72 protein-coding genes, 2 tRNA genes and 5 pseudogenes are annotated in these 108,557 nt (G+C 74.0%); 34 read left to right on the top strand and 45 right to left on the bottom strand.

All coding sequences use genetic code 11. The features are described 5' to 3' along the window. The 4 genes from AB0O19_RS31055 to AB0O19_RS31040 all read left to right on the top strand — a co-directional run. A partial coding sequence (locus AB0O19_RS31055; protein ID WP_363624334.1) for a hypothetical protein occupies window positions 1-214 on the top strand: 214 nt, incomplete at its 5' end. Window positions 215-588: 374 nt separating this feature from the next. Further along, window positions 589-1,101 (top strand): 2Fe-2S iron-sulfur cluster-binding protein, encoded by a 513-nt coding sequence (locus AB0O19_RS31050; protein ID WP_363588800.1) that lies wholly within the window; start codon window positions 589-591, stop codon window positions 1,099-1,101. Further along, a complete protein-coding gene (locus tag AB0O19_RS31045) occupies window positions 1,098-2,096 on the top strand; it encodes a xanthine dehydrogenase family protein subunit M (RefSeq protein WP_363624332.1) in 999 nt (332 codons plus the stop codon). The genes AB0O19_RS31050 and AB0O19_RS31045 overlap by 4 nt, the downstream gene beginning before the upstream one ends. Beyond that, window positions 2,093-4,231, top strand: a complete 2,139-nt coding sequence (locus AB0O19_RS31040) for a xanthine dehydrogenase family protein molybdopterin-binding subunit (RefSeq protein ID WP_363624330.1) — start codon at window positions 2,093-2,095, stop codon at window positions 4,229-4,231. Before AB0O19_RS31045 ends, AB0O19_RS31040 begins: the two co-directional genes overlap by 4 nt. 123 nt (window positions 4,232-4,354) lie before the next feature. Here the strand turns inward: AB0O19_RS31040 and AB0O19_RS31035 are convergent. The 11 genes and pseudogenes from AB0O19_RS31035 to AB0O19_RS30985 all read right to left on the bottom strand — a co-directional run bounded on the left by AB0O19_RS31035 (window position 4,355) and on the right by AB0O19_RS30985 (window position 13,797). After that, a tRNA-Met gene (locus AB0O19_RS31035) sits at window positions 4,355-4,431 on the bottom strand. A gap of 240 nt (window positions 4,432-4,671) precedes the next feature. Continuing rightward, window positions 4,672-5,823, bottom strand: coding sequence for a methyltransferase domain-containing protein (locus tag AB0O19_RS31030; protein ID WP_363624328.1), 1,152 nt, complete (start codon window positions 5,821-5,823; stop codon window positions 4,672-4,674). Beyond that, entirely contained in the window at window positions 5,820-5,957 is a 138-nt protein-coding gene (locus AB0O19_RS31025; protein ID WP_363588808.1) for a hypothetical protein, read from the bottom strand. The genes AB0O19_RS31030 and AB0O19_RS31025 overlap by 4 nt, the downstream gene beginning before the upstream one ends. Before the next feature lie 118 nt (window positions 5,958-6,075). After that, window positions 6,076-7,185, bottom strand: coding sequence for a thiopeptide-type bacteriocin biosynthesis protein (locus AB0O19_RS31020; RefSeq protein ID WP_363624327.1), 1,110 nt, complete (start codon window positions 7,183-7,185; stop codon window positions 6,076-6,078). Window positions 7,186-7,211: 26 nt separating this feature from the next. Further along, window positions 7,212-8,384, bottom strand: a complete 1,173-nt coding sequence (locus AB0O19_RS31015) for a lanthionine synthetase C family protein (RefSeq protein ID WP_363624325.1) — start codon at window positions 8,382-8,384, stop codon at window positions 7,212-7,214. After that, window positions 8,381-8,575, bottom strand: a pseudogene (locus AB0O19_RS31010) (hypothetical protein); the annotation flags it as partial. The gene AB0O19_RS31015 and the pseudogene AB0O19_RS31010, both read right to left, overlap by 4 nt. Window positions 8,576-8,590: 15 nt before the next feature. Further along, window positions 8,591-11,440 (bottom strand): lantibiotic dehydratase, encoded by a 2,850-nt coding sequence (locus AB0O19_RS31005; RefSeq protein WP_363624323.1) that lies wholly within the window; start codon window positions 11,438-11,440, stop codon window positions 8,591-8,593. A gap of 85 nt (window positions 11,441-11,525) precedes the next feature. Then, on the bottom strand, window positions 11,526-11,678 hold the full coding sequence (locus tag AB0O19_RS31000) for an FxLD family lanthipeptide (RefSeq protein ID WP_363624321.1): 153 nt from the start codon (window positions 11,676-11,678) through the stop codon (window positions 11,526-11,528). 65 nt (window positions 11,679-11,743) lie between these two features. Then, on the bottom strand, window positions 11,744-12,979 hold the full coding sequence (fxlM, locus tag AB0O19_RS30995; protein ID WP_363624319.1) for a methyltransferase, FxLD system: 1,236 nt from the start codon (window positions 12,977-12,979) through the stop codon (window positions 11,744-11,746). Between the two features lie 216 nt (window positions 12,980-13,195). Continuing rightward, window positions 13,196-13,321 carry a hypothetical protein gene (locus AB0O19_RS30990; RefSeq protein WP_363624317.1) on the bottom strand — a complete coding sequence of 42 codons (126 nt, stop codon included), beginning with the start codon at window positions 13,319-13,321 and terminating at the stop codon, window positions 13,196-13,198. Window positions 13,322-13,341: 20 nt separating this feature from the next. Further along, on the bottom strand, window positions 13,342-13,797 hold the full coding sequence (locus tag AB0O19_RS30985) for an ATP-binding protein (protein ID WP_363624315.1): 456 nt from the start codon (window positions 13,795-13,797) through the stop codon (window positions 13,342-13,344). A gap of 242 nt (window positions 13,798-14,039) precedes the next feature. On the opposite strand from AB0O19_RS30985, the gene AB0O19_RS30980 reads away from it, so the two are divergent. Then, entirely contained in the window at window positions 14,040-15,383 is a 1,344-nt protein-coding gene (locus tag AB0O19_RS30980; protein WP_363624313.1) for a hypothetical protein, read from the top strand. Here the strand turns inward: AB0O19_RS30980 and AB0O19_RS30975 are convergent. From AB0O19_RS30975 to AB0O19_RS30960, 4 genes are all read right to left on the bottom strand, one after another. Further along, complete coding sequence (locus AB0O19_RS30975) at window positions 15,380-16,408, bottom strand: NAD-dependent epimerase/dehydratase family protein (RefSeq protein WP_363624311.1); 1,029 nt, start codon at window positions 16,406-16,408, stop codon at window positions 15,380-15,382. The two genes, AB0O19_RS30980 and AB0O19_RS30975, sit on opposite strands and share 4 nt — an antisense overlap. A 58-nt stretch (window positions 16,409-16,466) precedes the next feature. Then, window positions 16,467-16,904: a hypothetical protein gene (locus AB0O19_RS30970; protein ID WP_363624309.1), complete on the bottom strand. Its 438-nt coding sequence runs from the start codon at window positions 16,902-16,904 to the stop codon at window positions 16,467-16,469. 181 nt (window positions 16,905-17,085) lie between these two features. Then, a complete protein-coding gene (locus tag AB0O19_RS30965; protein WP_363624307.1) occupies window positions 17,086-25,554 on the bottom strand; it encodes a type I polyketide synthase in 8,469 nt (2,822 codons plus the stop codon). Between the two features lie 655 nt (window positions 25,555-26,209). Then, window positions 26,210-26,587 carry a helix-turn-helix domain-containing protein gene (locus tag AB0O19_RS30960; RefSeq protein ID WP_363624305.1) on the bottom strand — a complete coding sequence of 126 codons (378 nt, stop codon included), beginning with the start codon at window positions 26,585-26,587 and terminating at the stop codon, window positions 26,210-26,212. A gap of 140 nt (window positions 26,588-26,727) precedes the next feature. Between AB0O19_RS30960 and AB0O19_RS30955 the strand changes: the two genes are divergently transcribed. After that, window positions 26,728-27,711: an NADP-dependent oxidoreductase gene (locus AB0O19_RS30955; RefSeq protein WP_363624303.1), complete on the top strand. Its 984-nt coding sequence runs from the start codon at window positions 26,728-26,730 to the stop codon at window positions 27,709-27,711. Window positions 27,712-27,800: 89 nt separating this feature from the next. Here the strand turns inward: AB0O19_RS30955 and AB0O19_RS30950 are convergent, their stop codons facing one another. Then, complete coding sequence (locus AB0O19_RS30950; RefSeq protein WP_363624301.1) at window positions 27,801-28,892, bottom strand: polyprenyl synthetase family protein; 1,092 nt, start codon at window positions 28,890-28,892, stop codon at window positions 27,801-27,803. A gap of 121 nt (window positions 28,893-29,013) precedes the next feature. Between AB0O19_RS30950 and AB0O19_RS30945 the strand changes: the two genes are divergently transcribed. Further along, window positions 29,014-29,346: a cupin domain-containing protein gene (locus AB0O19_RS30945; RefSeq protein ID WP_363624299.1), complete on the top strand. Its 333-nt coding sequence runs from the start codon at window positions 29,014-29,016 to the stop codon at window positions 29,344-29,346. A 123-nt stretch (window positions 29,347-29,469) separates the two neighbouring features. Here AB0O19_RS30945 and AB0O19_RS30940 read toward each other — a convergent pair whose 3' ends face one another. Then, a complete protein-coding gene (locus tag AB0O19_RS30940; protein WP_363624297.1) occupies window positions 29,470-29,811 on the bottom strand; it encodes a hypothetical protein in 342 nt (113 codons plus the stop codon). A 311-nt stretch (window positions 29,812-30,122) separates the two neighbouring features. On the opposite strand from AB0O19_RS30940, the gene AB0O19_RS30935 reads away from it, so the two are divergent. Together AB0O19_RS30935 and AB0O19_RS30930 are read left to right on the top strand one after the other, a co-directional pair. Further along, window positions 30,123-31,193 carry a serine hydrolase domain-containing protein gene (locus AB0O19_RS30935; RefSeq protein ID WP_363624338.1) on the top strand — a complete coding sequence of 357 codons (1,071 nt, stop codon included), beginning with the start codon at window positions 30,123-30,125 and terminating at the stop codon, window positions 31,191-31,193. 179 nt (window positions 31,194-31,372) lie between these two features. After that, complete coding sequence (locus AB0O19_RS30930) at window positions 31,373-32,485, top strand: serine hydrolase domain-containing protein (RefSeq protein ID WP_363624336.1); 1,113 nt, start codon at window positions 31,373-31,375, stop codon at window positions 32,483-32,485. Window positions 32,486-32,653: 168 nt separating this feature from the next. On the opposite strand, the gene AB0O19_RS30925 is transcribed toward AB0O19_RS30930, so the two are convergent. Continuing rightward, window positions 32,654-33,355, bottom strand: coding sequence for a response regulator transcription factor (locus tag AB0O19_RS30925; RefSeq protein ID WP_363624295.1), 702 nt, complete (start codon window positions 33,353-33,355; stop codon window positions 32,654-32,656). Further along, on the bottom strand, window positions 33,352-34,596 hold the full coding sequence (locus AB0O19_RS30920; protein WP_363624293.1) for a histidine kinase: 1,245 nt from the start codon (window positions 34,594-34,596) through the stop codon (window positions 33,352-33,354). The genes AB0O19_RS30925 and AB0O19_RS30920 overlap by 4 nt, the downstream gene beginning before the upstream one ends. 303 nt (window positions 34,597-34,899) lie before the next feature. Between AB0O19_RS30920 and AB0O19_RS30915 the strand changes: the two genes are divergently transcribed. Together AB0O19_RS30915 and AB0O19_RS30910 are read left to right on the top strand one after the other, a co-directional pair. After that, window positions 34,900-37,329, top strand: coding sequence for an MMPL family transporter (locus tag AB0O19_RS30915; RefSeq protein ID WP_363624291.1), 2,430 nt, complete (start codon window positions 34,900-34,902; stop codon window positions 37,327-37,329). Between the two features lie 34 nt (window positions 37,330-37,363). Further along, a tRNA-Met gene (locus AB0O19_RS30910) sits at window positions 37,364-37,437 on the top strand. 81 nt (window positions 37,438-37,518) lie between these two features. Here the strand turns inward: AB0O19_RS30910 and AB0O19_RS30905 are convergent. Further along, on the bottom strand, window positions 37,519-38,151 hold the full coding sequence (locus AB0O19_RS30905; RefSeq protein WP_363624289.1) for a cyclase: 633 nt from the start codon (window positions 38,149-38,151) through the stop codon (window positions 37,519-37,521). 120 nt (window positions 38,152-38,271) lie between these two features. Continuing rightward, window positions 38,272-38,460 (bottom strand): hypothetical protein, encoded by a 189-nt coding sequence (locus AB0O19_RS30900; RefSeq protein ID WP_363624288.1) that lies wholly within the window; start codon window positions 38,458-38,460, stop codon window positions 38,272-38,274. A 55-nt stretch (window positions 38,461-38,515) separates the two neighbouring features. Here AB0O19_RS30900 and AB0O19_RS30895 point away from each other — a divergent pair, with 55 nt between their 5' ends. Then, entirely contained in the window at window positions 38,516-39,694 is a 1,179-nt protein-coding gene (locus tag AB0O19_RS30895) for an agmatine deiminase family protein (protein WP_363624286.1), read from the top strand. A gap of 213 nt (window positions 39,695-39,907) precedes the next feature. On the opposite strand, the gene AB0O19_RS30890 is transcribed toward AB0O19_RS30895, so the two are convergent. Together AB0O19_RS30890 and AB0O19_RS30885 are read right to left on the bottom strand one after the other, a co-directional pair. After that, a complete protein-coding gene (locus tag AB0O19_RS30890; protein ID WP_363624284.1) occupies window positions 39,908-40,642 on the bottom strand; it encodes an alpha/beta hydrolase in 735 nt (244 codons plus the stop codon). Window positions 40,643-40,893: 251 nt separating this feature from the next. Continuing rightward, a complete protein-coding gene (locus AB0O19_RS30885) occupies window positions 40,894-41,490 on the bottom strand; it encodes a TetR/AcrR family transcriptional regulator (RefSeq protein WP_363624282.1) in 597 nt (198 codons plus the stop codon). A 204-nt stretch (window positions 41,491-41,694) separates the two neighbouring features. On the opposite strand from AB0O19_RS30885, the gene AB0O19_RS30880 reads away from it, so the two are divergent. From AB0O19_RS30880 to AB0O19_RS30850, 7 genes are all read left to right on the top strand, one after another. Further along, complete coding sequence (locus AB0O19_RS30880) at window positions 41,695-41,937, top strand: agmatine deiminase family protein (protein WP_363624280.1); 243 nt, start codon at window positions 41,695-41,697, stop codon at window positions 41,935-41,937. Window positions 41,938-42,024: 87 nt separating this feature from the next. Then, on the top strand, window positions 42,025-43,023 hold the full coding sequence (locus AB0O19_RS30875) for an agmatine deiminase family protein (protein WP_363624278.1): 999 nt from the start codon (window positions 42,025-42,027) through the stop codon (window positions 43,021-43,023). A 145-nt stretch (window positions 43,024-43,168) separates the two neighbouring features. Continuing rightward, a complete protein-coding gene (locus AB0O19_RS30870; protein ID WP_363624276.1) occupies window positions 43,169-44,827 on the top strand; it encodes an ABC transporter substrate-binding protein in 1,659 nt (552 codons plus the stop codon). A gap of 73 nt (window positions 44,828-44,900) precedes the next feature. After that, entirely contained in the window at window positions 44,901-45,860 is a 960-nt protein-coding gene (locus AB0O19_RS30865) for an ABC transporter permease (RefSeq protein ID WP_363624274.1), read from the top strand. Further along, window positions 45,857-46,711: an ABC transporter permease gene (locus AB0O19_RS30860; RefSeq protein WP_363624272.1), complete on the top strand. Its 855-nt coding sequence runs from the start codon at window positions 45,857-45,859 to the stop codon at window positions 46,709-46,711. The genes AB0O19_RS30865 and AB0O19_RS30860 overlap by 4 nt, the downstream gene beginning before the upstream one ends. Further along, window positions 46,708-47,682, top strand: coding sequence for an ABC transporter ATP-binding protein (locus AB0O19_RS30855; RefSeq protein WP_363585513.1), 975 nt, complete (start codon window positions 46,708-46,710; stop codon window positions 47,680-47,682). Before AB0O19_RS30860 ends, AB0O19_RS30855 begins: the two co-directional genes overlap by 4 nt. Before the next feature lie 79 nt (window positions 47,683-47,761). Continuing rightward, window positions 47,762-48,559: an ABC transporter ATP-binding protein gene (locus tag AB0O19_RS30850; RefSeq protein ID WP_363624270.1), complete on the top strand. Its 798-nt coding sequence runs from the start codon at window positions 47,762-47,764 to the stop codon at window positions 48,557-48,559. A gap of 108 nt (window positions 48,560-48,667) precedes the next feature. On the opposite strand, the gene AB0O19_RS30845 is transcribed toward AB0O19_RS30850, so the two are convergent. After that, window positions 48,668-49,339, bottom strand: a complete 672-nt coding sequence (locus AB0O19_RS30845; protein ID WP_363624268.1) for a TetR/AcrR family transcriptional regulator — start codon at window positions 49,337-49,339, stop codon at window positions 48,668-48,670. Between the two features lie 145 nt (window positions 49,340-49,484). On the opposite strand from AB0O19_RS30845, the gene AB0O19_RS30840 reads away from it, so the two are divergent. Next, complete coding sequence (locus tag AB0O19_RS30840) at window positions 49,485-50,675, top strand: agmatine deiminase family protein (RefSeq protein ID WP_363624266.1); 1,191 nt, start codon at window positions 49,485-49,487, stop codon at window positions 50,673-50,675. 405 nt (window positions 50,676-51,080) lie between these two features. On the opposite strand, the gene AB0O19_RS30835 is transcribed toward AB0O19_RS30840, so the two are convergent. The 5 genes from AB0O19_RS30835 to AB0O19_RS30815 form a co-directional block, all read right to left on the bottom strand. Further along, window positions 51,081-51,425 (bottom strand): tRNA-binding protein, encoded by a 345-nt coding sequence (locus tag AB0O19_RS30835; protein WP_363624264.1) that lies wholly within the window; start codon window positions 51,423-51,425, stop codon window positions 51,081-51,083. Next, the gene (locus AB0O19_RS30830; protein WP_363585508.1) at window positions 51,425-52,327 is read right to left on the bottom strand and encodes a 2OG-Fe dioxygenase family protein; all 903 of its coding nucleotides are present in this window, start codon (window positions 52,325-52,327) and stop codon (window positions 51,425-51,427) included. The genes AB0O19_RS30835 and AB0O19_RS30830 overlap by 1 nt, the downstream gene beginning before the upstream one ends. A 381-nt stretch (window positions 52,328-52,708) precedes the next feature. Next, complete coding sequence (locus tag AB0O19_RS30825; protein WP_363624262.1) at window positions 52,709-53,872, bottom strand: alpha-hydroxy-acid oxidizing protein; 1,164 nt, start codon at window positions 53,870-53,872, stop codon at window positions 52,709-52,711. A gap of 383 nt (window positions 53,873-54,255) precedes the next feature. Continuing rightward, the gene (locus AB0O19_RS30820) at window positions 54,256-57,414 is read right to left on the bottom strand and encodes a BTAD domain-containing putative transcriptional regulator (protein WP_363624260.1); all 3,159 of its coding nucleotides are present in this window, start codon (window positions 57,412-57,414) and stop codon (window positions 54,256-54,258) included. 9 nt (window positions 57,415-57,423) lie between these two features. Next, a complete protein-coding gene (locus AB0O19_RS30815; RefSeq protein ID WP_363624258.1) occupies window positions 57,424-58,392 on the bottom strand; it encodes a DUF4184 family protein in 969 nt (322 codons plus the stop codon). 414 nt (window positions 58,393-58,806) lie between these two features. Here AB0O19_RS30815 and AB0O19_RS30810 point away from each other — a divergent pair. Continuing rightward, window positions 58,807-58,986, top strand: a pseudogene (locus AB0O19_RS30810) (hypothetical protein); the annotation flags it as partial. 134 nt (window positions 58,987-59,120) lie between these two features. Here AB0O19_RS30810 and AB0O19_RS30805 read toward each other — a convergent pair. From AB0O19_RS30805 to AB0O19_RS30795, 3 genes are all read right to left on the bottom strand, one after another. Then, window positions 59,121-59,921, bottom strand: coding sequence for a maleylpyruvate isomerase family mycothiol-dependent enzyme (locus AB0O19_RS30805; RefSeq protein ID WP_363624256.1), 801 nt, complete (start codon window positions 59,919-59,921; stop codon window positions 59,121-59,123). Between the two features lie 476 nt (window positions 59,922-60,397). Continuing rightward, window positions 60,398-61,300, bottom strand: coding sequence for a hypothetical protein (locus AB0O19_RS30800; protein WP_363624254.1), 903 nt, complete (start codon window positions 61,298-61,300; stop codon window positions 60,398-60,400). Continuing rightward, window positions 61,297-61,638 (bottom strand): PadR family transcriptional regulator, encoded by a 342-nt coding sequence (locus AB0O19_RS30795; protein ID WP_363624252.1) that lies wholly within the window; start codon window positions 61,636-61,638, stop codon window positions 61,297-61,299. Before AB0O19_RS30795 ends, AB0O19_RS30800 begins: the two co-directional genes overlap by 4 nt. 198 nt (window positions 61,639-61,836) lie before the next feature. Here AB0O19_RS30795 and AB0O19_RS30790 point away from each other — a divergent pair, with 198 nt between their 5' ends. Continuing rightward, window positions 61,837-62,988 carry a serine hydrolase domain-containing protein gene (locus tag AB0O19_RS30790; RefSeq protein WP_363624250.1) on the top strand — a complete coding sequence of 384 codons (1,152 nt, stop codon included), beginning with the start codon at window positions 61,837-61,839 and terminating at the stop codon, window positions 62,986-62,988. 172 nt (window positions 62,989-63,160) lie between these two features. Here the strand turns inward: AB0O19_RS30790 and AB0O19_RS30785 are convergent, their stop codons facing one another. Continuing rightward, complete coding sequence (locus AB0O19_RS30785; protein ID WP_363624248.1) at window positions 63,161-63,442, bottom strand: peptide deformylase; 282 nt, start codon at window positions 63,440-63,442, stop codon at window positions 63,161-63,163. On the opposite strand from AB0O19_RS30785, the gene AB0O19_RS30780 reads away from it, so the two are divergent. Further along, window positions 63,441-63,800: a hypothetical protein gene (locus AB0O19_RS30780; RefSeq protein WP_363624246.1), complete on the top strand. Its 360-nt coding sequence runs from the start codon at window positions 63,441-63,443 to the stop codon at window positions 63,798-63,800. The two genes, AB0O19_RS30785 and AB0O19_RS30780, sit on opposite strands and share 2 nt — an antisense overlap. Here AB0O19_RS30780 and AB0O19_RS30775 read toward each other — a convergent pair. Continuing rightward, complete coding sequence (locus AB0O19_RS30775; protein ID WP_363624244.1) at window positions 63,737-64,348, bottom strand: TetR/AcrR family transcriptional regulator; 612 nt, start codon at window positions 64,346-64,348, stop codon at window positions 63,737-63,739. The genes AB0O19_RS30780 and AB0O19_RS30775 overlap by 64 nt on opposite strands. Before the next feature lie 167 nt (window positions 64,349-64,515). Between AB0O19_RS30775 and AB0O19_RS30770 the strand changes: the two genes are divergently transcribed. Further along, window positions 64,516-65,475 carry a chlorophyllase gene (locus tag AB0O19_RS30770; protein ID WP_363624242.1) on the top strand — a complete coding sequence of 320 codons (960 nt, stop codon included), beginning with the start codon at window positions 64,516-64,518 and terminating at the stop codon, window positions 65,473-65,475. Between the two features lie 181 nt (window positions 65,476-65,656). Here AB0O19_RS30770 and AB0O19_RS30765 read toward each other — a convergent pair whose 3' ends face one another. The 4 genes and pseudogenes from AB0O19_RS30765 to AB0O19_RS30750 all read right to left on the bottom strand — a co-directional run bounded on the left by AB0O19_RS30765 (window position 65,657) and on the right by AB0O19_RS30750 (window position 69,154). Continuing rightward, on the bottom strand, window positions 65,657-65,860 hold the full coding sequence (locus tag AB0O19_RS30765; protein WP_363624240.1) for a hypothetical protein: 204 nt from the start codon (window positions 65,858-65,860) through the stop codon (window positions 65,657-65,659). Between the two features lie 339 nt (window positions 65,861-66,199). Further along, a pseudogene (locus tag AB0O19_RS30760) lies at window positions 66,200-67,459 on the bottom strand (IS3 family transposase). A gap of 92 nt (window positions 67,460-67,551) precedes the next feature. Next, window positions 67,552-68,097 (bottom strand): SMI1/KNR4 family protein, encoded by a 546-nt coding sequence (locus AB0O19_RS30755; RefSeq protein ID WP_363624238.1) that lies wholly within the window; start codon window positions 68,095-68,097, stop codon window positions 67,552-67,554. Between the two features lie 34 nt (window positions 68,098-68,131). Beyond that, a complete protein-coding gene (locus AB0O19_RS30750; RefSeq protein WP_363624236.1) occupies window positions 68,132-69,154 on the bottom strand; it encodes a DNA/RNA non-specific endonuclease in 1,023 nt (340 codons plus the stop codon). A gap of 145 nt (window positions 69,155-69,299) precedes the next feature. Here AB0O19_RS30750 and AB0O19_RS30745 point away from each other — a divergent pair. Further along, a pseudogene (locus tag AB0O19_RS30745) lies at window positions 69,300-69,827 on the top strand (chlorophyllase); the annotation flags it as partial. Between the two features lie 86 nt (window positions 69,828-69,913). On the opposite strand, the gene AB0O19_RS30740 reads toward AB0O19_RS30745, so the two are convergent. From AB0O19_RS30740 to AB0O19_RS30715, 6 genes and pseudogenes are all read right to left on the bottom strand, one after another. Further along, on the bottom strand, window positions 69,914-70,330 hold the full coding sequence (locus AB0O19_RS30740) for a hypothetical protein (RefSeq protein ID WP_363624235.1): 417 nt from the start codon (window positions 70,328-70,330) through the stop codon (window positions 69,914-69,916). Then, window positions 70,321-70,623 (bottom strand): hypothetical protein, encoded by a 303-nt coding sequence (locus AB0O19_RS30735; protein WP_363624233.1) that lies wholly within the window; start codon window positions 70,621-70,623, stop codon window positions 70,321-70,323. The genes AB0O19_RS30740 and AB0O19_RS30735 overlap by 10 nt, the downstream gene beginning before the upstream one ends. Window positions 70,624-70,823: 200 nt before the next feature. Beyond that, window positions 70,824-71,024, bottom strand: a complete 201-nt coding sequence (locus AB0O19_RS30730) for an MbtH family protein (RefSeq protein ID WP_363624231.1) — start codon at window positions 71,022-71,024, stop codon at window positions 70,824-70,826. 49 nt (window positions 71,025-71,073) lie between these two features. Continuing rightward, window positions 71,074-71,943: pseudogene (gene ddaH / locus AB0O19_RS30725) on the bottom strand (dimethylargininase); the annotation flags it as partial. 43 nt (window positions 71,944-71,986) lie between these two features. Continuing rightward, the gene (locus AB0O19_RS30720; RefSeq protein WP_363624229.1) at window positions 71,987-72,811 is read right to left on the bottom strand and encodes an ABC transporter permease; all 825 of its coding nucleotides are present in this window, start codon (window positions 72,809-72,811) and stop codon (window positions 71,987-71,989) included. Window positions 72,812-72,894: 83 nt separating this feature from the next. Then, window positions 72,895-73,806: an ABC transporter ATP-binding protein gene (locus AB0O19_RS30715; protein ID WP_363624227.1), complete on the bottom strand. Its 912-nt coding sequence runs from the start codon at window positions 73,804-73,806 to the stop codon at window positions 72,895-72,897. Between the two features lie 458 nt (window positions 73,807-74,264). Between AB0O19_RS30715 and AB0O19_RS30710 the strand changes: the two genes are divergently transcribed. Both AB0O19_RS30710 and AB0O19_RS30705 read left to right on the top strand, forming a co-directional pair. Next, the gene (locus AB0O19_RS30710; protein WP_363624225.1) at window positions 74,265-74,741 is read left to right on the top strand and encodes a GNAT family N-acetyltransferase; all 477 of its coding nucleotides are present in this window, start codon (window positions 74,265-74,267) and stop codon (window positions 74,739-74,741) included. 408 nt (window positions 74,742-75,149) lie between these two features. Beyond that, window positions 75,150-82,442 carry an amino acid adenylation domain-containing protein gene (locus AB0O19_RS30705; RefSeq protein WP_363624223.1) on the top strand — a complete coding sequence of 2,431 codons (7,293 nt, stop codon included), beginning with the start codon at window positions 75,150-75,152 and terminating at the stop codon, window positions 82,440-82,442. Window positions 82,443-82,516: 74 nt separating this feature from the next. Here AB0O19_RS30705 and AB0O19_RS30700 read toward each other — a convergent pair whose 3' ends face one another. Continuing rightward, a complete protein-coding gene (locus tag AB0O19_RS30700) occupies window positions 82,517-83,350 on the bottom strand; it encodes an alpha/beta fold hydrolase (RefSeq protein ID WP_079136538.1) in 834 nt (277 codons plus the stop codon). A gap of 311 nt (window positions 83,351-83,661) precedes the next feature. On the opposite strand from AB0O19_RS30700, the gene asnB reads away from it, so the two are divergent. The 7 genes from asnB to AB0O19_RS30665 all read left to right on the top strand — a co-directional run. Then, window positions 83,662-85,545: an asparagine synthase (glutamine-hydrolyzing) gene (asnB, locus tag AB0O19_RS30695; protein WP_363624221.1), complete on the top strand. Its 1,884-nt coding sequence runs from the start codon at window positions 83,662-83,664 to the stop codon at window positions 85,543-85,545. After that, complete coding sequence (locus AB0O19_RS30690) at window positions 85,542-86,285, top strand: aspartate/glutamate racemase family protein (RefSeq protein ID WP_363624219.1); 744 nt, start codon at window positions 85,542-85,544, stop codon at window positions 86,283-86,285. The genes asnB and AB0O19_RS30690 overlap by 4 nt, the downstream gene beginning before the upstream one ends. Beyond that, a complete protein-coding gene (locus tag AB0O19_RS30685) occupies window positions 86,282-88,069 on the top strand; it encodes a non-ribosomal peptide synthetase (protein ID WP_363624217.1) in 1,788 nt (595 codons plus the stop codon). The genes AB0O19_RS30690 and AB0O19_RS30685 overlap by 4 nt, the downstream gene beginning before the upstream one ends. Beyond that, window positions 88,066-94,557: an amino acid adenylation domain-containing protein gene (locus AB0O19_RS30680; protein ID WP_363624215.1), complete on the top strand. Its 6,492-nt coding sequence runs from the start codon at window positions 88,066-88,068 to the stop codon at window positions 94,555-94,557. Before AB0O19_RS30685 ends, AB0O19_RS30680 begins: the two co-directional genes overlap by 4 nt. 1 nt (window position 94,558) lies before the next feature. Continuing rightward, on the top strand, window positions 94,559-95,296 hold the full coding sequence (locus AB0O19_RS30675) for an aspartyl/asparaginyl beta-hydroxylase domain-containing protein (RefSeq protein ID WP_331744769.1): 738 nt from the start codon (window positions 94,559-94,561) through the stop codon (window positions 95,294-95,296). Window positions 95,297-95,400: 104 nt separating this feature from the next. After that, window positions 95,401-99,873, top strand: coding sequence for an SDR family NAD(P)-dependent oxidoreductase (locus tag AB0O19_RS30670; RefSeq protein WP_363624214.1), 4,473 nt, complete (start codon window positions 95,401-95,403; stop codon window positions 99,871-99,873). Next, window positions 99,870-108,557: amino acid adenylation domain-containing protein (locus AB0O19_RS30665; protein ID WP_363624212.1), on the top strand; the 8,688-nt coding region annotated here is incomplete at its 3' end. The genes AB0O19_RS30670 and AB0O19_RS30665, both read left to right, overlap by 4 nt.

The raw sequence follows: 108,557 nt of genomic DNA, 5'->3' as shown, positions 1-108,557 counted from the left end.
AACCCCAGAAGATTCTGAGGCCGGGGATGTCAACATATCTGGCGTTGACTTTTGGCACGCTGTTGAGTTCTCAAGGAACGGACACTTCCTTCAGGTCGCCTTCCAGCGAGCCCTCCGGGCGCTTCGTTCTTTCGTGTTCCCAGCTTACCAGATGTTTTCCGCTCCGTTTCCGGTGCTTCGTTCATCCAACTCGCTGGTGTCTTCTGCGGCTTGACGCCCCGTCCGACGTTTCAAACTCTAGCCGATCTCCACTCCGAAAAGCGAATCGGCCGCAATCCAATAAAACGAACACGCCGAATAGGAACCAAGCCGCGACAAGGCGCGACCCAGCCCGAACCAGGACATGGCATTTCAAGAGGATTGGCCGCCCCGGGACCGTCCGCGCCGATGCGTGTCCGGTGCTCCCTGCCGAGCGACTAGGGAACACTACCCCTGGTCGGCGCCCAAGACAAGTAAGGGCCGCGCGGCCACCGCACGGGACCGAACCGGTGGTTCCAGGCCCCCCGGATGCGGGCTCCGCCCCGGCGGTGGAAGGCATCACGGTGCCGGCCGGCGCGGTCGGCTGCCGATCGACCCCCCGAGGAAGCCATGGATGTGGCCAGTACCGTCACGCTCTCCGTCAACGGTGACCAGCACACCGTTGAGGTGGATCACCGCCGCACGCTGCTCGACCTGCTGCGCGAGCGGTTGGCGCTGACGGGGGCGAAGAAGGGATGCGACCACGGACAGTGCGGGGCGTGCACGGTGCTGCTGGACGGGCGGCGGGTGAACAGCTGCCTGGTGCTCGCGGTCGCCCAGGACGGGGCCGCCGTCACCACGGTCGAGGGCCTGGCCGGCGGCGACCGGCCGCACCCCCTCCAGCAGGCGTTCATCGAGTACGACGCGTTCCAGTGCGGCTTCTGCACGCCCGGGCAGCTCTGCTCGGCGGTCGGGATGCTCGCGGAGGCGGCGAAGGGCTGGCCGAGCGCCGTGACGGACCCCGACCCGCAGGCGCCGTCGCCGCTGGACGAGGCGGAGATCCGCGAACGCCTCAGCGGCAACCTCTGCCGGTGCGGCGCCTACCCCGGCATCGTCCGCGCCGTCCGGGAGGTCGCCCCGTGAAGCCCTTCGGCTACCACCGGCCCGCCGACGTCGCCTCGGCCGTGGCGCTGGCCGCGCAGGTCCCAGGAGCCAGGTTCCTCGCCGGCGGCACCAACCTGGTCGACCTGCTCAAGCTCGGTGTGGAGGCACCGGAGCTGCTGGTGGACGTGAGCCGGCTGCCACTCGGCCTGGTGGAACCGGTCTCCGGCGGCGGTCTGCGGATCGGCGCGACGGTGCCCAACAGCGAGCTGGCCGCGCACCCGCTGGTCCGGCTGCACTATCCCGCGCTGTCCCAGGCCCTGCTGTCGGGGGCGTCCGGGCAACTGCGCAACCTCGCCACCACCGCCGGCAACCTGCTCCAACGCACCCGCTGCCCGTACTTCCAGGACGTCACCAAGCCGTGCAACAAGCGCGTCGCCGGCTCCGGCTGCCCCGCGCGCGAGGGCGTGCACCGGGATCTGGCCGTGCTGGGGGCCTCCGCGGACTGCGTGGCCACCCACCCGTCCGACCTCGCGGTGGCACTGACGGCGCTGGACGCCGAGGTGCGGATGACCGGTCCGACCGGGTCCCGCTGCTGCCCGCTCACCGAGTTCTACCGGCTGCCCGGGGACACCCCCGCCCGCGAGACCGGGCTGCGCCCCGGCGAGCTGATCACCGCGGTCGACCTGCCACCGCCGTGGTCGGGCACCCGCTCGGCCTACCGCAAGGTGCGCGAGCGGGCCTCGTTCGCCTTCGCCACCGTCTCGGTCGCCGCCGTACTCGTGGCGCGCGAGGGGAGGGTGGCACGGGTCGCACTGGCACTCGGCGCCGTGGCGGCGAAGCCCTGGCGGGCGACGGTCGCCGAGCGGGCGATGCTCGGGCAGCCCGCCACCGAGGAGGTCTTCAGGGCCGCGCTGGACGCCGAACTGGCGGCCGCCCGGCCGCTGCGGGACAACGCGTTCAAGGTGCCGCTGGCACGCGAGGTCGCCGTACGGGTCCTCGCCGACCTCACACCGCAGCAGGAGGACCTCGGATGACGGCTCACCAGGACCGCCAGGAACACCAGGAACACCAGGGTCGCCAGGAGCAGCAGGAGCACGGGGGCACCTCGCTCACCCGGGTGGAGGGGCCCGACAAGGTCACCGGCCGCGCCCGGTACGCGACCGACCACCACCCGGCCGGCACCGCCTACGCCTGGCTCGTCACCGCCTCGCTCGCGCGCGGCGTGGTGGACGCCGTCGAGGACGCCGACGCCCTCGCCGACCCGGCCGTCCTCGCGGTGATCACCCACCGCAACGCCGAGCGGCTGGCCCCGACCGACGACCCGACGCTGGCCGTGCTCCAGTCCGCGCGGATCGCCCATCACGGGCAGCCGGTCGCGCTGGTGGTCGCCGAGACCCCGGAGGCCGCCCGGGCCGGCGCCCGCGCGCTGCGGATCAGCTGCACCCGGGAGCCCCACGACGTCCTGCTGACCGCCGACCACCCGGGCCTCTACACCCCCGAGGAGGCCAACGGCGGTTACCCCGCGGAGCGCGCCAGAGGCGACTTCGACAACGCGTACCGGACGGCCCCGCACCAGGTGGACGCCACCTACCACCTGCCGCCGCTGCACAACCACCCCATGGAGCCGCACGCCGCGACGGCCGCCTGGGACGGCGGCCGGCTCACCGTCCACGACGCCAGCCAGGGCTCCGGCAACAGCCAGGAGAACCTGGCGAAGCTCTTCGGCCTGCGCGCCGAGGACGTCCTGGTGGTCAGTGAGCACGTCGGCGGCGGCTTCGGTTCCAAGGGCACCACCCGGGCGCCCACGGTGCTGGCCGCGCTGGCCTCCCGTGCGGTCGGACGGCCGGTCCAGCTCTGCCTGGCCCGCGCCCAGCTCGCCGACCTGGTCGGGCACCGCTCCCCCACCGTCCAACGGGTCCGGATCGGCGCCGACACCACCGGCCGGATCTCGGCGCTCGCCCACGAGGTGGCCACCCGCAGCTCCACGCTGCGCGAATTCGTCGAGCAGGCCGCCGTCCCCGCCCGGATGATGTACGCCGCACCGCACAGCCGCACCGTCCACCGGGTCGCCCGGCTCGACGTGCCCACCCCCTCCTGGATGCGGGCGCCCGGTGAGTGCCCCGGCATGTTCGCGCTCGAGTCCGCCATGGACGAACTGGCCCTGGCCTGCGACCTCGACCCCGTCGAGCTGCGGATCCGCAACGAACCCGCGTTCGAGCCGGACAGCGGGAAGCCGTTCAGCAGCCGCCGCCTGGTCGAGTGTCTGCGCGAGGGCGCCCGGCGCTTCGGCTGGGCCGACCGCGACCCCCGCCCCGGTGTCCGGCGGGACGGCCGGCTGCTGCTCGGCACGGGTGTGGCGGCCTCGACCTACCCCGTGCTGGTCGGTCCCGCGACCGCGGAGGCGCACGCCCGCCCCGACGGAAGCTTCCTGCTGCGGGTCAATGCCACCGACATCGGCACCGGGGCGCGCACCGCGCTGGTGCGGATCGCCGCCGACGCCCTGCGGGTCGCACCCGGGCGCGTCGAGCTGCGGATCGGCCGCAGCGACCTGCCGAAGGCGCCGCTGGCGGGCGGCTCCTCCGGCACCGCCTCCTGGGGATGGGCCGTGCACCGGGCCTGCGAGGAACTGCGCACGGCACTGGCCGAGCACGGCGGGCGGCCACCCTCCGACGGGCTGACCCGACACGCCGACACCGCCGAGGAGGTGGAGAGCACCGGCCAGGAGTACGCGCGGCACGCCTTCGGCGCGCAGTTCGCCGAGGTCCAGGTCGACCAGGACACCGCCGAGGTACGGGTGCGCCGCCTGCTCGGGGTGTTCGCGGCCGGACGCGTCATCAACCCGCTGGCCGCGCGGAGCCAGCTGACCGGCGCGATGATCATGGGGCTGTCGATGGCCCTGCTGGAGCACAGCACCACCGATCCGTCCTTCGGCGGGCACGTCGAGCGCGACCTGGCCGCCTACCACGTCGCCGCACACGCCGACGTCACCGCCGTCGACGCGCACTGGATCGACGACCCCGACCCCCACCTCAACCCGATGGGCTCCAAGGGGATCGGCGAACTCGGCATCGTGGGCACGGCGGCGGCGATCAGCAACGCCGTGCACCACGCCACCGGCATCCGGGTCCGCGAACTACCCATCCGCCCCGAGTCCCTGATCGGCCGCTGACCCGACGCCGCCCGGACACCACCGCCCCCGGCCCGACTTCGCCGTTGGTGGGCGGCCGAGTCGGCGATGCGAAGAACGCCGAAGGGGCGGACGCGCAGTGCGCGTCCGCCCCTTCGGCGTTCGTGGTAGCGGGGACAGGATTTGAACCTGCGACCTCTGGGTTATGAGCCCAGCGAGCTACCGAGCTGCTCCACCCCGCGTCGGTAGTACCGACCGTACGGCACCAGACGGCGATCACCTAATCGGTTTCCCGGCAGCCACTTCCGCAGGGCCGCCCTCGCTGGCCAATCCTTCGCGGGGCCCGGCGGAGGCCGCCAGCGAGACCGACCCCGTTCCGAACTGCTGACCCGGCCCGGAGCCGATCCCCGCTCTGTGCGAGCGGGGGCGCGGGGAGACAAGCGGTGCCAATCGCTTGGAACCCCACGCCCCCAGCTACCGCTCTACTTGCGGTGCCCCGGGAGGGGATTGCCGGGCTCGTCCAACCAAGCGGCCTGTCCGGCAGGTGACACCGTGAGCCCGTACCGCTCGTAGCCGGGGCGTCCGGCGGCCGTCCACCGGGTGTAGGAGGCCTCCGTCTCGTCCCACAGTTGCCGGGGCCCGGACTGGCGGACCTCGAACCGGGATTCCCCGGGCACGGAGTCGACCGTTGCCCAGGACGTGACGGCCGTGTCGAACAGCCACCACGTCCAGCCGCCGTCACCGAACTCGTTCCGCCGGTAGTACACGTCCGGCAGGGCGAGGGCGCAGGCGAATTGCGCGAGCCAGTCGCCCCCGATGGCTTCGGGGTCGAGGCTCGTCCAGGACTGCCCGGAGTCGCCCGGCCATTCACCCGGCAGGTAGTCGTCCACCGGAGTGCCCTGGTAGCGCTGCTGCCGCAGCATCATGAACGCCGCCGATCGGGTGAACGGACCGCTCGCCGTCCCGTCGCCGCCCACTGTGAGCCGCACGATCGCCCCGCCGCCCAGCAGCGGCGAGACGGGGCTGACGATCACCCCGCCCGGCCGGGTCTGAGCTACCCAGGCGGGCGGGATGTCCCGCAGTGACACGGTGGAGATGATCCGGTCGTACGGGGCGCGTGCGCCCCACCCGAGCGCGCCGTCCCCGCACACGACTTCGGGGGTGTAGCCGGTCCGGCGAAGTGCGGTGCGGGCTTGCGCGGTGACCTGCGCGTCCACCTCGACGGTGGACACCGTTTCGGCGCCCAGGCGATGCGCCAACAAGGCCGCGTTGTAGCCGGTGCCCGTCCCGATTTCGAGCACCCGATGCCCGGGGACCGCGTCCAGGTCGGACAGCATCTCGGCCACCATGGTGGGCATGGATGCCGACGACGTGGGAGTACGGTGGTCGCCGTCCCCGGCACCGTCGTCCCACTGCGTGACGATCGGCAGGTCGCTGTAGGCGAGCCGCATCCACCGCTCGGGTTCCTTGGTCCGGCTGCACTCGGTGTCGCCGCCATCCTCGTCCGCCCAGATGGTGTCGGGGAGGAACTCGTGTCGCGGCACGGCCGCCACGGCCGGAGCCCATTCGGCGGGCAGGGAACCGGCGTCGGTGAGCGCCGCCACCAGTGCGGCCCGCTGCTGTTCGGGGGTCAACTCTTCTTGTGCTTCGGTGCCGGGGTCGGCTGCTGGCCGTCCTTCGAGGGGTTCGGGCCGATGGCCGGCGAGCCGGGCTTGGCGTGCCCGCCGCCCCTACCGTCGTTCGGCCCACCCTTGTTCTCGTCTCCCATGGTCAGCGTCCCTTCTCGGTTCGGCTTGTAGGGATGGTGCTGTTCCCGCTGCACCCGAGGGCGCAGCGGGAACCTGCCGTGCGGCAGAGGTAGTACCCCGCCCCGGGCGGGATGGACCTCAATCAACAGCCCGGGACGGGAGTTCGATAGCCGATCCCCCTGCCCTGCGCACAGTGTTCATCGGCTCACTTGTGCTGGGAACGGCTGCTCGGCTGGTCCACGGGTGGGGTCGGGCGGGATGTGCGCGGGGGGCACCGAGGATGTGGCTGCGGGCCCCACGGGCGAGGAGCGCTTGGTCTGCCGTGGGTATCCCGGCGCGGTTCCAGTGGAAGACGACCATGTGCGCGAGGACGGCGCGCAGCCCGCGGGTGAGTCCTCCGTGGTGTGCGGCGCCGGCGAGGTCGCTGCCCGCGTGGGCGAAGGCGTGGATGCGGTCCGCTGCCGTGTCGAGGAACTGGCCGGGTCCGGTCATGGCGATCGTGTCGGCGGCCAGCAGCACGCCGATCTTGTCGGCGATCGCGGGCGCTGATTCGGTGCCCGGTTCGGCCGCGCCCGGGCGCATCGCTGCGACCCGCGCCCAGACGTCACCTTGTTCGGTCCACTCCTGGCCGGCGGCGCGCAGCATCGCGCTGCACATCAGGATGGACAGTTCGCGGCGCCCGATCGACGGGGCGGCCTGCTGGCCGTGGTGGGTGCGGAGGGCTTCGAGCAGGATGGCGCGGCTGTCGGTGTGGAAGAGGGCGTGGGCGGCATCGACGCCCAGGGGGCCGCCGAGGGCGGCGGTCTCGGGTTCGTAGATGCCGTGCGACCAGGCGGCGATCGCCCCTTCGTCCCGGAGCCGGTCGAGGAGCAAGGCCAGACTGATCCGTAGCGTCGCCGGGTTGTTGTCCGGTCCGGAGTGAAGTCGCAGTCGCCAGTAGGGGTGTTTGCGGACGTACCACCACATGGTGACGCTGCCCCGGGCCTCGGCACGGCGCAGGGCAGGGGCGAGGCGAAGGGCGATCTGCGTCTCGGCACCGGGCCAGTCGGTGGGCTGGATGTTGACGTGGACCCAGGTGTCGGGCGGGGCCGCGATGGCGCTGCGCCCGGCGCAGCGGTAGGTCTCGGCCGCCACGGCGAGGTCGGCGGCGGGGATGCCGGCGCCGGTGGCCGCTTCGGCAACGCTGGTACCGGTGAGGACGGCCAGGATCGACCGTTCCAGCTGGGGGTGTGCGGTGGGGTGAACCATGGGGCGGCTTCTCAGGGCGGGGGCGATCAGGACAGGAGGAGGCAGGCGTCCCAGCCAGTGGCGGGGGTGCCGCCGCGGTCGGTGGCGTGCAGTGCGAGGCGGACTCCGGCGGTGCCGTCGAGCAACCCGGGTTCGCGGGCGGGGGCCCGGGCGTGGAGGAGGACGCGCAGGGCGGGCAAGTGGGCGGTGAACTGGCCCGGGCTGGTGGCGTCCTGGGCGACGCGGTGGACGGTGTGCAGGAGGCCGGCAGCTCCGTGGCACAGTCCGGCGTCGCTGATCCGGGCGAGCTGGGCGGGGTCGGTGATGCATCGCAGCAGGGCGTGCTCGGCGGCGCGCTTGCGGTGGGCGTCGCCGAGGGCGATGGCGGCGAGTTGCTGGGCGCGGGCCTGGCCGGGGACGCCGTAGCACCAGCTGGGCCGGGGCGGGCCAGCCTGGATGATCGCGCCGAGGCGGTGTTCGTCGGCGGTGACCCATTGCGGCCACCAGGGCCCGGACGGGCCGCTCTGCCGCAGGTTGTCGAGCCACTGGAGGATGCGCAGGATGGCGTCAGTGTGGCCCTCGACGAGGGCTCCGGCGCGTTTGGCGAGGGCGAGGAGGGCGAGGGGTCCGGTGATGCCGTGGGCGAGACCGAGGTTGCCGTGGCCGTGGGGGAAGGCGGCGGAGGTGCGTCCCGCCGGGTCGTAGCGGACCCACCAGCCGGGAAGGTCGGTGCCGGGCAGCGGTTCGGTGAGGCGGACGAGGTAGGCGAGGACGTCGTGCAGGGTGTCGCCGCGCGGGTCGCGCTTGAGCAGGTGGGCGCCGAGGCCGGTCAGTCCGTACAGCAGGTCGTACTCGGCGGCGCGGGTGAACTCTCCGGCGTCGATGCGGGCGTGAGCCTGTTCCAGGCGGCAGTGCACGAGCTTGTCGACCGTCGCGTCCAGGGTGCGCAGCGTCTTCGCGTAGCGCTCGCTGCCGTCGGCGGCGGTGTGGAGGGTGAAGGCGAGGGCGGGTGCGCCGATGAACAGGCCGGCGTCGTCGGAGCCGATGAGGGCTTGGCGGCAGATGCCGGTCAGCCAGTCGTGGACGGTGTTCCAGCGGGTGTGGTCGAGGGCGGCGCGTTCGGCGTGGAGCAGGGTGATGCCGACGGCGCCGGAGGCGAGGGACTGGGCGGCGTGTGCGCCGGTGGGGTCGCACGGCGCGGCGGCGGTGGCGGGGGTCATCGGGGGCGGTGTCCTCGGTGTCGGTGGGTGAGGGCGAGCGCGGTGGCGCGGGCGAGACGCTGGCAGGCATGTTCGCTGTCCTGGTCGATCCCGGCGGCACGGATGTGGTGCATGTGCAGGAGCGAGGCGAGGACGGAGTCCGGGTCGGGGCCGGGGCGGGCACGCAGGCTCTCCTGGTAGGCGCGCAGGGCGGCGCGGCGACGGGCCTAGGCATGGGTGATATCGGTTCCGGTCTCGGCACGCAGCCCGGCCCAGGTGTCGGCCGGGTCGGCGAGGCGCAGCGTCTGCGCGAGAACGGCCCGGTCGAGGGCCGGCGCGCCGGTGGTGCGGGTGATGCGCTCGGCCAGCCGGGCCGCCCCGGTCACGGCGTCGCCGGTGAACGCGGCGGCGATGTCGAGGAGGCTGACGGCTGTCAGGGCCTGCCGGTCCAGGCGGCCCGGTCCGGTGTGGCGCTGCTGGGCGAGGGCGGCGGCCGAATCGGCGACGAAGACGGATTCGGCCAGCTCCAGCAGGGGGCCTCTGCCGTAGCGCCCGGTCTCCGGCTGGTAGGTGTCCCACTGAAGGCGCCCGGTGGCCAGGCCTGCGGCGCGCAGGCCGCGGGTCCAGGCCGCGAGCTGCCGGGCGAGGTCTTCGAACGGGCCGCTTCGGCGGATGCGCAGGCGCAAGTGCGGGTCCGGGTCGCGGTAGGGGACGAACCAGCAGTCCGGTTGCCCAAGCGCGGCGAGGAGTTCGGGCAGGCGGGTCAGGATCGCGCCGCGCCGGGCCGGTTGGGCGTAGACCTTCGCGAATGCCCATCGTGTCTGCGGGTCGGCCGGGTGCTCGCCGGGCGACGCCGCGCCGCAGGCCGCCAGGTCGGCCACCGGTGGTCGGTGAGTTTCCTGGAGGGAGACGAGCGGCAGGATGATCTCCACGGCGCGGCCGTTCGCCCATCCGAGGTCCGACGGGCCGGGGGCCTGCCGCAGGACCGCCGTGCCGCTGCGGCTCAGGTGGGCGCGCAGCAGCTGCCGTTGTGGGCGCTGGTCGAGGTCGAGCCGCAGGCGTTGGTCACCGTCGCCGAGGTCGACGTGCGCGGGGATCCGCAGGCGGTGCCGCACCGCGTCGAAGGCCCGCTCCCACTCCGCCGGGCTCTGGCCTCGGGCGGGCAGGCCGCCGACGTTGAGCCGCCACCGGGCCGGGGCCAGGGTGACGCGTCCGTGCCGGACCGCGGGCAGCAAGGGCAGGGCCTCGGCGAGAGGCCCCCAGGCGAACGGGGCGAGGACGGCGGTGCGGGCGTGGGACAGCTCGGTGAGGAACCGGGCGAGCGGGTGGGTGAAGTTCACCGCCTCCACGGCGTTGAACACCGACGGCTCGATCACCTGGCCGCTGGTGCGGGAGAGCAGGCGCATCCGCCGGGCGTCGGCGGTGACCAGCAGGTCCCGCAGCGGCAGCGTCCCGGGCTCGTGCTCGGCGACGGCGATCACGTCGTCCAGGACCCGCGGTGCGCGGGCGACGTTCTCGGTGCCGGTCCACAGCGGCGGGCAGGAGACCTGGGCTCGGCGGGCGCCTGCGCTCAGGGTGGGGGCGCCGCGCAGCCCGGCCGCGAGGCGGCGCAAGTCGGCGTGGGGCAGGTGGAGGAACCGGCCGATGGTCGTCCCGGCGCCCTGCGACAGGCCGGTGACCACGAGCTGGAAGGCGCGGTCGTTGAGGTGCTGCCGGCTGGCGGCGTGGATCTGGACGCACAGGTCGAGGTGGGGCGGCAGGTCGTCGGCTCGTTCCGTGCCCAGGCCGGGAAGCAGTTCGGCGAGGTCGACGGTGTTCACCGCGTCGAGGGCGGCGAGCTGCGCGGCCTCCACCAGCGTCCTGTCGCGGGCCGTGATCGGCGCGGGTGGCAGTTCGAGGGAGCTGGTGCGGTACCCGGCCGGGAAGCCCAGCCCGGTATCGGGGTTCACCAGGTCCAGCAGCGGCACGAGAGCGCCGATGCCGTACCGCTCCAGGAACCGAAGGTGGTAATCCCGCCAGGTCGGGGAGCCGGTCGGGTGGGGGCTCGCCCGGGCGAGTAGGCGGGCGGCGGTCTCTGCTTCGCGGGCCACCGTGTGCGGGATGATCAGGTCGGCGCCGAGCTGGAGGTCGACAGCGAGAGCGGGCCGGTCGGCTCCGCCGGTCAGCCTCCGCAGGCGCACGCGCTCCTCGCGCTGCCCGCGGCTGGGGGCCAGGTTGTGCACGACGATCCGGCGGTCGACCTCGCCGAGCAGCTGGACGAGCCCGCCAACCGTGGGAATCGACTCGGCCCCGGCTTCGGTGAGCCGGTCCAAGACGTGGTCCAGCGGGTCGCGTGCGGTCATCGGGGGCCGCAGGGCAGTGGTCAGGACGCCGTGGTGGACGAGCTGCGCGAGCATCCGGTGAGCCTGGTCGGGGCTGGCGCCGGGGTGGGCGTCGAGTACGCGCTTGGCTAGGTGGTCGAGACGGATCGGTTGGTGGGCGGCGTCGACCGCGGTTCGGACGGGGCCGGTGCGACGCAGGGCGACCTCGGCGGGTGCCCCGGCGGGCTGCCGGCGGTCGGGGCGGCGGAGCGGCACCACCAGGTGGTCTCCGCGCACCGTGCAGGTCTGCTCGGTGGTCACCGGCAGGCGCAGCAGCAGCTCCGGGTCGTGCTCGAGCCGATCCAGCACATCGGCGAGCCACCGGGCGTCCGGCCGGGCGATCGCGTGGTGGTCAGAATCCCAGGTACCTTCCAGCTCGGGGCCGATCCGGACCGGGGCGACGCCGGCGAACAGGCCGAAGGGCGTGGCTCGGTGGCGTTGGCGCAGCAGGTAGCGGACCAGGCTCTCGCCGATCTTCCGGACGGCACGCGGGGAGCGCACGCGGCCGTCGATGGCGTCGTCCACCCGTGCGGCGTAGGCGGGGTTGGCCAGTTGGACGGCTTCGGCGAGCTGCGGATCGGCCCAGGCGTCGGCAAGCCAGGATCGCCACGCCTCCACCGAGAGCGGGCCGTCCTCCAGGTCGGGCCACGGCCCGATCCTGGGGGTGTCGCTGTGTGCGGCGGCGCGTAATAGCGCCACGTCCAGGGCCTGGTACATACGCGTCTCCAGTTCGGGTCCGGTGGGGTCGAGCCCGTACCCGGGCCGGGACCGTGCGGGGCCCCGGCCCGGGTACGGGTGTGGGTCAGGCGATGCAGCCGCTGTTGGAACAGGCGGACTGGCAGGTCTTGCCGCAGCCGTCGTCGGTGCTGCTCATCAGCTCACCGATGACCGGGCCCTGCGCGACGATGGTGATGTCCAGCTCGAAGCCGGTGTCCGTGTCCGTGTCCATTTCCATGTGCGTCCTCCTTGGGGATCTGATGGATGGGTTCGGTGGTGCGTCACCTGGCGGCCGGGCGGCAGCTATGCCTTCTCGGGCCAGGAGATCGTGATGCGGGTGTGGGTCTTGTCGACCACGCGGCCCGCGGACAGCCGACCGTCGGGCGCTCCGGCCGGGTGGACCTCGAAGTGGGCCCCGGGTCCGCCCCGGTGCTCCCGGTCCCAGGTACGGATCTCGTCGACGAGGTGGGCGGCGGCAGCGGCGGCAGCCGGGCCGTGTCCGTAGGCGCCGAGCTCGAAGCGGGTCCGGGTCTCGTCGGCGGGCCGGACGGTGCGGTAGGCGAAGGTGCCGCCGACCGCGAGCGTGGCCACGCCCAGCGGGGACGCAGACGCGACGATGCCCTTGTCTCGCGCAGCCGGTGTCGCGGTGAGCCTGGTGTGGCCGTCCAACGCGGTGGCCAGCCACAGGTCCAGATCGTCGATCGGCTCCTCGCCGCCGACCGTCACCCCCGACCACAGCTCCTGTCGGGGCGAGGCCAGCGCCGCGCGCAGGGCGTCGACGTCCACCTGGTCGCCGTCGTCCAGCCGCAGCCCGACCTCCTCGCCCGGCACGTCGTGCAGCAGCACCAAGCGCTCGCGGTTCTCCTCCGCGCCCTGCATCGGCACGAACCCGCACAACTCGTACCCGGTGCTCACCAGGTGGCCGCCGTCGCGGACCAGGACGATCGAACGCATCAGGCCGCGCACACGCAGCGGCACGACGATCCGCCCGCCCGGGGCGAGCTGCTCCAGCCACGCCGGCGGCACGTCCGGCGCCCCCACGGTGACCACGATCAGGTCGAACGGGCCGTGCTCCGGGACACCGAACGCGCCGTCGGCGGTGACGACCCGCACATGCGCGTACCCGGCGTCATCGAGCATCCGGCGGGCCCGGCCGGTGACCTCCGGGTCGATGTCCATGGTGGTGACCGCGCCATCGGGGGCGACGAGTTCGGCGAGATAGGCGGCGAACATCCCGCCGGAGCCGATCTCCAGGACGTTCTCACCGGGCCGCGGATCGGCCTGTTCCAGCATGAACGCCTGGACGTCTGCGGCCGAGACCGAGCTGATCGCGAGCCCGTCCCGGTCCCGCTTGGTCACCACGGGCCGCTCCGGGTCGTAGGCGTCGACGGGCTGCGCCTCGGGGGCGAAGTGCTCGCGCGGCACGCGGGCCATGACCTCGGCGACGCGCTCGGTGCGGATCGTCCCGTCCTCGCGCAACGTCTTGACCATGGCGGCGCGCAGGGTCTCCGGGGTGCCGGAGGCGGGTTCGGTGTTCACGACGGTCTCTCCTTGGGGTTGGTACGCGTCGGCTTCGACGAGCCGGCTGTTGTCCGCGGGTGGCGAGGAGTCTTCTCAGCTAGATGACGGGCAGTACGGGCCCCATCTGGGCTGCCAGGTAGGCGAGTTCGAGGGCACGCATGTGGTGGATGACATCTTCGAGCTCGTAGCTGGGCGGCTGCCGACGCAGGCCGGTGCCCGTCGGCCCCTTCGGTTCTACGGCGGCGGGTTGCGCTCGACACGGGGGACGGACGGGGCCGTGGTGATGGAGCCGTAGCGCCCGCAGGTGGTTGCGGCCGGGAAGTAGGCGGCGTGGTGGTGCTGCCAGCCGACAGTGCTCATGGCCCGTCTGATCGCGGTTTTCACGGAGTGTGCCTCGGCGTATCGTCAGCGGCAAGAAGGACCCTTGCCCACACGTTCTTGGTCGTGGCGGTCGTTACCACGCCCATGTCGTCCGCTAGTTCGCGGACGAGGATCAGTCCCCGGCCACACTCGCCGCGGGCGACCGGAGTTTCCGGCAGCGGCAGGTCCGGGCGGTAGTCCAGAATCTCGATCCGGCAGTCGCCGTCGACTTCCTGGAGTTCCAGGCCGACGCGGCGGCGGGGGCCGCCGGCGTGCCGGACGACGTTTGTCACCAGCTCCGAGGCGATGAGGACCAGCTCGGATGCCCGGTCGTTGTCCCATCCCCACCCTCTGAGCACTGAGCGCACCATTCGGCGTGCCGTGGAGGCCGCGGCCGGCACTGCCGTCAGCGTGGTTTCCCAGTGGTGGAGAGATCGCGGCTGTTTGACGGCCACCATGTGCATCGCTCCCGTCATCAGGAGCGTCTTGACGCCCCGTTACAGTTCGCTTACGGGGATCAACCATGGACTGAGGTGCGGAGACAGAACCACCTCCGAAGCAGGGACACTTGGTCCTCGTTCGGGTGAGGTCAGGGACAAACTGCGGACAGTTCGTGGACACTTCCGCATCACCTGTGTGACCACCGTCCCGGTGGTGGTAGGCAAGGGGATGAAGTAGTTCGCAGCTGGGGCTGCGGCCCCGAAGGGACCGCGACGCGATGAACACTGTGTTCGATGCCTTAGTCACCGAGGCCCGCATGGATTTCCGCAGCTTCCTGGCCGAGTACGGACGGGTCGCGGCGCTCCTCTACGAGCGGACCGGGGATATCGCCTTCAGAAACGTCGTTCTGACGGACAAGAGCTTCACTCGGTGGCGTGCCGGACAAGTCGCCCGGCCTCACCACCCGGCACCCGCAGTCCTCGAGCGGATGTACGGCAAACCCGTCGACGAGCTCTTCGCGCCCTGCACCGACGAGCAGGCACAGGTATTGCGCGCAGTACCCACTCCAGTGCTCGATGAGAGAGAACTCGCAATGACCGCACGAGATGCCCGCGCCCACGCCGCTGACGCGGCCTCACAGTTGCTTCCCGACCTCAGCCTCGACCAACTCGAGGACGACCTAGTACGCCTGGTCCGAGCAAACACCACCACCCCTCCCCACGAGATCTTCATGGCGGCCAAGGAACTGCTCGGCCTTGCCACCGTGATGCTCGACCGTACGCAGCTGTTGTCCCAACGAGGCCGCTTCTTCGTCGTCGCCGGCCAGGCATCGGCGCTCCTGGGTGCCTGCGCGTTCGATCTCGGCTCGATGTCGACCGCAGTTGAACTGATGCGCGCCTCCGCCCTGTACGGCCAGGTGGCGGAGCACGGGCCGCTCCAGGCGTACGCCCATGGCTACCTCGCCCTGTTGTACTACTGGGGCGGCAACCCCGCCCAGGCGGTTCGCCAGATCGAGCGTGCCCATTCGTTCCGAGGGGTCGGTGCCACGGGCCAGGCGAGGCTGGCGGCGATCGCTGCCCGCTCCTATGCGCACCTTGGCCGGGCCGAGGAGGCCCACGCAGCAATAGATCGGAGCTTGGCCGATCGCGGCCCCGCCGTGGACGATCTTCACGATGGGATCGCAGGTGAGTTCGATTTCAGCGTGGAACGCGTCGCCATGAGCAACAGCGCGACCCTGCTTCTCTTGCGGGACGGGGTCGGTGCGGAGGCCTCCGCCCGGCGGTCACTCGAACTGATCGCTTCCCAGTCCTCGGCCTCCACACCGCTCGCGGTTGCCCCGCAAGCCGGCGCGGACCTGGCGACGGCCCTGCTGATGCGGCGTGACCTGGATGGCGCCGCTGAGGCCATGCGTCCCGTACTGAGTCTGCCGAGGGAGTGGCGCGGGGCTGGCCTTGTAGGCCGGGTGAGCGCAGTCCGGGCGGAGCTGGCCTCGCCGAGCTTCCGCGACGCCCTGGTCGCGCGGGACCTCGCCGAGCAGATCGACGACTTTACGCTGGTCGCCGTACCGCGCACCCTCGGGCCCGGCGCGGTGCGGCTCGCCATCGACGGAGGGATCAGCTAGCGGGCACTCTCCAGAATGGCGCGCTCCCTGTCCGGGGCAATACCATGCTCGTCCCACCGCTGATGCGGAACGGGCATGTTGCCCTGGAGGATCCAAGACCACGTGTCCGCGACGGTTTCCGCCAGCGGCCGGCGGGGGAAGCCGGCCGCGATCGCCGACGACGAGTCGATGGCCCACACGCCTGGGTGTGTCCGCCAGAGCGGGATCTCTGTCCACTGGCGCAGACCGCTGCGGAGCAGTACCTCATCGGTGACCCACACCAGCTCGCCTGAGCTGCCGGTCACGTCCATGCATGCTTGGAGGAAGCCGCCCATCGTCTCACAGCCCACCGGTGCGGTGACGTTGTGAACCTGATGCCCGACACGCTGGGACTGATCGAGCGCAAAGGCCGCCACATCCCGCACATCAACTGGCTGGATCGACTTCGCCGGATCGCCCGGCGCGAGGATGCGGCCTCCTCGCTCGGCCCTGCGTAGCCACCACGGCAGCCTGCCAACATACTCGCCGGGCCCGAGGATGACGCCCGGCCTGAGCAGACTCGTACGGGTGAGGCCAAATGCTTCGGTCACTGCCCGCTCGGCGCCGGCCTTCTGCCGTCCGTAGTACGTGTCTGGGCCTGTCCACCCCTCTGGTAGCTGCCCGTACTCCGGTCCGGCGTCCGCCGGGGCATCCAGCACCGGCGAGTCCACGGTCAGAGGCTCGGTGGGCCAGCCCTCGTAGACGGACACCGTGGAGACGTAGACGTATCGGCTGACGACCGGCTCCAGGGCCCGGGTGCCACCCAGCACGACGCGGGGCGACAGCTCGGAGGCGGAGGTGTCGATCACGGCGTCCCACGGTCCGTGCTCGGCCAATCGCGCCATGTCCTCCGACCGCTTCCGGTCGCCGTGCACCGCGACCGCTCCGGGCACCGGGATACCGGACAGACCGCGCGTGAACGTGGTCACCTCCCAACCTCGTTCCAGCGCGCCACTCACGACCGCCCGGCCCAGGAACCAGCCACCGCCCAGTACGAGAATCCTCATGCGGGCGATCCTGCCAGCCCGCCGCCTTCGCGCACAGCCGCCCGCAGAATAGGGACCCCTATCGGTCGCGGAGCAGGTCGAGGTACCGGTCAACGTCCTGCTGCTCCAAGTCGTCCTGGATGGAGCGCACCACGGCCAGAACACGGGCCTCCACCGTCTCGGGTTCGACTCCTCCGAATCCGCTACCGTCGTGCAGCTCGATCCACAGCTGCTCTCCGGGGAACCTGCTCAGTGCCTTGCCAGTGACACGGCCTCCCGCCGCACTCGGCGGCACCGCACTGCCGTCCTTGAAGTCCACCTCGTCCAAGTACTCCAGGGCGTCAAGGATGTTCTTCAGCAGCTCGTCTTCTGCCACCGGGTCCTGGCCGCGCTCGCTCCGGAGCCGGCCCTCCCATCGCTCAAGTTGGTGGGTCGCCCAGACGAGCATGTGTTCCTCGGCCCACTGCTCGCGGAAGTTGGCTTCGAGCTCCTCCGTTGTCGGACTCCAGTCCTCCATAGACCGCAGCCGGAAGCTGGAAACCGGAAGCCCGCCTCTACGGACGGGGGCGGGCTCCTGACTGCGACCGGGGCTAGTCCCAATGCCACTGACTTTGCCGGGGTTGGGAGACCGGCCACCAACTTCAGCTGGCGCGCGTGGCATTGGAGAAGGGACGGCGCGAGGACGGCCCTGACTGCCTCTACTGGGTGGTGGGCGCCGACGGGGCGCCGGGGTGGGCGAGGGAGTCGATCCAGGCGCGGATCGCGGCCGCCGTGGTGGCGGCGTCCTCCCGCGCCAGGGAGAGGTGGTCGCCGGGCACCTCGACGCGCTCGTGCGGCAGCGGCCAGGTCGTGCGCCAGGAGTCGCCGTCCGCGCGCGCCGCCATCAGCGGGGTCGGCCGCGCGGCGCCGACGAGGAGGGTCGGGGTGTCCACGGGCTCCGGGCGCCAGTCCAGGAAGAGCCCGGTGTAGGCGCCCATGGCCGCGACGGCGGCGTCCTCGTCGCCGGTGGACCCGTCCGCGCCGAGGCACGGGGCCGGCGGGGCGGCCAGGGCGGTCAGCCAGTCCGTGGAGTGGTTGCCCTGGTGGACGAGATACGTGTCGATCAGCACCTGTCCCAGGGGAGCGGATCCCCCGAGTTCGAGACGTCGGGTCACGGCGTGCGCGACGGCGCCCCCGGCGGAAGCACCGACCAGGACGACGGGCCGGTTGCCGGCGTGCCGCAGGACCGTCTCGGCGTGGAGGCGGGCGAGTGTCTCCCGGTCGGCCGGAACGGCGTGCCCCGCGCCGATGCCCGGGTGCGGGAACTCCAGGACCTCCAACTCGCCGTCGAAGCAGGCGTGCAGGGCCGCGAACCCGCCGCCCGGGAGGGCGGGGAACGGGCGGTGGTCGGGGAAGAAGGCCACGACCGGGGAACCGGCGCGGCCCCGGGCCCGGCGCAGCGGCGGCACGGCGTGCTCCGCGGCGTCGTCGGCGCCGAACGTCGCGGCGGCCGAGGACGCCGCGACCACCAGGTGCATCGCGGCCGCCGGTCGGCCCTGCTCGCAGAGAGCGCGGTACAGCGCCGCGAGCGTCTGCGCGGGGCGGCCGGTGGGCGGTGCGGGCCGGCTGCCGGGCCGCTCACGCGGTGTGCCGTCGGGCAGGTCCTTGAGCAGGCCATCGGGCAGGTCGTCGAGCAGGTCGTCGAGCAGGTCGAGTACGTGACGGGCGAGGTCCTCGATCGCCGGGTGCTCGAACACGACGGCCGCGGGCAGCCGCAGGCGCAGGGCCGTGCTCAGCCGGCTGCGGAACTGGACGGCCGTCAGGGAGTCGAAGCCGAGCTCGGCCAGGGTCCTGCCGGCGGGGAGGTCCTGCGCGCCGGAGTAGCCGAGTACCGCGGCCACGTCGCCGCGCAGCAGTTCCGTGAGCGCGGCCCCGCGCTCCTCGGCGGGCAGCCCGGCCAGCAGCGTGCGCCACGCTCCGGGCTCCGAGCCCTCCCGGGCGCCCGGGGGAGGTTCGGTCGCGCCGCTCTGCGCCTCGGCGGCGGGCCGGCCGTGGCGCGCCAGGTCGCGCAGCGGGGGCGGTAGTTGCCCTGCGGCGGCGCGCAGCGCGGCCCGGTCCAGCAGGACCGGCGCGAGTACGGGGGCTCCCGTCCGCAGTGCCGCGTCGAACAGGGCCAGTCCTTGGGCGGGGGTGAACGCCCGGACCACGTCGTCGGGCCTCGGGTGCCCCACTCCCTCGGTCAACTGGGCTGCCATGCCCGCGTCGTGGCCCCACAAGCCCCACGCCAGCGAGACGGCGGGCAGACCGGCGGCGGCCCGGTGCTGGGCGAGCGCGTCCAGGAACGAGTTCGCCGCGGCGTAGTTGCCCTGGCCCGCCCGGCCCAGCACGCCCGAGACCGAGGAGAACAGGACGAAGGCCGACAGGCTCCGGTCGCGGGTCAACTCGTGCAGGTGCCAGGCCGCGTCCGCCTTCGGCCGCAGGACCGCCGCCAGCCGCTCGGGGGACAGCGCGGCCAGTGCTCCGTCGTCGAGGACCCCGGCGGCGTGCACGACGGCGGTCAGCGGGGGGTCGCACTGCTCGATCAGCTCGGCGAGCCGGGCCCGGTCGGCCACGTCACACGCGACGATCCTGATCTGCGCGCCCCGCTCCGACAGACTCGCGCGCAGGGCGTCGGCGCCCGGTGCGTGCGGGCCGCGCCGCCCGGTCAGCAGCAGGTGGCGGACCCCGTACGCGTCGACCAGGTGCCCGGCCAGGTCCGCGCCCAGCGCTCCGGTGCCGCCGGTGATCAGCACCGTGCCGTCCGGGTCGAAGGCGCCGGAGCGGCGGGGCGGGGCGCTCTCGGCCGGCCAGGGCTCGGGCAGGTGGGCCGCCGCCTGGGCGGCGACCAGCCGTGGCACCGTCGCCCGCCCGGCGCGCAGGGAGAGTTGGGGCTCGCCGCTGGCGGCCGCCGCGGGCAGCAGGCGCAGGGAGGCGGGATCCTCGTCCACGTCGATCAGGACCACGCACCCCGGCAGCTCCGACTGCGCGGTGCGCACCAGCCCCCAGACCGCGGCTCCCGCCAGGTCCGGCGTGCGTGCGGTGGCGTTCCGCGTCACCACCACGAGCCGCGAGCCTGCGGTGGCCGGATCGTCCTGCCAGTCCTGGAGGACCTTGAGCACCCGCATGGTCAGCAGGTGGACGTCGGCGAGCGGGTCGCGGTCCGTTTCCGATTCCGAGCCGACGGCGGTGACCGCCAGGTGGCGGGGCGGGGCCGTGGCGTCCGCGTCGGCCGTGGGCGAGGAGGGGCCGTTCGTGGGTGAGGACGGGCCGGCGGCGAGGGGGACGAAGGCCCCGAGGTTCAGCTGGTCCGGCCCGAGGACCGTCCAGCCCGCCGACTGCGGTGCCCGGCCGGGCAGTGCGACGGGGAACCAGTCGGGGCGCAGCAGAGCGCGCTGGGCGATGTCCTGCCCGAGATCGCGGTGCCCGACCGGAAGTTCCCTGGTGGAGAGGGAGTTGACGCGAGCCACCAAGCGGCCCGCCGGGTCGGTGAGCGTGATCGAGAACGCGCCGTCCTCCGAGGCGGCACCTGCCTCGCCGACCGGCGCGATCCGCACCCGGACCGTCGACGCCTCGGCGGCGTGCAGGCACACGCCGCTCCACTGGAACGGCACCCGGGCGCCGCCCGCGTCCGTGTCCGCGTCCGCATCCGGGCCGCTTCCCTGAGCGGACACGGCGAGCATCGAGGCGTGCGCGGCGGCGTCCAGGAGCACGGGGTGGATGCCGTACCGGCCTGCCTCGGCCGTCCACGGCTCGGGCAACCGGACCTCCGCGAACACCTCCGCACCCCGCCGCCACAGCGCGCGCACGCCGCGGAAGGCGGGCCCGTAGGCCAGACCGCGCTCCGCCGCGGCCTCGTAGGCGCCGGCGGGTTCGATCTCCGCGGCCCCGGGCGGCGGCCACTGCGTCAGGCCGTACCCCTCCGGTGCCGTCCCCGGCTCGGGCGTGCGGGTGAGCAGGCCGGTGGCGTGCGGCGTCCAGGCGGGCTCGGCGGGCTCGGCGGGCTCGGCGGGCTCCACCGGTCGCGCGTGGATCTCGACGGGCCGTCGGCCCGAGTCGTCCACCGCCCCCACCACGACCTGGACCCGCACCCCCGAGGCGGGCAGGGCCAGCGGCCGCAGCATCACGAGCTCCTCCAGCGTGCCGCAGCCGACCGCGTCGCCCGCGCGCACGGCCATCTCGACGAACGCCGCCCCCGGCACGAGCGGCGCCCCACCGACGACGTGGTCGGCGAGCCACGGCTGGGCACTCGCCGACAGCAGGCCGGAGAGCACCGTGTGCCCGGTGCCCGGCACCTCGAACGGCGGGCCGAGCAGCGGATGCTCGCCGGGGCCCGGGCGGGCCCCCGCCCCGGCCGGGCGCTGCGGGTCCAGCCAGTACCTCCGGCGCTGGAAGGCGTAGGTCGGCAGCTCCACGCGCCGCAGCCCGTGTCGCAGCCCGCGCCGCAGCCCGCGCTCCGCGAACACCGCGGGCCAGTCGACGGCGGCGCCGCGCACGTGGAGCCGGGCCACGGCCGCCAGCAGCGTGTCCGGCTCCCGCTCGCCGTCGCGGGCCGCGAAGGCGAACACCGGGCCGCCGCCGCTCTGCGGGGCCGGGCCGCCGTCCTGGACGGCCGGGCACTCCTGCGCGTACGCGGTGAGCACGGGCTGCGGGCCGAGTTCCAGGAAGCCCCCGACACCGTTGGCGCCCAGCCACTCCACGGCCTCGGCGAACCGGACGGGAAGCCGCGCGTGCCGCACCCAGTAGTCCGCGGAGCCCAGTTCTCCGGGCGCCGCCCGAGATCCCGTCACGGTGGAGAGCACCGGGATCCGCGGCGGCCGGAACTCCAGCGTCTCGGCGACGCGGCGGAACTCGTCGAGCACCGGGTCCACGAGCGGCGAGTGGAAACCGTGGCCGACCTTGAGCCGCGTGCTGCGGCGGCCGCGGGCCTCGAACCGCGCCGCGACGGCGAGGACCGCGTCCCGCGCGCCGGAGAGCACCACCGCACGCGGTCCGTTGACCGCGGCGATCGCCACGCGGTCGGCCACGTCCGCGAGTTCGGGCAGGACCTCGTGCTCCGCCGCGTCGAGGGCCACCATCGCCCCGCCCTCGGGCAGCGCCCGCATCAGCCGCCCGCGCGCCGCGACCAGGCGTACGGCGTCGGCGAGGTCCAGCACTCCGGCGACGTGCGCGGCCGCCAACTCGCCCACGGAGTGCCCGGCCAGGAAGTCGGCCCGCACGCCCCAGGACTCCACCAGCCGGAAGAGCGCCACCTCGTAGGCGAACAGGGCGGCCTGGGTGAAGTCCGTGCGGTCGAGCAGGGCGTCCGGCGAGTCCGGCTCGGCGCGGATCACCGTGCGCAGCGGCCGGTCGAGTTCGCCGTCCAGCGCGTGGCAGACCTCGTCGAAGGCCTCGGCGAACGCGGGGAACGCCTCCCGCAGCTCCTCGCCCATCCGCGTGCGCTGCGCGCCCTGCCCGGTGAACAGGAAGGCGGTACGGGTGCGCGGGTCGGCCAGGCGCGTCAACGCCCCGGCGCCGGGCGTGCCGTTGCCGGACGTGCCGTCGGCGGGCGTGCCGTCGGCGATCGCCCGGAGTCCGGCCAGCATGCGCTCGCGGTCCCCGGCCGGCACCATCGCCCGGTGCGTGAGCGCCGACCGCGACACCGCCAGCGAGAAGCCCACGTCCGCCGGCGAGAGGCCCGGCCGGGCCGCGACGTGGTCGGCCAGCCGTCGCGCCTGGGCCCGCAGGGCCGCCTCGTCGGCCCCGCCGACCAGCCACGGCACTGCCGCTGGCGACACCGGCCCCGGCGGCGGCGCGGGTTGCTGGCTCGGGGCGCGGTCGGCGGCGGCCGGCTCCTCGATGATCACGTGCGCGTTGGTGCCGCCGATCCCGAAGGCCGACACGCCGGCGCGGCGCGGCCGGCCGGCGGGCGCGGGCCACGGCCGGGCGGCGGTCAGCAGCTCGACCCGGCCCGCGGACCAGTCGACGTGCGGGGTGGGAGCTGCCACGTGCAGGGTCCTGGGCAACTCGCCGTGCCGCATGGCCTGGGCCATCTTGATGATCCCGGCGACTCCGGCGGCGGCCTGGGTGTGTCCGAGGTTGGACTTGACGCTGCCCAGCCACAGCGGGGGGTCCTCCGGCCCCCGGCCCCGGCCGTAGCCGGCGAGCAGCGCCCGCGCCTCGACGGGATCACCGAGCGCGGTGCCCGTCCCGTGCGCCTCCACGGCGTCCACCTCGTGCGCGCGCAGCCCGGCGTCCGCCAGCGCCAGCTGGATCAGGCGCTGCTGGGCGCGGCCGTTGGGCGCGGTCAGGCCGTTGGACGCGCCGTCGGAGTTGACGGCGCTGCCGCGCACCACGGCCAGCACCGGGTGTCCGTTGCGGCGCGCGTCGGACAGCCTCTCCAGCAGCAGCACCCCGGCGCCCTCGGCCCAGGCGGTGCCGTCCGCCGTCGCCGAGAACGACTTGCACCGGCCGTCGGGCGCGAGGGCGCGCTGGCGGCTGAACGCGACCAGCGGGTTGGGCGTCGCCATCACCGTGACGCCGCCGGCCAGCGCCAGCGAGCACGCGCCCGAGCGCAGCGCCTGGGCCGCCTGGTGCACGGCGACCAGCGAGGACGAGCACGCCGTGTCGACGGTGATCGCGGGCCCGCGCAGACCGAACACGTAGGAGAGCCGGCCGGAGGCCACGCTGCCGGCCGAGCCCAGGGCGAGGTGGGCCTCCAGTTCGTGCTCGGTGAAGCGGGAGGCGTAATCGCCGTACATCACGCCGAGGAAGACGCCCGTGTCGCTGTCCCGGACGGACGCCGGGTCGATCCCGGCCCGCTCCCACGCCTCCCAGGTGACTTCCAGCAGCAGCCGCTGCTGCGGGTCCATGGCGAGCGCCTCGCGCGGCGAGATGCCGAACAGGCCCGCGTCGAACTCCGCGGCGCTGTGCAGGAATCCGCCACTGCGCGTGTAGCAGGTGCCGATCCGGTCCGGGTCGGGGTCGTAGAGGGCGGCCAGGTCCCAGCCCCGGTCGGTCGGCAGGTCCGAGATCGCGTCCGTGCCCTGCGACACCAACTCCCAGAGCCCTTCGGGGGATTCCACGTCGCCGGGGTAGCGGCAGGCCATGGCGACGATCACCACCGGGTCCCGGTCGTACGGCTCCTCCGGCTCGGCGGTCCGCGGTGCGGTGGCGGGCGCGGGTACGGCGGGTACGGCGGGTACGGCGGCGATCAGTTCGGTGTGCAGGTGGCGGGCGACGGCGGCCGGGGTGGGGTGGTCGAAGACCAGCGTCGTCGGCAGGCTCAGCCCGGTCGACGCCGCGAGCCGGTCGATCAGCTCGATGGCGCCGAGCGAGGTCAGCCCGAGGTCCGCGAAGGAACTGTCCGCGAAGGAACTGTCCACGAACGAGCCGTCCACGAACGAGCGGTCCGCAAACGAGCCGTCCGCGTCGAGCCCGCTCTCCGGCGCGCGGCCTCGGACCCGGGCCGTCTCGGCGCACACCCTCGCGCACAGCGCGCGTTCCTGCTCCTCCCGGGGCAGCGACAGCAGCCCGCGGTCCAGGGAGCCGCCGGCCGGCGCCGGCGCCGCAACCGGGTCGCTGAGCACCGCATGGCGGACGATCTTGCCCGACGGCGTGCGCGGGACGGCCGCGATCTCGCGGACCTCGACGGGGACCTTGTGGTCCGCGAGCTGCGAGCGGCAGACGTCGAGCACCAGCCGCGGGTCCAGGCCCTCCGGGCCGGGCACCACGAAGGCGACCGGGACCTCGCCGAGGACGGCGTGCGGCAGGCCGAGGACCACGGCGTCCCGCACCCCGGGACAGCCCCGCAGGACGTGCTCGACCTCCGTGGGGTGGATGTTCTCGCCGCCCCGGATGATCAGTTCGCTGACCCGGCCGGTGAGGACGAGGTGGCCGTGTTCGGCGTGCCGGCCGAGGTCCCCGGTCCGGTACCAGCCCTCGCGCAGCGCGGCGGCCGTCGCTTCCGGCTGGTCGTGGTAGCCCGTCATGAGATTCGGACCGCTGACCCAGATCTCGCCCTCGCCGCCCGCGAGGACGTCGGCGCCGCTGTCCGGATCGACGACCCGGACCTCGACGCCGGGTACCGGCAGTCCGCAGGACCCGTCGATCCGGGGGCCCTTCGGGCGGGTCACCGCGATCGCGCCGCAGGTCTCGGTACTGCCGTAGACGTCGAGCAGCGGCGCGCCGAGCGTCTCCTCCACCGCCCCGCGCAGCTCGGGCGGACACGGCGCGCCCGCCGTGACGCAGAGCCGCAGCCCGGGCCGCGGCGCGGGGAGCGGGGTGTCCCTCGCCGACGCCATCAACCGGTGGTACGTCGTGGGGACGCCGGCCAGGAGGGTGAACGGCCCGCCGAGGACGGCGCTCGGGGTGCGCAGCGTGCGCCACAGGTCGCCGGGTGTCAGGACCTCGCCGGACGTCGGCAGTTCGCCGGCGATCGCGGTGCTCGCGCCGACGGCCGTGGTGCCCAGGATCGCGAGGGAGTGCCCGAAGCTGTGGAACAGCGGCAGCGGCCACAGCAGCCGGTCCTCGGGAGAGAGCCCGAAGACCGGCGCGTAGCAGGCCGCCACCGACCACAGTGCGCCGCGCTGCGTGGAGAGCACGCCCTTGGGGCGGTGGGTGGTCCCGGAGGTGTAGAGCAGCCAGGCCGGATCGTCGAGCCCCAGGTCGTCGGGAGCCGCGGGCCCGTCCCCGGTCGAGGCCGCAGCCTCGAAGAGGACGGTGCCGTCGGGGGCGTTCGAGGGGACCGGGCCCGCCCCGGTGAGCACGGTGTGCAGGCCGCGGTACGCGGCGCCGAGGCGGTGGAGCTGTGTGAGGTGCGCGGGGTCGGTGATGACGGCCGAGGCGCCGCTGTCCCGCAGGTAGTAGTCGAGTTCGTCGTCGGAGGACCGGGGATTGAGCAGGACACCGACCGCCCCCGCCCGCAGCACGGCGAGGCAACCCTCCACCAGCTCCACGCAGTTGCCCAGGCAGAGCGCCACCCGATCGCCGCGCCGGACCCCCGCCCGCGCGAGCGACCCGGCCAGCCGCCCGGTCCGCCGCTCCAACTCGGCGTAGCTGACACCACGTGAGAAGTCGTGGAACGCGACCCGGCTCCCCGACCGTTCGGCGTGCCTCTTCAGCAACTCCGGCAGCGGCCGCACCAGATCGTCATACCGCAGTTCACCACTCACGCCCCGGCTCCGACCTCTCGCCACTCGCGACCCGCTCCCCCGTCGATCTCCTCCGTACCCAGTAGCACGCGGACACAGACCGAGTCGTGTGGACTCGCCGCAGCTGCGCTCGCGGCCGCTGAGGAACTGAGGTGCTTCTGCGAAGCAGCGCCCCGGACGGGGAGGATCGACAGTGGCCGTCGGACGTCAATGAAATCGGACGCGGACGATGACGGCGTCCTCCGGCAGTTCGCGGAGGTACCGGTCCGCGAAGTCGAAGTAGGCGTTGGCGACGAGCTCCACCAGCATGTCCGCGCCGACGTAGCGGGCGCGCCGCTTGGCGGTCGCACGGTAGAACGTCTTGAGGACGGCACCCGCGGCGTCCGGCTTGGCGGGGCGCCAGAACCTGCCCGAGGGCGTGAACCAGCCCCGGATCGGCTTGTTCTGATCGACCGTCGTCAGCGCGACGCTTTCACGAGCCGATCAGGTGACGACAGAAACGATCATCGACATAACCCGAATGGGCTAACCCCCGCACGGTGGCGGGCTCTCACATCGGGTCCAATCGGACGCCGAAACTACCGCCGCCGAGGGCGCCGCGCGGGCGGAGGAGTGGCTGCCGGCCACCCGTCCCAGGTCCGCCGTCCACGCCCAGCCGGTCGTGGCCGCTGCCGGGCTACCCCGCGACCGGCTCGGGCCGGAAGGCCTGGTCGATGTTCTCCTCGACCCAGGAGCGGAGCGCGTTCAACGGCACCGCGGCGCTCTGGCCGAGGCGGGTGAGGGAGTATTCGACGTGCAGGGGGACGACGGGGTACACGGTGCGGTCGAGGATGCCGAAGTCCTCCAGGCGGCGCAGGGTCTGGGTCAGCACCTTGGGGCTGACGCCCTGGAGGCGGCGCTGGAGTTCGCCGAACCGCTGGGGACCGTCCTCGAGCGCGCCGATGGCGAGGGCGGCCCACTTGTTGGCGAGCAGGTCGAGCAGGATGCGGCAGGGGCACTGGGCGGCGTAGACGTCGTGCTGCGAGTGCTCGCCGCTGGGGCAGGTGGTCATCATGCTCACTCTCCTCACCAGGACACTTCCCGATGGGAAGTACTAGTCCTTGAAGGTAACCATACCTGCGGGGATAGCGTCGCCGGCATCGTGGAACGGCCGCTGAACGGCCTTCCACACTCTGATGCTTCGGGAGATGACGCATGTCCGCAGACACGATGCGCGCGGTGGTCCAGGACACGTTCGGCGGGCCGGAGGCGCTGCGGGTCGCCGAGGTGACGCGCCCGGTGCCGCTGCCGACGGAGGTGTTGGTGCGGGTGCACGCGGCCGGGATCAACCCGGTGGACTGGAAGACCCGCGGCGGCTCCGGCATGGCCGGCCTGCTGGGTGAGCCGCCGTTCACGCTCGGCTGGGACGTGTCCGGCGTGGTCGAGGAGGTCGGCTTCGGCGTGACCACGCTGAAGGCCGGTGACGAGGTGTACGGCATGCCGTGGTTCCCGCGCGCCGCGAACGCCTACGCCGAGTACGTGACCGCCCCGGCCCGGCAGTTCGCCCGCAAGCCGGCCACGCTCGACCACGTGCACGCCGCCGCCGTGCCACTGGCGGCACTGACCGCCTGGCAGGCCGTCGTCGACACGGCCCGGGTGCGGGCCGGCCAGCGGGTGCTGGTCACCGCAGCCGCCGGCGGGGTGGGCCACTTCGCGGTCCAGTTCGCCCGCCACCTGGGCGCCCACGTGGTCGCCACCGCCGGCGCCGCCCGGCACCCCTGGCTCAAGGAGCTCGGCGCCGACGAGGTGATCGACTACACCAGCACCCGCTTCGAGGACGCCACCGCCGGCATCGACGTCGTCATCGACCTGGTGGGCGACGACCACGACCTGACCGGCACCCGTTCCCTGAAGGTCCTGCGCCCCGGCGGCCTGCTGGTCGCCGTCCCGGCCGGCGTCTCCCCCGAGCTGGCCGCGGCCGCCGAGGCGGCCGGCGTGCGGGTCACCCCGTTCCTGGTCGAGCCGGACGGCGCCGCGCTGACGACGATCGCCGCGCTGATCGACGCCGGCGAGGTCGCCGTCGAGGTGGAGCGGGCCTTCCCGCTGGAGCAGGCCGGGGCCGCTCATGCCCGCGGCGAGGCGGGCCGCACCCGCGGCAAGCTCGTCCTCACCACCGGGGTCGGGCCCGGAGCCAACTGACCGCCGATCAGGAACGGACGGGATTCCCCGCTCGCCCCTCCCCCGTCCTCCGCCCTCCCTGTCGCGGGCTCACCTCACCTCACCTCACCTCACCGGACTCGCTCGACGCTCCACCTCGGCAGGTACTCGAAGAACGCGACGGCTTCCTCCCGCCACCTGGGGCGCCAGGCCGCGGCTTCCGTGGCGGCCGCGTGCGCGAAGCGCCGCATGTCCGCCCGCATCCGCTCCGGGACGCCGTGGCGGTGGGCGATGTCGCGGATGGCGGCGACGGTCTCCTCGGTGCAGGCTCCGTCGCCGAGTGCGGACTCCACCACGGCCCGCTCGGCGTCGGTGGCCGCCGCGAGGACGGCGCGGACGGTGTAGTTGCGCCGTCCCTCCCGGAGGTCCGTTCCGGTGGGCTTGCCCATGGTCCCCGCGTCGCCGAAGAGGTCCAGGTAGTCGTCGCGCAGCTGCCCGCAGATTCCCACCAGCCGGGCGTAGCGGCGCAGTTCCCCGTCGTGGCGGGCGGGCTGGACGCCTGCGGCGAGCAGTCCCAGCTGGAGCGGGGCGAGGACCGAGTAGCGGGCGGTCTTGTAGTCGGCCACGTCGTGCAGCACCTCCTCGTCCGGGTCCGCGGTGAAGTCCCGCTCCAGGTCGATGATCTGACCGACGAACGTGGCCGTTGCCGCTCGCGTCTGCACCTCGACCATGGCCTGTCGGACCGGGAGCGGGGCCCGGGAATCGAGGAGGACCTGGAGGGACAGCGCGAGTGCGAGGTCGCCGGCGAGGAGGGCGAGCCCGAGCGCGGCCTGCGGCCGGTCGGGGAACCGCCCCCGGTAGGCGTAGTAGGTGGAGGGCCCGCCCCGGCGGGTGGGGCTGTCGTCGATGATGTCGTCGTGGACCAGCCCGTGGGTCTGGAGCAGTTCGATGCTCAGCGCGGCGTCGTCCAGCCCCGCCACGGGATCGGCGGTCACCAGCCGGGCGGCCTCGAAGAGCAGGGCCACCCGCATCCGCTTGCCGCCGCGCAGCGACAGGTCCCGCAGCAGGGCCAGGCAGTCCGGGGTGAACCGGCTGAACGACGGAGCGTCGAAGGCGGCGGCCAGGTCCTGGAAGTACTGCTCGGACAGCGTGCTGAACCGGCGCTCGTACCCGGCGAGACGGGCCCGGATCTGCTCGGAGGGGACGGCGGCGGTATCGGTCACGAAGATGTCTTCCGTTCGGGCGGGGATGCGCGCCCGCGCAGGCGCGGGGTGCCACGGATCCCGGTGGTGGTCCGTCACCCATGCTGCCCCATCGGCCTTCCGGTCCGAGATACTGGGGAGCATGCAGACGATTTCTCTGGACGCACAGGCCCGTGAGCACCTGGAGCGTGCGGCGGCAGCCTCCTCGGGACGCAGCGCGGCGACCGTCTACACCGGCCACGAGCGCGGACTGCGTCAGACCGTCCTCGCCCTGACCGCCGGCTCGGGCCTCGCCGAGCACGACAACCCCGGCGACGCGACCCTCCTGGTACTGCGCGGACACGTGCGGCTCGTCGAGGGCGACACCAGCTGGGAGGGCCGCGCCGGTGACCTGATCCCCATCCCCGAGGCTCGCCACAGCGTCGAAGCGATCGAGGATTCGGCCGTGCTCCTCACCATCGCCAAGCGCGACTGAAACAGCACACCGGACAGGGGCCGGACAGGGCGCGCCCACCTGCGGACGCGCCCTGTCCGGCACCCGCCCCGTCCGAGGCGGCCGCCCCCGTCACCGCCGTCACGCCTCATCCGCTCTGCGCCCTCAGGAACCCTCGCCCCCCAGCATCAAGTCCGTCCCGCCCAGGAAGGTCAGCCCGGCGGCGTCGTTCGACTCGCTCAACTCGCTCAACTCCCTCAACTCGCCGGGAAGGCGGGTCAGGGCGAGTTGCAGGGCCTGCAACGAGTCCACGCCGAAGATCGCCGTCACGCGGTCGACGACGCCCGGGTGTCCGGTGATCCGGTACGGGCAGTACCAGTCCGGCCCCTCCGGGTCGCGGCGGGGCAGCCCGATTTCCAGCAGCACCGGACTCTGCGTCCCGTCCGGAGCGGCAAAGGCCAGCTCACGATTGGCGATGACCTGGCCAAGCCCGTATTCAGCGCTCACCGCAGCAGTACAACACACCCCCACGGTTCGAAGCGCCGCTCCACCGGAAGGTCGACAAGAGCACTGCCGGGAGCACGGTCCTGGCTGGGGGCGGCTCCGGGAGCCGGCTCCCGGGTGCGGTCTCGTCCTGGGTACGGACGAACTCCCCTGCCCCTGAATGGTCCTCTTGATCAAGGCCGGGAATCACCGGCGCCATTCCTCAGAGGGGTTCCTTCGTGAACGAGCATGCACCGCACAGCCGCCTCCCGCGCTCCCGCCGGGGCGGCCGGCACCGGGCGGTGGCGGTCGTGACCGCCGTGGCCGCCGGCGTGATGACGGTCGGAGCGCTGGCACCGACCGCGGCGTTCGCGGGCGGCAAGCCGGACAGCGTCCAGTCGAGCCTGAACGCGCTGGTCAAGGACGACGGCCTGCCCGCCGCACTGGCCGCCGTCAAGGGCCGCGACGGCCGCACCCGCACCTACACCGCCGGCGTCGGCGACCTCGCCACCGGAGCCAAGGTCCCCGCCGACGGGCAGATACGGATCGGCAGCAACACCAAGCCCTTCACCGCCGTCGTCGTCCTCCAGCTCGTCGCCGAGGGAAAGGTCGGCCTGGACTCCCCCGTCGAGACCTACCTGCCCGGCCTGCTGCGCGGCGACGGCATCGACGGACGCAACATCACCGTCCGCCAGCTGCTCCAGCACACCAGCGGCCTGCCCGAGTACGTGGACAAGGGCTCCATCCTCGCCGGTCCGATGCGCTACTACGAACCGCGCGAACTCCTCGACGCGGCCCTGGCCCAGAAGGCCCACTTCGCCCCGGGCACGAGCTGGGAGTACAGCAACACCAACTACCTGCTGGCCGGCCTGATCATCCAGAAGGTCACCGGGCGGCCGCTCGGCGAGGAGATCAACCGGCGCATCGTCGACCGCATCGGCCTGCGCCACACCTACTTCCCCACCCCCGGGGACACGGGCATCCGCGAGGCCCACCCCAAGGGCTACAACCGGGACGCCGACGGCTCGTTCCGCGACTACACCGAACTGGACCCGTCCTGGGGCTGGGCGGCGGGCGCCGTCGTCTCCACCACCACCGATCTCAACTCGTTCTTCGCCGCGCTCCTCGGCGGTCGCCTCCTCCCGGCGGCCCAGCTCGCCGAGATGCGCACCACCGTCCCCGCCGACGGGGTGGGCCCGGGCATCCGGTACGGGCTGGGCCTGATGAGCCGGCCGCTGTCGTGCGGTGGCCTGTACTGGGGCCACGGCGGGACCATTCCGGGCTACCGGACCGTCGGGGGCGCCACCGATGACGGCCGCGCCACCAGCATCGCGGTGACCATGATCCCAGGTGATGAGGCCGAGCAGCACGCTGAGGCCGCGGTGGACGCGGCCCTGTGCCGCTGACCCTCCCCGATCCGGCCTGAGCTTCCGCACCAGTACGACCCGCGGGTTCTGCGCGCCTCGGCGCGCGCGGAACCCGCGCGCTCGCGTACCCCGCCGATTCCCCTTTCCCGTAGAGGAGTTCTTCCGTGAACGAGCACGTCCCGCACAACCCGTCCCGCCGGATCCGCCGTGGTCGGCACATGGTGGCGGCAGCCGTGGCCGCCGGCGTCGTGGCGGCCGGAGTGCTGGCACCGACCGCGGCGTTCGCGGGCGGCAAGCCGGACAACGTCCAGTCGAGCCTGAACGCGCTGGTGAAGGACGACGGCCTGCCCGCCGCACTGGCCTCGGTCAAGGGCCGCGACGGCCGCACCCGCACCTACACCGCCGGCGTCGGCGACCTCGCCACCGGCGCCAAGGTCCCCGTCGACGGGCAGATACGCGCCGGCAGCAACACCAAGACCTTCACCGCCGTCGTCGTCCTCCAGCTCGTCGCCGAGGGAAAGGTCGGCCTGGACTCCCCCGTCGAGACCTACCTGCCCGGCCTGCTGCGCGGCGACGGCATCGACGGACGCAACATCACCGTCCGCCAGCTGCTCCAGCACACCAGCGGCCTGCCCGACTACATGGAAACCCCCGCACTCCCGGACTTCACCACGATCCAGTACCGCTACTTCGAGCCCCGCGACCTCCTCGACGCGGCCCTCGCCCAACAGGCCCGCTTCCCCGCGGGTACCAGCTGGGAGTACAGCAACACCAACTACATCGTCGCCGGACTCCTCGTCCAGAAGGTCACCGGACGGCCCGTCGGCGAGGAGATCACCAAGCGCGTCATCGACCGCATCGGCCTGCGCCACACCTACTTCCCCACCCCCGGGGACACCGGCATCCACGAGGCCCACCCTCACGGCTACTACCGCAGCTCCCCGGACGCGCGGACGATCGACTACACCGAGATGGACTCCTCGGCGGCCTGGGCGGCGGGGGCGATCGTCTCCACCAACACCGACCTCAACTCCTTCTACGCCGCGCTCCTCGGCGGCCGGCTCCTGCCCGCGGCGCAGCTCGCCGAGATGCGCACCACCGTCCCCGCCGAGCTCCTGGGCCCGGGGGTCCGCTACGGGCTGGGCCTGCAGAGCAAGCCGCTCTCCTGCGGCGGCCTCTCCTGGGGCCACGGCGGGACCACCGCGGGCTACCGCTCCCGCAACGGGGTCACCGACGACGGCCGCGCCGCCGCCATCACCGTCACCGCCATCCCGGGCGAGGCCGGCGCGCAGCACATGGCGGACGCCCTGGACGCGGCCCTCTGCCGCTGACCGCCCCACCCCTCGGGGCGCCCCCTGCCTGCGCGGGGGGGGCGGACACCGGACAGACGGCCTCGCGGCTCCCGTGGGCGGGGGCCGCGAGGCCGTCTGTGGAGTACCGCTGCCAGGATCAGTCCGACTCGGGCAGGCTCGGCCCGCCTCAGCCCGCCTTGGCCCGCCTCAGCCCGCCGGGTTCGCGGGCCGGGCCTCGACCAGGCCGGACTCGTAGGCCGCGATCACCGCCTGGGCACGGTCGCGGACACTCAGCTTGGCGAAGATGCTGGTGATGTAGTTCTTGACCGTGGAGACGCTGATGCCCATCGCCGACGCGATCTCGGCGTTGTCCAGGCCGGTGGCCAGCAGGTGCCACACCTCGATCTCGCGGGGCGTCAGTTCACCCAGGCTGGACACCGGCAACGGCACCGGTGCCGGTGGCAGGCGGGGCGCGGTGACGTACGTGGAGATCAGCCGGGTGAGCAGGCGCGGCGCCACCGCCGCCTCCCCGGTGTGCACGGTGCGCACGGCCGCCGAGAGCTCCTCCGGGGAGACGTCCTTGGGCAGGAACCCGGAGGCGCCGGCGCGCAGGGCGGCGACCACGTACTCGTCCATGTCGAAGGTGCTCAGCGCCAGGACCCGGCAGTCCGGCAGTTCCCGTGTGAGCCGCTCGGTCGCCTGGACGCCGTCGAGAACCGGCATCCGGATGTCCATCACCACGACGTGGGGCCGGTGCCGGTGCGCGAGGTCGACCGCCTGCTGGCCGTCGTCCGCCTCGGCCACCACCTCGAACGCCGGGTCGGGTGCCAGGATCAGGGCCAGGCCCCGTCGTACCAGCGGCTGGTCGTCGGCGATCAGCACCCTGATCCGCTCCGGGGTTCCCGTCATCCGAGCCGTTCCTCTCCGTCGGCCGGCGCCACCGGCAGGCTGGCCATCACCCGGAAGCCACCACCGTCCACGGCGCCGGCCACCATGCTGCCGCCCTGCAGCGCGACACGTTCGCGCATGCCGATCAGACCGTACCCGGTGCGGCCCGCCCTCGGTCCGGCCGCACCGCCCGCTCCCGCCAGGGCGCCCACCAGGGTGTCGGCCGGCGCGGCGGTGCCGTTGTCGGACACCTCGACGGTGATCCGGTCCGGGTGGTACGTCAGCCGGACCCGCGCCTGGGCCCGGCCGGCGTGCTTGCGGGTGTTGGTGAGGGACTCCTGGACGATCCGGAACACCGCCAGGCCGGTGCTCGGCGACAGCGGGCGCTCCTCCCCCAGGACGGCGAACTCGGTGGGAAGGCCGGCCCTGCGGGACTCCTCGACGAGCCGACCGAGGTGCCCGACACCGGGCTGCGGCTCGGACGGCGACTCCTCCGGCTCGTCGCCGGCCCGGAGCACGTCGAGCAGTTGGCGCATCTCGCGCAGCGCCATCCGCCCGGAGCCCTCCAGCGTGACCAGGGCGTCGCGCACCACCTCGATGTCACCCCCGAGGTTCGCTCTGGCACCGCCGGCCATCAGCTGCATGGTGGTGATGTGGTGGGCGACGATGTCGTGCAACTCCCGTGCGATGCGGCGCCGTTCCTGCGCGACCGCGCGGTCGGCCAGCAGCCTGCGCCTGACCTCCACCTCGTGCTGCCAGCGCTTCAGCGCCTCGGCCGCGACAATGACCAGCGCCGCGGCGAGCACGTTGGCCACCACTCCCGAGAGCGGAGGCGGCAGCGGATGCCCCCGGCCCAGCAGCGGTACGGCGGCCGCCGCGAGGGCGGCCGTCACCGCCACCACGAGGCCGCGCGAGCGGGCGACCGCGAACAGCGCGATGCAGAGCGTGCAGTTGAAGTGTTGCGGCACCGGCCCGCTCAGGTTCAGGGCCAGGCCGAGGGCCAGCACAGCCGTCAGCGACGCCAGCGGGTAGCGGCGCCTGGTGAGCAGCGGCATGGCCGCCAGTACGAGCAGGACCAGCGCCGTCAGGGCGATCGGCTGGCTTCCGTCCGGGCCGCCGATCGAGTAGCCGAGGAGGTCCAGGGCGGCAGCCCCGACGGCCACCAGCGCGTCACTGGCCGTCCAGGGCAGACCGTCGGCTCTCGGCGGCGGCTGCTGCGGCTGCGGCTGCGGCAGCAGCAGCGGCCGGTGGTGCGTCGACATGCTGGTGGTGGTCCTTTCCGTGGCCGGTCGGCCGGGTGCCGTCGTCCGTGAGCCGCGAGCCGTGAGCCGTTCCCGCGGAGCCCTGGGGGGGGCCTGCGGTCCATTCTCCCTGTGGCCCCCGGCCCCGGGCCGGCACCCGGGACCGATCCCGGACCAGGCCCCTGGTCCTGGTCCGGGCCTGGTGGCGGGCTCAGGTCCTGACGGCGTTCTCCTCCCGCGCTCGGACGAGAACGCCCGGTACGCCGTGATGGTCTGGAGACGTGCCGGAAATCCCCGGCGACAGCACCACCGCCGGAGGACATCGTGATCCGCGCCCTGACCGGATTCTCCACCAGGAATCCGTGGAAGGTGATCGCCGTATGGGCGGTCCTGGGAATACTCCTGACCGTCCTGAGCCAGACATTGATCTACCGGGTGACCCAGACGCAGACGGCCGACTTCCTGCCGAAGAGCTACGACTCGGCCGCCGCCATGAAGATCGCCCAGGACCACTTCGGGACGAAGCCCGACGCCAACCCGGTGACCGTCCTGGTCGCGCGGGCCGACGGCGGGGCGCTGACCGCCGCGGACCGGCAGCAGATCGGCGACGGGGCGAAGCGGCTGAGCCGCCTCAAGGTCACCATGCCCACGCCCAAGGACGCCGCGCCCCTTCAGCGGGACTACTCGCAGGTCCCCCAGGTCGACCCGGCCATGACCGCGCCGGACGGGACCTTCGAGCTGCTCTCCGCCAACCTCACCGGAAACCCCGCCGATCCGGGCCTGGAGAACACCTACCGGGCGTTCCGGGACGGCACCCGGGCGGAGTTCGCCGCCCAGGGACTGCGGACCGGCTTCACCGGCGCCCTCGCCGACCAGGTCGACTCCGCCGACGACGGCAAGACCCTCGCGACCGTCGCGTCCGCCTGCGCCGTCGGCCTGATCATCCTGCTCCACATCCTCGTGTTCCGCAGCGCCCTGGCCGCGCTGCTGCCGCTGATCGCGGTGGCCCTCGTCAGCGGCGTGGCCGGCGGCGCGGTCGTGGGCACCGCGCTGCTCACCGGCGTAAAGCTCGACCCGTCCGTGCCGGGCCTGATCGGCGTGGTGCTGCTGGGCATCGGCATCGACTACTTCCTGTTCCTGATGTTCCGCTTCCGCGAGCAGCTGCGGGCCCACCCCGAGCGCCACCACCGCGCCACCGCCGCCGAGGTCGGCCACAAGGTCGGCACCGCGGTCACCTCGGCCGCGCTGACCATCGTCGCCGCCTTCGCCACCCTCGGGGTCGCCAGCTTCGGGCAGTTCCGGGTGCTCGGCCCGGCCGTCGCGGTCTCGGTCCTGGTCATGCTGCTGGCCAGCCTCACCCTGATGCCCGCCGTGCTCGCGGCCTGCGGACGCGCACTGTTCTGGCCCTCACGCGCCCTCAAGACCGTGCCCCGCGACGGCGCCACCGCCCGCTTCGCCGACCTGGTGGCCCGCCGGCCCGTGGTCATGGTCCTCGCCTCGCTCGCCCTCCTGGGCGCCCTGGCCGGCGGGCTCGCCGGGATCAGGATGGACTACGGTCTGGGCGGCGGACCGCGGACCGCCTCCCAGACCACCGCCGCCGAGATCTCCCGCGTCCTGCCCGCCGGCGTGGCGGACCCGACCAGTGTCTACGTCGAGGCCAAGGACGCCGGCCCGCTCTCCCCCGGCGCGCTCTCCCCCGGCGCGTTGGACGGCCTCGCCCAGGGCCTCACCCGGGTCACCGGCGTCGGCCAGGTCGCCAAGCCGGTCCTGAGCGAGGACCGGCAGGCCGCCAGAATCGACCTGTTCCTCACCGCGGACTCGCAGTCCCAGCAGGCCCGTGACCTGGTCTCCGGACCGATCCGCGCCGCCGTCGCGCAGAGCACACCGGCTGGCCTGAGCGCACACGTCGGCGGTACCCCCGCCGTCTTCGCCGACGTCTCCACCGCCGTCGACCGCGACCTGCGGCTGGTCTTCCCGGTCGCGGCGGCACTGATCGGGGTCATCCTCCTCCTGCTGCTGCGCAGCCTGCTCGCACCGGTCGTCCTGATGCTCTCCGTCGGCCTCGGCTTCGCGGCCACCCTCGGCGCGGCCGCCCTGCTGTTCCAGCACGCGATGGGCAAGCCGGGCGTCAACTTCACGCTGCCGCTGGTCCTGTTCCTGTTCGTGGTCGCGCTCGGCACCGACTACAACATCCTGATCAGTGACCGGATCCGGGAGGAGATGGAACACCCCGGGCCGCCCCGGGCCGCGGTCGCGCGCGCCCTCCGGCACACCGCCCCGGCCATCGCGACGGCGGGCCTGGTCCTGGCCGGCTCCTTCGCCAGCCTCGCCGTGACCCCGCAGCCCTCGACCCAGCAGATCGGCTTCGCGACCGCGCTCGGCATCCTGCTCTCCGCGTTCCTGCTGTCCGTCGTCCTGGTGCCCGCCCTGGCCGCGCTCCTCGGCCGCAGCGTGTGGTGGCCCCTGCGTCCAGGCCGTACGACCGCCCGCACCGCCCCCGGGCACCCCCGCGCAGAGGCGCCGCAGTCGCCGCAGTCCCAGCCCTGGTTGCAGTCGCCCACGCCGCCGGATCACCACACCTACCCGTACCCCCAGCCGTACCCCCCAGCCGTACGCGCCGCAGGAGGAACAGGGCGCAGCCCCCTCCTGGTCCCGGAGCGGCCGTCACCCGTAGGAAGCGGCAGGCTCGGACATCGGGCGGCCGGGTGCAGCGGCCGGCGCCCCTGCACTTGGCCGCCCTGTCCGATTAGGTGATCGCCGGCCGGTGCCGTACGGTCGGTACTACCGACGCGGGGTGGAGCAGCTCGGTAGCTCGCTGGGCTCATAACCCAGAGGTCGCAGGTTCAAATCCTGTCCCCGCTACTTCCGACACCGGGGCCGGCGCACACTGTGCGCCGGCCCCGGTGCTGTTCTCCCTCGGTCGCCTTCGGCGCGAGCCCCCGGTCAGCTCACCGTCGTGGTGCTGAGCGCCTGTGCGGTGGCCGGGTAGCAGGCGGTGGGCACGTCGACGGTGAAGAACGAGACGGGCACGGTCGCCGTGAAGGTCAGCCCCGGGTCCGCGTAGCTCGTACCGGCCACCGAGGTGCTGATGACGCTGCCGGAGGCCCCGGCGGCCAGGTTCAGGGTCAGCGCGGGGAGCGTGAAGGTGCCGCCGCCGCCGACCGACCCGTTCACCGTGAGCACGACGTTGCCGTTGTTCACCGCGACGCTCGCGCTGCCCGAGTAGCCGGAGCCGCCGGTCAGCGACTCGCCGGTCAGCGTGGCGTTCGCGGGGACCGGCACGGTGAGCACGATGTTGCTGATCGACTGGATGCTGTAACCACCCACCGTGGTGGGCACGGTGAGCGCGTCGGGGGCCAGGGTGACGGTGAACTGGCTGCCGGCCGTGACGGTGGCGGGCGCGGCGGCGTTGACACCGGCGTTGAGGTTGAAGGTCTGTGCCGACCCGATCGGCGGGGTCGCCTGGCAGGCCAGGACGACCGGGGTGTCCGCGGCCGCGGCGGTCGGCGCGAACAGCCCGACCGCGGCCACGCCGCCGGCGAACACGACCGAGGCACGTCGCAGAGCAGAGGTCATTCCCATGAGGGTTCTCCCGCGAAGCCTGAGGTGGGGGGTGAGGGTGGGGCGCGCGAGCGTCGGGGCGTGGGGTACCTGAGCCGCCCGCCCACCCGGCGGCCCGGCGCAGGCCGGGCGAATTCAGCATGGGCGCGTCAGGGACCTCCAACAATCCTGCTGCGCAAGGCAGTTGCGGCACTTTCCGGCCATTCTCCGGCCGCGCCGCGCTCGGCCCTCATGACTGGTCCGCGGCGGCCTCGCGTTCGCGACGCTGGCGGCGCCCGTCATCAGCGGACGGCCGGCCTCGGGCTTGACTGACTTTTCAGTCAATGAAAGTGTTGACGGCGAGCTCGCAGTCGGCGCTACCCCTGACCGGAGAATCCCCGTGCCCTACCCTGATCTGTCCCGCCGCACCATCCTGCGCTCCCTCGGCGGCGCGGGCGTCCTCGCCCTCGGCCTGACCGCCTGTTCGGACCTCGACGAACCCGTCGAGGACGCCACGCAGGGCCCGCAGCCGTCCGGGGCCCCGCAGCCGTCCGGGTCCTCGGCGGCTCCCGGTGCGCGCCGCTTCGGCGCCGAATGGGAGAAGCACGTCCGCACCGTGATGTCCTGGCCCGCCTCGGAGAGCGTCTGGGGCGACCAGCTCCCCGACGTCCGGAAGGACATCGCCGGCCTGGCCCGGGCCATCGCCGCCCGCGAACCGGTCGTCCTGATGGCCCGCCCCGAGCAGAAGGACGCCGCGCAGAGCGCGTGCGGCTCCGCGGTCGAGGTCGTCCCCATCGCCGTCGACGACCTGTGGGCCCGCGACACCCTGCCGGTGTTCGTCGAGGAGGGCGGCAAGGTCAAGGGCGTCGACTTCAACTTCAACGGCTGGGGCGACAAGCAGCAGCACGCCAACGACGGCAAGATCGCCCGCACCGTCCTGGCCAAGTACGGCGTCGAACGCATCGAGACGAAACTGGTCGCCGAGGGCGGCTCCTTCGAGACCGACGGCCAGGGCACCCTGCTGGTCACCGAGAGCTCCGTCGTCAACGGCAACCGCAACCCCGGCATGTCCCGCGACCAGGTCGAGGCCGAGCTCAAGAAGGCCCTCGGCGTCACCACCGTGATCTGGCTGGCCGGCGTCAGGGGCAAGGACATCACCGACGCCCACGTCGACTGCCTCACCCGCTTCGCCGCCCCCGGAGTCGTCCTGCTCGACCAGGCCTTCCCCGGTTCACCCGCCGACGTCTGGTCCCGCTCCGCCGACCAGGCCCGCGGCGTCTTCAAGGACGCCGTCGACGCCCGCGGCAGGAAGCTCGACGTCATCGAGCTCCAGCAGCCCGACCCCGACAGGATCACCGGCCGCGGCGACGCCTTCGTCTCCTCCTACACGAACTTCTACGTCGGCTCCAAGGGCGTCTACCTCCCGAAGTTCGGCGACGACCGCGCCGACGACCGCGCCCAGCAGATCCTCAAGCAGCACTTCCCCGACCGCGAGATCGTCCCCGTCAAGATCGACAACATCGCCGCCGGAGGTGGCGGCATCCACTGCGCCACCCACGACATCCCGGCCGTCGGGTGAACGCCCGGTCCGTCTGACACCCGCCGGGGCGTGCGGTCTCCTCGAACGCTCCACAGAAATCGAACCGCTGATGACTTCAGGCAGCACGGGCCCCTGCCGAGAGTTCAGCAGGGGCCCACGGTGCAGAGAGCTGTGGACGGCCGGGGCCTGCCCTCGGCGAGTGGCAGGCAGTCGGCATCAGCTATCGTCTGCCGCCGGTCCGACGGCCCGGCCTCACCTCAGGTGTCGGGTGAAGAACTGGGCCGCGGCGTCCCCGGCGAACTGCGGGACGCCGGTGTGCCCGCCCATGTTGGCGTGCAGGGACTTCTCCTTCGAGCCGAAGGCGTCGAACAGGTCCAGGGCCGCCTGCCGGTCGTTCCCCTCGTCGTCCCACTGCAGCAGGACATGCAGCGGAATGGTGACCTGCCGGGCCTCCTCGAACATGGAGCGAGGCACGAAACTGCCGGCGAACAGAACGGCGGCCGAGATGCGCGGCTCGACCACCGCCAGCCGGATCCCGATGGAGATCACTCCCCCCGAGTACGCGACCGGGCCGCCGATCTCGGGCAGCGCGAGGAGGGCGTCCAGGGCGGCCCGCCATTCCGGGACCGCCTTGTCGACCAGCGGGAGGATGAGGGCGTCGACGATCTCGTCGCCGACCGGCTCGCCGGCCTCCAGCGCCCGGCGCAGGTCGGCGCGGGCCTGCTCCACGGCGGGCCAACGAGGCCGGTCGCCGCTTCCGGGGAGCTCGATGGTCGCCGTGGCGAAGCCGTCCGCCGCGGCGTGCCGGGCCCGGGCCACCAGTCGCGGGTACATCCTGCGCAGTCCGAGGGGAGGGTGGCCGAGCAGGATCAGCGGCGCCGGTGCGGATGCGGCTCCGGGCGTCCACAGGATGCCGGGGATCTCGCCGAGGGTGAACTCGCGCTCGAGGACACCGTCGTCGAGGCGCTGTTCAGAAGTGAAGTGCATGGTCGTGCCTTTCGGGAGGGCTCGGATACGGCGCTCCCGGACGACCTATCGCCCGACCGTGACCCCGGAGGAGAGCACCCATGTGAATACTGCGTTCACGGGTACCACCTCCTCGTTCTCTCGCACGGCCTCCGGAAACATAGCAGCGGTCACCTCGTCCGCCAAACGGGTTTTTACGGAGTCTCCGCGACGGCGGGGTGCACGGGCGCCGGCGGCGGCCTGCCCCGGACCTCGGGCAGGTGGAGGATCGGTCAGCAGCGGCACCGCACGACGGCCGGCAGCGCCTCCAACTCCACCTCGATCGCCTCCCGGAGCAAGCGTCGCGCGTGCTCCAGCGGCATCGAACCGGTCAGCCAGCGGGCGCTGAGGCCCTCGATCAGGACGGTGAGGCGTTCGGCGGAGGCCGTGTGGGCCGGCGCCGTGGCCTCGGGGCGGGCGCGGCCGAGCAGGTCCGCGACGTCGTGCACCCAGGCGTGGGTGGCCCGTGCCAGTTCCTCCCGGAGATCGGGCTCGAAGACCGCGCTGGCCCTCAACTCCCCCCAGGCCGTGCTGTTCTCCCGCACGTCCGGGGCGTCCTGGAGTTCCAGGAGCAGGACCTGTTCGAGATCACGCCGGGGATCGTCCGAGTACCCCGCCGAGTCCCCCTCCGCGGTGTAGCGGTCCGCCCGGTCGCTGATGAACTCCAGGGTCTTGCGGAGCAGCCCGGCCCGGTCGGTGAAGTGGTAGTACAGCAGCGAGGTGGACACCCCCGCCTCGGCGGCCAGTTCGCCCACGCGCAGCCCGCGCACACCACGCCGCGCGATGACGCGGGTGGCGGCGACGAGTATCTCTGTTCGACGATCCGACACGAGCGATCATCCTACCCGGCCGGGGCCTCGCGCGGAGGAATTCCTGATCAAAGTTTTAGGGCCCAACTCCCGTACGGCCAGGCGGATGGCCCCAGCCCGTGGCTCGCGGCGGACTCACGGCAAGCTCGCGGCGGGCTCACGGCAGGCCGGTGCGGCAAGGAAACCCGCGATACCGTATGTATCGGGTATTGACTGAATTTTTAGTTGCAGCCAAGATGTGCGTCACCCCACACCTCCCGCCCTCAAGGGAGTCCTCTTGGACACGCCCGTTCCCACCCGCCGCGGCCTGCTCGGATTCGGCGCTACGCGGACGGGGTCGCCTACGCGATCCTCCAGGCCAAGTACCCCGACCGCACCGTGGTCCAGCCCGACATCGACGACATCGCGAGCGGCGGCGACATCCACTGCTCCACCCAGTCGCAGCCCGCCGTACCGCCCGCCGGCTGAGCGCGGCCGAGCCCCCGCCGACCACCTCGGTCGGCCACTCTCGACCCCATCCTGACTGAAAATTAAAACAAGAGAGAAGGATCCGTCATGACGTTCCAGATGCCGGCCGAGTGGACCCCCCACGACGGGTGCCTGATGGCCTGGCCGACCAGGTCGGACCTCTGGGGGGAGACCTTCGAGGAGGCCAAGCGGGAGTACTCCCAGGTCGCCCGGGCGATCGCCGAGTTCGAGCCGGTCACGATGGTCGCGCTGCCAGGCCGGGGCGCCGAGGCGCAGGAGCTGTGCGGGCAGGGCGTCGAGGTCGTGGAACTCCCCATCGACGACTCGTGGTTCCGCGACTCCGGGCCGATCTTCGTCCTCGGCGAGGACGGCCGGCGGGCCGGTGTGGACTTCCGCTTCAACGCCTGGGGCGGCAAGCACCACCCGTACGACACCGACGACCTGATCGCCGGGCGGCTGCTGGAGCGCCTGGGCGTCGAGCGCGTCGACTCCCGGATGATCCTCGAAGGCGGGGCGATCACGGTCGACGGCGAGGGCACGCTGATCACCACCGAGCAGTGCCTGCTCAACCCGAACCGCAACCCGGGGATGAGCAAGGAGGAGATCGAGGCCGAACTGATCGCGAAGCTCGGCGTCAGCACGATCATCTGGCTGCCGTACGGCGGTCTGCTGGACACCGAGACCGACGGCCACGTGGACGGCGTCTGCGCGTTCGTCGCCCCCGGCAAGGTGATCGTCCAGCTCCCCGCCGACCCCGACCACCCCGACCACGAGCGCATGCGCGCCAACCACGCCGTCCTGGCCGCCGCCACCGACGCCCGGGGCCGCAAGCTGGAGATCCTCGAAGTCCCGCAGAGCGCCTTCGTCGAGGTCAACGGCACCGACGTCGAGGTCGGCTACCTCAACTTCTACATCGCCAACGGCGGCGTCGTCGTCCCGGTCGCCGACGTCCCGGAGGACGAGGGGGCCCTCGCCGCCATTGCGGCCGCCCTGCCCGGGCGCAAGGTCGTCGGGGTCCGCTCCCGGGTGATCGCCTACGGCGGCGGCGGTGTCCACTGCATCACCCAGCAGGTGCCCACCGCCTGAGCCGCCCGCCCGCCCAGCCACCCGCCCCTCGCCCCACCCCTCGCCGCGCCCGTCGCCGCGGCCCGGGCAGCGAACCCGTGCTGCCGGGGCCACCCCCTCCCCCCGCCCGCCGGACCCCCGTTGAGCCTGGAAGAAAGAACCCTCGATGCCACGAAGCCAGCGCCCGGAGCACAGATCCCCGCACCGCCGCCACGCCCTGCCGGCCGCCGCCCTGGCAGCCTTCGCCCTGGTCGCCGCCTGCGCCGGGCCGCCGAAGACCGGTGACGGAGGCAGCGGCGACCAGGCGTACAAGCTGTCCGCCGACACCCCGGCCGCCAAGGGCCGGCTCGACTCGTTCAGCTGGGCCGTGTACGCCGAGCCGCCGACCCTCGACTACATCTCGGCGTTCGACTACCCGCAGAACACCATCCTGTCCAACGTGTGCGAGAGCCTGATGCGGTGGACCCCGCAGCTGACCCTGGCCCCCGGGCTCGCAGCGAGGACGACCAGCCCCGACCCCACCACCTGGGTCTACGACCTGCGGCCCGACGTGCACTTCCACGACGGCGGCGTGATGACCGCCGACGACGTGGTGTACAGCCTCGGCCGGCAGATGAACCCCGACAACGCGGCGGCCTGGGCCCAGCAGTTCCAGAACGTCAGCACCGTCACCAAGAGCGGCCCGCTCCAGGTCACCGTCAAACTCAAGCAGCCCGACTCGCAGTTCAACCAGTACATGGCCACGGCCGCGGGCGTCGTCGCGTCCAAGGTCGGCATCGAGGCGGCCGGCAAGGACTACGGCACCTCCGGCAGCCTGGACTGCACCGGCCCCTACCAGCTCGGCTCCTGGAACAAGGGCCAGTCCATCCAGCTGCGGCGCTTCGACGGCTACTGGGGCACCAAGGCCAAGTCCGCGAAGGTCGACTTCCGCTTCCTGACCGACCCCTCGGCGCGCGTCAACGCCATGATCAGCGGTGAGGCGGACGGCGGCTACCTGATCCCGACCGAGAGCTACGACCGCCTGAGCAGGAGCGGCGTGGGCACCCTCTACTTCGGCGAGGGCCTCAGCACGGTCAACGTCAACGTCACCGACATGAAGGGCGTGCTCGGCGACGTCCGTGTCCGCAAGGCGCTGTCACTGGCCCTCGACCGCTCCGGCTTCGTGCGCACCGGGCTCGCCGGCGCCGGCAGCGCCACCGGCTCCCTCACCTCCCGCGCGGCCTGGGCCGCGGCGCCGCCGGACGTCAGGAAGGAGGCGTTCGAGGGGCTCACCCCGACCGCCCCGGACATCGACCGGGCCAAGGCCCTGGTCAAGGAGGCCGGCGCCACCGGAAAGACCGTCACGGTCGCGACCAGCTCCATCGGCCAGGACGTCTCGCTGCTGGCCACCGCCGTCCAGTCGGCCGGCGCCAGGATCGGTCTCGACGTCCAGCTCAAGACGATCGCGCCCAACGCGTTCACCGCGCTGTTCACGGACGCGAAGGCGCGCGAGGGCATCGACCTGTTCCCGGAGACGTACTACGACTCCATCACCGACCCGCTGGACCTGCTGGCCAACTTCAAGACCGGCGCCTACCAGAACTTCGCCGGCTACAGCGACCAGGCCTACGACGACCTGGTCGACAAGGCGACCGCCGCCGCCGACCCGGCGGAGCGCTTCACCCTCGAAGCGCAGCTCCAGAAGACCGCGTCCGACCAGTTGCTGTGGATCCCGGTCGCCGAGTGGCCCACCGCCGTGTTCCTCAACAAGAGGATCACCGGCGCCCCGACCACCATCTCCTACATGTACTACCCGTGGGCGGCCGACGTGGGATCGGCCCAGTGACGTCTCCCGGATCCACCGTGCGGCGGCCGGTCCTCCCGGCCGCCGCCCCGCCCCCGGACGTGAGGGCCTCCACGTGAGCTTCCTGCGCTTCACCGCACGACGGCTGGCCGAGATGGCGGCCACCCTCCTCGGCGCCTCCTTCGTGATCTTCGGCGCGATGTACCTGGCGCCGGGCAACCCGGCCAGCTTCCTGCTCTCGGGCCGCTCCGCCTCACCCGAGGCACTCAAGGCGATCAACGACCAGTACCACCTGGACGAACCGTTCCTGCTGCAGTACCTGCGCTGGCTCGGCCAGATCGTCCACGGCGACTTCGGCCGCTCCATCACCTACCGCACCGACGTGTCGCGGCTGCTGGCCGACCGGCTGCCCGCCACCCTCCTGCTCGTCACCATGGCCCTGCTCCTGGTCGTCGCCGTCGGACTGCTCCTCGGCTGGATCGGGGCCGTCCGCGGCGGCGCCGTGGACTCGACCGTCCTGGTCGCCACCACCGTGGCCGTCGGCACCCCGTCCTTCGTCGCGGCCGTCCTGCTGCAGGGCCTGTTCGCGGTGAAGCTGGGCTGGTTCCCGACCGGCGGCACCGGCGACGGACCCGGCCAGATGCTGTGGCACCTGGCCCTGCCCGCCGTCGCGCTGGCGCTCTACCTGATCGGCATGCTCGCCCGGGTCACCCGCGCCGCGATGCAGGAGGTCCTCGGCCAGGAGCACGTCACCGTGGCCCGCAGCCGGGGCGTCGCCGAGCACGAGGTGATCCGCCGGCACGTGTTCCGCAACGCCCTGGGCACCGTCCTGACCACGGGAGGCCTGATCGTCTCCACCCTGCTGGTGTGCACCGTCCTGGTCGAGTCCGCGTTCAGCGTCGGCGGCATCGGCCAGCTCCTCGAACTGTCCACCACCACCAAGGACTTCCCCACCGTGCAGGCGATCTCCCTGCTCATGGTGGGGCTGTTCATGGCGGTGAACCTCGTCGTCGACCTGCTGCACCCGCTGGTCGACCCCAGGGTCACCCTCGCGCCGAAGAGGTCCGCCGCATGAGCACCACCGTCCTGCGCCGCCCCGGCCTCGCCCGCCTGCGCACCGCCCGGGCACCCCTGTACCACCTCTGCCTCGGCCTCGTCGCCGTGGTCGTCCTGGTCGCCGCGCTCGCCTCCTGGCTCGCCCCGTACGACCCGAACGCCGTCGACCTGGGCAACGCCCTCGCCGGCCCCTCCGGCGACCACCTGCTCGGCGTCGACGCCGCCGGCCGGGACACCCTGTCCCGGCTGATGCTCGGCGCCCGCACCTCGCTGCTCGGCCCGCTCGGAGTGGTCGCCTTCTCCACCCTGGCCGGCGTCGCCATCGGCGTCACCGCGGCCTGGCGGGGCGGCTGGCTCGACTCCGTCCTGTCCCGCTCCACCGAACTGGTCTTCGCCTTCCCCGGCATGCTGCTGGCGATCCTGATCGTCGCGGTCTACGGCGAGGGCCTGATCGCCCCGGTGATCGCCCTCGCCATCGCCTACCTGCCCTACGTCAGCCGCCTCAGCCGCTCACTCGTCCTCGCCGAACGCTCCCGCCCCTACGTCGAGGCCTACCGCGTCCAGGGCCATTCCGGGCTCCAGATCTGCCTGCGCCACATCATCCCCGGCATCGCCCCCGTCGTCCTCGCCCAGTCCACCATCAACTTCGGCTACGCCCTGATCGACCTCGCCGGCCTCTCCTTCCTCGGACTCGGCGTCCCGGCGCTCACCCCCGACTGGGGCCGCATGGTCTTCGACGGCCAGACCGCCATCCAGCACGGCTACCCGCTGTCGGCGATCCTGCCCTGCGTCGCCATCGTGCTGACCGTCGTCGCCTTCAACGTCGTCGGCGAACGCTGGGCCGACCAGGTCGCCAGGAGGGACCGTTGAACGTCCTCGACATCCAGGGCCTGCGGCTGCGTCTGCCCGGCACGGCCCGGCCCGTCCTCGACGGCGTCGACCTCACCGTCGACGCCCGCGAGACCGTCGCCCTCGTCGGCGAATCCGGCTCCGGCAAGAGCCTCACCTCCCGCAGCGTCCTCGGGCTGCTGCCGCGCGGCGCCACCACCGAGGGCGTCGTGCGCGTCAACGGCGACGACGTCCTCACCATGAGCCCGGAGCAACTGCGCCGCCTGCGCACCGACACCGCGGCCATGGTCTTCCAGGACCCGCGCGCCTCCGTCAACCCGCTCCGGCGCATCGGCGACTTCCTCACCGAGACCAGCCGCCGGGGCCCCGGCGGGGCCGACGCCGCCGCCGGACGGGCCGCGGAGATGCTGGCCGCCGTCGGGCTCCCGGAGACCACGCTCGGCAGGTACCCGGGGCAGCTGTCCGGCGGCATGCTGCAACGCGTCATGATCGCGGGGGCGCTGATGGGCGACCCCGCCCTGATCCTCGCCGACGAGGCCACCACCGCGCTGGACGTCACCACCCAGGCCGAGGTCGTCGCCCTCCTCGGCGACCTGCGCGAACGCTTCGGCACCGCACTGGTCTTCGTCACCCACGACCTCGGACTCGCCGCCGCCATCAGCGACCGCGTCTACGTCATGTACGCGGGGCGGATCGCCGAAACCGGGCCCGCCGAGGCCCTGTTCGAGCGGCCGCGCCACCCCTACACGGCCGCGCTGCTCGCCTCCACCCCCCGCCTGGACACCCCCCGGGGCCGGCTGGCCGCCATCGGCGGCAGGCCACCGAGCCTGCGCGAGGACCTGACGGGTTGCCCCTTCGCCGCCCGCTGCCCGCTCGCGACCGAGGTGTGCACCGAGCGGGCGCCGGCCCTGCTGCCGCTCGCCGACGAGCCGGCCCGGCGGGCAGCCTGCCACCACGGCGACCGCGTCGCGGAGGTGACCGCCGATGCCTAGGAGCACTGCCGGTAGCCGCACCACGACCAGCCCCGCCACGACGAGCCGCGTCACGACGAGCCCCGGAGGAGAGCCGACGATGCCGAAGACCGTCCTGGAGGCCGTCGGCCTGCACCGCGCCTACGGGAGCGTCCAGGCGGTCGACAACGTCTCCTTCACCCTGGCCGAAGGCGGATCGCTGGGCATCGTCGGCGAGTCGGGGTCGGGCAAGACCACCACCGCCCGGATCGTCGTCGGGCTCGAACGGGCGGACTCCGGGCGCGTCCTGGTGCACGGCCGGGACCGCACCGAGCACCGGCGCGGCCGGGCCCACCGGCTGGCCCGCGCCCGCGAGGTCCAGATGGTCTTCCAGGACCCGTACCTGTCCCTCGACGCCCGCACCAGCGTCGGCGCCGCGCTGCGCGAAACGCTCAGGCTGCACTTCCCCGACGCGGACCACCCCCGCCGGATCGCCGAACTCCTCGACCAGGTCGGCCTCGGCGAGCGCGAGGCCGAGGCCCTGCCCCGCCAGCTCTCCGGCGGCCAGCGCCAGCGCGTCGCCATCGCCCGCGCGCTGGCCGTCGAGCCCGCCGTCCTCGTCCTCGACGAGGCGGTGGCCGCCCTCGACGTCTCGGTGCAGGCGCAGATCCTCAACCTGCTCGCCGACATCCGCGAACAGACCGGCATCGGCTACCTGTTCATCACCCACGACCTGGGCGTCGTCCGGTGCGTCACGGACGAGGTGGTCGTGATGCGGCACGGCCGGATCGTCGAGTCCGGCCCCACCGCCGAGGTCCTCGCCCGGCCCCGGCACGCCTACACCCGGCTGCTGCTCGACTCCGTGCCCAGGCCGGGCTGGGACCCGCGGTCCATCGCGGCCGCCCGCCGGGCCCTGTAGCCGGGCCCTCCGGACTGCCGGGCCCTCCGGACTGCCGGGGTCCCGCGGGGTCGGCGGACTCCACGGGGCCCCGGTGTCGTCCGACCGACGGACGAACGACGCCGGGGCCTATGCCGTCCCGGCGTCGGCCGGGGCCTGTGCCGTCCCGGACGGTGCTTCGGCGAGCGCGCGCACCAGCGTCCCCAGCACCGTCGCCGCGTCCACGTTCGAGTCGAGGGACTGGATGGCCGCGAGGCCGTCCACCGCCGCCGCGACCGCCTCGCCCAGGGGTCGCGGGTCGATGCCGCCGCCCCGCTCGTCGGCGAGCACCTGGAAGAGCCGGACGAAGCACGACCGCCAGCGCAGGTACTCCTGCTCCAGACTCCCCCGGACGCGTTCGTCGTTGAGGGCGTGCCAGTGCAGGGCCGCGTGCAGGTGCGACAGGTCCGGGCTCTCGCCCCGGGTCAGCAGGCCGATCACGCGCTCGGCCCGCTCGGCGAAGTCGCCGGGGCCGTCCACCGCTTCCTCCAGCGGGGAGATCCACTCCGGCCGGATGTCCTCGATCACCGCCACGATCAGATCGGTGCGGTCGCGGAAGTGGTAGTGGCACATCCCGTGCGAAACGCCGCACAGCGCGGCGACGTTGCGCGTGGTGAAGCGCCCGGCGCTCTCGCCGGCCAGCAGGGTCCGGGCGGCGGAGACGAGCCGTGACCGGGTCTGCTCCCCCTTGGCCGACGAGCGCGTGCGCCCCTGCGGAACCACGGGGGCCGCCTGAACCTGTTCCTTCTCGCCTGTCGCCATGGCGCAACTCTAGGGCGTGTCCGACCCACGCCCCCGCTCCAGAAATCCTCGTCCGATGATGCGCAGATAATTGACCGAGCGCTCGGTTAGTTCTACCTTTCGAGTCAATCCCGTTGCCGAGACGGGCAGTTGACCGGAGGACCCGATGAACGATCACGTCCCGAGCAGACCCGGCCTGGACAGGCCCGGCCTGGGCAGACGACAGTTCCTCACCGCGGCCGGCCTCACCGCCGCCGGCCTGGCCGTGACGTCGGCGGCAGGCTCAGCCGCCGCGGCGGCCGGCCTCCGCAGCTCCCGCAGCTCCCGCAGCGAGGACACCGCACTGGCGGGTGCGTTCGCCGTCCCGATCGACGGCGCGCGGCACACCCGGACCTGGATGGCCTGGCCCGACAGCACCGCGATCTGGCGCAGCCAGCTCGGCGGCGTCCAGTCGAACATCGCGCTGATCGCCAGGACCATCGCCAAGTACGAGCCGGTCATCATGTGCGCCAACCCCGCGAGCGCCGCCAAGGCCCGCTCCCTGTGCGGCTCGTCGGTCACCGTGATCACCACCATCCCCGTCGACGACTGCTGGATGCGCGACACCGGCCCGGTCTTCCGCACCGACGGGCCGGGAGCCCTCGACGCCGTCGGCCTCAACTTCAACGGCTGGGGAAACCGGCAGACCCACGCCAACGACGCGCTGGTCGCCCGGCGCATCGCCGCCTACGTCGGGGTGCCGTTCACCGCCGCCGGCCTGATCGCCGAAGGCGGCGCCATCGAACAGGACGGCGCCGGCACCCTGATGGCCACCCGCAGCAGCATCGTCAACGACAACCGCAACCCCGGGATGAGCCAGGCGCAGATCGAGACCGCGATGTGCCAGGCCTACGGCGCGTCCAAGGTCATCTGGTTCACCGGCATCAGGAACCAGGACATCACCGACGACCACGTCGACGCCACCTCGCGCTTCCTCGCCCCCGGCGCCGGGCTGGTCCAGATGCCGCTGGCGACCGACACCGACGCGTGGGCCAGCGACGCGCGCGAGCAGTACCAGATCCTGTCCGCCGCCACGACGGCCGCAGGCGGTCCGACCGCGGTGACCAGACTCCAGGGCCCGGACTACGACAAGATCCGCTCCACCAACCAGAACTTCGTCGCCTCCTACGCCAACTACTACGCGTGCAACGGCGCCGTGATCTCCGCCCAGTTCGGAGACAGCACGGCCGACGCCGCCGCCCGGGCGACCCTGGCCCGGCTCTTCCCCGGACGCACCGTCGAGCAGCTCGACATCGACTACCTCGGCGCCGGCGGCGGCGGCATCCACTGCGTCACCCAGCAACAGCCCGCCGTCTGACACCCGGCGGAGCGGCGCGCACACCGGCGCGGCCCACCGGCCACGCGCAGGCGTGCGCGCCGGCCACCCCGCAACTGCCCCGGGCGTCCGGCCGGCACGCCCGAACACCTCGTCCACCGCGACATCGTCAGCGCCCTGCCCACCCTGGACGCCAGGATCACCCCCGCCCCGACCGGCCCCGGCTTCCCCGGCATGCGCGGACGGAGTTTTGAACGATCAGTGCAGGACCCGGCCGGCGGGGGTGCGCCGGAAGAGGTTGTTCACCCTCCACGAACGGGACCGGGCCGGCCGGTCGGGAAGCCCGGGGGAATCTCCCCCGGGCTCCCGCGGGGTGACGTCAGGCCGCTCCTCCGCGGCGTCCCCGGCCCGGTCCGGTCGTCCGGCCGGTGACCTGCCGGTTCGCCGTCAGAGCAGCCGCGCTCCCGGCTTGACCTCCCGGTCCGGGGCGATCAGGACCACGTCGCCGCCGCCCTCGCCCGGCACTCCGAGGACGAGGACCTCGGACATGAAGTCCGCGACCTGCCGGGGCGGGAGGTTCACCACGGCCATCACCAGGCGGCCTTCGAGGTCATCGAGCGCGTACAGGTCGGTGATCTGGGCGCTGGACTTCCGAACGCCCAGCTCGCCGAAGTCGATCCACAGCTTGTACGCGGGCCGGCGGGCGCGCGGGAACGCCTCGGCGCGGACGATCCGGCCCGCACGGATGTCGACGTCCAGGAAGTCGGTGATCGTGATCCCGTCCGCCGCCATCAGACCATCACCGAGGGAAGCAACCCGACCGACATCGGCAGGGCGGAGTGGCAGGCGAGGGAGTCGTGCGTGTGGGAGATGTGACCCTCCAGGGCGGGCTTCCGCGTGAAGAAGATCAGCATATCCCTGGTGGAGGTCTGCTGCGGGTCGGCGGCGACCACCGGGGAGAGGCTGTGCTTCCGCTCGTGGTCGACGACCAGCATGGTGTCGAGGAAGTGGCGGTGCTGGTACTGGCCCACGACGAGCTCCGGCTCGACCTCGTCCCAGCGGACCGCGTTGATCTGCCGCATGTCGTGGAGGAAGGTGATCGCGCTGTCGGCGGTCATGTTCTCACTGCCGAGCAGCGTGGTCATGGTGTGGTCCACGCCGTCGCTGTGCACCCCTTCGAGGGCGGGCTCGCCGACGAGTTCGGGCGTGGTGACGGTCCGCAGGTTGAACAGGGTGCACACCCAGCCGGGGTAGTCGTAGTCCAGCTTCGGGCGGTGCGCGATCTCCACGTCCTGGACCATGAACGCCTTGAACAGGAGCAGCCCCTGGAAGGCCCGGTTCAGCTGGAGGTCGTCACCTACCTCCGCGAACTCACGCTTCTGTCCGGAGTCATGGCGTACGAAGTCCTCGTCCGCCGAGAGCGCGAACGGCTGGAATTCGCCCCGGTCGATCGTCCCGTTCTTCACGTCGAAGTGGAAGCGGCCGTTCTTCGACTGGCGGAAGGGGAGGGTGGGGTCGTCCGGCAGGTCGTCGCTCACCCGCTGGAGCTGGGCCAGGTCGGCATCGGTGGCACCGAGCCCCTTCAGTAAGCCGGCCATGCGCTCTCCAGGGACGAAAGCCGAACGCTGCTCGACATACTCCTTCTTGATCCGGGTCAACTCGGATATGACCTGGTCGAGGTCGTTGGTGTTCATAGAATGAATACTCCGTTCCGGTTCAGGGGACGACTCCCCGAAGGCTCTCGCGTCATCGGTGACGTCCACCCTGGGGCGGAACCGATCGCCTCCGACGAGAAAAACCTACGAGCAGCTGATCAATGATCAGTCAACGATGGATCTACGTGCGCGTCATGGCTGATTCAAGGTCTTGACGGCTCCACGAACCCGCAGATCACAGTCAAGTGACGGCCAGTCATACACATGAACTCCTGACGGTCAAAGCCGACCACAAAGATCCGGTCAGGACCGCTTTCACACAACCGGGTTCACGTAGTCCGGGGAAGCACGGACCGCATCGCCACCGAATACGTGTCGTGAATTTCGGCCGTCGGCCGTCGGCCGTCGGCCGTCTGCGTCTCAGAGGCGCACCAGCGCCTCGCGGGTCAGGTCGGCCAGGGCCGGGTAGCCGTCGACCGCCATGAGCAGGTCGGCCTCCGCCAGCAGTGAGCGCAGCACGTGCACGATGCCGTCCTCGCCGCCGAGCGCCAGCCCGTACGCGTACGGGCGGCCGACGCCGACCGCGGTGGCGCCGAGGGCGAGCGCCTTGACCACGTCGGCGCCGCTGCGCACCCCGGAGTCGAAGAGCACCGGCAGAGCGCCCGCCGCCTCGACCACGGCGGGCAGCGCGTCCAGGGCGGGCAGGCCTCCGTTGGCCTGGCGGCCACCGTGGTTGGAGCAGTAGAGGCCGTCGACGCCGCCGTCCCGGGCCCGGCGGACGTCCTCGGGGTGACAGACGCCCTTGAGGATGATCGGCAGGTCGGTGAGCGAGCGCAGCCACGGCAGGTCGTCCCAGGTCAGCGGGTTGCCGAAGATACCGGCCCACTCCAGGATCGCCGCGCCCGGATCCTCCTCGGGGGCCTTGGCCAGGCGGGCCCGGAAGACCGGGTCGGTGAAGTAGTTCGCCAGGCAGTGGCCGCGCAGCTGGGGGAAGTTGGAGGTGGCGAGGTCGCGCGGGCGCCAGCCGGTGATCCAGGTGTCCAGGGTGACCACGATGCCCCGGAAGCCGGCCGCCTCCGCGCGGTGCACCAGGCTGGCGGCGAGGTCGCGGTCGGTCGGGGTGTAGAGCTGGAAGAAGCCGGGCGTGCCGCCGAACTCGGCCGCGACCTGCTCCAGCGGGTCGACGGTGAGGGTGGAGGCCACCATCGGCACGCCGGTGCGGGCGGCGGCCCTGGCGGCTGCGAGGTCTCCGTGGCCGTCCTGGGCGCAGAGGCCGATCACGCCGACCGGCGCCAGGAACAGCGGCGAGGGCAGGGTGTGGCCGAAAAGTTCGACGGTCAGGTCGCGACGGGCGGCGCCGACCATCATCCGGGGGTAGAGGCCCCACCGCTCGAAGGCCCGGACGTTGGCGCGCTGGGTGTGCTCGTCCCCCGCGCCGCCGGCCACGTACGACCAGATCGACGGGGGGAGGGCGGCCTGCGCCCCGGCCTCCAGCCCGGCGTACGTCATCGGCAGGGCGGGCTGCACCCCGCGCAGGCCCTCGAAGTAGATCTCGTTCTGGTAGTCACCGAACTGCTGGGCCATGGTTCCCAACCTCCTGTTGGTGCGGTGCGGTGCGGTGTGCGTGTGCGTGTCCGTGTGCGTGTGCGTGTGCGTGTGCGGGAGTGACGGGAGAGACGGGAGTGACGGTTGCGTTGATCTGATGTCTACCGGCCCCTGCGAGCGTTCGGACGTCTTGCCATAGGTACGTAGGGAGCGTCATCCGTGTTTCGAACGATTGTTGTCCGTACGGCTGTTGCCGGTGCGGCCGTGCTGGTGCCGGTGGTGGGCGCTGTTGCCGTGGGCGCGGGGGCCCCCGTGCGACAGGGCTCGCCGACCGAGCCGTCGGCGCAGGCCTGCGGCGGGTCGGCCGACGTGCACTGCCTCTCGGGGCGCATCGCGTGGAACGGCACCGGTCTCGTCATCCGCTACCGGGGGTGAGGGGTCCGGTCGGCGGTCGCCAGGGCGGCCAGCATCGACGTCACGTCGGCGGCCTCCGGGGCGCTGAGGCGGCTGAGCAGTAGGCGCGCCTTCGCTTCCTGATGCCGGGCGGCGTGGTGGTCGCTGCGGGCGGTCATCGCATGGGCCAACACCAGGTGGGCGAGAGCGCGTTCGCGCTGTCGCCCACCTGCTTCTGCGAGGTCCAGTGCCCGCTCCGCCTGCTGAACGGCCTCGTCGAGCCGTCCGAGCAGGCGCAGGACGTCGGCCAGGCGGCTTCGGGCGGCCGACTCCCGGTTGAGATCGCCGGTGACGCCCGCGCAGCAGATGCAGGACCGCAGCTGCGCCGCGGCGTCGTCGAGTCGGCCCAGTTCCTGGTAGGCGAGGCCGAGGACGTAGTGCACGTACGCGGTCATCGCGACGTCGGCGGTCCCCCCGGGTTCGGCGAGGATCCGCCGACAGGTCTGAACCGCCGTGGCCACGTGGCCGGTGCGGATGCGGGACAGGGCCGCGTTCGCGGTGCTCGCCACCTCGCCGGACCGGTGGCCGAGCTGCCGGGCGAGCGCCACCGCCTCGTCGAAGGCGGCGATCGCCTCCTCGTGCCGGCCCTCGGCCTGGGCGATGAGGCCCAGGTCGTTGAGGGCTTGCCGGAGAACGGCCGGGTCCTCCGCCTCCCGGCAGGCTTCGGCCGCCTGCCGGGCCTGTGCGCCGGCCTCGCCGAGCCGGGCCCGGGCCAGCAGGACCGTGCCGAGGAGGAACCGCGACCGGCCCTCCGCGCAACGGTCGCCGGCCGCGACGGCGGCGGCGATCAGCGTGCGGGTGGCGTCTTCCGCTCGGCCGCCGACGGCGCCGAGGCCGAGCGGGCTGAGGGCGATCAGCAGGTTGACGGCCGCCCGCAGGTCGGTCATCGCCGAGGGCCGGCCGTCGGCGAGGGCGCGCAGGGTGTCCGTCGCGACGGCGGCCGCGAGCGCCACGGCGCCGGGTGTCTCGGTCCGGGCCCACCGGCGGGCGTCCGCCAGATCCGCGAAGACCGGGGATACCGGGGATACCGGGGATACCGGGGATACCGAGGGGCGCAAGGAAGCCGGGGCGGCCGACTGCTGGAGCGGCTCGCCGAAGACGTCGGCGACCGGGTCGCCGGGTACGGCGAGGGTGAAGGCCGTACGGGCGCAGCCGAGCAGATGGGTCAGCAGCCGCTGCTGGGCGCCGGCCCGTTCGTGGTCGCCGGTCCGCAGCGACGCCCGGCGGGCGAAGGCGCGCACCAGGTCGTGGTAGCGGTAGCGCCCGGCGCCCGTCGACTCCAGCAGCGCCTGGTCCACCAGCGACTCCGCGAGCCGCTCCGCCTGGTACTCCGCCAGGCCCAGGACTGCGGCTGCCGACGCCAGACCGAGGTCGGGCTCCGCCCAGGAGAGCATCCGGAACGCCGTGGCCAGGGGTGGTGGGAGCAGCCGGTAGCTGAGCTCGAAGACCTGCTCGATCGCCAGGTCGCCCGTGCGCAGGGCGTCGATGCCCTCGCGGTCGTCGGCCAGGCTCCGGACGAGTTCGGCGATCGGCTGGTCCGGGGTGGCGGCGAGCCGGGCCGCGGCGATCCGTACGGCCAGGGGGAGCCGGCCGCAGGCATCGACCAGCATCCTGGCCTGGGGGCCCTGTCCGGACCGGCGTGCCGCGCCGATGACCGAGTCGAGCAGGCCGATCGCCTCGGGCTCGCTGAACACGTCCAGCGCGACGTGCAGGACCGACGGCACGCTGGTGAGCACCGTGCGACTGGTGACGATGACGGCGCAGTCCGACGAGCCGGGCAGCAACGGCTGGATCTGGGCCCCGTCGCGTGCGTTGTCCAGGAGGATGAGCAGCCGTCGTCCCGCGCTGGCGGTCCGGAACAGCGCCGACCTGCTTTCGAGGTCCTTGGGCACAACTGCCGCCCGGACGCCCAGCGTTGTCAGGAAGTCCGCCAGGATGTCGGACGCGTTCGCGGGCACCAGGTCGGCGCCGCGCAGATCCGCGTACAGCCGGCCGTCGGGGAAGTCCGGGCGCACGGTGTGGGCGGCTCGCACCGCGAGGGTCGTCTTCCCCACCCCGGCCATCCCGGTCACGGTCACCAGTCGCAGTGCGGGGCTGGTCCGTCCGGCCGGTGCTTGCCCGGTCAGCGCTTGTCCGATTCCGGCGATGTGCTCCTGCCGTCCGATGAACTGTGCCAGCACCGGAGGGAGTTGGTCCAGGGCTTCACTGTCGGCCGCATCGCCCGCGCTGCGGTCGACGTCTCGTTCGGCGCCGCGGTCGACGTCTCGTTCGACGTCTCGTTCGGCGCCTCGGTCAGCCGACGCGGGCGATAACGGTACGTCTGGGCGTAAGCCCGGACCGGGTTCAGCGGCCCTCGATCGCATGGCGGCATCCACACCCAGATCGTGACACAACTCCGTGAGCGCGGGCGCCGGTTCGATCCCCAGCTGCTCCACCAGCCGTAATCGAAGCGCGTCGTAGACCGCACACGCCTCGGACGCCCGCCCTTGCCGGTGCAGCGCGCGGATGAGCAGTTCCTGGAGGCGCTCGTGGAGCGGGTGGTCACCGGCCAGCTGCTCCAGCTCCGACAGGTAGCCGGAGGGAGCGTCGAGGGCCACGTCGAGGGCGAGGCGCTCCTCCAGGAGGGTGAGGCGCAGCCTCGAAAGCCGTTCCCGCTCGCGGCACATGAGCGGCCCCGGCAGGCCGGCGAGCGGCTCCCCGCGCCACTGGGCCAGGGCTTCTCCCAGTGCGTTCCGGGCGTCCCGCGGGCGCTCGGCGGCGCACGTCCCGGCCAGTTCCTGCAAGCGCTTGACCCGCCACAGGTCCACGCGGTCCGGCTCGACGGCCAGACGGTAGCCGCCCGTTCGGGAGACCAGCACCCTGGGCGCCGTGCGCACGGGCTCCAGCAGGTTCCGCAGCTGCCACACGTAGGTGCGCAAGCTGGTGTCGGGCGCACCGGGCAGCCGGTCTCCCCACAGGCCGTCGATCAGCTCGTCGACCGTCACGACCGCGTTCGGGCGCAGCAGCAGGGCGGCCAGTACCGACCGCTGCTGCGGGCCGCCGAGGTACAGGTCCGTGCCGGCGCGCCGGACCCGCAGCTCGCCGAGTAACGCGAAGCTCAGCGAATCCTGATCATGATCTGGACGCACGTGTTCCCCTCATCTGGTCGGCCGGGTACCGCTCCGGCCATCGGACTCTGCCTGGTGTTCCGATTGTCGGTGAACGGCCCCGCGTTCTCCCTGCGGGCCCGGGCGTACTGCGTCAACTCTGACCCGGCGGAGGCGGGTTGCCGCAAGGGCGCGCCGACTCCACCACATGAGGACGTACAGGGTCAGGCTGCCGATCAGGCCGGCGCCCGCGCCCTTCGCCGCGTCGGACAGCACCCCTTCGACCACGGCGCTCAGCGGCAGCCCGTCGGTCACCGCCTCCGGGCCGGCGAGCCACCGCCAGGCGTGGGCGACGGCTCCGACGAGCGTGACCAGGGCCATGGCGAGGAGGACGGGGCGCCGGGTTTCACCGACGGGCTTCGTGCGGCCCTCAGCGGAGAGGAAGCGGGCCCGCCTCGGCCACACGTACACCGCGATGGCGGCCAGGCCGCCGATCGTGCTCGCGTGCTGCAACGCCCGCGCCCAGGTGAGGCCGCCCACCAGTGTGGAGTTGAGCCAGGGCGTACGGGTGACCACGAAGCCGTCGAAGTGGGTGAAGGCGTCCCAGACCAGGTGCGTGGCGATGCCGATCAGGGCGGACAGCACGATCCACCCGGCTCGCCGCGCCAGCGCGCCGGCAGTGCGGAGCCGCGACGCGGCGCTGGGCTCCGGCAGCGGCACCGGCACCGGCTCCGGCAGCGGCAGCGGCAGCAGGGACGCCAGCGGGCGTTCGCCGGCGCGGAGCAGTCCCCACAGGGCAAGGGCGTACGGCAGGGCGACGGTGACGGCGCCCGGAGCGCTGTGCGAGGTCGTGGCGTTGACGAAGGGTTCGTACCAGGACTGCGCGCTGACGGGCAGTCCCGTGGTGACGACGAAGTAGGGCAGGTCCGGTGCGACGGCTCCGGCGACCAGCGCGGCCCGGCTGAAGGGTCTCCGCAGCAACGGCAGTACGGCCGCGGGGTGGGCCAGGGTGAACGGCATGAGCATCCTCTCGCGCAGACCCCAATAGTCCGTCAAACGGAATGCTACGTCAAACGGACTAATGACCTCTGGCGGATGCGCCGCGTCATCCCTCGCGGCTCCGGCTGCGGCGGGCGACCGTGCTGTCGATGCCCAAGGCCTGATAGGCCAGATGGGCCTGAACGCCGTCCGGAATCCGGCATCCTCCCCGTCACGGTCGCGGCGGGTCCGCTCGCAGAAGCCAACCCTCACCACCCGCGAACTCGATGCCCTGGAAGGAAGCACCGAACGCCACCCGGTCGAACCCGACTTCCCGGTGCAGAGAGGTTGTCGTCTTTCCGGGCTTGAGGACTGCGTTCTCGCTGGTCAGGCATAGGGTCGGCGGTCTCGTGGCAGTGGTGACGTGTCGTGTCCTCGCTTTGGTGGAGGTCGAGGATGCCGTCGGTCGTGGGACTGCTGGAACAGCGTGAGCTCACCGCTCGCCGTCGTGTCGACGATCTGCGGGAGGAGGCCGACCGCCTCCAGGCGGAGCTGGCCGCGGCCGAGCGGGAGTGGAACGAGTGGGCCATCGCCCGCTCACGCGCTGGCGAGGTACTGGCCCCGGGCAACGACGCCGTCGTCGGCACCGCCGCCTCCGAGGGTCTGCCGGCTCCCGGTGTGCAACCGGCGCGGCCCGAACCGGCGGAGGCGGCGAAGAATCGTGTCCTACCGGCTCGAGGCCCGGCCCCCGCCCCCGCCCCCGCTACGTCCTACTTCTCCTCCGGCTCCCAGGCGCGGAGCAGGTCGAGCAGCCCTGCGTCTCCGTCAACGTGCAAGGAGTCGGCCTGGATCCGGTCGTACAGGTAGAGAACCAGCTCACTGGCCGTGCCGTGGACGGAGGCGCCGGCTGCGTCCGAGTCCTCGCCGGTCGCGGCGGTGGGCGCGGGGATGCGGGTGGTGCGTGCGCCGTCGCCGTCGACGGTGAGGCGCCAGGAGCGGCCCTCGGCGGCGTGGAAGTCGAAGGCCGTGGGCTTGTGCGGCCAGGCACTCGGCGTTCCGCAGACGGTGAACAGGAACTCCTCCACACCGTCGAGTACCACCTCGACCGGCAGCGGCTGCGGGGCGCCCCAGGCGAGCTGGGCGTCGTACGTGTGCACCGCGGTCTCCTGGACCCGGTGCCGGGCGACACCGCCGGAGGTTGGCGGCGACTGCGACGCGGGCCACCACGTCCAGCAACCGCTCTCCGGTCCGGCCTCGCGCAGGGCGCCCAGCAGAAGCTGCGTCGACGCGGCCAGCCAGGCCAGAAGGGCCTCACGCTCCCGCGGCACTTCCAGCGCGGCGCGCGCGGCGACGGCCTCGGCCGGAGGCGCGTCGGCGGGCCCCGCGCCGACGATGGCGGCCCAGAAACGGTCTCCCCCACTCAGGTGCTTCACCAGATCGAACAGCGTCCACCCGGGGCAGGTCGGCACCTGTGCGTCAAGACTGGGCGCGGCGGCGACCGCGGCGCGGAATGCGGTCGACCGTTCATCGATCAGTCGCAGCAGGTCAGGGAACTCAAGATTCTTTTCCACGCCGGATGTCTATCACCGTGCTCCGGTGATCGGGCAGCGATTTTCACAGTCGCCGCCGGTTGGCCGCTGCGGACGTCCTCGCCTCCCACCGCTCGGGTGACGAGCTGCGCACTGCTGCGAGGACGCCGGTGGTGGCGGTACGCCAGGCGTCGTACCGGTGGGTGCCCTGGCCTCGCCGCACGGCCGGGCACCTCGGCGACGTGACGTCCACCCGGTGCGCGCTGTTCGGAGACCCTGTGTCGCGCCTCGAGGACGACTTCGCCACGCGGTGTGCGACCGAGCGAGACGCCCAGGACCGCAGTGAGTACGGTCGTGTCACCGTACCGGCAGATGCGACCGTGTGCGGGACTCGGATCGTCGTCTGCGTGAGCGAGTTCGGGTTCGGTGCGCTACCGGCGGGCGATGATGTTGCTGGCCTCGGCCGGCGGGAACCGCGTGCCGGTCATCGCCCAGCTGCACCGTCCCCGAGCTGCCGGTCAGCGGAGGATGCGACCGCTTCGCTTCAGGCGGCCGGCGAGCCCGGCGGCCACCGCGGTGGCCGGCAACGCGGCCACCAGGCACGCGACGACAGCCGCCTCGCCCCACGCCACCGTGTAGGCGTGGGCGAGCAGCGGCGGGGAGGCCAGGGCCATCGCCGCCAGCTCGCGGCCGCCCCGCGATCCACTGGACCAGGTCAGCGCGACACCGGTCGCGGCGAGGACGACCAGCGGCCAGCACCCGTAGTCGGTGCTGACCCACGGCACCCCGTGCGCGGCGACGGCCGCCCGCGGCACGACCACGAGCGCGACCACGGCGGCGGCCGCGCCCGCCCGCCCCGCCGCGACGCCCTCCGCCCGCCGGTCCTGCGGGCAGGCGAGCAGCACGGCCGCCGCCAGGACCATCGCGGCCGGGGTGACCACCGGGTCACCGAACCCCGGCCCGCTGACCACCGCGGCCACCGCGAAGGAGAGCAGCCCGGCCACCGCGCAGGGCACCCCGAAGCGCCACCGGCCGGCCAGCGCCGCCACCGCCCCCGCGACCACGACCAGCGACGAGACGAGCAGCGCGCCCCACGCCCCCGACAGGTCGGCTCCGAGTCGCACCCCCAACGGGGCGGGCGAGGAGACGACGTCGGCGTACCAGGTCAGCAGGTGCAGGCCGCAGGCGGCGGCCGCGGCGGCCAGCGCGAAGGGGTACGCCAGCGCGAGGACCTTCGCGACGGGAGCGGCCGTGCCCAGCCCCATCCGCATCCTCATCGCGTGCGCCGCCAGACCCGCGCCCTCCCGCAGCCGCGAACCCAGCGGCTCGCCCGCGGTCATCTCGCGGAAGGTCGCGACGATCTCCCCGCCGTGGGCCCGGCGGTAGGCGGCGGGATAGAGCCGCAGGACGCGCTCGATCATGCGGAGGCCGCCGGCGGCTCGGCGACGGACAGGCGGCGGGTGGCCTCCTTCGCCGCCGCGGCCAGGCGCTCGGCCTCCACCGCGAGCCGCTCCCGCCCCGCCGGGGACAAGGTGAAGATCCGCCGGGCCCGGCCGTCGACGATCTCCTCGCGGTCGATGTCGATCAGGCCGTCGGCCAGCAGCCGGTCCAGGGCCCCGTACAGCGCACCCGTGCGCAGCGCGACCCGGCCGCCGGTCATCGTCTTGACCTCCTGCGCGATGGCGTATCCGTGCCGGGGCGCGTCCGCGAGGGCGGTCAGCACCATCAGGGTGGGCTCTTGCATCACACGTTCACTCACCTCACGAAGATAGTCACTCCGCCGGACCATCTCAACGCGGTCGGCCGGGGCCGAGGCGAGGTGCGCACGACAGGGCCGCCCGTCGTGGTCACGCGGGCTCCCTCGGTGGGAAGGATGCATTCGACGGGCGGCCACGTGGGTTGCGGTCGTGGCCGCCTGTCGACGTCCCTGTCGTGATCGAGCCGGGAGGAAGCGCTGATGGAGGAGAACATGGTGCGGGGCACGGTGGCCGAAGGATTCGAGTCGGTCCGTGAGGAGTTCGCCGCGGTCGCGGCCGGGGAGGGCGGCGACCACGCCGCGCAACTCGTCGCCTACCGGCACGGGGAACGGGTCGTCGACCTGTGGACGGGCCCGGAAACCACCGCGGACTCACTGTTCGGCGCGTACTCCGCGTCCAAGGGCGCCACGCACCTGGTCGTCGCGTCCCTCGTCCAGGAAGGCGTGCTGGACCTGGAGCAGAAAGTCGGCCACTACTGGCCGCAGTTCGCGCTGGAGGGCAAGGGGGACGTGACGCTGCGCGAGCTGCTGGCGCACCGGGCCGGCTTGGTCGGCGCGGACACGGGGTTCACGATCGAGGAACTCGCCGACGACCGGATCGTCGCCGAGCGCCTCGGTGCGCAGCGCCCCTACTGGCGGCCGGGCACCGCCTTCGGCTACCACGCGCTGGTCATGGGCGCGCTCAGCGGCGAGGTGGTGCGCCGTGCCACCGGGCGCAGCGTCCAGGAGCTGTTCGCCGAGCGGGTGCGCGACGCGTACGGGGTCGACTTCCACCTCGGGCTGCCGCAGGAGCACGAACCGCGGTTCCTCAGTGCCCGGCCGATGGTGGTCACTCCCGAGCGGCTGGCCGCGCTGACCGCGTCCGCGAGCGCCCCGAACAGCCTGTCCGGCATCGCCTTCAACCGCCATCACCCGCAGAACCCGGAGGTGTGGGAGCTGCCCAACTTCCCGGCCGTCCGCACCTTGGGGACGGCCTCGTTCGGCGGGACGGCCTCGGCGCGCGGCCTGGCCCGGATGTACGCCGTCGCGATCGGATCGGTCGACGGCACGGCCCCCCTGCTCAAGCCGGAGACGCTCGCGCTGGCCGGGCAGATCCAGTCCATCGGCCACGACGTGGTCCTCGGCGAGCAGAAGGCCTTCACCATCGGCTTCCACGCCACCTCCGAGTACTACCCGCAGCTCGGCCAGGGCTCGTTCGGCCACAGCGGCGCGGGCGGCCAGCAGGCCTTCGCCGACCCGCGCAACGGCATCGCCTACGGCTACACCCGCCGCCGCACCCCCTTCCCCGCCGCCGCCGGCCCGGAGAACGACCGCCTGATCCGCACCCTCTACCAGGCCGCCGCCACCCGGTGACATGCACCGCCGCGATACCGAGTCCTCCTGCCGGGCGCGGCCTGATTGCCAGCCACCCACGCAAGTGCCTCTGAATTCAGCCGCATTGACTCATGAAACACCGGTTTGATGCTCAGTCGGATGTGGCTGGCCCGGGCCAGCCACATTGTGCGAAGCGGCATGCCCCCGGATGTCAGTAGGACCAAGTCGAGCCAGTACCTCGGTACTTCTCGACCGGGATCGGGCGGACGTCGGGGTGCATGCGGTCGGTGTAGAGCAGGCCGTCGAGGTGGTCGATCTCGTGAGCGATGAGGCGGGCGAGGCCGAACTCGTAGGTGAAGGTGGCGCGGAAGCGCCATTCGAGGCGGAAGCGGGCGTGCAGCGGCGGGTCGTCGGTGGCCCAGGCGAAGTGCCGCCGTTCGCCCTCGTCGCGGCGGCTGACAGCGGTGCGCAGGGGCACGACCTCGGCAGTCATGGAAGTCTCGGCGCCCCACAGTCCGGGCGCCAGCGAGGAGGTGGCCGGAGCGTGGCGGGTCGACGACGCCGTGTCGGATCTGGCGGCGGTGCTGACGGCGGCAGGCGCCACGAGCCACGTGGTCCTGGCCTCGCACTCGGAGGCCGGTGAGATCGCCTCCTACTTCGTGCGCAGCCACCCCGGGTGGGTCGGCGGTGCGGTCCTGGTCGACGCCAGCCTGCCCGCCTTCTACACCGACGGCGAGATCGACCGGGTCGTGGCCGCGGACAAGGCCCAGATCTCCGTCCTCGCCCGTCAGGATGACGGCGCTCGCTGGAGGCCCTGGAGGAGCAGGTCGACCAGGCGGCGGGGGTCGTAGCGGGGGTCGTCGTCGCGGCCGGCGCAGAGGTTGCCGATGCCGCGCATCAGTTCGTAGGCCTGCGTTCCGGGCCTGGTCTCGCCGGCCTCGGCCGCGGCGGCGAGCAGTTGGGCGCAGACGGGCACCAGGCGGTCGAGGAAGTATGCGTGCAGCGCGTCGAAGCCGCCGCCGTCCGATTGCAGCGCGTTGGCGAGTCCGTGTTTGGTGACCAGGAAGTCGACGAAGAGGTCGACCCATTGGCGAAGTGCCGCGAACGGGGAGTCGGCCTCGGCCAGCAGGGCCGGGCCGGCTTCGGCGCAGGCCTCGACCTGGTGGCGGTAGACGGCGACGACGAGGTCCGCGCGGGTAGGGAAGTGGCGGTAGATCGTCCCCGTTCCGACGCCCGCCCTGGCCGCGATCTCGCGGATCGGTGCGTCGACGCCGGAGGCGACGAACACCTCGGCGGCGGCGGCCAGCAGCGTCTGCCGGTTGCGCTGCGCGTCGGCCCGCCTTCCCCTGGCCGGCGACTCCCCGGGCCGGGTCTCCCCGGACTGGCCCGCAGTGGACACCACGCTCTCCTCCCGATCGTCGTTGACGAAGCGGAACGCTGTTCCGTATAGTAAGTGGAACAAGGTTCCGGTTTCAGCATAGCCGAAACCGGACGCTCCCGACCGCCTCGCCCGCCGCCGGCCGCTCAGGCCCGGCCGGGAGAGGCCCCTGAAGGGACATGCGCACCATGAGCGAATCGACGCACCCGGCCGACACCTTCGGCCCGCCCGTTCCCGTCCTCTCCGTCAGCCCGGTCGTCCTGCCGGTGCCCGGCCGGGCCGTGGACCTGGAAGTACGGGTCTCCGCGCCGCTGACCGGGAGCGACCTGCCGGTCGTCCTCCTCTCCCACGGCCAGGGCCACTCGAACAACCTCTCCTCGCTGAACGGCTACGCCCCCCTCGTCAACTTCTGGGCCGCGCACGGCTTCGCCGTGATCCAGCCCACCCATCTCAGCTCGACGACGCTGGACCTCGCCCCCGACACCCCCGGGGCACCCATGTACTGGCGGTCCCGGGCCGAGGACATGACGCACATCCTCGACCGGCTCGACGCGATCGAGGCCGCCGTCCCCCCACTCCTCGGACGCCTGGACCACGGCAGGGTCGCCGTCGCCGGGCACTCGATGGGCGGGCACACCGCGAGCCTGCTGCTCGGCGCCCGGCTCACCGACCCCGACGACGGGACGACGGTGGACCTGGCCGAACCCCGGATCACGGCGGGCGTCCTCCTGGCCGCACCCGGCAGGGGAGGTGACGCCCTCACCCCGCTGGTGGCCGAGAACTACCCCTTCCTCTCGACCCCGGACTTCTCCCGGATGACGACGCCCGCGCTCGTGGTCGCCGGGGACAAGGACGCCTCCGCCCACCTGACGGTCCGGGGGCCGGAGTGGCACACCGATCCGTACACCCTCTCCCCCGGCCCCAAGTCGCTGCTCACCCTGTTCGACGCGGAGCACGGGCTCGGCGGCATCTCCGGATACGACGTCGCCGAGACCACGGACGAGAACCCCGCACGGGTCGCGCTGCTCCAACGGCTCACCTGCGCCTACCTGCGCACCGCGCTCCACCCCGGCGACCCCGCCTGGCAGACGGCATGCGACGCGCTGGCGGCCGAAGCCGACCCGCTCGGCCGGGTCGACTCCAGGTAGCAGCGGCCGAGCGCGTGCGTCATCCGGCGCCGTCCTCGACGACGTGGGGAATCCGGGTCGTGCTCAGCGGCGCCCGGATCCCCGCGAGTGATGGACACAGGCGTGCCGCCGAGAACCGCCGAACCGCCACAGGCACGTGCCGCTACTTGACGGCCGAGACATGGATCACTGGCTCTACGCGCTACTCCGGCTCCCACCCCGTCGCCTCCCGGTACAGCCGCACCCGGAACAAACCGAACAGGCTTGCCGTCACCGCCACACCACCGCCCAGACACAGCGCCGCGCCGCTCATCAGCAGCACCCCGAGCCCCTGGTCGGCCGCTGTGAGCCCCAGGACGAACACCACCAGGGAGAGGGGGAACGACAGCAGAACGGGCATCGCCATCCAACTGGAACCCTGGAAGCTGCATGGGTGCCCGAAGCACGGCACCCTCCCGCCCCGGACGGAAGCGCTCCCTCGGCAGATAGGTGATGTTCCCGTGCACGTTGGCGCTGGCGCCTTCGCCACAGGATTCGTCGTCCTCACGAGTCCTGCCCCCGGTGCGGCCAATCGGAAGCGGAAATGGAATCGGCGGGGGGTCCGTGGCCGGGATTGGCGTAGGCCTCGGCTCGGTGAGCAGGTCACCGGCGAGATCGATCGCGGCGTCGGTGCCGGCGACGATGCCGGCGCCGACGGTGGTGACGGTGGTGACTGAGGTGACCCCCGGAATGTGGACACAGGGGTTCATGCTGCGAGTGAGAGTTTAGCTGCTGAGTGGTGCTGCTGTTCGAACTCCATCGGGGAGAGTTAGTCCAGCGCGCTGTGGCGCCGGCGAGCGTTGTAGTAGGTAAGCCACTGGAATATCTCCAGCCGTGCCTGACTGATGGTCAGGAGCAGCTTCCTGTGCGTCACCTCTCGCTTCAGCCCGTGCCACAGGCTCTCGGCCGAGGCGTTGTCGTAGCTCGAGCCGACCCGCCCCATGCTTCTGCGGACGCCGTGCGAGTCGCGGACCCGCGCGAACGCGGCCGACGTGTATTGACCGGGTTCAAGGGGTCGTTGCAACACCGCTGGTTTGGGGCGACCGGTTGAACCCGGTTTGCGACCCGCGGTCCGAATGAAAGACCACTCCGCCCACGTTCCCGCCACGAGCCGCGACGGCGGCCCGCGGCGCGTCGATGACGAGTTCGGCCCGCATGTGGGGAGCCGTCGACCAGCCGAGCACCCGGCGTGAGCGGATGTCGACGACGCAGGCCAAGTAGAGCCACGTCGCGCCGACCTGGATATAAGTACTAATGTCGCCGCACCAGCGTTCGTCGAGGTCGGTGGCGGTGAAGTCGCGCTGGACCAGGTCCGGGACCGGCGGCGCGACCGGGTCGGGAATCGTGGTGGTCTTCCGGCGGCGCAGGTGGCGGCCGACGATGCCGTGCTTGCGCATCAGCCGCGCCACGCGCTTGCGGTTCACGGTGTGTCCGTAGCCACGAAGTTCGGCATGGACCCGCAGCGCGCCGTAGGTCTCCTTGTGCTCGGCGTGGATCTCCCGGATCTCCTCGACCAGGGCGTCCTCGTCCTCCTGGCGCGCGGCACGGGTCTGGGCGCCGGCCTGCCAGCGGTAGTAGCCCGAGCGGGAGACTCCCAGCACCCGGCACAGCCGCTGCACGCCGACGAGAGCGGCGTTGGAGGAGATGAAGTCCCAGCGGCGGGGCGTCACTTCATCTCCCTGGCAAAATAGGCGGCCGCCCGGCGCAGGATCTCCCGCTCCAACTGCCACTCCTTCTCCGCCTTGACCAGCCGCGCGTTCTCCGCCCGCAATCGGGCCAGCTCGTCCTCGCCCCCGCCGCCGGAGGGTGCTGTCCCCTCTGCCTCGCGCACCCAGGTGCGCAGGGTCTCGTGGTTGATGCTGAGGTCGTCGGCGACGGACTTGAACGTCCGCCTGCCCGCCGATGCCCGCCACAGCGCGACCGCGTCGGCTCTGAACTCCGGGTTGTACTTCGATGGCCTTGCCACGCGGATCTTCACCTTCCTGGATCTACAAGATCCATTGTCAGGTGTGTCCACATCGCCGGGGTCACCTCAGCCGTGCGTGAACACCATGCGAGTTACAGCGATTGCCGCCAGTTGCGGTAGGCGTGCGGGGGCTCAGCGAAGCCTCTGTCGCTGAACGGGTTCGGCAGCGTGCCGCCGAGGGCGCCGAGGAGGAAGTCACCGAAGCCCGCCTCAAAGCGGATCCAGCGTTCCTCCCCGTAGAGGGGCTGGCGTTTGAAGACGACGACGTCCCAGGTGTCCGGGTTCTGGCTGTCGCAGAGCCAGAAGACCACGTCCCCATTGGCGCTGCTCGCGAAGGGGAGAAGCCTCCTGTCTTCCAGGTCCTCCGGGACGGTGCCGGTAGGGGCCGCCGGTTCCTCCCTCGGGTCGAAGTCCAGTCCGTCGACGAGGTCGCCGTACAGGGAGCCGGCCACCGGCGGCGTGCTAACAGCGAGGTACTCGTCCAGCTCGCCGCCGCCGTAGAGCGTGACGAAGTCGCGGTAGTCGGCGGGCAGGCGCAGGCCAGTGGTCTGTGCCAGCTCATCCCAGTCGACGGTGTCGCCCAGGGTGCTCGGCTCCCCAAGCAGGGCCGAGAGGCGGGTAATGGCCGGGTGGACCATGGCGGTATCTTCTCCTTGGGATGGCGCGGTTCGATCAGTCACCGTACTGCCCGGCGTCCTGCCCTGTGCCGCTGTGAATCGAGCTGCCGAGATTCTTCCAGCCGCTCCCTGCGGTGTAGATCAGGTTCGGCGGCTTGTCGTGGTCCGCGCCGATCAAATGGCCGTCCTTGTTCCAGGCGATGTAGGACATCTCGATCTTGTAGGGCACGTTCCGGCTGCCCGCGTAGTGTGGGGTCACCTGGTAGAGCACGGTGTTCCCGCTATCGACCTGATTCTTCACCTTGTCCTCGAAGGTCAGCATGCTGTCCATGGGGCCAGGGTTGGAGCCGCTCGGCTTCTTCTTCCCAACGTAGGAGTTGGCGTCGCTGCCGCAGGTGACCAGGTTGGCAAGGTTGGTGCCCGATCCGGACAGCTGGGCCCCTAGCACGTGGCAGGCGTTTACATCGCGGGTATTCCCGCCCCAGTAGCCCACCTGCTTCCGGGCCCAGTCGTAGCCAGCGGGCTTGATGCCATTCTTCACGTCCGTGCTGCTGCCCTTATGCGAACTCAGGTAGGCGCTGTCCAGGCAGGCCGTGATACCAGTGGCTCGCCCACCGTTGCCGACATCCACCGGACCAATGTCGACCCAGCCCACGCCGTCGCGCTGGCAGCTCTGACCTCGACGCTTGTCTTCTCCCCCCGGATCGCCGGGGCGCGGGCCGGGAATCGGCTTGGGCTCCGACTCAGTGAGGAGGTCGATCACGGCGTCGGTGCCGGCGACGATGCCGGCGCCGACGGCGGTTGCGGTGCCGACGACGACCGGGACGCCTTCGACGACCACGCTGGAGACGACCGCGGTACCGATGGTGACGATGGTGTCGGTGAAGAAGTCGATCGGGTCGGGGTTGGCGTGCGGGCGGTCGTTGTCGTTGATCGGGCGGGTATCCGTTGGCGGCTTGGGCCGGGGCAGGGTGGGACCGGGGGGCGTGTGCGGGCTGGGGCGCCGACGAGGCGGGGCCGGCTTGGGGCGCGCTCCGCCACCTGAACCGCCTCCACGACTGATTCGCCCGAGTTCCACGGTCGCTGTGATTCCCCTGTTGAGTTCACTAGTTGATGTCGGCGCGGGCGCCGGCCTAAAGCCGGAGCCACCACAGTCAGTCGTCCACCAGTATTTGTCGCAGTTGATCTGCGGCTTGGCGGGCCCATCATCGGGAAACCCGTCTAGCCAAGGCGGGCACACCGCGAGCCTGCTGCTCGGCGCCCGGCTCACCGACCCCGACGACGGGACGACGGTGGACCTGGCCGAACCCCGGATCACGGCGGGCGTCCTCCTGGCCGCACCCGGCAGGGGAGGTGACGCCCTCACCCCGCTGGTGGCCGAGAACTACCCCTTCCTCTCGACCCCGGACTTCTCCCGGATGGCGACGCCCGCGCTCGTGGTCGCCGGGGACAAGGACGCCTCCGCCCACCTGACGGTCCGGGGGCCGGAGTGGCACACCGATCCGTACACCCTCTCCCCCGGCCCCAAGTCGCTGCTCACCCTGTTCGACGCGGAGCACGGGCTCGGCGGCATCTCCGGATACGACGTCGCCGAGACCACGGACGAGAACCCCGCACGGGTCGCGCTGCTCCAACGGCTCACCTGGGCCTACCTGCGCACCGCGCTCCACCCCGGCGACCCCGCCTGGCAGACCGCATGCGACGCGCTGGCGGCCGAAGCCGACCCGCTCGGCCGCGTCGACTCCAGGTAGCACCGGCCGAGCGCGTGCGTCATCCGGCGCCGTCTCCTCGGTGAGTGCCAGGGCGCGGGTGGTCGACGGCCGCCGGGCCACCCGCGCTACTCCACCGGCGAAACGTGCAGCGCGGGAAGCGTTGGGGCCGTGGCCGGTCGTCCCGTCAACTCGCGGTAATGGCGCACCCGGAACACCCCGGACAGGCTCGCCGTCACCGTCACGGCGACCGCCAGCCAAAGGGCAGCGCCCGCCATGGCGAGTACCCCGAAGACCCGGTCGACCGCCGTGAGGCCCAGGCCGAAGACCGCCACCGACGGAAGGAAGGACAACAAGACGGGCAGAGCGATCCAGGTCGAACTGCGCGCGGTGTCCCCGCCGCGGGCCCGGAACGCCTGCCGGGAAGTCCGCATCGCCTCACGGACCCCGATGCCGTCGATCATCATCGCCGGCAGTACCAGGTAGGAGGCCATCGCCCACGAGAGCCCGACCAGCAGCAGCGACCCGAAGAAGATCACCACCACACCGACCAGTGCCCACACCACGATCGCCGGCAGCCGCCGCAGCGCCGCCCGTAGCCGGCCCCGATCCCGACCGGCCGCCCCTGCATCGCGTCATCCGCCGCGGCGACCAGCACCGCGTTGAAGAACGTGGCGCAGACCGCCCCGACGAGGATCGCGACCACCACCAAGGCCACGTTCCCCAGGACGGCCTTCGACCACAGCCCCGTCACCCCCAGGGCGAGCGCCCCGACCAACACGGCGAGCACCACGCCGGCGATCCCGGGCAGGAGCAGCAGCGCCTTGTGCTCCCACATCACCCGTGCCGATTCCCTGACCGGCCTCTCCGTGTACAACGTCCCACCCCAAAGGTTCTCAACCGGGCGCGGCCGGCCACTCCCGGGGCCTCTCCGGCAGCTCCAAGCACGCTTCCTGATCGGCCGATTCGTCGAACTCGTCGCGCAGCGGCCTCAGCAGGAACTCTGCCATCCCGTGGGGCAGCGGTGCGGGGCGGCGGTCAGTCGTGGGCCAGGGTTCGGGGGCGGATGTCGGGCCAGGTCTGCTCGATGTGGTCGAGGCAGGCCTGCCGACGCGCCGCGCCGAACACCGTCCTCCAGCCCTCGGGCACGGCGGCGAAGGCGGGCCAGAGTGAGTGCTGGCCCTCTCCGTTGACCAGGACCAGGTAGTCGGCGTCGGGGTCGTCGAAGGGATTCGTCACCACGTCGTCCTCTCGTGCTTGGTGAAAACCGGTGAGCTTGCCGGTGCGGTCAGCGGCCGCGCAGTTCCAGGGTGCAGCACTTGACGCTGCCGCCCGCCTTGAGGAGTTCGGTGAGGTCCACGCCGATCGGCTCGAAGCCGCGTCGGCGCAGTTCGCCGATCAGGTGGGTGGCCGACTCGGGGAGCAGGACGTGGCGGCCGTCGGAGAGCGCGTTGAGGCCGAAGACGGCGGCGTCCTCGGCGGTCGCCTGGATGGCGTCCGGGAACAGTTCGCGCAGTACCGCCCGGCTGCCGGGGGTGAAGGCCTTCGGGTAGTACATGATCTCGTCGTCGGAGAGGACGGCGAGCGCCGTGTCCAGGTGGTAGAACTCCGGGTCGACCAGGGTCAGGCTGGTCACCGGGACGCCGAAGAACTCCTGGGCCTCGGCGTGCGACCTCGGGTCGGTGCGGAAGCCCGTGCCGGCCAGCAGCCGACGGCCGGCCAGCAGGTAGTCGCCCTCGCCCTCGTTGATGTGCTCGGGCCACAGCAGTTCGGACCAGCCCTGCTCGCGGAACCAGGACAGGTAGGCCGGGCCCTCGGCCGTGCGCTCGGCGTGGCGGAAGCGCGCGCCCAGGACCTTCCCGTCGACCACGGTCGCGCCGTTGGCCGCGAAGACCATGTCGGGCAGTCCGGGCAGCGGGTCGATCTCCTCGACGGTGTGGCCGAGTTCGCGGTAGAGGTCGCGCAGCCTGGTCCACTGGGCGAGCGCGAGTGCGCCGTCGACCGGCTTCTCCGGGTGCATCCAGGGGTTGATGGAGTAGCTGACGCCGAAGTGGCTGGGCCGGCACATCAGGAAACGGCGCTGGCTTGCGACGCGGGCTGTCATCGGGGTGGTTCTCCTCGGTCTGCGTGCTGCGTGCTGCGTGCTGTGTGCTGCGTGGTGTTCGTGTTGCTCCGGGGGTCCGGGAAGGTCCGGGAGCCGTTCAGTCGACGAGCCGGCGGCGCATCCCGCGGACGGCCAGGAACCAGGCGAGGACGGCGAATGCGGCCAGGACGGCCCCGTGCAGGGCGTCGCCCGCCCCGAGCGTCCCGAAGGCGGCGTGGCGCACCAGCTGCGTGCAGTGGTAGATCGGGTTGACGGCCGCCACCCCCTGGACCCAGTCGGGCAGCCCGTCCAGCGGGAAGAACACGCCCGCGGCCATCACCAGCGGTGTGAGCACGCCGGACACCACGAGCCGCAGCCAGTCGATCGCCGGCACCAGGCAGGACACCCACATGCCGAGCAGGGCGAAGGCGAAGCCGGAGACCAGCGCCACCAGCGGCACCAGCAGCAGCTCCGGCCCCGGCGGCAGGCCGATGGCGAGGCAGACCAGCAGCGGTGCGGTGCCGTAGACGGAGGACTTGACGGCGATCCAGGACGCCTCGGCCGTGACCAGTTCCCAGACGTCGACGGGCTGGCACAGGACGGCGTCGTAGATCTTCTGGTACTTGCGGCGGTTGAAGCTCTCGAACATCCCGGCGAAGGCCGAGGCGAAGAGCACCGAGGTGACCACCATGCCGACGCCGACGAACTGCGGGTACGGGTGCCCCTGGACCGAGTCGATCAGCCGGCTGAAGCCGATGCCGAACCCGGTCATGTAGACCAGCGGCTCGATCAGCGAGCCGAAGGTGATGGCGGGCCAGTAGCGGCGGAAGAGCAGCAGTTCGCGCAGCCACACCGCCCGCATGGTCGGCCACAGGGCGGGCGGGAGGCCTGGGGCGGGACCGGTCTGGGCCTCGGTGCGGGGCATGGGCGTCGCCGTGGTCATCGGGTGTCCTCTCTGTGGGGGCGAGCAGGCGGGCGGGCAGGCGGGCGGTGGGCCAGGGGGGCGAGGGAGCGGCCGGCCCGGGCTCAGCCGAACAGCTCTCCGGTCAGCGCGACGAACACGTCCTCCAGGGAGGTCGGGCGCAGCACGTCCGGCGCTCCGAGACGCTCGCGCAGCTGCGCGGAGATCGTCTCGGCGCGCAGGACGGAGACCGCCGGCCCGGTCCGCCGGCTGGGCAGTCCGGCCCGGGCGGCCTCGGCCTCGACGAGTTCGCGCCGGGCCGCGTCGCCCCGGTACTCGGCGGCCTGCGCGCCCGCGTGCGCGCGCAGCAGTTCGGCGGGGGTGCCCCGGGCGATCACCCGGCCGCCGGTCACCACGGCCACCTCGTCGGCGAGCCGTTCCGCCTCTTCGATGTAGTGGGTCGACATGACCACCGTGGTGCCGCTCTCGCGCATCCCGTCGATGACGTCCCACAGGTCCTGCCGGATCTGCGGGTCCAGGCCCACGGTGGGCTCGTCCATGAGCAGCAGCCGCGGGTTGTTGACGATGCCCCGGGCCAGTAGGACCCGTCGGCGCATGCCGCCGGAGAGCGCGTCGGCGCGGGTGTTCGCGCGGTCGGTCAGCCGGACGGCGGCCAGCGCCTGGTCGACCGCCTCACGGTAGCGCTCGCGCGGCAGGGCCGTGAACCGGACGAAGACGTCGAGATTCTGGCGCACCGTCAGTTCGGGGTCGATGTTGTCGTGCTGCGGGACGACACCGACCAGGGAGCGGGCGCGGCGGGAGTCCTCCGGCATCCGGTGCCCGAACACCTCCACGGTGCCCGCGTCCGCGCGGGTCTGCCCGGTGAGCATCCGCATGGTGGTGGACTTGCCCGCGCCGTTGGGCCCGAGCAGGCCCAGGAACATGCCGGGCGGCACTTCCAGGTCCAGGCCGCCCACCGCGGTGGTGGCACCGAACGTCTTGACCGCGCCGCTGATTCGGACGGCAGGAGTGTCCACGCGGGCGCTCCTTTCGGGGAGTCGGGGAAGGCAGGAGAAGCGCAGGGGATGTGCAGGGGATGTGCAGGGGAAGGCGAGGGGAAGGCGGAGGAAGTCGGGCGAAGCCAGGGGAAGTTCGGCGTCGGGGAAGGTACAAGGGAAGTCGGGGAATGTCACCGCCCGGTGCGCCGAAATCCTCGCTCCCCGGGGGCCGGGCCCGCGCGATCATCTAACCGCAGAATCGACTTGTCAGGAACCTGCTTTCGGGGGTTCCCCTGTCCATGACCAGGTGTTAGGTTGCTCGAAGATCAATGCCGCCGGGACGCACTATGTCGGCCCATCCGGGGGGAAATTCGGCTCCATCGCCCGTAGTTCGCGACCGTAGCGTCGGTGTGCGACGGGTGCCGATCACGTATTCCTCCTTCGGTCGTCACCCGCGGCACCACCGCCCCTTCACACACCTGACCGAGGAGATGTGGATGCAGTCCGACGGACCGCTCACCGCGAACGTCCGCCTGCGGGCCGCGGTAGCCGAGGACGCCGGTGTCGTCACCGAGGTCTTCCTGGCCTCCCGCACCGCGACCATGCCGTACCTGCCCCGTCTGCACAGTGACGAGGCCACCCTGAGCTGGATCACCCACGTCGTGCTCCCGGACACCCGGGTGTGGCTGGCCGAGGACGCCGGGACCGGGGCCGTGCTGGGCTTCGCCTCGCTCGACGGCAACCTGCTCGACCACCTCTACCTGCGCCCCGAGGTGCGCCGCCGCGGCATCGGGACGGTGCTGCTGGAGGCCGTCAAGTCGGCCAGCCCGCAGGAGCTCTCGCTGCACGTCTTCCAGAAGAACACCGAGGCGCGCGCCTTCTACGAGCGGCACGGCTTCGTCGTGGTGGACACCAACGACGGCAGCCGCAACGAGGAGAACGAGCCGGACATGACCTACCGCTGGACCGCGTGACTCCCGCCCGCACAGCGCGGTAGCCGGTAGCCCCCCCGCCGAGGGACGTCGGCGGGCCCCCGCGGTCCCGGAGCCCACAAGGACCCCCGGAGGCCACCACGGCCGGGGGCCCGCGACGGCCCCGGGACCCCCGGCGGCCCGCTCATCACCACGGCCCGCTCATCACCACGGCCCGCTCATCACCACGGCCCGCTCATCACAACGGCGGGGCTCGCCACGGCCTAAACTCACCACGGCCGCGGCCCCCGACGGCCCCGGGGCCCACGACGCCCCGCGACTCACCGTGGCCGCAACTCACCACGGCTCACCACGGCCGGGGCCCACAACGGCCAAGAGCCACCGGAAACCACCGTCCGGCCCGCCCGACCCACCCGGCCGGCGGGGCGGTTCCACCTGGAGGGATGCCCCGTGCTGGGCGAACACAGCCTGCCCGCGGAGACACCGCTGTCGTACGCACAGTTGGCGCTCTGGTTCAACGACCGCCTCCAAGGCGGCGACGCCTCGTACAACGTCCCGGTGGCGCTGCGGCTGACCGGGCCGGTCGACCACGAGGCGCTGCGGTGCGCCCTCGCCGACGTGGTGGAGCGGCACGCGGCCCTGCGTACCGTCTTCCCCGAGCGCGACGGCGTGCCGCGCCAGCACGTGCTGGCGATGGCCGAGCTGCCGCCGGTCCTCACCGTGGCGCCCGTCACCGAGGAGGAGCTGCCCGCCCTGATCGAGGCCGGGGCCGGGCACGTCTTCGACCTGGAGGCCGAGGCCCCGCTGCGGGTGCACCTGTTCGTGCTCGGCCCGCAGCAGCACGTGGTGCTCATGGTGCTGCACCACATCGCCGGCGACGGCTGGTCGCTGGCCCCGCTGGCCCGCGACCTGAGCACCGCCTACCTGGCCCGCAGCCAGGGCCGGGCGCCCGTCTGGTCCCCGCTGCCCGGCACGTACGCCGAGTACGCCGTGCGCCAGCACGCGAACCTCGGTGACCTGGACGACCCGCAGGGCCAGGGCGGGCGGCAACTCGCCTACTGGCGACAGGCGTTGGCTGGCCTGCCGGACTTCCTGGAGCTGCCCACCGACCACCCCCGCCCCGCCGCGATGTCGCACCGGGGCGAGTACTTCCCGTGGGACCTCCCGGCCGAGCTGCACCGCGAGCTGCTGGCGCTGTCCCGCTCCTGCCGGGTCAGCATGTTCATGGTGCTCCAGGCGGCGCTGGCGACGGTGCTGACCCGGTCGGGGGCCGGTACGGACATCCCGATCGCCAGCCCGATCGCGGGCCGCACCGACGAGCGCTACGACGACGTGGTCGGCTACTTCGTCAACCCGCTGGTCCTGCGCCTGGACACCTCCGGTGACCCGACCTTCCGCGAGCTGCTCAAGCGGGTGCGCCGCACCGACCTCCAGGGCTTCGCCCACCAGGAGTTCCCGTTCGAGCGGCTGATCACCGCGCTCAACCCGCACCGCTCGCTGGGCTGGCACCCGCTGTTCCAGGTGATGCTGGCCTTCCAGAACACCCCCGAGGCCTCCCTCGCGCTGCCCGGCATCGAGACCGAGATCGCCGAGGCGGGCCCGGGCGGAGCGAAGTTCGACCTGTCCTTCAACATGCGCGAGGTGCACGACGCCGACGGCGCCCCGGCCGGGCTCGGCTGCTTCGTCGAGTACAGCACCGACCTGTTCACCCGCGCGGGCGCCGAGGCCCTGACCGCCCGGCTCGGCCGGCTGCTCGCCGCGGCCGCCGCCGACCCGGACCAGCGGATCGGCGAGTACGACCTGCTCGGCGCCGAGGAGCGGCTCGACCTGTTCGAGCGCGCCCACGGGCCCGCCCTGCCCGCCCTCGCGGTGCCGCACGACGACGCCTTCGCGGTGCCGCACGACGGTGCCGCCACGATGACGCGCGACGGCGCCCTCACCGCGACCCAGCACGGCGCCCCCGCGGTGACGTACCACGGCGCCTTCGAGGAGCGCGCCGCCCTGGAGGGCGAGGTCACGGCCCTCGTCGCCGAGGACGGCCGGTTCACCTTCGCCGAGGTCAACGAGCGCGCCAACCGGCTCGCCCGGGAGCTCGTGCGGCGCGGGGCCGGCCCCGAGCGCTACGTCGTCCTGGCGCTGCCGCGCACCACCGACCTGCTGATCGCGCTGCTCGCCGTCCTCAAGTCGGGCGCCGCCTACATACCGGTCAGCCCCGCCATGCCGCGCGAGCGGCTGGCCGGCATCCTCGCCGACGCCGCCCCGGTCTGCGTGCTCGCCACGGCCGCCGACGCCGGCCGGCTGCCGGACGGCGCGCCCGTCCTGGTGCTGGACGAGCCCGGGGCGCGGGCCGCCGTCGCCGCCCACCCCGGCGGGAACCTGACGGACGCCGACCGCACCGGCCCCACCGGCCCGGACGACCCGGCCTACGTCATCCACACCTCCGGCTCGACCGGCGTGCCCAAGGGCGTGGTGATCCCGCACGGCGGCCTCAGCAGCCTGATGCACCACCACCGCACCCGCATGGTCCGCCCGTCCGGCGGCCCGCAGGGCCGGCGGCTCCAGCTCGGCCTGGTCGCCTCGATCACCTTCGACACCGCCTGGGAGCCGCTGTTCTGGCTGCTGGAGGGCCACCCGCTGCACCTGCTGAGCGACGAGGTCCGGCTCGACCCGCAGGCCCTGGTCGGCTACGTCCGCCGGGAGCGCCTCGACTTCCTGGACCTCACCCCGACGTACGTCCCGGCGCTCACCGCCGCCGGCCTCTTCGCCGAGGGCCACCACCGCCCGGCCGTGCTGATGCTGGGCGGCGAGGCCGTCGGGCCGGCGCTGTGGACCGAACTCTCCGCCCTGCCGGACGTCGCGGTGTTCAACTACTACGGCCCGACCGAGTGCACCGTCGACGCGCTCGCCTGCTCCCTGGCGGACAGCCGCACCCCCGTCATCGGCCGCCCGCTCGACAACACCCGGGCGTACCTGCTGGACGACCTGCTGCGCCCCGTCCCGCTCGGCGTGCCCGGCGAGCTCTACCTGTCCGGGCCGCACCTGGCCCGCGGCTACCTGCGCCGCCCCGCCCTGACCGCCGAGCGCTTCGTCGCCGACCCGTACGGCCCGCCCGGCGCCCGGATGTACCGCACCGGCGACCTCGCCCGGATGCGCCGCGACGGCCAGGTGGAGTACCTCGGCCGGGCCGACGGGCAGATCAAGATCCGCGGCTTCCGGATCGAGCCCGGCGAGATCGAGGCGGTGCTGCTGCGCCACCCCGCGATCGTGCAGGCCGCCGTCCTGGCCCGGGGCGCCGGCGCCGAGGAGCGCCACCTCGCCGCCTACCTGGTGACCGAGGACGGGAACGCCCCCGACCTCGCCGAGGTGCGCGAGCTGCTGGCCGGGCAGCTGCCCGACTACATGATCCCGGCGGCCTACGCCGTCCTGGCCCGGCTCCCGCTCAACTCCAGCGGGAAACTGGACGGTTCCGCTCTTCCCGAGCCCGGGCTGCGGGCCGCCACCGGCCGCTCCCGGGCCCCCCGGGACGCCCGCGAGGCCGCGCTGTGCGCGCTGCTCGCCGAGGTCCTCGGCGTGGCCGAGGTCGGCCCCGACGACGACTTCTTCGCGCTCGGCGGCCACTCCCTGCTCGCCACCCGGCTGGTCAGCCGGGTGCGCACCGCCCTGGGGGCCGAACTGCCCATCCGGGCGGTCTTCGAGAGCCCGACGGCCGCCGGGCTCGCCCGCGCGGTGGACGCCGGGCGATGTCGCCCGGCGCTGACCGCCGCCGCCCGCCCCGAGCGGATCCCGCTCTCGCACGCCCAGCGCCGGCTCTGGTTCCTCCAGCAGCTGGACCCGCACAGCGACGCGTACCACATCCCGCTGGCCCTGCGCCTGACCGGCGCCCTGGACCGGGACGCCCTCGCCGCCGCGCTGCACGACTGCGCCGCGCGCCACGAGGCCCTGCGCACCGTCTTCCCGCTCCCCCGCGGCGAGGACGCGGCTCCCCACCAGCGGATCCTCGCCCCGGAGCAACTCCCGCCGCTGCTACGGCACTCCGGCACCGCCACGGTGACCGAGGAGGGCCTGGCCGAGGCCCTGCGCACCGCCGCCGCCCAGCCCTTCGACCTCGCGTCGGAGCCGCCGCTGCGCGCCCACCTCCTCGCCCTCGCCCCCGAGCGGCACGTCCTGCTGCTGACGGTCCACCACATCGCCTGCGACGGCTGGTCGATGGGCCCGCTCGCCCGCGACCTGGGCGCCGCCTACCAGGCCCGGACGTCCGGCCGGGCCCCCGAGTGGACCGCCCTGCCCGTCCAGTACGCCGACTACACCCAGTGGCAGCTCACCCTGCTCGGGGACGACGAGGACCCGGGCAGCACCGCCGCCCGGCAGTGGCAGTACTGGAGCGGGGCGCTGGCCGGCCTGCCCGAGGAGATCGCGCTGCCGGTGGACCGGCGGCGCACCGCCGAGACCGGCCAGGAGGCCGGCCGGGTGCCGCTGCGGCTGAGCGGCGCGGACCACCGCGCCCTGGCGGAGCTCGCCCGGGCCGACGGCGCCAGCCTCTTCATGGCCGTCCAGGCCGGTCTGGCGGCGCTGCTCACCCGCCTCGGCGCGGGCACCGACCTGCCGATCGGCACCCCGATCGCCGGGCGCACCGACGAGGCCCTGGACGACCTGGTCGGCTTCTTCGTCAACACGCTGGTGCTGCGCACCGACACCGGCGGGGACCCGGGCTTCCGGGAGCTGCTGCGCCGCGTCAAGGACGCCGACCTCGCCGCCTACGCCCACCAGGACCTGCCGTTCGAGCGGATCGTCGAGCTGGTCAACCCGGAGCGCTCCCCCGGCCGCCACCCGCTCTTCCAGGTCGCCCTGGTGATGGAGCAGGCGGGCGCCGCCGTGGAGATCCCCGGCCTCGACAGCGAGTTGCTCACCGCCGGCCCGGCGCCGGCCAAGTTCGACCTCACCGTCACCCTGGGCACGCCCGCCGGCCCGGACGACGAGCTGACCGGCGCCGTCGAGTACCGCGCCGACCTGTTCGACCGGGCCACGGTCGAGGCGATCGCCGGCTACCTGACGCGGCTGCTCGGCGCGGCCGCGGCCGACCCCGAGCGGCCGATCTCCCGGCTCGAACTGTCCGCCGAGGGCGAGCGGCCGCGGCTGCTGGAGCGCTCCGCCGGCGAGCGGCGGGAGCTGGCGCCGACCACGCTGGCCGCCCTGGTGTCGGCAGGGCTCGCCGCGCCGTCCGACACCCCCGCCCTGGTGTTCGAGGGCCGGGAACTCGGCCCGGCCGAGCTGGACCGCCGGATCGACGCGCTGGCCCGCCGGCTCGCCGCGGTCGGCGTCCGCCCGGGCAGCCGGGTCGCGGTGGCCGTGCCCCGCTCGGTGGAGCTCGTGGTGGCGCTGTGCGCCGTCCACCGCGCCGGCGGCGCCTACCTGCCGCTGGACCCGGACTACCCGGCCGACCGGCTCGCGTACATGCTGGCGGACGCCCGCCCGACCGCGGTGATCGCCGCCCCGGAGCAGGCCGCCGCGCTGCGCCCCGCCGAGGGCGTGCCGTGCCTGTCGCCGGAGGACCTGCCGGCGCCCGAGGGCGTCACGCCGACCGCCCCCGGCCCCCGGGACCCGGCCTACGTGATCTACACCTCGGGCTCGACCGGGCGGCCGAAGGGCGTGCTCGTCCCGCACCACGCCATCGCCAACCGGCTGCGCTGGGGCCAGGAGGAGTACCGGCTCGGCGCCCGGGACGGCGTCCTGCAAAAGACCTCGGCCAGCTTCGACATCTCGCTGTGGGAGTTCTTCTGGCCGCTGATCACCGGCGCCACCCTGGTGCTGGCGAAGCCCGACGGGCACCGCGACCCGGCCTACCTGGCGGAGCTGATCCAGCGCGAGGGCGTGAGCGTCGCCCAGTTCGTGCCGTCCATGCTGGACGTCTTCCTCCAGCACCCGCAGGCCGCCGAGTGCACCGGGCTGCGCCTGGTCGTGGCCAGCGGCGAGGCGCTGCCCGCGGCCACCGTGCGCCGGTTCCGGCAGGTGCTCCCGGGCGTCCGGCTGGACAACCTCTACGGGCCCACCGAGGCCGCCGTGGAGGTGACGGCCTGGGAGTGCGGCCCGGCGGACGAGCAGGCGCACCCGGTGCCGATCGGGCGGCCGGTCTGGAACTCCGGCGGCTACGTGCTGGACACCGCCCTCAACCCCGTCCCGCCGGGCGTGCCGGGCGAGCTCTACCTGACCGGCGAGCAGCTCGCGTACGGCTACCTCGGCCGCTCGGCGCTCACCGCCGAACGCTTCGTCGCGGACCCGCACGGCGCTCCGGGCACCCGGATGTACCGCACGGGCGACCTGGCCCGCCACCGCCCCGACGGCGTGGTGGAGTACCTGGGCCGGGTGGACAGCCAGGTGAAGCTGCGCGGCCACCGGATCGAGCTCGGCGAGATCGAGACCCGGCTCGGCGAGCACCCGGCGGTCACGGCCTGCGCCGTCGCCGTGCGCGAGGACCGGGCCGGCGCCGTACGGCTGGTCGCCTACGTGGTGCCGGACGGCGCCGCGCAGCCGCCCACGGCCGCCGCGCTGCGCGCCCACCTGCGCGGCCACCTGCCCGAGTTCATGGTGCCCACCGCCTACGTGCTGCTCGGCGCGCTCCCGGTGACGGCCAACGGCAAGCTGGACCGCAGGGCGCTGCCCGAGCCGCAGACCCACGTCGAGAGCCGGGCCCGGGAGCCGCGCACGCCGGCCGAACGCACGCTGGTCGCGGTCTTCGCCGAGCTGCTGGGCGTGCCCGCGGTCGGCCCGGAGGACGACTTCTTCCTGCTCGGCGGCCACTCGCTGCTGCTGATCCGGCTGGTCGAACGCATCCACGCGGAGTTCGACGTCGACCTGCCCGTGAAGGCGCTGTTCGAGGCGCCGACCCCGGCCGCGCTGGCGCAGCGGCTGACCGGGCAGCGGCCCGGGCGCGCCGACGCCCCCTTCGAACCGCTGCTGGCGCTGCGGGCCGCGGGCGGCCGGGCACCGCTGTTCTGCGTCCACCCGGTGACGGGCGACGGCCTCGGCTTCATCGGCCTGCTGCGCGGGCTCGACCCGGACCAGCCGGTGTACGCCTTCCAGGGCATCGGCCCGGTCGGCGGCGGGGAGCGGCCGGCCGACGTGGACGGCCTGGCGCGGGAGTACCTGGCGCGGATGCGCGCCGTCCAGCCGCACGGCCCCTACCGGGTGCTCGGCTGGTCCTTCGGCGGGCTGGTCGCGCACCAGATCGGCGTGCTGCTGCGCGAGCAGGGCGAGCAGGTCGACCTGGTCGCGCTGCTGGACAGCCATCCGGCGCCGCCGGACGCCGGGGAGGTCACCGACACCGCCGTGCTGGCCGAGCTGCTGACGGCGACGGGCGCGCCCGCCGCCGAGGTGGCGGCCGTCCTGGCGCAGCAGTGGCGGCCCAAGCCCTCGGAACTCCTCGACCGGCTGGCCGTGGCGCTGCGCGAGGCCGCGCCGCGCGACGAGGACGAGCTGGCGGTGTTCCTCGACTCCTGCCGCTACCACGCAGGGCTGATGGCGGCGTGGACCCCGGGGGTGCTCGACGCGCCGCTGACCACCTTCACCGCGACCGGCGACCACCGGCCGCAGCAGACGGTGGCCGTCTGGTCGGCCCACGCCACCGGGCCGGTGGCCGACCACCCGCTCGCCGCCCGGCACCTGGACCTCGCCGACGCCGGGCCGATCGACGAGATCGCCCGGGTCGTCGCCGCCGTCCTGCGACGGGCCGACGAGGGCCGGCGATGACGGTCCGTCCGGAGCGTTCCGGACGGACCGCCACCCGCCGCCCGGCCCCGTCGTACGGAACCGGGCGGCCGGGGTCAGGCGCCCGGCGCCCGGCCCTCCTGGGGGCCGTCCGCGGTGTCCAGGCACGCCCGGGCCTGCGCCGCGAGCTCCGCGAGCACCTCGGCCCGCTGCTGGTGCAGGAAGAAGTGGTCGCCCGGCAGGATGCGGTGGCGGAAGCCGGCCGCCGTGGTGGCCCGCCAGCCGGTGATCCACTCCGGTCCGGCCATCAGGTCGTCGGCGCCGCCGAGCGCCAGCACCGGGCAGGGCAGCACGGTCGGCCGGATCCGGTCGTTGTACTCGCCCAGCAGGGTGACGTCGGCCCGGAGCACCGGCAGGATCATCTGCATCAGGTCGGCGAACTCCAGCACCTCGGCCGGGGTCCCGCCGAGGCCGACGATGCGCTCCAGGAGTTCGTCGTCGGTGAGTCCGTGCAGCCGGGTGACGTCCGGCGTGCCGGGGGCCCGGCCGCCGGAGACCACGAGGGACAGCGGCAGCGGCCGCGCCTCGGCGGCGAGCCGGCGGGTCGTCTCGTAGGCGATCCGGGCGCCCATGCTGTGGCCGAAGAGGATGAACGGTTCGTCCGCCGGGCGGCTCGCCAGCAGGGCGAGCAGGCCGTCGACGACCTCGTCCATGACGGCCGACGGCGGCTCGGCGAGGCGGGTGCCCCGGCCCGCCAGTTCCACCGGAACGATCGTCAGGCCCGGCTGCTCGCCGGACCGGGCCCACGGCAGGTAGGCGCTCGCGGAGCCGCCGGCGTGCGGCAGGCAGTAGACGCGTACGGGCCCGGACCGCCCGTTCGGCGCGGCGTCCCGGTGCCACGGCGTCCATCGGGCCACCTCGTCGTGCTGTACGGCGGACGAACCGGTCATCGCTGCTCCTTTTTCTTCCCCAGTCAATTACGCGAAGCCTGAACAGGCCTCCCGCACGACTTTATGCGGTAATTCACGGGTTGGTCCAGCCCGTATTCCGGCATGCCCCGAGAAGATCCAACCGGGCGATGCCGCAGCTCAGTTGTGCCCTGAAATAGTCGGTTGGCGCATAAGGATCTTGAGTCTTTCCCGGAACACCGAGCTCTGTTACGGTGCTCCTCGTCCGGGTTTCTTTCGGATATTTCCAGAGTATTTCGATCGGCGAGTTCCGACGACGAGTTCCGAACGCACGACGGGAGAGGGCGGACAGAATGTGCGGAATAACCGGCGTATTCGTCCTGGGCGGCGGTCGCCCGGCCGATGCCGCCGTGGTCCGGGAGATGACGGCGTGCCTGGTGCACCGCGGCCCCGACGACGACGGCCACTACGCCACGGACGGCCTGTGCCTGGGCTTTCGCCGGCTGGCCCTGAACGACCTCGCCGGCGGCAACCAGCCGCACCGCACCGAGGACGGCACCCTGGTGTCGGTCTGCAACGGCGAGATCTACAACCACCGCGAGCTGCGCACCGCGCTGAGCCGCCGCGGCCACCGGTTCCGCACCGAGAACGACACCGAGGTGCTGCTCCACCTGTACCGCGAGTACGGCGAGGACCTGACGGCCCACCTGGACGGCCAGTTCGGCTTCGCCCTGCACGACGCCGCCGCGCAGCGGCTGCTGCTCGCCCGCGACCGGGCCGGCATCGTCCCGCTCTTCTACACCGTCGCCGACGGCCAGCTGATCTTCGCCTCCGAGATCAAGGCGATCCTGCGCCACCCGGCCGTCAGCGCCCGGGTGGACCTGCGCGGCCTCGACCAGGTGCTGACGCTGCCCGGACTGGTCAGCCCGCGCACCATGTTCGAGGGCATCAGCGCCCTGCGCCCCGGCGAGCGGCTGATCGCCGACCGCTCCGGCGTGCGCACCGAACGGTACTGGGACCTCGACTTCCCGCTCGCCGCCGACCTCGACCCGGTGGCCCCCGAGGCCCTGGACCGGGAGCTGGACCGGTACGCCCACCGCACCGCCGAACTGCTCGACGGGGCCGTGCGCAGCCGGCTGCTCGCGGACGTGCCGATCGGCATGTACCTCAGCGGCGGCCTGGACTCCAGCCTGATCGGCGCCCTGATGGCCCGGGCCCGGCCCGGCCACGCCTGGCCCAGCTTCTCCGTCACCTTCCCCGGCCGCGACTTCGACGAGGGCCCGCACCAGCGGCTGGTCGCCGCCAAGCTGGGCACCGAGCACCACGAAGTCCCGGTCGGCGAGCACGAGGTGGCCGAGCGGATCACCGCGATGGTGCGCCACGCCGAGGCACCCGTGCGCGAGTCGTACAACGTCTGCTCGCTGGCGCTGTCCGAGGCCGTCCGCGCCGCCGGGACGGTCGGCGCGCTCAGCGGCGAGGGCGCCGACGAGCTGTTCGGCGGCTACCCCGGCTACCGCTTCGACGCCACCGGGCTCGGCGGCAGCCGGCTCACCGGCCTGGACGCCCGGCTGGAGCGCGAGATCCGCGAACGGATGTGGGGCGTCGACCTCGGCTACGAGCAGGACCAGCTGCCCGCCCAGGAGTTCCGCCGCGAGCTGTACGCCGAGGACCTGGCTTACGGGCTGGACGAGTTCTCCGTCACCAACCAGCGCCTGGTCGACCCCGAGCGGCTGGCCGGGCGCCACCCGCTGCACCAGCGCTCCTACCTCGACTACCACCTGCGGCTCGCCGACCACCTGCTCGGCGACCACGGCGACCGGATGGCCCTGGCCAACGGCGTCGAGCTGCGCTTCCCCTTCCTGGCGAACTCGGTGGTCGACCACGCCACCACGCTGCCACCGGAGTTGATGCTCGCCCACGGCCGGGAGAAGGCCGTGCTGCGCCGGGCGGCCGAGGGGCTGGTGCCCGGCGAGGTACTCAGCCGGCAGAAGTACGGATTCCGCGGCCAGACCAGCAGCCACCTGCTGAGCACCGGCGCCGACTGGTTCGAGGAGCTGGTCTCCCCCGCGACCGTCCGCCGCCAGGGCTACTTCGACCCGGACACCGTCGCCGCCCTGACGCGGCGTCAGCGCGGCGACGGCCAGCAGGTGCACGCCCACCTGGACACCGACTACCTGATGCTCGTCGCGACCTTCGCCCTCTTCGTCGAGGAGTTCGATCTGCCGTGCCTGGGATGACCGCCACAGCCGCCGGGCCGATCGCCGGCCCCGGCACCCGCCCGCGCCACCCGCTGGTCGGGGTGGTCGGCGGCATGGGCCCGCTGGCCTCCGTCGAACTGCTGCGCACCGTCTACCGGGCCTGCCGGCTCCACCCCGAGCAGGACACCCCGCGGGTGCTGCTCTGGTCCGACCCGGCCGTGGTGGACCGCACCGAGGCCATCGGCAGCGGCGAACTCGACGAGCTGCGCCGCGCCGTGGAGTCCTCGCTGCGCGGCCTGCTGGCCGCCGGCGCGGAACGCGTGGTGATCGCCTGCATCACCGCCCACCACGTGCTCGGCGACCTGCCGGCCGACCTCGCGGCGCGCTGCGTCTCGCTGGTCGACGTGGTGCACGGGGAACTGGCCGCGGCCGGCGAACCGCACCTGCTGCTCTGCTCCTCCGGCACCGCCCGGGCCGGCATCCTCACCTCGGGCGCCGCCGGGGCCCGGGCCGCCCGGCAGCTGGTGGCGCTGCGCCCGCCGGACCAGGAGGCGCTGCACCGGGAGATCCACCGCCTCAAGCGCGGCGAGGACCCGGCCCGCACCATCGACTTCCTGCGCGAGACCCTGCCCCGCTACGGCGTGCGGGCCTTCGTCGCCGCCTGCACCGAGCTGCACCTGGTCACCAGGGCGATCGAGGACGCCGGTCTGAGCGAGGCCCTGCCCTCCCTCGACCCGCTGACGGTCGTGGCCCACCGGATCATGAACGGAGAGTTGTGAGCCACACGAGCATCCTCGACCGCTGGGCCGACCAGGTCGAGCGCCGAGCCACCGCCCCCGCCCTCGCCACCGCCGAGCGGGTCTGGAGCCACCAGGAGCTGGCCGGGCTGGCCGCCGGCCTGCGCGACCGCCTCGCCACCGGCACCGGCCCGGTCCTGGTCGCCTGCGCGGACCCCGTCCCGGTGGTCGCGGCGATCCTCGCCTGCGCCGCCACCGGCCGCCCGTTCGCCCCGGTGGACACCCGCCAGCCCGCCGCCCGCTGGACGGCCCTGCTGGAGGACCTCCGGCCGGGCACCGTGCTCGCCGACGCCGCCGGCCGCTCCGCGCTGGCCGCCGCCGGGCCGGGCCCGACCGTCGCCGGGCAGCACCTGACCGTCGCCGGACAGGGCGAACTGCCGCTGCTCGCCGCGGAGTCGATCACCCCGCTGCCCTGGGCGGCCGACGACTGGATCGGCATCAGCGGCCCCGACGCCGGCTACGTCTACTTCACCTCGGGCACCACCGGCCGCCCCAAGGGCATCCGGGGCAGCTTCGAGGCGGTCGCACACTTCCTGGACTGGGAGATCGCCGAGTTCGGCATCGCCCCGGGCACCCGGATCTCCATGCTCACCTCCCCCGGCTTCGACGCCTTCCTGCGCGACGCCCTCGTCCCGCTGTGCGCCGGCGGCACCGCCGTGCTCCCGGCGCCCGGCGCCATCCCCGTCGGCGCGGCCCTGGCCCGCTGGCTGACCGAGCAGCAGGTCGACCTGCTGCACTGCGTGCCCACCGTGTTCCGCACCCTGCGCGCCGCCGGGCTGGCCGCCGACTCCCTGCCGCGACTGCGCAGCGTGCTGATGGCCGGGGAGCCGGTCCGCCCCGCCGACATCGCCTGGTGGCGGGGCCTGTTCGGAGACGGCAAGGAGCTGGTCAACCTCTACGGGCCGTCCGAGACCACCATGACCAAGGTCTTCCGCCGGCTCACCGCCGAGGACGCCGAGGCCGAGACCGTCCCGGCCGGCCGCCCGATGCCCGGGGTCGAGATCGGGGTGCTGTTCGGCGGACGCCCGGTGGTGGACGCGATCGGCGAGATCGAGATCCGCACCCCGTTCCCGCTGCGCGGCTACCTGGGCGACGCGGCCGGCGGCTTCGTCGCGCCGGACCGGTACCGCACCGGCGACCTCGGCCGCCTCGGCGCCGACGGCACCCTGGAGGTCCTGGGCCGCCGCGACCAGCAGGTCAAGGTGAACGGCGCCCGGGTCGAGCTCGGCGAGATCGAGGACCTGCTGCGCCGCCACCCCGCGGTGGCGGACGTCTGCGCCGCCCTGGTCGAGGAGGCCGACGGCGAACCGGTGCTCTGCGCCTACCTGGTCGCCGACGGCGCCACCGACGAGGAACTGCGCGCGCACGCCGCCGAGGGCCTGCCCGCCGCCGCCCGCCCCGCCCTGTACCTGCGGCTCGCCGCGATCCCGCGCACCCTCAGCGGCAAGGCCGACCGGCGGGCACTGCCCAGCCCGGCCGCCGCCCTGGCCGGGCGCACCGGCGAACAGCCGCTGGACGGCCTGGAGGCCGGCATCGCCGAGCTGTGGCGCGAGCTGCTGCACGTGCCCGCCGTCGGCCGGCACGACGACTTCGCCCTGCTCGGCGGGGACTCGCTGGGCATCGCCCGCCTGCTGGACGGGCTGCGCACCCGCTTCGGCGTCGAGGTGCCGCTGCGGGTGTACGTCGGCGACCCGACCGTCGCCGGGCTGGCCGCGGCCGTCGCCGCCGGCCGCGCGGACGCCTCGCCGGAGGGCGGCCGCCGATGAGCCGCGACACCTCCCTGCCGCTGCGCGGCGACCGCGCCCGCGCGCCGCTGTCCTACGCCCAGCGCTCCATCTGGCGGGCCGAGCAGGTGCTGCCCGGCACCGCCCTGCACAACGAGAGCGCCGCCTTCCACGTCAGCGGCCCGCTGGACGTGGCCGCCCTGGAACGGGCGCTGGCCGCCGTCGCCCGGCGGCACGAGGTGGTGCGCTGCGCCGTCACCGCCGACGGGGCGGGCGAGCCGTGGCAGCTGTTCGCCGACCTGGTCCGCCCCGCCGTCGAGACCGTCGACCTGACCGGCGTCCCCGAGGGCGAGCGCGCGGACCGGCTCGCCGAGCTCACCGCCCGCGCCGTGGCCGTACCCTTCGACCTGGGCCGGCCCCCGCTGATGCGCACCCAGCTGTTCCTGCTGGGCGGCGGCCGCTCGCTGCTGCTGTTCACCGCCCACCACATCGTGGTCGACGCCTGGGGCTTCGGCGTCTTCCTGGAGTCGCTGGCCGCCTGCTACGCCGCCGAACTCGGCGGCGAGGCCCCGGACCCGGACCCGGCCCAGGAACCGGCCGCCGGAACCGACTTCGGCGACTTCGCCGCCTGGCAGCGCGGCGACGACAGCGACACCAGCCACGCCGGCGGAATCGACCACTGGCAGACCCGGCTGGGCGGCGAACTGCCCACCGCCGACCTGCCGTCCGACGTCGGCCCCGGCGGCGACCCGGCGGCCGGCGCGCTGCACCACTTCACCGTCCCCGCCGACCTGGCCGCCCGGCTCAGCGCCTTCGGCCGGGGCGAACTGGCCAGCCTGTCCACCGTGCTGCTCACCGCCTTCTGCGCCACCGCCGCCCGCTGGACGGGCCAGGACGACCTGGTGGTCGGCATGCCGGTGGCGACCCGCGGCCGCACCGCGCTGGCCGGCGTGGTCGGACCGCTGCTCAACCTCGTCGCCCACCGCAGCGACCTCGGCGGCGAGCCGAGCTTCCGGCAGGCCCTGGCCCGCACCCGCCGGCACCTGAAGGCCGACCTGCGCCACCGCGACACCCCTTTCGACCTGGTCCTGGAGCGGCTGGGCCGGGCCGCGGGCGGGCGCACGCCGCTGTTCCAGCTGATGTACTCCTTCCACAGCGGCCCCACCACCACCCTGGAGCTGCCCGGCGTCACCACCGCCCCGGCGCCCTCGCACAGCGGCACGGCCAAGTACGACCTGACCTTCTTCCTGCGCCCGCGCCCCTCGGGCGCGCTGGACGCGACGCTGGAGTACCGCACGGCGCTGCTCGCCCCCGAGACGGCGGCCGACTTCGCGGACTCGCTGCTGTGCCTGCTGGAGGCCGCCGCGGCCGACCCGGACCGGCCGCTGGCCGAGCTTCCGGTGCTCTCCGAAGGCCGGCGCCGGCGCGTCCTGGTGGACTTCAACCGGGCACCCGACGCCGAGCGCGCCTGGGCCACCGTGCCCGAGGCGCTGCGCGAACTCGCCCGGCAGGACGGCGCCGCACCGGCCGTCGAGTCACCCGGCCGCGCGTTCAACCGGGCCGCGGCCGACGCGGCCGCCGACCTGGTCGCCCGCCGGCTGGTGGCCCGGCACGGCGTGGCGCCGGGCGACCGGGTGGCCCTGCGCGTCGAGCGCGGCGCGCAGCTGGTGCCGCTGATCGTCGGCATCTGGCGGGCCGGGGCCGTGCTGGTCCCGCTGGACGAGGCCATGCCCGCCGCGCGGGCCGAGCACGTGCTCGCCGACAGCGGCGCCCGCCTGCTGATCGGCGACCCCGCCGAGGGGCTGCCCGCCGCCGACCCGGCCGCGCTGCTCGACGAGGGCCCGGACGCCGGGACCGGGCAGCCGCTGCCCGGCGCCGGCCCCGAGGACCTCGCGTACCTGATGTACACCTCGGGCTCCACCGGGCTGCCCAAGGGCGTGGCGGTGCCGCACGGCTGCGTCGCCAACCTGCTGCACAGCGTGGTCCGCGCCGAGCCGGGACTGCGGGCCGACGACACCCTGCTCGCCGTCACCTCGATCACCTTCGACATCTCCGTCCTGGAGCTGTTCGCCCCGCTGCTGGCCGGCGGCCGGGTCGTGGTCGCCCCGCGCGAGAGCGTCCGCGACGCCGAGGCGCTGGGCGCGCTGCTGGAGCGCAGCGGCGCCACCGTCATGCAGGCCACGCCCTCGCTCTGGCGCGGGCTGCTGGACGGCGGCTGGGCGGGCCGGCCCGGACTGCGGGCGCTGTGCGGCGGCGAGGCCCTGGACGCCGACCTCGCGGATCGGCTGCTGGCTCGCTGCGCCGGGCTGTGGAACCTGTACGGGCCGACCGAGACGACCATCTGGTCCACCGTCGGGCGGGTGCTGCCCGGCGAGGGCGTCACGGTGGGGCGCCCGGTGGCCGGCACCGTCTGCTACGTCCTGGACCGGCGGCTGCGGCCGGTGCCGCGCGGGGCCGTCGGCGAGCTGGTGATCGGCGGGGCCGGCGTGAGCGCCGGGTACCGCAACCGCCCGGAGCTGACCGCCGCCGCCTTCGTGGCCGACCCGGTCGACCCGGCCGGCGGCACCGTCTACCGCACCGGCGACCTGGCCCGCCACCTGCCGGACGGCCGGATCGTCGTGCTCGGCCGGGCCGACCAGCAGGTGAAGATCCTCGGTCACCGCATCGAGGTCGGCGAGGTGGAGTCCCTGCTCGCCGCCCACCCCGAGGTCCGCCAGGCGGCGGTGGTCGTGGACCGGGGGCAGCCCGCCGGGCCCCGGCTGGTCGCCTTCGTGACCGCCCGCACCGGGGACGACGGGCTGCCCGACCGCCTGCGCCGCCACCTGCGCGAGCGGCTGCCCGCCGCCGCCGTCCCCGGGGTGATCGCCCCGCTGCCCGCGCTGCCGCTCAACACCAGCGGCAAGGTGGACCGGCCGGCGCTGCTGCTGCGCGCCGGGGAGCTCACCGCCGCCCGGCGCAGCGCACCGGTCACCGAGGCCGAGCGGGCCGCCGTCGCGCTCTGGGCGGAGGTCCTGGGCCTGCCGCCCGAGCGGGTCGGCACCACCGACGACTTCTTCGCCGCCGGCGGCAACTCCATCGCCGCGACCCGGCTGCTCGGCCGGGTCCGGGCCCGCTTCGGCGCCGCGCCCTCGCTCGCCGAGTTCTACACCGACCCCACCCCCGCCGCCCTGGCGCGGGTGCGGCCCGCCACCCCGGCGCCCGCCGTCCGGACGGCCGGGCCGGCCCCGGACGCCGTCCCGATGACCGACCAGCAGCGCCAGCTGTGGCTGCTGCACCGCCTGGCCCCCGACTCGCCCGCCTACCACCTGCCCGCCGCGCTCGACCTGACCGGCCCGGTGGACGAGGCGGCCCTGACCGGGGCACTCGCCGACCTGACCGCCCGGCACCCGGTGCTCGCCGCCCGCTGCGAGCTGCGCGAGGACGGCCCGGTGCTGGTCCTCGCGCCGCCCGCCGCACCGGCCCTGGCCGTCCTGGACGCGGCGCCCGAGGAGGTGCCCGAGCTGGCCCGGGCGGAGGCGGTGCGCCCCTTCGACCTGGCCGGTGAGCCGCCGCTGCGGCTCACCCTGGTGCGCACCGGCCCCGAGCGCTCGGTGCTGCTGTGCACCGCGCACCACCTCGCGGTCGACGGCTGGTCGATCGGCGTGGCCGTGCGCGAGCTGGCCGCGCTGTACGCCGCCCGTCTCGGGCTGGCCGAGCCGCCGCCCGCGCTCGACCTGGACTTCGCCGGCTACGCGGCCGGCTGCGCCGACGAGGCGGGCCTGACGCTGCGCCAGGAACACCTGGAGTACTGGCTGAAGCGGCTCGACGGGCACCCCGGCGTGCTCGACCTGCCCGCCGACGCACCGACCCGGGCGCGGCCGACGGGAGCCGGCGAGACCCTGCCGGTAGCGCTCGCCCCGGAGCTGACGGCCGCGCTGCGCGAGGGCGCCGCCCGGCTGCGCACCACGCCCTTCACCCTGCTGCTCGCCGTGTACGCGGCGCTGCTGGGCCGCTACGCGGGCAGCGACGACGTGCTGGTGGGCGTGCCCGTCGCCAACCGCGACCGGCCCGAACTGGAGTCGCTGGTCGGCTCGTTGGCCAACACCCTGCCGGTGCGCGTGGACCTGGCCGGGGCGCCGTCCTTCGCCGAGCTCGCCGCCCGCACCGGGCGGGCGCTGGCGGGCGACCTCGGCCGTCCGCTGGTCGCCTTCGACCGGCTGGTGGCCGGCCTCGGCCTGCCCCGCGACCCGGGCCGCCCGACCCTGGTCCAGGCCTCGCTGGTGTTCCAGGACGCGCCGCCGGCCGACGTCCGGCTGGGCGCGGCCGCCGGCGTGCTGCGCCAGGTCCCCACCGGGGCGGCCAAGTACGACCTGACCCTGGCCCTGGACGAGCGCGCCGACCGGATCGCCGGCGCCCTGGAGTACGCCACGGACCGCTTCGGCCCGCAGTTCGCGGACCGCTTCGCCCGGCACTTCCACGTCCTGCTGCGCGCCGCCCTGGCCTCGCCGCAGGCCCCCCTCGACGCCGTCGAGCTCACCGACCCCGCTCTGCCCGCCCCGCGCCCGGCCCGCCCCGCGGGCGAGGCGCGCGCCGAGCACGCCGTCTCGGTGTCCGAGCTGTTCCGGGCCCGGGCCACCGCCCGCCCGGACGCCCCCGCGATCCGGGCCGAGGACGTGGCGGTCGGCTACCGGCAGCTCGACGTCTGGAGCGACCGGATCGCGTCCCGGCTGCTGGAGCGCGGCGCCGCCCCCGGCCGGTTCGTCTCGGTGCTGCTGCCCGCCGGCCCGGTGCAGAGCGCCGCGATCCTCGGCGTCGCCAAGACCGGGGCCGCCTTCGCGGTGCTCGACCCGGCCGACCCGGACGCCCGCCTGACCGCGCTGCTGGCCGACGCCGAACCGGTGTGCCTGCTGGCCGCCGGGAGCACGCTCGCCCTGCACCCCGAACTGCGGGAAGGCGTCGGGCACTTCGCCGGGATCCCGGTCGAGGTCGTCGACCCGCGGGTGCCGGCCGCCGACGAGCCCGCGGGCCCCGCCCCGGCCGCCTCGCCCGCCGCCCCCGGCGACCCGCTCTGCCTGGTCTACACCTCCGGCTCCACCGGCACGCCCAAGGGCATCGCCCTGCCGCACGCGGCGCTCGCCCAGTTCGCCCACTGGCAGCGCGAGCACTTCGGCATCCGGCCGGACAGCCGGATCGCCCAGTGGGCCCCGTTCACCTACGACGCCGCGTACACCGAGGTGTTCGCCGCGCTCTGCTCGGGCGCGGTGCTCTGCCTGCCGCCGCAGGGGCTGCGCCGCGACCCGCTCGCGGTGGCCGGGTGGCTGCGGGCCGAGCGGATCACCCAGATCCAGACCGTCCCGGCCTTCTTCCAACTGGTCACCGAGGCGCTGGACGCCACCGGCTCGCACCTGCCGGACCTCGCCCACGTGCTGATGGCCGGCGAGGTGCTCCCGGTGGCCCTGGCCGCCGCCTGGGCGCACCGCCCCGACCGGCCGCGGCTGCACAACCTCTACGGGCCCACCGAGTGCGTGCTGGCGACGCACCGCGAGCTGGCGCCGGGCGAGGAGTTCCCGGCCGGGGTACCGATCGGCAGCCCGATCCCGGGCCGCGAGGCGGTGGTCCTGGACCGCCGGGGCCGGCTCTGCCCGGTCGGCGTGGTGGGCGAGATCCACCTGCGCAGCGACTTCCTGGCCGGCTCGTACCACCGCAGGCCCGAGGAGAGCGCCCGGGCGTACGTCGCCGACCCCTGGCAGGCCGGGGGCCGGCTGTACCGCACCGGGGACCTGGGCCGCCGCCTCCCGGACGGCGAGCTGGCGTTCGTCGGCCGGATCGGCAGCCAGCTGAAGATCCGCGGCAACCGGATCGAGCTGGAGGAGATCGAGGCGCTGCTGGAGCTGCACCCCGGGGTCCGTGAGGCGGCCGCCGCCGCGCACGGCCAGGGCGGGGCCCGCCGGCTGGTCGGCTACGCCGTCGCGGCGCCCGGGGTCACCGGCGCCGAGCTGCGGGCGCACCTGGCCGAGCGGCTCCCGGCGGCGGTCGTGCCGGACACCGTGCTGCTGCTGGACGCGCTGCCCAGGACGCGCACCAACAAGCGCGACCGGGCCCGGCTGCCGCTGCCCGGGGCCACCGCCCGGCCCGCCGACGCCGCCCCGCTGGCCGGGGTCGAGCAACTCGTCGCCGACGCCTGGCGCCGGCTGCTGGGCGGCGGCCCGGTCGGCCGGCACACCAACTTCTTCGAGGCCGGCGGCGACTCGCTGCTGGCCGCCCGGCTCCAGCTGGAGCTGGCCCGCCGCCTGGAGCGGCCGGTCCGGCTGGTGGACGTCTTCGGGCGGCCCACCATCGCCGAGTTCGCGGCCGGCCTCACCGAGGGCGCCGCCCCGGACGGCCGGGCCGCCGCCGAGACCGCCGAGCCGCGCGGCGAACGCCGCCAGAGCGCCGTCCGGGCCCGCGCCAGGGCCCGCCGCGAGGCCCGGGACCGGGCCGAGGGCCCGGCCGCCGACCAGCACACACCGGCCGGGCCGACGACCCGGACCGCACCGACAGGGAGGGACTGACATGGACGTTCAGGGCGTGATGACGGAGCTGCACGGCATCCTCGGCACCGAGGGGCTGGAGCGGGTCGAGGAGTGCCTGCGCATCCTCACCGGCGAGCAGGCCCCGGAGTACCTGCACGACGACCAGGAGCCGACCCGGCTGTTCTTCCCCGGGATCAGCGCCCTGCCCTGGCACGACACCGCCGAACTGCCCTGGGTGGCCCGGATGGAGGAGGCGTACGACCGGATCAAGGCCGAGTTCCTGGAGCTGCGCGCCGAGCAGGCCCGCTTCGCCCCGTACGAGGACCTGTACACCAAGGAGCTCGGCTGGCAGGGCTGGGACACCTACCAGCTGTACCGCAACGGCAGCTGGCGCGACGAGGTCCTGGAGCGCTGCCCCGAGACCCACGCCGCCGTCTCGGCGAGCCCGCACGGGCCGCGCGACGGCATGTTCACCATCCTCAACCCCGGCGTGCACATCACCCCGCACACCGGCGGCGTGAACCTGCTGCTGACCGCGCACCTGCCGCTGATCGTGCCGCCCGGCTGCGCCATCAAGGTCGGCGACGACGAGCGGGGCTGGGAGGAGGGCAAGGTGATCCTCTTCGACGACAGCTTCATCCACGAGGCCTGGAACAAGGGCACCCAGCAGCGCGCCGTCCTGCTCTGGGACGTCTGGCACCCGGAGCTGACGCCCGTCGAGGTCCGGGCCCTGGAGTTCCTGATGCCCCGTTTCCAGCGCTACCTCATGGCGGTCTGAGCCGCACGGCGGCCCTGAACCCCATGGCGGTCTGAGCCCCGGCCGCGTACCCGGTCCTGCCCGCCCCGCCGCGCGCGGAGCCCACCTCACCCACGGAGAACACCTTGAACGCACAGCCGGTCATTCCCGACGAGGCCGAGACCGACGGCCGGGTCGCCGTCGTCGGCCTCTCGGGCCGCTTCCCCGGAGCCGATTCCGTCGACGCGCTGTGGGAGCTGCTGGCCTCCGGCACCGAGGCGATCAGCCGGTTCGGCCCCGAGGAGCTGCGGGCCGCCGGGGTGCCGGACGGCGAGGCCGGCAAGCCCGGGTACGTGGCCGCCAAGGGCGTGCTGGCGGATGTCGCCGGCTTCGACTCCCAGCTGTTCGGCTACAACGCGCTGGAGGCCTCGGTCATCGACCCGCAGCAGCGGATCTTCCTCGAATGCGCCTGGGAGGCGCTGGAGGACGCCGGCTGCGACCCCGACCGGGCGCGCGGGCCGATCGCGGTCTACGCCGGGTCGCTGCTGAGCACCTACCTGATCCACAACCTGCTGCCGCGCACCGACCTGCGGGACTCCCTCGGCGTGCCGATGCTCTTCCAGGGCAACCAGCCCGACCAGCTGGCCCCCCGCGCCGCGTACAAGCTCAACCTGCGCGGCCCGGCGGTCAGCGTGCAGACCGCCTGCTCGACCTCGCTGGTCGCGGTGCACCTCGCGGTGCAGAGCCTGCTGTCCGAGGAGTGCGACCTCGCGCTCGCCGGCGGCGTCACCGTCACCGTGCCGCACCGCTCCGGCTACCTGCCGGTGCCCGGCGGCATCGAGTCCCCGGACGGGCACTGCCGGCCCTTCGGCGCCGAGGCGGCCGGCACGGTCTTCGGCAACGGCGCGGGCGTCGTGGTGCTCAAGCGCCTCGCCGACGCGCTCGCCGACGGCGACCGGGTGCACGCCGTCATCCTCGGCTCGGCCGTCAACAACGACGGCGCGAACAAGGCGGGTTACACCGCCCCGGGGGTCGCCGGCCAGACCGCCGTGATCCGCGAGGCGCTGTCCGTCGCGGGCGTCGCCCCGGACAGCATCGGCTACGTCGAGGCACACGGCACCGGCACCCCGATCGGCGACCCGATCGAGGTCGAGGCGCTCACCGCCGCCTTCCGCGCCGAGCAGGACGCCGACGACAGGTCGGCCACCGGTTGGTGCGGCCTGGGCTCGGTCAAGTCCAACCTCGGCCACCTGGACACCGCCGCCGGCGTCACCGGCCTGATCAAGGCCATCCTGACGGTGCGCGGCGGCCGGATCCCGGCGAGCCTGCACGCCGAGGCCGTCAACCCCGAACTCGGCCTCGCCGACAGCCCGTTCTTCGTCCCGGCCGGCCTCACCGACTGGCCGGTCGCCGACGGCCCGCGCCGGGCCGCCGTCAGTGCCTTCGGCATCGGCGGCACCAACGCGCACGTGATCCTGGAGCAGGCCCCCGAGCCGGCCCCGCGCGAGGCCGCCGCACCGGGCGCCGTCCCCGTCGCCCTGCCGCTGTCGGCCCGCACCGCCGCCGCGCTGGACGCCGCCGCCGAGCGGCTGGCCGACGACCTCGCCGCCCACCCGGACCGCCCGCTGGCCGACGTCGCCCGCACCCTGCGCACCGGCCGCCGCCAGCTGGTCCAGCGCCGCGTCGTGGTCGCGGACGACACCGCCGCCGCCGTGGCCGCGCTGCGCGGCGCCGGCCGCCGGGAGTCGGTCCGGGCCCGCGCCGGGCAGGGCGCCGCCCCCGTCGCCTTCCTGCTGCCCGGCCAGGGCGCGCAGTACCCGGGCATGGCCCTGGGCCTGCACCGGGCGCACCCGGTGTTCCGGGCCGCCCTGGACGAGGCCGCCGCCCTGCTGCGCCCGCACCTGGGCCTCGACCTGGTCGAGCTGCTGCGCGGCGGCGACGCCGACCTGCTGCGCCGCAGCTCCGTCACCCAGCCCGCCGTGCTGGCGGTCGGCCACGCCACGGCCGCGCTGTGGCGGCACTGGGGCGTGCGCCCGGCGGCGCTGCTGGGCCACAGCCTCGGCGAGTACACCGCGGCGCTGCTCTCCGGCGTCCTCGACCTGCCCGGGGCGCTCGCCCTGGTCGCCGCCCGCGGCCGGCTGATGGAGCAGACCGCGCCCGGCGCGATGCTGGCCGTCCCGCTGGACGAGGCGGCCGCGGCCGACCTCGCCGCCGCGCACGGCCTGGACCTCGCCGCCGTCAACGGACCGGGCGCCTCGGTGCTGTCCGGCAGCCCCGAGGCCGTCGAGCGGGCCGCCGCCGAGCTGGGCGAGCGGGGCCTGCGCGCCCTGCGCCTGCCGGTGGAGCGGGCGTTCCACAGCGCCCTGTGCGCGCCCGCCGCCGAGCAGTTCGCGGCCGAGCTCGCCGAGGTCACGCTGCACGAGCCCACCGTGCCGTTCCTGTCCAACCTCACCGGCGACTGGATCACCCCCGAGCAGGCCACCGACCCCGGCTACTGGGTGCGCCAGATGCTCGCCCCGGTGCGCTTCCACGACGGGCTCACCCGCCTGGCGGCGCTCGACGAGCGGATGGTGCTGGTGGAGACCGGCCCCGGCAGCGTGCTGACCGACCTGGCCCGCGCCGCCGCCGAGGGCACCGCCGGGCCGCGGCTCGCCCTGCCGCCGCTGCCCACCCGCGGGCGGCGCGGCGCCGAGGACGAGCCCGGCAGCGCCGTCCTCGCGCTCGGCAGCCTGTGGGCGCACGGCGCCGCCGTCGACTGGGAGCCCGTCGACGCCGACGCCCGCCCCGCCGACCTGCCCGGCTACCCGTTCGAGCGGCTCCCGCACTGGATCGAGCCCGCCGTCCCCGGCCGGGCGCCCGCCACCGCGCTGCCCGCCGCGGACCTCGACGCCGTCCACGCGACCGTCGACTGGCGCCCGCTCGCCGAGGCCCCCGGGGACGACCCGCTGGCCGGCCGCCGCCAGACCTGGCTGGTCCTGCTGGACCGGGCCGCCGCCGCCCAGCCCCTGGTGGAACTGCTGACCGCGCGCGGCCAGATCGTCACCACCGTCCAGCCCGGCCCGGCCTACCGCCGGGTGCGCCGCGGCGTCTACGAGCTCGACCCCGCCGACCCGGCCCAGTACGCGAAGCTGCTGGCCGACCTGCGCGGCCTGGTCCGCACGCCCACCGCCGTCCTGTACGCCTGGGGCCTGGACGAGACGCCGGACGAGACCGCCGGCTACTTCGGCCTGGTCCACCTCGCCCGGGCGATGTCCGCCGAGAGCGTGCTGAACGAGGTCCGGCTCGGCGTCGTGACCGCCGGGGCCTTCCCGGCCGCCCCCGGCGAACAGCCCCGGCCCGCCGCGGCCCTGCTCAGCGGCCCGGTCCAGGTGCTCGGCGAGGAGTACCGCAACCTGCGCTGCACCCAGGTCGACCTCGCCGTCGGCGCCGCGCTCGACGAGGCCGCCGCCGACGCGGTGGTGCGCGCCGTGCTCACCGGCCCGGCCCGGCTGCTCGCCCTGCGCGAGGGCGCCCTGCTCACCCGCACCGTCGAGCCCGCCGAGCGCCCCGTCCCGACCGCCCCGGCCCGGGTGCGGGCCGGCAGCACCTGGCTGCTCACCGGCGGCCTCGGCGGGATCGGCCTGACCCTCGCCCGGGCCCTGGCCCGGGCCGGCGCCGCCCGGCTCGTCCTGCTCGGCCGCGGCGCCGCCGACGAGGCCGCGCTCGCCACAGTGCGCGAGAGCGGCGCCGAGGTGCTGGCCGTCCAGGCCGACGTCACCGACGCCGAATCGCTGGACCGGGCGCTGGAACAGGCCCGTTCGGCCTTCGGCCGGATCGACGGCGTCGTCCACGCGGCCGGCGTGCCCGGCGGCGGCTCCATCGAGCTGCGCTCCGACGACAGCATGCGCACGGTCCTCGCCCCGAAGACCGCCGGCCTGCGCCACCTGCTCGCCGCGCTGCGGCCCGGGGAGGCCGAGGTACTGGTGCTCTGCTCCTCGCTCGCCACCCTGATCCCGACCTACGGCCAGGCCGACTACGCGGCCGCCAACGCCTACCTCGCCGCCGTCGCGGAGGCCGAGGCCGCGCGCGGCGAGCGCCACGCGGTGGCCGTCGACTGGGACATGTGGGCCGGCGTCGGCATGGCCAGCCGGGCCGAGGTCCCCGAGGCCCTGCGGGCCTTCCAGGCCGACATGCTGGCCGGCGCGCTCACCCCCGAGCAGGGCGCCCGCGCCTTCGCCGCCCTGCTGGAGGGCCCGCCCGGACGGGCCGTGGTGGCCCGGGCCGGCGCCGCGATCGCGGACGGCACGCTGCGCACCTCCGCCGCCCCGGCCGCCGAGGCCCCCCGGACGGCGGCCCTGCCCCGCCCCGAGCTCGCCACGCCGTACACCGCCCCGGCCACCCCGACCGAGGAGCGCCTGGCCGAGATCTACGCCGAGCTGCTCGGCCTCGACCGGGTCGGGGTGGACGACGACTTCCTGGAGCTCGGCGGGCACTCGCTGCTGGCCGCCCAGATCGCGGCCCGGCTGCGGGCCGAGTTCGAGGTCGACGTCCCCGCCCGGGTCTTCTTCGAGGGCGGCCGCGTCGCCGACCTCGCCACCGAGATCGAAGACCGCATCCTCGCCGACCTGGAGAACCAGTGACCAACCCCGCAGGCCGCCGCGAGGACCGCCTCGCCCGGCTCACCCCCGAGCAGCGCGCCGCCTTCGAGGCGCGCGCCCGGGGCCGCGCAGGCACCACCCCGGCCGCCACGGCCGGCCCCGCCGCCACCGCCCCCGCCGTGCCGCCGCGCGACCCGGCGCTGCCGGCGCCGCTGTCCTTCGGCCAGGAGCGGCTCTGGTTCCTGGAGCAGCTCACCCCCGGGCTCGGGGTGTTCAACGAGTACGTGGGCCTGCGCCTGAGCGGCCCGCTGGACGTCGCCGCGCTGGAGGCCGCGCTGGATGGCCTGGTGGAGCGGCACGAGGCGCTGCGCACCGTCATCGCCGCCGGCCAGGACGGCCCGGTGCAGCGGGTGCTGGAGCGCACCGCCCCGGTGCTGCGGGTGGTCGAGCCGGCCGGCGGCGAGGCCGGCTGGAGCGAGGCCGAGGAGCGCGCGCTGGCCGAGCGGGAGGCGGCCCTGCCGTTCGACCTGGAGCACGGCCCGCTGCTGCGCGCCCTGCTGATCCGCTCCGCGCCCGAGCGCGCCCTGCTGGTCGTGGTCAACCACCACCTGGTCGGCGACGCCTGGTCCCGCGCGGTGCTCGTGGAGGAGCTCTGCGCCCGCTACCGGGCCTTCCGCGAGGGCGGCCCGGCCCCCGAGCCGCTCGCCGTGCAGTACGCCGACTGGGCGCAGTGGCAGCGCCGCGAACTCACCGACACCGCGCTGGCCGAGCCGCTCGGCTACTGGCGCGAGCGGCTGGAGGGCGCCCCGCACGTCCTGGAGCTGACCACCGACCGGCCCCGGCCGGCCGTGCCCGGCCACCGGGGCGGCCGGGTGCACTTCACCCTGGACGCCGCCACCACCGAGGCCGTGGAGGGCGCGGCCCGGGCGGCCCGGGCCACCCCGTTCATGGTCACGCTGGCCGCCTGGCAAGCCGTCCTGATGCGCCACTCCGGCCAGCAGGACGTCGTGGTCGGCGTGCCCACCGCGGGCCGCGACCGGCCCGAACTCGCCGGGCTCGTCGGCATGTTCGTCAACAGCCTGGTGCTGCGCTCGGACCTCTCCGGCGACCCGACCTTCGGCGAACTGCTCGGCCGGGTGCGGGAGACCTCGCTCGGCGCGCTGGCCCACGCCCAGGTGCCCTTCGAGCGCCTGGTCCGCGAGCTGCGCCCGGACCGCGACCTCAGCCACGCCCCGCTCTACCAGGTCCAGTTCGGCTACCGCAACGTCCCCGCCCCCGACATCGCCCTGCCCGGCGTCACGGTCGAGCTGGTCGAGCTGGACAACGGCCTGTGTCGCACCGACCTGAGCCTGGAACTCGCCCGTGACGGCGAACTCACGGCAGGCGTCTGCGAGTTCAGCGGCGACCTGTTCGACGACGACACCGTGCGCACGCTGACCGAGGCGCTTCAGCGGGTGCTGGCCCGCGGCGCCGCCGACCCCGGACTGCGGCTCTCCGAACTGCTCGCGCTCACCCCCGTCGAGCAGGCCCTGCTGGCCTCGGCCGGCGACGGCCCGGCGCTGCCCGCGGACGCGCCGGACGTCGTGACGGCCTTCGCCGAGGCCGTGCGCACCCGCCCGGACGCCGAGGCCGTGCTGCCCGGCGGCCGCCCGGATCAGGCCCTCACCTTCGCCCGACTGGACGCCCGGGTCGACGAGTTGCTCGCCCGGCTCCAGGCCGCCGGGGTGCGCCCCGGCGACCGGGTCGGCCTGTGCCTGCGCCGCGGCACCGACCTGCCCGCCGCCATGCTCGCCGTGCTCCGGGCCGGCGCCGCCTACCTGCCGCTCGACCCGGACTACCCGGCGGCCCGGCTGCGCCACGTGGTCGAGGACGCCGAGCCCGCCGTGGTCGTGGTGCACGCCGCGACCCGGGACGCCGCGCCCGCCGGCGCCCCGCTGCTCGACCTCGACGCCCCGGCCGAGTCCGCCGGACCCGCGCCCACAGCCGCACCCGTGGATCCGGACGCCCCCGCGTACGTCATCCACACCTCCGGCTCGACCGGCCGCCCCAAGGGCGTCGTCGTGCTGCGCCGCAACCTCACCGCCTTCCTGGCGGCGATGGACCGCGTGCTGGCGGACGACGGGGAGCCCGCCACCTGGCTGGCCGTCACCAGCGTCTCCTTCGACATCTCCGTCCTGGAACTGCTCTGGACGCTCAGCCGGGGCCACCGCGTCGTGGTCAACCCCGACCCCGGCACGGCGGCCCCCGCCCCGGCCGCACCGGCCTCGCAGGACGCCCCGGCCGTCCCCGAGTTCAGCCTCTTCTACTTCGCCAGCGACACCGCCGGCGCCGAGCCCGGCCCCGACCAGTACCGGCTGCTGCTGGACGGCGCCCGCTTCGCCGACACCAACGGCTTCTCCGCCGTCTGGCTGCCCGAGCGGCACTTCCACGCCTTCGGCGGGCCGTTCCCGGCCCCCTCGGTGCTGGCCGCCGCGATCGCCCAGGCCACCGAGCGGATCGGGATCCGGGCCGGCAGCGTGGTGCTGCCGCTGCACCACCCCGTCCGGGTCGCCGAGGAGTGGTCGGTCGTCGACAACCTGTCCGGCGGGCGGGTCGGGCTCTCCTTCGCCTCGGGCTGGCACGCGGACGACTTCGTCCTCGCCAAGGACGCCTACCAGGACCGCCAGGCGCTCACCGTCAGCGGGATCGAGCAGGTGCGCCGGCTGTGGCGCGGCGAGCGGCTCCCCTTCGAGGGGCCCGGCGGCCGCACCGTCGACGTCCAGGTGCTGCCCCGCCCCGTCCAGGCCGAGCTGCCGTACTGGCTCACCTCCTCGGGCAACCCCGAGACCTGTCGGACGGCCGGCCGGGTCGGCGCCCGGCTGCTGACCCACCTGCTGGGCCAGAGCGTCGAGGAACTCGGCGAGAAGATCGCCCTCTACCGGGAGGCCTGGCACGAGGCCGGCCACCCGGGCGAGCCGCACGTGACCCTGATGCTGCACAGCTACGTCGGCGCGGACGCCGCCGACGTCCGGGCGCACGCCTGGCAGCCGTTCCGCGACTACCTGCGCAGCTCGGTCGGCCTGATCGAGAACCTGGCCCGCGGCCTCGGCATGGACGTGCGCAGCAGCGACTTCACCGCGGAGGACCAGGAGGCCCTGCTCGACCACGCCTGCGCCCGCTACCTGGGCCACGGCTCGCTGATCGGCACCGCCGAGGAGTGCCTGCCGCTGGTGCACCGGCTGGCCGCGGCCGGCGTGGACGAGATCGGCTGCCTGGTCGACTTCGGCGTCGACACCGGCGTCGCGCTGGCCGCCCTGCCCCGGCTGGCCGAGCTGCGCCGCACCGCGGCCGCCGCACCGGCCCCCGCCCCGGCCGCCCTCGCGGTCGCGGCCGACACCGAGCTGACGGCGCTGGTGCGCGCCCACGGCGTCACCCACCTGCAGTGCACCCCCTCGCGGGCCCGCACCCTGCTCGACGAGGCCGACCCGCAGGCCCTGCGCGGCCTGCGGCAGCTGCTGCTCGGCGGCGAGGCCCTCGACGCCGAGCTGGTGCGCCGGCTGGCCGAGCACCTCGGCGGCCCGATCCGCAACATGTACGGGCCGACCGAGACGACCGTCTGGTCCACCACCGCCGTGGTCGACCCGGCCGAGGGCCTGGTCACCATCGGCGGCCCGATCGCCGGCACCACCGTGCGCGTCCTCGACCCGTACGGGCGGCGGGTGCCCGTCGGCGTGCCGGGCGAACTCCTGATCGGCGGCGCCGGGGTGACGGCCGGCTACCTCGGGCTGCCCCGGCTCACCGACGAACGCTTCGTCGCGGACCCCGAGGCGACCGACCCCGCCTCGGCAAGCCCCGGGTCGGCCGGCTCCGAGTCGGCCGGCCCGGGCTCGGCCGACCCCGCCGCCCGGCTGTACCGCACCGGCGACCTCGTCCGCACCCTGCCCGACGGCCGCCTCCAGTACCTCTCGCGCAACGACCACCAGGTCAAGATCCGCGGCTTCCGGATCGAGACCGGCGAAGTCGAGGCCGCACTCACCGCGCTGCCCGGCATCCGCCAGTGCGTGGTCACCGCCTACGGCCTGGGCACCGCCCGGGCCGCGCTGGCCGCCTACCTGGTGCCCGAGGACCCGGCCGCGCCGCCCGCCCCGGCCGAGCTGCGGGCCGCCCTGGCCGGGCAGCTGCCGGGCTTCCTGATCCCGTCCCGGTTCATCCCGCTCGACGCGCTGCCGCTCACGAGCAACGGCAAGGTCGACCGCGCGGCGCTGCCCGCCCCCGAGACCGTCCCCGCCGCCGGCCGCGACCGCACCGCGCCCGCCACGCCGACCGAGGAGCGGATCGCCGCGATCTGGCGCGAGGCCCTGACGCTCGACGAGGTCGGCACCGAGGAGGACTTCTTCGAGCTCGGCGGCCACTCCCTGCTGGCCGCCCGGATGGTCGCCGGGATCCGCCGCGACCTGGACGTCCAGCTGCCGCTGCGCACCCTGTTCGACTCGCCGACCGTCGCCGCCCTCGCCCGGGCCGTGGACGCGCTGGGCGCCGGCGGGGCCACCGCGGCGCCCGCCGAACCGGTCGAGCTGCTGCCCGACCCGGCCCACCGCCACGAGCCCTTCCCGCTGACGGACGTGCAGCGCGCGTACTGGATCGGCCGCAGCGGCGCCGTCGGCGGCGACGTCGCCTGCCACCTCTACCTCGAAGTGGACGTCGCCGACGTCGACCCGCTGCGCCTCCAGGACGCCTGGCAGGCCCTGGTGCGGCGGCACGACGCGCTGCGCCTGGTCTTCGCCGAGGACGGCACCCAGCGCATCCTGCCCGAGGTGCCCGCGTACCAGCTGGCCGTCGAGGACCTGCGCGGGCTGCCGGAGCCCGAGCGGGCCGCCGCCCTCGCCGGGACCCGCGCCCGGATGTCGCACCAGGTGCTGCCCGCCGACACCTGGCCGCTGTTCGAGCTGCACGCCAGCCGGACCGGGGGCACCGACGCCCGGCTGCACCTGAGCATCGACACCCTGATCGCCGACGGCGGCAGCGTGCAGATCCTGCTGCGCGAGCTGCTGGCGATCTACCAGGGCTCGCTCGACCCGCGTCCGATGGAGCTCTCGTTCCGCGACTACGTGCTGGCCGAGCGGACCCGCCGCGAGGGCCCCGCGCTGCAACGCGACCTCGACTACTGGCACGGCCGCCTGGAGACCCTGCCGCCCGCCCCCGCGCTGCCGCTGGCGCGGCGTCCCGAGGAGCTGACGCAGACCAGGTTCCACCGCCGCGAGGCGCACCTGCCCGCCGAGCTGTGGGAGCGGCTGAAGAGCCGGGCCGCCGCCGGCCGGGTCACGCCCTCGGCGCTCGCCCTGGCCGCCTACGCCACCGTGCTCGGCACCTGGGCGGCGGCCGACCGCTTCACCCTCAACCTGACGCTGTTCAACCGCGTCGGCGACCACCCCGACCTGGCCGCCATGGTCGGCGACTTCACCGCGCTCAGCCTCTTCGAGGTGGACGGCGCGACCGCCGGCTCCTTCGCCGAGCGGGCCCGCCGGCTCCAGGACCGGCTCTGGGAGGACCTGGACCACCAGCTGGTCAGCGGCGTGCGGGTCGGCGGCGACCTGGCCCGCCGGCGCGGGGTGGCCGACGCCGCCATGCCGGTCGTCTTCACCAGCGAGCTCGGCGCCGGCGAGGTCGGCGGCAGCCGGGTGCTGCGGGAGCTCGGCGCCAAGGTCGCCCACACCATCACCCAGACCCCCCAGGTCTGGCTGGACCACCAGATCTCCGAGGACGAGGGCCGGCTGCGGCTGACCTGGGACGCCGTCGAGGAGCTCTTCCCCGAGGGCCTGCTCGACGCGATGTTCGAGGCCTACACCGGCCTGCTCACCGCCCTCGCCGAGCGGCCCGACGCCTGGACGGACCCGTACCTGGCCGCCCTGCCCGCCGCCCACGCCGAGGCCTACCGCGCGCTCAACGCCACGGACGGCCCGCGGCCCGACGGGCTGCTGCACGAGCCGTTCCTCGCCCAGGCGCGCACCGCCCCCGAGCGGACCGCCGTGGTCTCCGCCACCGGCACCGTGACCTACGGCGAGCTGGAGCGCGCCTCCGCCGCCGTGGCCCACGCGCTGCGCGGGGCCGGCGTCGGCCCCGGCGACCTGGTCGGCGTGCGCGCCGACCGGGGCTGGGAGCAGGTCGCGGCCGCGATCGGCGTGATCCGGGCCGGCGGCGCCTACCTGCCGCTGGACGCCGGCCTGCCGGCCGCCCGCGTCGCCCGCTCGCTCGAACACGCCGGCGCCACCGCGCTGCTCGCCCGGGAGTCCTGGGACGCGGCCGGCGCGGTGCCGGCCGGGGTCACCCTGCTGGGCTTCGAACAGGCGCTGGCCGCCCCGGCCGGCGCCGAGCCGGCCCCGGTGCCCACCACCCCGGCGGACCTCGCGTACGTCATCTACACCTCGGGCTCCACCGGTGACCCCAAGGGCGTGATGATCGACCACCGCGGCGCGCTCAACACCGTGGTGGACGTCAACGACCGGTTCCGGGTCGGCCCCGCCGACCGCGTCCTCGGCCTCTCCTCGCTCGGCTTCGACCTCTCGGTGTACGACCTGTTCGGCACCCTCGCCGCCGGCGCCGCGCTGGTGCTGGTCGGGCCCGGGGAGGAGCGCGACCCCGCACGCTGGTCCCGGCTGGTCGCCGAGCACGGCGTCACCGTCTGGAACTCCGTCCCCGCGCTGATGGAGATGCTGCTCGCGTACGCCGGCGGCAACCCCGCCGCCGACCTGGAGTCGCTGCGCCTGGTCATGCTCAGCGGCGACTGGATCCCCGTCGGCATGCCCGACCACGTCCGCGCGCTGTCGCCCAAGGCCGAGGTGATCAGCCTGGGCGGCGCCACCGAGGCGTCGATCTGGTCCGTGCTGCACCCGATCGGCGCGGTCGAGCCGGGCCGCCCGAGCATCCCGTACGGGCGGCCGATGCGGAACCAGGGCATGGTCGTCCTGGACGAGGCCTTCCGGCCGCGCCCGGTCGGCGTCGCCGGCGCCCTGTTCATCACCGGCGTGGGCCTGGCCGTCGGGTACCGCAACGCCCCCGAGCTCACCGCCCGGGCGTTCCCGACCCACCCGGTCACCGGGGAGCGCCTGTACCGCACCGGCGACCTGGCCCGGCTGCTGCCCGACGGCGAGCTGGAGTTCCTCGGCCGGGAGGACTGCCAGGTCAAGGTGCGCGGCATGCGCATCGAGCTGGGCGAGATCGAATCGGCGCTGGTCCGGATGGACGGCGTCCGGGAGGCGGCGGCGCTGGTCGAGGGCAACGGGCTCGACGCCCGGCTCGCGGCCTTCGTGGTCCGCGAGGCCGCCCGGCCGCAGCCCGCCGCCCCCGCTCCCGCGGCGGCCCCGGCCCTGGACGCCGAGCGGGTCCGCCGGCTGGAGGCGCGGCTGCGCCAGCCCGGCCGCCGCGCCGACCTGGCGGGCCGTGAGGTCCTGCCCTTCGCCCTGCCGACCGACACCCTGGACCTGCGCCGGGCCGCCGCCCTGCGCGGCGCCGCCACCGGTTTCGCCGACGCCCCCGTGCGGCTGGCCGACCTGCACGCGCTGCTGACCGTGCTCGCCCGCCAGGACGAGGACGGCGTGCCCCGGTACGCCTACGGCTCGGCCGGCGGCCTGTACCCGGTGCAGACCTACCTGGCCGTCGCCCCCGGCAGGGTGGCGGGCCTGCCGGCCGGCACCTACTACGTCGACCCGGCCGGGCCGGCACTGGTCGCCCTCGACGGCGCACCGGGCTCGGCCCGGGCGCTGGACCGGGCGCTCTACAGCGAGGCCAACGGGCCGCTGCTCGACCAGGCCGGCTTCGCCGTCTTCCTGGTCTCCCGGACCGCCGCGATCGCCCCGGTGTACGGCGAACTCGCCGACCGCTTCTGCCTGTTGGAGGCCGGGGCGATGGCACAGCTGCTGCGCCACCGCGCCGCCGACTGCGCGGTGGCGCTCTGCCCGATCGGCGACGTCTTCCCGGAGCCGCTGCGCGAGGCGCTGCGGCTGGAGGAGGGCCAGCGCGTGCTGCACACGCTCGTCGGCGGCCGGCCGCTGAACGCGGCCGCCGAGGAGCCCGGCTCCGGCACCGACTGGACGGCCGCGCTGCGCGACGCGCTCGCCGAGCGGCTGCCCGGCTACATGGTTCCGCAGCGGGTGCGGGCGGTCGAGGCGCTGCCGCTGTCCGCCAACGGCAAGGTCGACCGGGCGGCGCTCGCCCGGCTGGGCGCCGCGGTGCCCGCCCCCGCCGTCGTCTCCGCCGTCCCCGTCGCCCCCGCCCTCGCGGCGGCACCGGCGGCACCGGCGGCGCGACCGGTGGCGCACCGGCCGAGCGCGCTCGGCGCGATGGAGCGGCTCACCGAGCTGTGGCGGGAGGTGATGGACGGGGCGGAGGTCGGCGTCGACACCAACTTCTTCGAGGCCGGCGCCAACTCCATCCACCTGGTCCGGGTCCAGCGGCGGATCGCCGAGGACTTCGGGCAGGAGCTCTCGGTGGTCGAGATGTTCGACCGGCCGACCATCCGTCACCTGGCCGAGCTGCTGGACCGGCCGGCCGCCGCCCCGGCGCCGCAGGCGCTACCGGCCGCATCGGCACCCGAGCCCGCCTCGGGCACGGCCGGACCCGACACCGCCGCATCCGACACCGCGCAGCCCGCCGGCGGCCCACCCTGCCGTGCAAGGCCAACCTGCTCACCCGGATCAACGGCCTGGACGAACTGGTCGGCCCGGTCGCCACCCAGTCCGTCTACGTGGACA

This window comes from Kitasatospora sp. NPDC091276 (assembly GCF_040684355.1).
Lineage (GTDB): Bacteria > Actinomycetota > Actinomycetes > Streptomycetales > Streptomycetaceae > Kitasatospora.
This window is presented reverse-complemented; position numbering and strand designations above follow the sequence as displayed.

Bases quoted from the DNA above. Each gene is read 5' to 3' on its own strand.
- AB0O19_RS30920 (WP_363624293.1), bottom strand. From the start codon at position 34,596: ATGTCGACGCACCACCGGCCGCTGCTGCTGCCGCAGCCGCAGCCGCAG.
- AB0O19_RS30675 (WP_331744769.1), top strand. From the start codon at position 94,559: ATGGACGTTCAGGGCGTGATGACGGAGCTGCACGGCATCCTCGGCACC.
- AB0O19_RS30945 (WP_363624299.1), top strand. From the start codon at position 29,014: ATGCAGACGATTTCTCTGGACGCACAGGCCCGTGAGCACCTGGAGCGT.
- AB0O19_RS30840 (WP_363624266.1), top strand. From the start codon at position 49,485: ATGAACGATCACGTCCCGAGCAGACCCGGCCTGGACAGGCCCGGCCTG.
- AB0O19_RS30990 (WP_363624317.1), bottom strand. From the start codon at position 13,321: ATGAGCACTGTCGGCTGGCAGCACCACCACGCCGCCTACTTCCCGGCC.
- AB0O19_RS30860 (WP_363624272.1), top strand. From the start codon at position 45,857: ATGAGCACCACCGTCCTGCGCCGCCCCGGCCTCGCCCGCCTGCGCACC.
- AB0O19_RS31020 (WP_363624327.1), bottom strand. From the start codon at position 7,185: ATGGTTCACCCCACCGCACACCCCCAGCTGGAACGGTCGATCCTGGCC.
- AB0O19_RS31040 (WP_363624330.1), top strand. From the start codon at position 2,093: ATGACGGCTCACCAGGACCGCCAGGAACACCAGGAACACCAGGGTCGC.
- AB0O19_RS30800 (WP_363624254.1), bottom strand. From the start codon at position 61,300: ATGATCGAGCGCGTCCTGCGGCTCTATCCCGCCGCCTACCGCCGGGCC.
- AB0O19_RS30690 (WP_363624219.1), top strand. From the start codon at position 85,542: ATGACCGCCACAGCCGCCGGGCCGATCGCCGGCCCCGGCACCCGCCCG.
- AB0O19_RS30925 (WP_363624295.1), bottom strand. From the start codon at position 33,355: ATGACGGGAACCCCGGAGCGGATCAGGGTGCTGATCGCCGACGACCAG.
- AB0O19_RS30765 (WP_363624240.1), bottom strand. From the start codon at position 65,860: ATGGCGATGCCCGTTCTGCTGTCGTTCCCCCTCTCCCTGGTGGTGTTC.
- AB0O19_RS30680 (WP_363624215.1), top strand. From the start codon at position 88,066: ATGAGCCGCGACACCTCCCTGCCGCTGCGCGGCGACCGCGCCCGCGCG.
- AB0O19_RS30875 (WP_363624278.1), top strand. From the start codon at position 42,025: ATGACGTTCCAGATGCCGGCCGAGTGGACCCCCCACGACGGGTGCCTG.
- AB0O19_RS30770 (WP_363624242.1), top strand. From the start codon at position 64,516: ATGAGCGAATCGACGCACCCGGCCGACACCTTCGGCCCGCCCGTTCCC.
- AB0O19_RS30850 (WP_363624270.1), top strand. From the start codon at position 47,762: ATGCCGAAGACCGTCCTGGAGGCCGTCGGCCTGCACCGCGCCTACGGG.
- AB0O19_RS30970 (WP_363624309.1), bottom strand. From the start codon at position 16,904: ATGGAGGACTGGAGTCCGACAACGGAGGAGCTCGAAGCCAACTTCCGC.
- AB0O19_RS30890 (WP_363624284.1), bottom strand. From the start codon at position 40,642: ATGCACTTCACTTCTGAACAGCGCCTCGACGACGGTGTCCTCGAGCGC.
- asnB (WP_363624221.1), top strand. From the start codon at position 83,662: ATGTGCGGAATAACCGGCGTATTCGTCCTGGGCGGCGGTCGCCCGGCC.
- AB0O19_RS30835 (WP_363624264.1), bottom strand. From the start codon at position 51,425: ATGGCGGCGGACGGGATCACGATCACCGACTTCCTGGACGTCGACATC.
- AB0O19_RS30815 (WP_363624258.1), bottom strand. From the start codon at position 58,392: ATGCCGTTCACCCTGGCCCACCCCGCGGCCGTACTGCCGTTGCTGCGG.
- AB0O19_RS30955 (WP_363624303.1), top strand. From the start codon at position 26,728: ATGTCCGCAGACACGATGCGCGCGGTGGTCCAGGACACGTTCGGCGGG.
- AB0O19_RS30700 (WP_079136538.1), bottom strand. From the start codon at position 83,350: ATGACCGGTTCGTCCGCCGTACAGCACGACGAGGTGGCCCGATGGACG.
- AB0O19_RS31000 (WP_363624321.1), bottom strand. From the start codon at position 11,678: ATGGAAATGGACACGGACACGGACACCGGCTTCGAGCTGGACATCACC.
- AB0O19_RS30710 (WP_363624225.1), top strand. From the start codon at position 74,265: ATGCAGTCCGACGGACCGCTCACCGCGAACGTCCGCCTGCGGGCCGCG.
- AB0O19_RS31025 (WP_363588808.1), bottom strand. From the start codon at position 5,957: ATGGGAGACGAGAACAAGGGTGGGCCGAACGACGGTAGGGGCGGCGGG.
- AB0O19_RS30735 (WP_363624233.1), bottom strand. From the start codon at position 70,623: ATGTGGGAGCACAAGGCGCTGCTGCTCCTGCCCGGGATCGCCGGCGTG.
- AB0O19_RS30930 (WP_363624336.1), top strand. From the start codon at position 31,373: ATGGTGGCGGCAGCCGTGGCCGCCGGCGTCGTGGCGGCCGGAGTGCTG.
- AB0O19_RS30905 (WP_363624289.1), bottom strand. From the start codon at position 38,151: ATGACCTCTGCTCTGCGACGTGCCTCGGTCGTGTTCGCCGGCGGCGTG.
- AB0O19_RS30975 (WP_363624311.1), bottom strand. From the start codon at position 16,408: ATGAGGATTCTCGTACTGGGCGGTGGCTGGTTCCTGGGCCGGGCGGTC.
- AB0O19_RS30935 (WP_363624338.1), top strand. From the start codon at position 30,123: ATGACGGTCGGAGCGCTGGCACCGACCGCGGCGTTCGCGGGCGGCAAG.
- AB0O19_RS31005 (WP_363624323.1), bottom strand. From the start codon at position 11,440: ATGTACCAGGCCCTGGACGTGGCGCTATTACGCGCCGCCGCACACAGC.
- AB0O19_RS30870 (WP_363624276.1), top strand. From the start codon at position 43,169: ATGCCACGAAGCCAGCGCCCGGAGCACAGATCCCCGCACCGCCGCCAC.
- AB0O19_RS30980 (WP_363624313.1), top strand. From the start codon at position 14,040: ATGAACACTGTGTTCGATGCCTTAGTCACCGAGGCCCGCATGGATTTC.
- AB0O19_RS30780 (WP_363624246.1), top strand. From the start codon at position 63,441: ATGGAAGTCTCGGCGCCCCACAGTCCGGGCGCCAGCGAGGAGGTGGCC.
- AB0O19_RS30830 (WP_363585508.1), bottom strand. From the start codon at position 52,327: ATGAACACCAACGACCTCGACCAGGTCATATCCGAGTTGACCCGGATC.
- AB0O19_RS30985 (WP_363624315.1), bottom strand. From the start codon at position 13,797: ATGACGGGAGCGATGCACATGGTGGCCGTCAAACAGCCGCGATCTCTC.
- AB0O19_RS30785 (WP_363624248.1), bottom strand. From the start codon at position 63,442: ATGACTGCCGAGGTCGTGCCCCTGCGCACCGCTGTCAGCCGCCGCGAC.
- AB0O19_RS30845 (WP_363624268.1), bottom strand. From the start codon at position 49,339: ATGGCGACAGGCGAGAAGGAACAGGTTCAGGCGGCCCCCGTGGTTCCG.
- AB0O19_RS30790 (WP_363624250.1), top strand. From the start codon at position 61,837: ATGGAGGAGAACATGGTGCGGGGCACGGTGGCCGAAGGATTCGAGTCG.
- AB0O19_RS31050 (WP_363588800.1), top strand. From the start codon at position 589: ATGGATGTGGCCAGTACCGTCACGCTCTCCGTCAACGGTGACCAGCAC.
- AB0O19_RS30825 (WP_363624262.1), bottom strand. From the start codon at position 53,872: ATGGCCCAGCAGTTCGGTGACTACCAGAACGAGATCTACTTCGAGGGC.
- AB0O19_RS30720 (WP_363624229.1), bottom strand. From the start codon at position 72,811: ATGACCACGGCGACGCCCATGCCCCGCACCGAGGCCCAGACCGGTCCC.
- AB0O19_RS30755 (WP_363624238.1), bottom strand. From the start codon at position 68,097: ATGGTCCACCCGGCCATTACCCGCCTCTCGGCCCTGCTTGGGGAGCCG.
- AB0O19_RS30960 (WP_363624305.1), bottom strand. From the start codon at position 26,587: ATGATGACCACCTGCCCCAGCGGCGAGCACTCGCAGCACGACGTCTAC.
- AB0O19_RS31015 (WP_363624325.1), bottom strand. From the start codon at position 8,384: ATGACCCCCGCCACCGCCGCCGCGCCGTGCGACCCCACCGGCGCACAC.